This window comes from Streptomyces nymphaeiformis (genome assembly GCF_014203895.1).
In the GTDB taxonomy this organism is placed as follows: Bacteria; Actinomycetota; Actinomycetes; order Streptomycetales; family Streptomycetaceae; genus Streptomyces; species Streptomyces nymphaeiformis.
Genome location: NZ_JACHJY010000006.1, coordinates 226,700 through 339,059, shown reverse-complemented (window position 1 = coordinate 339,059; position 112,360 = coordinate 226,700). Strand labels below are relative to the sequence as shown.

The following is a 112,360-nucleotide window of genomic DNA, read 5'->3' as shown; positions in this document are numbered from 1 at the left end:
CGACCCCGCTGCCCAGCTCGTAGTCCGGCTGCACGGCGGCGACCGAGGCGGGCCGCCAGGTCTCGCGGACCCACTCGGTGCTGATCCGGTCGGGCAGCGCCGTGGCCAGTGCCAGGAGGCCGGCCGTGACCACGGTCAGGAAGACCGTGCCGAACCCGGTCCGTCCGAGGAAGCTGCTGACGACGAGGCCCAGGCCGAAGACCGCGAGCGCGGCCGCGAGACCGGCCTGCAGGCTGGTGCCCAGCGGGTGGGTGTCCCACGTCAGGCCCGTCCCGAGACCGCCCGCTATCAGCGCGAGCAGGAAGACGAGGCCCCCGATGGAGAGCGGGCTCCGGCGGACGGAGGGTGCCGGCCGCCCGGGCTCCGACGGGCCGGGGCCCCACTGGCTGCCCGGCTTCGGCACCTCGCCGTTCACCCGGCCGTCCTCGTCCAGGATTCCGTGCGGACCCCACATGTAGCCGACGGCGATCTTGCCCGTCGAGCCGTCCTTGACGATCGGGTCCTTCCACCAGGAGGGGGACTCGAAGATCGGCGGGGCCTTGGTCTCGGGCGGCGCCTCGGCGACCGTGAGGCCGGCCGCGGTGTCCGACCGGCCCTCGGTCTCGCCGCCGACCCGCCGCCGCTGCGACCAGACCGCCGACCCGTACACGGCGAGCGACAGAATGAGCGCGAAGCCCAGGACCGTGCCGCTGTGCAGCGTCGACAGGAAGATCCCGCAGCCGATCAGCGCCATCAGCAGGGCTGCCAGGGAGGCCCCGGACACGCGGCCCATCAGCAGTCTGCGGCCCTCGCTCTCGTCCTCTCCCGCGAGCGGGATCAGCAGCCACGCGAAGCCGTAGAAGACAAGGCCCAGGCCGCCCGCCACCGACAGCACGCCGATCACCACCCGGAATATCACCGGGTCGAGGTCGAAGCGCCGTCCGAGACCTCCGCAGACGCCGCCCACGACGTTGCTGCCGCGCGAGCGCCGGAGCGGCGGGGCGGGATCGGCCTCCGCCGGCGGCGGGGCCTCGTGCTGCGAAGGCATCGAACTCGTCATGCCTCCATGGTGACGGCCGGTGACGTTCCGCGGCACCGGGGCCGACCCTGGCCCGACCCTGATATTCACGGGCCCTCCGCCCCCGAGTCGTTACCAGGGATGATCTCAGGGCCGACCCTGATGTCCGGGGCGGGCCGGACGTGTGACGATCGGTGCATGTCCGCAACCGCTCGTGTCACCGAGACCGACGAACCACCCGTGCGCAGGCTCTACCGGAGCGCCGACGGGCGGTGGCTCGGCGGTGTCGCGCGGGGCCTCGCGGGCCACCTCGGCCTGCCGGTCGTCTGGGTGCGCGCGCTCTTCGTGGTGCTGTCGTTCTCGAACGGCCTGGGCATCGTGCTCTACGCGGTCTTCTGGATCGTCGTCCCGCTCGGCGTCGGCGGAAGGTCCGCCCCGCGCTCCCTCTTCGAGACCACGTCGGACGGCCGCCGCAGACTCCGCAAGCCCGACCGGGGCCAGGTCGTCGCCCTGATCGCGCTCGGCATCGGCCTCGCGGCCCTCGCCGGGAACATCAGCGTCGACAACGAGACCGGACGCTACATATGGCCCCTGATCCTCATCGCCGCCGGCGTCGTCCTCGTCTGGAGACAGGCGGACAACGCCCGCCGGGCCAGCTGGACCGACCCCGGGCGCCACAAGCGCGCGCTCCAGCTCGTCCGCGGCCTCGTGGGCGTCGGCCTCGTCGGCACCGGCCTCGCGGTCTTCGTGGTGGTCCGCGGCTCCGTCGCCCAGCTCGGCACGGCCGTGACCGCCGCCGTCGCGGTCCTCACCGGCATAGCGCTCCTCGCCGGCCCCTGGCTGGTCCGCATGTCGCAGGACCTCAACGAAGAGCGGACCATGCGCATCCGCGCCCAGGAGCGCGCCGAGGTCGCGGCCCACGTCCATGACTCCGTGCTGCACACCCTGACCCTGATCCAGCGCAACGCCGACGACGCCGGCGAGGTGCGCCGCCTCGCCCGCGCCCAGGAGCGCGAGCTGCGGAACTGGCTCTACAAGCCCGAGGGCACCGGCAGGGACGAGGAGCCCGAGACCCTCGCGGAGGCGGTGAAGAGAGCGGCGGCCGAGGTCGAGGACAAGCACGGGGTCCCGCTGGAGGTGGTCGTCGTCGGCGACTGCCCCCTCGACGAGAAGCTGACCGCGCAGATGCAGGCCGCACGCGAGGCGATGGTCAACGCCGCGAAGTACGGTGGCGAGGGCGGGGCCGTGCAGGTGTACGCCGAGGTGGAGGGCCGTACGGTCTTCGTCTCGGTGCGGGACCGGGGACCGGGCTTCGACCTGGATTCCGTGCCCGAGGACCGGATGGGCGTACGAGAATCGATCATCGGCCGTATGCAGCGCAACGGCGGTACGGCCCGGCTGCGGTCACCGCAGGGCGGGGGCACCGAAGTGGAGCTCGAGATGGAGAGGGCGGACGGATGAGCGACGAGACCGGAGCGGCGACCGGAACCGATGCGGGGGCACAGGGCACGGAGCGCCGGGTGCGGGTGGTGCTCGTCGACGACCACCGGATGTTCCGCACCGGGGTCCAGGCCGAGATCGGCCGGACCGACGTCACCGGCGTCGAGGTGGTCGGCGAGGCCGCCGACGTCGACCAGGCGGTCACGGTCATCACCGCGACCCGCCCCGAGGTCGTCCTCCTGGACGTCCATCTGCCGGGCGGCGGCGGCGTGGAGGTGCTGCGGCGCTGCGCGAGCCTGATGGGCGCGACCGAGGACCCGGTCCGCTTCCTGGCCCTGTCGGTCTCGGACGCGGCCGAGGACGTCATCGGGGTGATCCGGGGCGGCGCCCGCGGCTATGTCACCAAGACGATCACCGGCACCGACCTGGTCGACTCGATCTTCCGGGTCCAGGAGGGCGACGCCGTCTTCTCGCCGCGCCTCGCCGGCTTCGTCCTGGACGCCTTCGCCTCGACGGACGCGCCCCCGGTGGACGAGGACCTGGACCGGCTCACCCAGCGGGAGCGGGAGGTGCTGCGGCTGATCGCCCGGGGATACGCGTACAAGGAGATCGCCAAGCAGCTCTACATCTCGGTGAAGACGGTCGAGTCGCACGTCTCGGCGGTGCTGCGGAAGCTCCAGCTCTCCAACCGGCACGAGCTGACCCGCTGGGCCACCGCCCGCCGCCTGGTCTGACCCGCCTGATACGAGTCGCCGGGTCTGTGCCGCCCGCCCGAGGCGCCTGGCCCGCCCGAGGCGCCTGGCCCGGGCGGGGCTCAGCCGATTCGGGTCGCGCCGGCGAAGGGCATCTCGTCGATGGGGGCGATCCGGACCGGTGCGCCCGGGCGGGGGGCGTGGATCATCTGGCCGCCGCCGATGTAGAGCCCGACGTGGCTGATCCCGGAGTAGAAGAAGACGAGGTCGCCGGGGGCGAGCTGGGAGCGGGAGACGCGTCGGCCGGCGTTGATCTGGGTGTACGTCGTGCGGGGCAGGGAGACGCCGGCCGCGCGCCAGGCCGCCTGGGTGAGGCCGGAGCAGTCGTACGCGGAGGGTCCCGTCGCCCCCCACACGTACGGTTTGCCGAGCTGGGCGCGGGCGAAGGAGATGGCGGCGGCGGCCCGTCCGTCGGGGGCGCTCACCGGTTCGCGCTCGCCGCCCGAGGAGCGGTCGGCCCGTACGGTCGAGGAGCCGCCGGCCGTGCCCGTACCGCTCGGGCCGTCGGTCCGCGTCGAGGCGTCGGCGCCCGCGCCGGAGCCGTCCCGGGCCGCGGCGGCCGCCTCGTACCGTGCGCGTTCCTCCGCGGTCAGCCGGGCGAGGAGGTTCCTGGCCTCCGCCAGCTTGCCGACCACGGTGGCCTTCTGGCGGCGCAGCTCCGCCTCCTGCCCGCGCAGCGCGGTCAGCTTGTCCGCCGACTCGCCGCGCAGCTGCCGGATCGCGGCGAGCTCGTGCCGTACGGCCGTGATGGCGGCCGCCTGCCGGTCCCCGGCCTTCTCGGCGAGCGCGGCCCGCTCCAGGTACTGGTCGGGATCGGAGGTGAGGACGAGCTGGACGGCGGGGTCGAGCCCGCCGGAGCGGTACTGGGCGGCGGCCATGGCCCCGAGTGCGTCCCGGGCGGTGTTGAGGCGTTCGGTCCTGCGGGCGGCCTCGTCGCGCAGCCGGTCGAAGGCGGCGCGCGCCTCGTCGGCCTTCTCCTTCGCCCCGTTGTACCGCTCGGTCGCGACCTCGGCCTCCTCGTAGAGCCGGTCGACCTTCGCCTTGACCTGGGCGGTGGTGGGCCGGGGGTCCGCGTGTCCGGACCCTTCGAAGAGCGTCGCCGTCGCCGCCGAGGCGAGGGCGAGGGTGGCGGCGGTGCGGACCGCCGAGGCGCCGAGAGGAGACTGTTTGGACTTCCGGTGCGCTGCCACGAGGGCGGGTCACATCCTCTTCCCTGAGGGGGACGGTGCCCGCCGGGCCGACGGCGGACCGCACAGGGGAGACGGGCCGCCGCCGGGTTTTCTCGGCGGGGGTGACCGACGGCCGCCGGATCGCCGACGGTGGTGGGGAGCCGGTCACCTGGTGGAGGACGCTAAACGCGGGGTCACGGCCGGACGGGGAGTTGACCGCTATTGGCGTCAGTTGACGTGTCGGGGACCGTTCTCTTTCGCCTGGAGTTCGCGCGGGGTGAGGGGCCGGGGACATTCCGGCGGTCGTCCGACCGGAGCGGCGTGGGGAGTGGACCCGGCCGGAGAGCGGTGCTAGGGCCCCGGTTAGGCTCCGCCCCATGGACGTACTCATCAATGTCTTCGTCGCCCTGCACATCATCGGTATCGCCTCCCTCCTCGGGGGCTTCCTCACCCAGATGAAGGCGATGGGCGCCGGTACGGCCCGCTTCGTTCCCGCGATGCTGCACGGCGCGCTGACGATGCTGATCACGGGCGTCGCGCTCGTCGGCCTCAACCAGGCCGACGACCACACGCTGAACAACCTCAAGATCGGCATCAAGATGGCGATCCTCGTCGTGATCCTCGGCCTCGTCTACGTCAAGCGGGACGAGGAGAAGGTCGACAAGGCCCTCTTCGGCGCCGTCGGCGGCCTGACCATGGCGAACATCTTCATCGCGACCCTCTGGGTGTGAGCCGTTCCGCAGCCGGAACGCGGACGAGGGTCCCGAAGGCGGGCCCGGATGTCGGCGGGGCGTCCTAGACTCGTGAGGCGATGAGCAGCCTCTTTGACGACAGTTTCCTGGCCGGCCTCCAGAACCACTCCTCGGAGGAGCCCCCGCCCCACCCCGAGGACGAGGAGCACGGCTCCCCGGCCATGGAGGAGGTCCCGCACGACCTCTTCGGGGAGCACTTCGACGCGCCCCCGCCCGCCCGTGAGACGCACTACCGCGACGGCCACCCCCGGCCCGTCGTGGACGCCGCCGCGCTCCTGGAGGGACTGAACGAGCAGCAGCGCGCCGCCGTCGTCCACACGGACACCCCGCTGCTCATCGTCGCGGGCGCCGGCTCCGGCAAGACCCGGGTCCTCACCCACCGCATCGCCCACCTCCTGGCCACCCGGCACGTGCACCCCGGCCAGATACTGGCGATCACCTTCACGAACAAGGCCGCCGGCGAGATGAAGGAGCGCGTCGAGCAGCTCGTCGGACCGCGGGCCAACGCGATGTGGGTCATGACCTTCCACAGCGCCTGCGTCCGCATCCTGCGCCGCGAGTCGAAGAGGCTGGGCTTCACCTCCTCCTTCTCGATCTACGACGCCGCCGACTCCAAGCGGTTGATGTCGCTGGTCTGCCGGGACCTGGACCTCGACCCGAAGAAGTTCCCGCCGAAGTCCTTCAGCGCCAAGATCTCGAACCTCAAGAACGAGCTGATCGACGAGGAGACCTTCGCCGACCGGGCCGCCGACGGCTTCGAGAAGACGCTCGCCGAGGCGTACCGGATGTACCAGGCGCGGCTGCGCGAGGCCAACGCCCTGGACTTCGACGACATCATCATGACGACGGTCCACCTGCTCCAGGCGTTCCCCGACGTCGCCGAGCACTACCGCCGCCGCTTCCGCCACGTCCTCGTCGACGAGTACCAGGACACCAACCACGCCCAGTACACCCTCGTGCGCGAGCTCGTCGGCACCGGCTACGAGGACCTCGGCCCGGCCGAGCTGTGCGTCGTCGGCGACGCCGACCAGTCGATCTACGCCTTCCGCGGCGCGACCATCCGCAACATCCTCCAGTTCGAGGAGGACTACCCGGACGCGACGACGATCCTCCTGGAGCAGAACTACCGCTCCACCCAGACGATCCTCTCCGCCGCCAACGCCGTCATCGAGCGCAACGAGTCCCGCCGCCCCAAGAACCTGTGGACGAACGCGGGCGCCGGCGCGCAGATCACCGGCTACGTCGCCGACACCGAGCACGACGAGGCCCAGTTCGTCGCCGACGAGATCGACCGGCTCACCGACGCGGGCGAGGCCAAGGCCGGGGACGTCGCCGTCTTCTACCGGACCAACGCCCAGTCCCGTGTCTTCGAAGAGATCTTCATCCGCGTCGGACTGCCCTACAAGGTCGTCGGCGGCGTGCGCTTCTACGAGCGCAAGGAGGTCCGGGACGTCCTCGCGTACCTCCGCGTCCTCGCCAACCCCGAGGACAACGTCCCGCTGCGCCGCATCCTCAACGTCCCCAAGCGGGGCATCGGCGAGCGCGCCGAGGCGATGATCGACGCCCTGTCGCTGCGCGAGAAGATCACCTTCCCGCAGGCCCTCAAGCGGGTCGACGAGGCGTACGGCATGGCCGCGCGCTCGGCGAACGCCGTGAAGCGGTTCAACGCGCTCATGGACGAGCTGCGCACGGTCGTCGAGTCCGGCGCGGGCCCCGCCGTCGTCCTGGAGGCCGTCCTGGAGCGGACGGGGTACCTGGCCGAACTCCAGGCCTCGACCGACCCGCAGGACGAGACCCGCATCGAGAACCTCCAGGAACTCGCCGCCGTCGCCCTCGAGTTCGAGCAGGAGCGCGGCGAGGAGCCCGCGACCCTCGCCGAGTTCCTGGAGAAGGTCGCCCTCGTCGCCGACTCCGACCAGATCCCCGACGAGGACGAGGAGGGCCGGGGCGTCATCACGCTGATGACGCTGCACACCGCCAAGGGCCTCGAGTTCCCGGTGGTGTTCCTGACCGGCATGGAGGACGGCGTCTTCCCGCACATGCGCGCCCTCGGGCAGACGAAGGAGCTGGAGGAGGAGCGGCGCCTCGCGTACGTCGGCATCACGCGCGCGCGTGAGCGGCTCTACCTCACGCGCTCGTCGATGCGCAGCGCCTGGGGCCAGCCCTCGTACAACCCGGCCTCGCGGTTCCTGGAGGAGATCCCGCCCGCGTACCTGGAGTGGAAGCGGACCGGTCCGATCGCCAAGCCCGCCGGGCCGACCTCGGGGATCACCTCCTCGCTCTCCTCCTCCCGCGCGCGCTCCGGCCCCTCCGGCTTCGCCACCCGGCGCGCCGGCGAGAAGCCGGTCATCTCCCTCCAGGTCGGCGACCGCGTCACCCACGACCAGTTCGGCCTCGGCACGGTCATGACGGTGACGGGTGCGGGTTCGGACGCCCAGGCGACGATCGACTTCGGCGACGACAAGCCGAAGCGGCTGCTGCTGCGGTACGCGCCGGTCGAGAAGCTGTAGCGGAGAAGGAAGGGCCCCGGCGCGATGCCGGGGCCCTTTTCCTGCGTAGGGGGAAGTTCAGCTCGTCGGGTCGAGGCCGTGGCTGCGCAGCCAGGGCAGCGGGTCGATCGCGGCGGTGCCGTTCGGCCGGACCTCGAAGTGGAGGTGCGGGCCGGTGGAGTTGCCGGAGTCGCCGGAGTACGCGATGACGTCACCGGCCTTCACGTAACCCGAGCGGATCTTGGCGCTGCTGAGGTGGCAGTACCAGGTCTCGGTGCCGTCCGGGGCGGTCACGATGACCATGTTGCCGTAGGCGCTGTTCAGCTGGGTGCGGACGGTGCCGTCCGTCGCGGCCATCACGGGTGTGCCGGTGAACACGGGGAAATCGATCCCGGTGTGCACGGACATCCAGTTGACGCCCGACTGGCCGAAGCGCGCGCTGAGCCGGTGCAGCGCCACGGGCAGCGCGAACTTGGGACGCATGGCCTCCTTGCGGGCCGCTTCCTCCTCGCGCTTCTTCTTGTCGGCCGCCTGGCGGGCCCGGAGGTCGATGCGCTCCTGGGTGCGGCTGGCGCGGTCACCGAAGTCGCGGGCGTCGGCGCTGAGTGCGGCGAGCTGGGTGTCGAGCGCGCTGTTGGCGGCGACCTGCTTCACCGAGGCCGGGTCGGCGGCGGCGAGCGCGGTCGTGTTGCTCTTCTGCGAGTCGCTCGTGGTGGGGCCGGTGAGGCCGCCGACGGAGGCGGCGGCGATGCCGGCGACCCCCATGACGCAGGCGGAGGGGACGGCGACGGTCAGCAGCGCGGACCGCTTGGCGGGGGTACGGCGACGGCCGCGGTTGCCGCCGGAGGAGCGGCGCACGGGGCGTCCGGCGACGGGCGCGTCCGTACGGATCTCGACGGCGGGCCCGGCGTCCGGCTCCTCGTCGTACGGGTCGTGGTCGTACCCGTCGTCGTACGCGTCGTGGTCGTACCCGTCGTGGTACGTGTCGTCCTCGCCGTCGGCGAGGGCCTCCGGGGCGTAGGTCTCGTCGTCCTCGGCGGAGGCGTGGCCCTCGTGGTCCTCGTGCGCCTCGGGGGCGTACTCGAAGGCGAACTCGGCGGTGTGCTCCGCCTGCGGGGTGTACTGCTGGGGGACGACCGGCTCGGGCTCCGGGGTCGCGTGGTTCCACGCGGTCGCGTCGAAGGCGCCGGTCTCGGTCGCGAAGGCGGGGGCGGCCCACTGGCCGGTGGCGTCGTAGGCCTCGTGGCCGTACGTGCCCTGGGCGGCGTAGGCACCGGCGTGGACGTTCTCGTACTGGCCGGTGTGCTGGGCCTCGGTCCAGGCGGAGGCGTCCCACTGCCCGGTGGTGTCGTACTGCGTCGCGGTGGTCGCGTACGCGCCGGTGGCGTCGTAGGAGGCGGCGGCGTTCCACTGGCCCGTGGTGTCCCACTGGCCGGTCGTGTCGTACTGCCCGGTGGTGTCGTACTGCCCCGTCGTCGCGTAGGTGCCGGTGGCGGCGTACTGACCGAGGTCCCACTGACCGCTGTGGTCGGCCTGACCGCCGGGGTAGGCACCGAACAGCGGGTCGATGGCGAAGCTGCCGGTGGTGTGGGCGCCGTCTCCGACGTACCCGGCGTGGGGGTGCTGGTCGTTCACCAACGTCTCTCTCGCCTCGGCAGCAGGACCAGTCCGGGGCGGGCCCGTGAGGGGTGTCCCGGGGGTAAGCAGTGGCGCGACTGTACCCGGCGGTACGCGCGGCGGACAATCTTCCGCAGGGTTTGGGCCCACAGGAAACGGGCAATCGGCCGCGTTTTGCCAGGTCGGGTGGAGAGCTTTGGCCTTGTGTTCGATGAACGTTCGAAGAACGGTGTCGCGCGGTCAGGCGACGGAGGTGGCGCCCGGCCCTTCCTCCCGCGCCCCGGAGACGGCCGGACCGCCCGCGTCGAGCGCCTCGCGGACCCCCGCGGCCACCGTCGGATGCACGGGCAGCGCGAGATGGCCGATCCCGCTCACCCGCACGTTGTGCACGAGCAGGTCGGGATGGTCGAGGCTGGCGGTCTCCACCGGCACCATCACCTGGTCCAGATCGCTCCAGAAGCTCACGAACCGCGTCCGGCAGCCCGGCGCGGGCCCGGCGAGCTCCCGCAGGACCTCCGAACCGGGCCGCATCTGCCGCACCAGCGGATGCGCGTCGGCGAGCGGGGCCACCCTCGTGCCCGCGTGCGGGGTGCCGAGCATGACCAGGGTGCGCACCCTGGTGTCGCCGCCCAGTCGCTGTACGTAATAGCGGGCGATGAGCCCGCCCAGGCTGTGCCCGACGATGTCGACCTCTTCGTGTCCGGTACGGGCGCGGATCTCGTCCACCCGGCGGCCGAGCAGCTCGGCGGCGGCCCGCAGGTCGCACGTGAGCGGGGAGTAGTTGAGCGACTCGACGCAGTCACGGCCGTTCCGGAGGAGGGAGCGGCGCAGCAGGACGAAGACCGAACGGTTGTCGACGAAGCCGTGCAGGAGGACGACCGGGCGGGGGCCCTGGGCGAGGGGCGTGGGCGGCGCGGGGGGCTCGGTGGCCGCCGGGGTGGGCGTCGGGGTGGGCGTCTCGGCCGGGGGCTTGGCCGGGGTCTTGGCGGGGGAGAGCCGCTCGGCGACGATCCCGGACGGGTAGAGGACGAGATGGCCGGTGAGGATCGCGATCTCCAGCGCGGTGGCCTTCATCAGGGCGGTGACTTTGCCGAGCTCCATGGCCGGCCTCCCGTACGGCACGCGGGGCCGAACGGTACGCCGGTCCGCCGCGCCCCGTGCCGTACGGACGACGGCACGGGGCGCGGCGACCTCGTCGCGGCTCCCTTCGCGACCGGCCCCGCTTGCGGCTGGTGGGCCCAGGAGGAGGGCCCGAAAGCGGGGACGACGCAGAGCGAACATGTCCCACGTGTGATTTCCCCCTCGGTGGCCACCGCGAAACGGCCGGGTGCGGGATGCTGGGGATAACGTTCGTTCACCTCCCCGGCAAAGAGGCGCGGGGGTCGCATGTGGAGGCAGTGATGGGTGTGAGCGGTCCGATCCGCGTGGTCGTCGCCAAGCCGGGTCTCGACGGCCACGATCGCGGGGCCAAGGTCATCGCGAGGGCGCTCCGCGACGCGGGCATGGAGGTCATCTACACCGGGCTCCACCAGACGCCCGAGCAGATCGTCGACACCGCGATCCAGGAGGACGCCGACGCGATCGGCCTCTCGATCCTCTCCGGGGCGCACAACACGCTGTTCGTGAAGGTCCTGGAGCTCCTCAAGGACCGCGACGCGGAGGACATCAAGGTCTTCGGCGGCGGCATCATCCCCGACGCGGACATCCCGCCGCTGAAGGAGAAGGGCGTGGCGGAGATCTTCACGCCGGGCGCGACGACCGCGTCCATCGTCGACTGGGTGAACGCGAACATCCGCGTCGCCGCGTAACCGCTGCGCGGTGCTTGTGCCGCTGAGCGGCGCTTGTCCGCTGCCCGGTGCTCGTCCTCCGACAGGGCCCTCCCGTACGGGGCCCTGTCGGCGTTTCGGGACCCGGTCCGGCACCCGGCGCGCGTGACGGCGTGAGCCTTTCGGGTGAACCGCGCGTCACGGCGTGAGCCTTCCGGACGGCCCGCACCTCACGGTGTGAGTTCCGCGTGCATCGTCGCGCGGAGGCGGAGGGTGGAGACCAGGCGCTGGAAGGCCTCCGCCCAGTAGTCGCCCGCGCCGGGGGAGCTGTCCTCCGCCTCGTCCGGGCGGGCCGTCAGGGACTCCAGCTGTCGCGCCGCCTCCGGAGCCAGGCAGCGCTCCGCCAGGCCCATCACCCCGCTGAAGCTCCACGGGTAACTGCCCGCCTCCCGTGCGATGTCGAGGGCGTCGATCACGGCCGCGCCCAGCGGCTCCGCCCAGGGGACGGCGCAGACCCCGAGCAGCTGGAACGCCTCCGACAGGCCGTGCGCCGCGACGAACGAGGCGACCCAGCGCGCCCGTTCCTCCACGGGCAGCGTCGACAGGAGCTGGGCGCGCTCCGCCAGGGACGAGGTGCCGGGGCCCGTCGCGGGCGGGACCGCGGGGGAGCCGAGCAGCGCCCGCGACCACGCGGGGTCCCGCTGCCGCACGGCGGCCCGGCACCAGGCCGCGTGCAGCTCGCCCTGCCAGTCGTCGGCGACCGGCAGCGCCACGATCTCCTCCGGACCGCGCCCCCCGAACCTGGCCGGCCAGGACGGCAGCGGCGCCGCCTCGACGAGCTGGCCCAGCCACCAGGAACGCTCGCCCCGCCCCGCCGGGGGCGTCGCCACCAGGCCGTCCCGCTGCATCGCCGCGTCGCACTCGTGCGGGGCCTCGACGGCGATGGTCGGTACCGGGGCCGTCCGGTCCAGGCCGACGCAGGTCGCGGCCCGGCCCGCCATCCGGCCCGCGAGGGCGGAGGCCGGCAGGGCGGAGAGCAGCTCGGCGGCGGTGGCCCGGACGTTGCGGCTGCGGTCGCCGAGGGCCTCCTCCAGGAACTCCTCGTCGGCGTCGGACAGTCCGGTACGCAGCGAGTCCAGGAACATCAGCCGGTCCTCCGCCCGCTCGGCCGACCAGGTCGACGCGAGGAGCGCGCGCCCCGCGGCCGGATCCTCGGTCCGCACGGCGGTCAGCAGGGCGACCCGCTCGGCGAACAGGCCCTCGTCCCACAGCGCGCGCACCCCCTCCGGGTCCTGCGCGGACGGGAGCCGGCCGCCCGCGCCCGTGCCCCGGAGGGCGAACCGCCATTCGGGGTTGAGCCGGGCCAGCCACAGTCCCCGCGGACCGGCCAGGCGCAGCGCCTGGGGCCGCAGATCGGTGCGGGCCCTGGCCGCGTCGAGCAGCGCCGGCAGGGCGGCGGGCGGAGCCTTGTAGCCGTGCCGGTTGGCGAGGGCCAGCCACTGGGGGAGCAGCTCGGCCAGGTCGGGGGCGGCCCCGCGCCGCCCGGCGGGCGAGGGTGCGGCCCGCCCGGCGAGCAGCTGGTCGAGGCGCAGCCGGGCGGCCTCGGGCAGCGGTGCGCGGGGGTCTTCCGGAGCGGGCTCCGGCAGGGGCGCGGCGGGCCCGGGCCGCAGCCCCGCCCTGCGCCGTACGGTGTGCAGCGCGGCGGCGCCGAGCAGCGCACCCGGCATGTCCCTGGCCGCCGTTGTGGCCGCGAGCCCGGCGGGCGGCCGCCGGTCCGTCCCCAGCATCGCCGAGCTGACGAGCTCCTCCCAGGGTGCCCCGGCGCGGGCGGAGCCGGACGCGGTGGTGGCGGCGGTCGTGACCGTGGCCGTGGCTTCCGGCCGGGTCGGGGTCGACGGCGCGGCCCGCTCGGCGGGTGCGGCCGTGGTCGTACGGCTTGCGTCGTGGTCGGTCGTGGTCGTGCGGCCCACGCCGCCGTCGGTCGTGGTCGTACGGCTCGTGTCGTCGTCGGTCGTGTCTCCCGCCGTCTCGGCGGGCGCGGTGGTCGTGTCCATCGGGCTCCTCCGGTGGGTCGGTGCGCGGTGGCCGGGTGTCATATGAGGGGGACCGTCTCGCCGGGGGTCTCCGGCGACCAGGCGGCGAGCGGGGTGAACCCCCGGTGTCCGACCTCCCCGAAGACGGTCACCGGGGCGCCGCCGGACAGGGCGACCAGGCGCCAGAGGCCAGGGCGCGACTGGGCGGCGGGTGTCAGCGGCAGCGCCTCGCGGCCGTCGGCGTCGGCGAGTTGCCAGCCGTACTCCGCGGGCGCCGGTACGACCCCGGTCAGCGTCACCGGCCACGAGTCCAGCCACGGGTCCTCGGCCAGCGCGCGGCCGTACGCGTCGAGGGCCGCGCCGACCGGGCCGCCCGCCGGCGGCGCGACGGGGCCCGCGACCGGGACGAACCGCTCGCCCGGTTCCGCCCGCACCTGGCCCGAGCCGGTGTGCGGGGTCAGCTCGCCGTCGAGCAGTGTGCCGACGGGGAGCGCGAGTTGGGGTGCTCTGCCCGCCGCGCCGAAGGAGAGCAGGAGCGCGGTGCGCCCGGTCGTCGTGCCGTGCAGCCAGATCCGGCGGGTCGTCAGCCGTGCGTCGGCCGCGTCGTACTGGGCGAGGACCAGCCAGTGGTCCCGCACCGGGACGCCGTCGGCCGGGGCGGTGAGGCCCACCCGGGTCCGTACCGTCGCCGCGAACGGGGCGGGCAGCCGGTCCGCCGCCAGCCACGCCCGGTCGAGGAGATGGGTCAGCGCGCACTCCTCCAGGAGCCGCACCGGCCAGCCCGGCCCCGAGCCCGGTATCGCCCCCAGCTCCCTGACCCGCCCGGCCAGCCCCGGCGCCTGGGCGTCGACCATGCGGGCCGCCGTCTCCTCCCACAGCCCGTACCCCGCCTGCCCGGCCGCCGCCAGCCCGCCGCGCAGCAGATCGGCGAGCCGCTCCTCCAACTCCTGGGCGCCCGCGGTGATCCGGGCCGCCCTGCGCTCGGCCCGGCGGCGCGCCGCCTCGGGGTCCGCCGTCGCCCCCGGGGCCGCGTCCCCGCCCCGCCCGCCTGCGCTCCCGGCCCGCCCGCGCCGCGCGGTGAGCCACCTCGCGGCCCAGTCCGGCGCGGGGGAGTCCCCGGCGGCGATCCCGTCGGCCGCGCGGAGCAGCAGCAGGCCGAGCGCGTGCTTGCAGGGGGACTTCCGGCTGGGGCAGTCGCAGGAGTACGCGGGCCCCGTGGTGTCGACGACCGTCCGGTACGGCACGCTCCCGCTGCCCTTGCACAGCCCCCAGACGGCGCCGTCGCCGCACCCCGTCTCCGACCAGGGCCCGGCCGCGCCGAGCTCGGCCCCCGCTCCTCGTGACGCTTCGTCAGGAGCGAGTGCCAGCACCTGTTCCACCGTCCAGTGCTCCCCCATGGCATTCATGTCCTCGACGGTAGAGGGCGCCACTGACAACGCCCCTGACCTGGTGGTTCGAGGAGGGGTGGCGGTGGGGAGCGACGACTTGACTTTACTATCCCTTTACGGTTGTCTGCGGCGACCGACGAACCGCACCACGCCGCCCAGGGGACCCCATGAAGCGCACCGCCCGCACCGCCGTTTCGGCCTTCGCCGTCGCCGGCCTCGCCCTCGGACTCGGGGCCTGCTCCGAGGTCGCCGAGAAGGCCGCCGACCAGGTCGACAAGTCCGTCAACGAGACCTACGAGGTCACGTACGAGGTCAGCGGCAAGGGCATCGAGTCGATCGACTACCACGCCGGCGGCGGCACCGCGATGGAGCCGAAGATCGAGACCGAGAAGAAGCCGGCCACGCCGTGGAAGAAGACGGTGACCCTGAAGGGCATCATGCCGCCGGCCGTCATGCCGATCTCGCTCGACCCCGCCGGCCTCAGCTGCAAGGTCATCCACGCCGGCAAGGTCATCAAGGAGGCCAAGGGCGAGCAGGCGATGGCGGGCGGCTGCGTCGCCGTCTCCCCGATCGTCGGCTGACCCTCCCTCAGCTCCCCAACCGGCCCTGACCAGCGGCGACATCCGGTCGACGGTCGATTGTCAGTGGGATGGTGCACGGTGGATCGCACAGCAGGTCGAACGATCTGGAGGGGGATCCATGCCCGTGCCCGAAACCATCGCCACGCCCGGTTCCGGTGTCGAGACGGACACCGGACCGGGACGGCCGCAGACCACGGCCGAGGCCCTGCGGCCGCACGCCGAGCACGCCTTCGCCCGTGAACTCGCGGCCCTCGCCGCCGCCGACGACCGGCCCCGGCCCGCCCGCTGGCGCCTCTCGCCCTGGGCCGTCGCCACCTACCTCCTCGGCGGCACGCTCCCCGACGGGACCGTCATCACGCCCAAGTACGTCGGACCGCGCCGCATCGTGGAAGTCGCCGTCACCACGCTCGCCACCGACCGGGCGCTGCTCCTGCTCGGCGTCCCCGGCACCGCCAAGACCTGGGTCTCCGAGCACCTCGCCGCCGCCGTCAGCGGCGACTCCACCCTCCTCGTGCAGGGCACCGCCGGCACGCCCGAGGAGGCCATCCGGTACGGCTGGAACTACGCGCAGCTCCTCGCCCACGGGCCCAGCCGGGACGCCCTCGTCCCCAGCCCCGTCATGCGCGCGATGACCCAGGGCATGACCGCCCGCGTCGAGGAACTCACCCGCATCCCCGCCGACGTGCAGGACACGCTCATCACGATCCTGTCCGAGAAGACCCTGCCGGTCCCCGAGCTGGGGCAGGAGGTGCAGGCCGTCCCCGGCTTCAACCTGATCGCCACCGCCAACGACCGGGACCGGGGCGTCAACGAGCTCTCCAGCGCCCTGCGTCGCCGCTTCAACACCGTCGTGCTCCCGCTGCCCGCGACCCCCGAGGCCGAGGTCGACATCGTCTCCCGCCGGGTCGAGCAGCTCGGACGCTCCCTCGAACTGCCCGCCCTGCCCGACGGCGCCGACGAGATCCGCCGGGTCGTCACCGTCTTCCGCGAGCTGCGGGACGGGGTCACGACCGACGGCCGGACGAGGGTCAAGTCCCCCTCGGGGACGCTCTCCACGGCCGAGGCGATCTCCGTCGTCACCGGCGGACTCGCCCTCGCCGCCCACTTCGGCGACGGCGTCCTGCGCCCCGCCGACGTCGCCGCCGGCATCCTCGGCGCGGTCGTCCGCGACCCGGCGGCCGACGGGGTCGTCTGGCAGGAGTACCTGGAGACGGTCGTGCGGGAGAGAGACGGCTGGAAGGACTTCTACCGCGCCTGCCGCGAGGTGAGCGCATGACGGCCACGGCGACGACCCCGGACGCGGATCGGGTGCCGGACCCGTCGCGGGCGCCGGACGCGCACGAGGCGTCGCACTCCGGCTCCGGCTCCGGCTCCGGCTCCGGCTCCGACTCCGGCTCGGCCGGGCCCGCCGATGCCGCCCCGACCGCGGACCCCGGCCTCGGCTCGGGCGGTCTCGCCGCCCGGCCGGACGGGCCCCTGCTGCTCGGGGTGCGGCATCACGGGCCGGGGTCCGCGCGGGGGGTGCGGGCCGCGCTCGATGCGGTGCGGCCCGACGCGGTCCTCGTCGAGGGGCCCGCCGAGGCCGACGCCCTCGTCGCGCTCGCCGCCGACCCGGACATGCGGCCGCCCGTCGCCCTGCTCGCCCACGCCGTGGACGACCCCGGGCGGGCCGCGTTCTGGCCGATGGCCGCGTTCTCGCCCGAGTGGGTCGCGATCCGCTGGGCCCTCGACCACGGCGCCGCCGTCCGCTTCGTCGACCTGCCCGCCGCCCACACCCTCGCCGCCGCCGACCCCACCTGGACCGACGAGGAGGACGAAGTCAGCGGCAGCGGCCTGCGGATCGACCCCGTCGCCGAACTCGCCCGGGCCGCCGGGTACGAGGACGCCGAGCGCTGGTGGGAGGACGTCGTCGAGCTGCGCGCCGACGGCGACCCCACCGCCCCCTTCACCGCCCTCGCCGAGGCCATGGGCGCCCTCCGCGAGACGTACGGCCACGGCGGCCACCCCCGCGACCTCGTCCGCGAGGCGCACATGCGGCTCAAGCTGCGCGCCGCCCGCAAGGAGTTCGGGGACTCCGTCGCCGTCGTCTGCGGCGCCTGGCACCTGCCCGCGCTCACCCGCAGGACCACCGTCGCGGCCGACAAGGCCCTCCTGAAGGGCCTGCCCCGGGCGAAGGCCGAGCTGACCTGGGTCCCCTGGACCCACCGCAGGCTCGCCCGCCGCTCCGGCTACGGCGCCGGGATCGACGCGCCCGGCTGGTACGCGCACCTCTTCGCCGCCCCCGACCGGCCCGTCGAGCGCTGGATGACCAAGGTCGCCGGCCTCCTCAGGGCCGAGGACCACCCCGTCTCCTCCGCCCACGTCATCGAGGCCGTCCGGCTCGCCGAGACCCTCGCCGCCCTGCGCGGCCGTCCGCGCCCCGGCCTCGACGAGACGACCGACGCCGTCCGCGCCGTCCTCTGCGAGGGCTCCGACGTGCCGCTCGACCTCGTCCGCGACCGCCTCGTCGTCGGCGACGTCCTCGGCGAGGTCCCGGCCGCCGCCCCCGCCGTACCCCTCCAGCGCGATCTGGCCCGCCGCCAGCGCACCCTGCGCCTCAAGCCCGAGGCGCAGGAGCGCGAGCTCGGACTCGACCTCCGCAAGGACACCGACGGCGAGCGCAGCCGCCTGCTGCACCGGCTGCGCCTCCTCGGCGTCCCCTGGGGCGAGCCGGCCGCCGGACGGTCCGGCACCGGCACCTTCCGGGAGACCTGGCGGCTGCGCTGGGAGCCCGAACTGCACGTCCGGGTCGCCGAGGCCGGCGTCTGGGGCACCACCGTCGAGGCCGCCGCCACCGCCCGGGCCGAGTCCCGCGCCCTCGCCGCGACCGCCCTCGGCGACATCACGGCCCTCGCCGAGCAGTGCCTCCTCGCCGGGCTCACGGACGCGCTGCCCGTCGTCATGCGGGCGCTCGCCGACCGGGCCGCGCTCGACACCGACGTCGCCCACCTCGCCCAGGCCCTCCCGGCGCTGGCCCGCGCCCTGCGCTACGGCGACGTCCGCGGCACCGGCACGACCGCCCTCGGCGAGGTCGCCGCCGGGCTCGCCGAGCGGATCTGCGTCGGCCTGCCACCCGCCTGCGCCGCCCTCGACACGGACGCCGCCGCGCAGATGCGGGACCGGCTCGACGCCGTCCACACATCGATCGGCCTCCTCGCGGACCGCCCCGAGAGCGCGAACGGCCTCGACGACCCGGACCGCCCCGACCGCCCCGGCGACCCCGACCGCCCTGGCGACCCCGACCGCCCTGGCGACCCGGGCCGCCCCGGCGACCCCGGCCGCCCCCGGGGCGCGGACGGTCTCCTCCACCGCTGGGTCGGTGTGCTCCGGGTGCTTGCCGGGCGGGAGCGGGTACCCGGTGTTCTGCGGGGGCGGGCCGCTCGGTTGCTGGTCGACGGGGGGTGGGTCGGGGGCGGCGAGGCCGGGCGGCTCATGAGCCGCGCCCTGTCTCCCGGCGTCCCGCCCGGTGACGCCGCCGGCTGGATCGACGGGTTCGTCGGCGGGGCCTCCGGCGGCGGGCTGCTCCTCGTGCACGACGAGCGGCTCCTCGGGCTGGTCGACGCCTGGCTGACGTCCGTCCCGGCCGGGGCGTTCGCCGATGTCCTGCCGCTGCTGCGGCGCACCTTCTCCGGGTACGAGCAGGGGGTGCGCCGCACCCTCGGGGAGCTCGTCGCGCGCGGTCCGGCCCATGGTCGCGCCGCCGCGTACGACACCTTCCCGCCCGGCTTCGCCCCCACCCCCGACCCCGCGCGCGCCGACGCCGTACTGCCGCTGCTCCACCTCATCCTCGGAACCCCCGGAACCCTCGGAACGGAGGCCCCCGCATGACCACAACCCTCACCGACGACGAGCGGCTGCGGCGCTGGCGCCTCGTCCTGGGCGGCGGCGACGCCGACGGCACAGGCCGGGCGCTCACCGGCACCGACGCCGCCATGGACCGGGCCCTCACCGCGCTCTACGACCGCACGGCCGACAGCGGTCACCGCTCGGCCGGGCTCGGCGCCTCCGCGCCCTCCGTCGCCCGCTGGCTCGGCGACATCCGCACGTACTTCCCGAGCTCCGTCGTCCAGGTCATGCAGCGCGACGCGATCGACCGGCTCGGGCTCGCCACCCTCCTCCTGGAGCCGGAGATGCTGGAGGCCGTCGAGGCCGACGTGCACCTCGTCGGCACCCTCCTCTCCCTCGGCAAGGCGATGCCCGAGACGACCCGGGAGACCGCCCGGGCCGTCGTCCGCAAGGTCGTCGACGACCTGGAGAGGCGCCTCGCCACCCGCACCCGCGCCACCGTCGGCGGTGCGCTCGACCGCTCCGCCCGGATCAGCCGCCCCCGCCACCGCGACATCGACTGGGACCGCACGATCCGCGCCAACCTCAAGCACTACCTGCCCGAGCACCGCACGGTCGTCCCCGAGCGGCTCGTCGGCCACGGGCGCGCCTCCCGGGCGGTCCGGAAGGAGATCGTGCTCTGCGTCGACCAGTCGGGCTCCATGGCCGCCTCCGTCGTGCACGCCGCCGTCTTCGGCGCGGTGCTCGCCTCGATGCGGTCGCTCGCCACCCGCCTCGTCGTCTTCGACACCTCCGTCGTCGACCTGACCGAGCAGCTCGACGACCCGGTCGACGTCCTCTTCGGCACCCGGCTCGGCGGCGGCACCGACATCAACCGCGCCCTCGCCTACTGCCAGTCGCGGATCACGCGTCCCGCCGACACTGTCGTCGTCCTCGTCAGCGATCTGTACGAGGGAGGCATCCGTGACGAGATGCTGAAGCGGGTCGCGGCGATGAAGGCCTCCGGCGTCCAGTTCGTCGCGCTGCTCGCGCTCTCCGACGAGGGCGCCCCCGCCTACGACCGGGACCACGCGGCGGCGCTCGCCGCGCTCGGCGTCCCGGCCTTCGCCTGCACCCCCGACCTGTTCCCGGAGATCATGGCGGCCGCCCTGGAGAAGCGGCCCCTGCCGATACCCGAGCCGTGAGCGGTGCGGAATCCGTCGCCGAGGGACCACCCACTCGGGCGCCCGCGACCCGATTGAGGTCCATATCACACACGTGGCGGAACGGCCCTCACCCTCGCGCCCGGCGCGTCGTGAGGGGCGCGGAGACCAGTCCCCGCCTGCCGCGCGGGGCTTCCGGGCCCCTCCCCCCACCCCTACGGACAGCCCCCCGACCCGTACGGTCTGTGACCCGTATCACCGCTCTGTTGTGATCTGCGATTTAGGGACCCACGGCCCTCGGGGATAACCTGCGAGACGGACATGCCGCGTCCACGGACTCCGTGCACGCCTCCCTTGTGACAGCGCAGTCACGTTGCCCTTCGCGGCACGCCCACGCAGACAACGAACCGCGATCATCAGAAAAGGGACGGACGCGCGTGGACCTGTTCGAGTACCAGGCGAGGGACCTCTTCGCCAAGCACGGTGTACCGGTGCTGGCCGGTGAAGTCATCGACACGCCTGAGGCGGCGCGCGAGGCCACCGAGCGTCTTGGCGGCAAGTCGGTCGTCAAGGCGCAGGTGAAGGTCGGTGGCCGCGGCAAGGCCGGCGGCGTCAAGCTGGCCGCCACCCCGGACGAGGCCGTCGCCCGCGCGACGGACATCCTCGGGATGGACATCAAGGGCCACACGGTCCACAAGGTGATGATCGCGGAGACCGCTCCGGAGATCGTCGAGGAGTACTACGTCTCGTACCTCCTCGACCGCACCAACCGCACCTTCCTCGCGATCGCCTCCGTCGCCGGTGGCATGGACATCGAGGAGGTCGCCGCGTCGACCCCCGAGAAGGTCGCGAAGGTGCCGGTCGACGCCAACAAGGGCGTCGACATCGAGAAGGCCCGCGAGATCGTCGCCGAGGCCCAGTTCCCGGCCGAGGTCGCCGAGAAGGTCGCCGAGGTCCTCGTGACCCTGTGGAAGACCTTCGTCGCCGAGGACGCGCTCCTCGTCGAGGTCAACCCGCTGGCCAAGGTCGCCTCCGGCGACATCCTGGCCCTCGACGGCAAGGTGTCCCTCGACGAGAACGCCGACTTCCGTCAGCCCGAGCACGAGGCGCTCGAGGACAAGGCCGCAGCCAACCCGCTCGAGGCTGCCGCCAAGGCCAAGGGCCTCAACTACGTCAAGCTGGAGGGCGAGGTCGGCATCATCGGCAACGGCGCCGGCCTGGTCATGTCGACCCTGGACGTCGTCGCGTACGCCGGTGAGAACCACGGCGGCGTGAAGCCGGCCAACTTCCTCGACATCGGCGGCGGCGCCTCCGCCGAGGTCATGGCGAACGGCCTGGAGATCATCCTGGGCGACGCGGACGTCAAGTCCGTGTTCGTCAACGTCTTCGGTGGCATCACCGCCTGTGACGAGGTCGCCAACGGCATCGTCCAGGCCCTGGAGCTCCTCGCCTCCAAGGGCGAAGAGGTCACCAAGCCGCTGGTCGTGCGCCTCGACGGCAACAACGCGGAGCTGGGTCGCAAGATCCTGTCGGACGCCAACCACCCGCTCGTGCAGCGCGTGGACACCATGGACGGCGCGGCCGACAAGGCCGCCGAGCTCGCGGCTGCGAAGTAAGGGACAGGGGAAACCACAGCCATGGCTATCTTCCTCAACAAGGACAGCAAGGTCATCGTCCAGGGCATGACCGGTGCCACGGGCATGAAGCACACCAAGCTCATGCTGGGTGACGGCACCAACATCGTCGGCGGCGTGAACCCGCGCAAGGCCGGCACCAAGGTCGACTTCGACGGCACCGAGGTCCCGGTCTTCGGCACCGTCGCCGAGGCCATGAAGGAGACCGGCGCCAACGTCTCGGTCCTCTTCGTGCCGCCGGCCTTCGCGAAGGCCGCCGTCGTCGAGGCGATCGACGCCGAGATCCCCCTCGCCGTCGTCATCACCGAGGGCATCGCCGTCCACGACTCGGCCGCGTTCTACGCGTACGCCGTCGAGAAGGGCAACAAGACCCGCCTCATCGGCCCGAACTGCCCCGGTCTCATCACCCCGGGCCAGTCCAACGCCGGCATCATCCCGGGCGACATCACGAAGCCGGGCCGCATCGGCCTGGTCTCGAAGTCCGGCACGCTGACGTACCAGATGATGTACGAGCTCCGTGACCTCGGCTTCTCCTCCGCCGTCGGCATCGGTGGCGACCCGGTCATCGGCACCACGCACATCGACGCCCTCGCGGCGTTCGAGGCGGACCCCGACACCGACCTGATCGTCATGATCGGCGAGATCGGCGGCGACGCCGAGGAGCGTGCGGCCGACTTCATCAAGGCCAACGTCACCAAGCCGGTCGTCGGCTACGTCGCGGGCTTCACCGCGCCCGAGGGCAAGACCATGGGCCACGCCGGCGCCATCGTCTCCGGCTCCTCCGGCACCGCCGCGGCGAAGAAGGAGGCCCTCGAGGCCGCCGGCGTCAAGGTCGGCAAGACGCCGACCGAGACGGCCAAGCTGGCGCGCGCGATCCTCGCGGGCTGAATCGGCTAAACGGCCGAAACGGCTGAATCCGCTGATCGGGCTGATTCGCACGGCAGCCTGACGGCGGGCAGTACGTGAGCGGGCCCCGCCCCCTCCTGGGAAACCGGGTGGGGGCGGGGCCCGCTTCGTTTCGGAAAGGGTCACTCGACCGCCGGGACCAGCCGCTCCGGGCCCGGGTTGGGCTCGGAGCGCAGCTTCTCGCGGAGCTCCAGGTCCTCCGGGCGGAGCTTCTGCGGGCCGCCGCGCACCGGCACGCCGTTGACGGTCTCGCCGGGGGCGTTGACCGGGATGTAGCGGGTGGGCGCGGTCGCCGCCGTGAAGCCGGTGACGCCGATCAGGACCGCCGTCACGCCGAGCACCACCCGCGTCCACTTGCGGCGCTGGCGCTCGCTGCCCGACCGGACCGTACGGGCGGCCGGCAGGGTCGCCGTCGGGGCCTCCGCGACCAGCGCGCTCAGGCGCCGGTGCAGGGCCTCCGGCTCGGCGAGCTCGGGCAGCCGCTTCCCGATGACCGTACGGGCGTGCAGCAGCCGGTTCGCGGCGGCGGGCGTGCTCGCCTCCGTCTCGGCGGCCGTCTCCGGCAGGTCCAGGCCGAGCCCGTCGTAGAGCAGGACGGTACGGCGGTACGGCGGCGGCAGTTCGAGCAGCGCGCCGAGCAGCGCCCGGCGGTTCGCCTCGGTCGGCGGGGCGTCGGGGTGCTTGTGGGCGCGGCGGAACCGGTGCCAGGGGGAGAGGGCGTACTCGTACGCCGTCGCCCGCACCCAGCCCACCGGGTCCGCGTCCACGGCGACCTCGGGCCAGTGGTCCCACGCGTGGTGGAACGCGCGCTCGACGGCCTCGCGGGAGAGCCTGCGGCGCCCGGTCAGCAGATACGTCTGGTGGACCAGGCCCGGCGCGGCGTACGCGTACAGCGCGTCGAACGCCTCCTCGGGAGTGAGGCCCGGTTCGGCCGGGGCATCCACCGGTTTCAGCCGCTCGGGCTCCTTGGAGGCCCCGTTCCGCCCGGGCCCGGCGGCGATCCCCGGAACCGGGACCGGCCCCCGAGGCGGTTTGGCGGCCCGCTTGCCCGCAGCCCGCGGCCGCACGTTCCCCGAAGCGGGGGGCTGTGCCTGTGCCTGCGGCCGAGCCACATGGGCCTGCGCCTCGGCCGCGGCCTGCGGCCGACCCGGTTCGCCCTCGGCCTGGGCCTGCACGCCCTCTGCCCGGGCCTGCACGCCCTCTGCCCGGGCCTGCACGCCCTCTGCCCGGGCCTGCACTGCCTCCGCCTGGGCCCGCACCGCTTGCGCCTCGGCCCGGCCCGGCTGGGCCTCGGCCTCGGCCTGTGCTTGTGCCTGCGCCGCGTGTGCCCCGGCCTCTCCCTCGCCCAGCAGGCGGGCGTACGCCTCGCGTTTGCGGCCTCGGGGAGCTGAGCGGCCCGTTTCCCAGGATCTGATCGTGGCCTTCGTGACGCCCATGGCCTCGGCGACCTGCTCCTCGGTGAGGGCGAGGGCCTCACGCAACCTGCGCCGCTCCTTCGGGGTCGGCAGGGCGGCGGAGGATGCGGAATCCGCGGTGCTCCGGCTCATCGGCGTCGACCTCCCGCAGAGCTGCTCTGGGCGGAAAAGTACATAAACGTATATTGAGCGACACAACGGAGGTTTGCCTGTTACGCGGCGAAAGCGCGTGTCGTTGGCAGCATGGCCCCGTGACCCATGTGACCGAGCCGCACCCCCTGGTCCAGGGCGGCCGTTCCGCCGCGCTCGCCACCGCCTGCGTCCGGGGCGCGGTCGCCGCCGGGCTCGGTCTCGGCGCCCTCGCCGTCCTGGTGATCGCGGCCTGGATCAGCTCCCCGTACCCCGACAGCGGTCCCGCCGGCGCCCTGCACGTCGCCGCCGGGATCTGGCTGCTCGCCCACGGCGTCGACCTGGTCCGTACGGACACCCTGTCCGGCCTCCCCGCCCCCCTCGGCGTCGTCCCGCTGCTGCTCGTCGCCCTGCCCGTCTGGCTCGTCCACCGGGCCGCCCGCGACACCCTCGACCCGGGCGACGACGTGGTCCGGCCGCGCCCCTCGCCGGGCGGCGCCTTCGGCGCCGTCGCAGGGGGGTACCTGCTCGTGGCGGCCGGCGTCGTCGTCTACAGCGAGAGCGGTCCCCTGCCCGCCGACCTCGTCACCGCCGGACTCTGGCTCCCCGCCGTCGTCACCGGCGCCGCGGGCACGGGCGTCTGGACGGCCCTCGGCCGCCCCCTGCCCGGGCAGCGGCAGGCGGCCGCCGCCCTGCGCGCCGCCGGGCTCGGGACCCTGACGCTGCTCGCCGGCGGCGCGGTCGCCGCGGCCGTCTCGCTCGCCTGGCACGCGGCCCGCGCACAGGCCTCGCTCGAAGGTCTCGCGGGGGAGTGGTCCGGTCGGGTGACGGTCCTGCTGCTCGTCCTGGCGCTGCTGCCGAACGCGGCCGTCTGGGGAGCCGCGTACGGCCTCGGGCCGGGCTTCACCCTCGGGACGGGGGCCCTCGCGACGCCCCTCGGGTTCGTCGGCGACCCGGCCGTGCCGCCCTTCCCACTGTTCGCCGCGCTGCCCGCCGAGGGCCGCGGTACCTGGGTCCACTGGGCGACCGCGGCGGTCCCGCTGGTCGCCGCCGTGCTCCAGGGCCGCCTGGTGGGCCGCGCGGCACGGACCTGGGCGGCTCGGGAGGCGGCCCTGGCGGCGCTCGGCGCGGCCTGGGGGTGCGGGGCGGCCGTCGCCGTCCTGGCGGGCGCGGCGGGCGGCCCGCTCGGCATCGGCCGGCTCTCGGCGTTCGGCCCCGTGTGGTGGCAGGCGGGCGCGGCGGCGGTGCTGTGGGGCGTGGGTGCGGGGGTGCCGGTGGCGTTGGGGGTGCGGGCCTGGGGCCGCCGGGTGCCGCGCTCCGAGAGGCCCAGGCCCGAGCGCGCTCCCGCGCCCGCGCCCGTCCCCGCCGCAAGCGCCCCCGCGCCCGTGCTGCCCGCCCCTGCTCCGGTACCCGCCCCCGTCACCGTCGGCGTGCCCGTCGCCGCCTCGCCCGGACCCGTGGACGCCGTGGCACCCGAGGCCGCGGGGGGCGAGGAGACCCGCACCGGCCCGGACCCGGACGGCGGCGATGCCCCTCACCCAACCCCTCACCCAGCTCCCCACCCGGCCCCGCGCCCCGCCCCGTACGCCGACCCCTTCGGCGACGATCCCGCCTTCGAGCCGTACGACTACCTCCCGGCGGCCTGGGAAGCACCCCCGCCGCCACCCCCCACCGACTGACTACTCCCGCACCCCGAAGCCCGCGCGCAGCGGCTTCGGCAGGAGGTCGTTGCAGGCCAGCTGGCCCGCGTGGGTCAGGGCGTCGTCGCGGCACTCGTAGAAGTCCCGGTAGACGAGCTGCATCGTGAAGCCCACCGCGACGATCATCAGCGCCAGGCTCGACGCGACGAGGCCGCTGATCGCCGCCGTCCGCATCGAGCGCAGCGGAGCGGTCGCGGCGGTCGCGCCCTGACCCGAGGTCTGGGCCGCCGCGGGCGGGGCCGGCGTCTGTGACGTCGGTGACACTTCCGCGGCCGGGGCCTTCGGCTTGGCGCGCAGCGAGCTGATCGCCCAGTAGAGGCCGAGGGCGCCGAGCAGCAGCGCCAGCTCCGGGATCTCGAAGATCGCGAAGAAGAAGCCCCACATGCCGGAGAGGATCGCGTACCGCGCGCGTCGCTGCGCCGGGTCCGTCGGGTCCCAGCGGAGTCCGGGGCCCTGCCCGGGTCCGCCCTCGGGGCCGCCCTGGCCGCCCCCCTGCCGGCGCTCGGGACCCCGCCCGAAGCCGTCCTGGGAGGGGCCCGGCTGGCGCGGGCTCCAGCGGCCGTCGGACGGCCCCGACGAGTCCGGGGTGCCGGACGTGTCGTCGTCCGAGCCCTCCGGTCGCCGCGGCTGCCACGGCTGATCCGGCCGGCCCTCGGGCGGCGGCGCGAACGGGTTGTTGTCGTCCGTGGACTGGCGTTCCGGCATCTGCTGAACGTCTTCCCTCTGTCGTCGTGACCGCGGCCGCGTCCACGGCCCCTGCTGGCGTCGGACCCTGACGCTACCGCTCTGCTCCGCCCCCGTCCCGTGGGGGCCGTCCTGTGTGCCGGTATCGTTGCTGCCGTCGGGCCATTCGTAGGGTTCCCCGTATCGAGGGGCACGATTCGTTCGTACGACCGTACAAACACCACGGAAAGAGTGACCCAGTGGCTGCCGCCCGCCTCGTCGTCCTGGTCTCCGGGTCCGGTACCAATCTGCAGGCCCTCCTCGACGCCATCGCCGCCGACCCCGAGGGATACGGCGCCGAGATCGTCGCGGTCGGCGCCGACCGCGAGGACATCGTCGGCCTGGAGCGCGCCGAGCGCGCCGGACTGCCGACCTTCGTGTGCAAGGTCAAGGACCACGCGACCCGCGAGGAGTGGGACCGCGCGCTGACCGAGGCCACCGACGCGTACGAGCCGGACCTCGTCGTCTCGGCCGGTTTCATGAAGATCGTCGGCAAGGAGTTCCTCGCCCGCTTCGGCGGCCGGGTCGTCAACACCCACCCGGCGCTGCTGCCCAGTTTTCCCGGTGCCCACGGGGTGCGCGACGCCCTCGCCTACGGCGCGAAGGTCACCGGATGCACCGTCCACTTCGTCGACGACGGTGTCGACACCGGCCCGATCATCGCCCAGGGCGTGGTCGAGGTGCGGGACGAGGACGATGAAGCCGCTCTGCACGAGCGCATCAAGGAAGTCGAGCGCTCGCTGCTCGTCGACGTCGTGGGGCGTCTCGCCCGGCACGGCTACCGCATTGAGGGACGAAAGGTTCATGTCGGTGAACACGGACACCGTTAAGCCCATCCGCCGCGCGCTGGTCAGCGTCTACGACAAGACGGGGCTCGAGGAGCTGGCCCGCGGTCTGCACGAGGCCGGTGTCGAGCTCGTCTCCACCGGCTCCACCGCCGGGAAGATCGCCGCCGCCGGGGTTCCGGTCACCAAGGTCGAGGAGCTCACCGGCTTCCCCGAGTGCCTCGACGGCCGCGTCAAGACCCTCCACCCGCGCGTGCACGCCGGCATCCTCGCCGACCTGCGCCTGGAGTCGCACCGCGAGCAGCTCGCCGAGCTCGGCGTGGAGCCCTTCGACCTCGTCGTCGTGAACCTCTACCCGTTCCGCGAGACGGTCGCCTCCGGCGCCACCCCGGACGAGTGCGTCGAGCAGATCGACATCGGCGGCCCGTCGATGGTCCGCGCCGCCGCCAAGAACCACCCGTCGGTCGCGATCGTCACCAGCCCCGAGCGGTACGCGGACGTGCTCGCCGCCGTCCAGGCCGGCGGCTTCGACCTGACCGCCCGCAAGCGGCTCGCCGCCGAGGCCTTCCAGCACACCGCCGCGTACGACGTGGCCGTGGCCTCCTGGTTCGCCGACGACTACGCGGCCGCCGACGACTCCGGCTTCCCGGACTTCCTCGGCGCCACGTACGCCCGGAAGAACGTCCTGCGGTACGGCGAGAACCCGCACCAGGGCGCCGCCCTCTACGTCGACGGCACGGGCGGCCTCGCCGAGGCCGAGCAGCTGCACGGCAAGGAGATGTCCTACAACAACTACACGGACACCGACGCCGCGCGCCGGGCCGCGTACGACCACGCCGAGCCGTGCGTCGCGATCATCAAGCACGCCAACCCGTGCGGCATCGCGGTCGGCGCCGACGTCGCCGAGGCCCACCGCAAGGCGCACGCCTGCGACCCGCTGTCCGCGTTCGGCGGCGTCATCGCCGTCAACCGCCCGGTCTCCGTCGCGATGGCCGAGCAGGTCGCGGAGATCTTCACCGAGGTCATCGTCGCCCCCGGCTACGAGGACGGCGCGGTCGAGATCCTCGCCAAGAAGAAGAACATCCGCGTCCTGAAGGCCGAGGGCGCCCCGGCCAACCCGGTCGAGGTCAAGCCCGTCGACGGCGGTGCCCTCCTCCAGGTCACCGACCGCCTCCAGGCCGAGGGCGACGACCCGGCGAACTGGACCCTCGCGACCGGCGAGGCGCTCTCCGCCGAGGAGCTCGCCGAGCTCGCCTTCGCCTGGAAGGCCTGCCGCGCGGTCAAGTCCAACGCGATCCTGCTCGCCAAGGACGGCGCCTCGGTCGGCGTCGGCATGGGCCAGGTCAACCGCGTCGACTCCGCGAAGCTGGCCGTCGAGCGGGCGGGCGAGGAGCGGGCGCGCGGCTCGTACGCCGCCTCCGACGCCTTCTTCCCCTTCCCCGACGGCCTGGAGATCCTCACCGCGGCCGGCGTGAAGGCGGTCGTGCAGCCGGGCGGCTCGATGCGCGACGAGCTCGTCGTCGAGGCGGCGCAGAAGGCCGGCGTGACGATGTACTTCACGGGCACGCGTCACTTCTTCCACTGACGGTGACCCCACGCTGAACACAGGGCTCCCGCGCTCGCGGGGGCCCTGTGCGCGTGCCCGGCGACTCCGCCGATCGGGTGGACTCTGTTCTAATGGGTTGGCTCTTTTGTCGGCCGCCGGTAGTGGGGGACGTGGTGTTGGACGTACTGAACAGGCCCGCTGCGGAGTCCACCGACGCCGAGCCGTCCGAGGGCCTCTCTCCGGCCCCCCTCCGCCCGTACCTGATCCTCGCGGGCGTCCTCTGCGGCCTGTACTTCCTCTATTCCTGGGTGCAGTACGCGCACTTCCGCACGCCCTCCTGGGACCTCGGGATCTTCGGGCAGTCGGTCAGGGCGTACGCCGAGTTCCGCGCGCCCGTCGTCGACATCAAGGGCCCCGGCTTCCAGATACTCGGCGACCACTTCAGCCCCGTCACCGCGCTGCTCGCGCCGCTCTACTGGATCTGGCCCTCCCCGGCCTCGCTGCTCCTCGGGCAGGCCGCGCTCTTCGCCGCCTCCGCCGTGGTCGTCGGCCGCACCACCCAGCAGATCCTCGGCAGCCGGGCCGCCGGCATCGGCCTGACGATCGCGTACGGGCTGTCCTGGGGCCTCCAGGAGGCCGTCAAGTCCGACTTCCACGAGATCGCCTTCGCCGTCCCGCTGCTCGCCCTGGCCTGCCGGGCCCTGCTCCTCGGGCGCTGGACCGCGGCCGCCGCCTGGTCGGCCCCGCTCGTCCTGGTCAAGGAGGACATGGGCCTCACCGTCGCCATGGTCGGCGCGGTCCTCTTCCTGAAGGGCCAGAAGAAGCTGGGCGCGGCCCTGGCGGGCTTCGGCACGGCGGCCTTCGCGCTGACGGTCCTCGTCCTGATCCCGGCGGCGAGCAAGCTCGGCCAGTACGACTACTGGTCCAAGATCGAGAAGACCGGCCAGGGCGCCGACACCTCCTTCGGGCAGGTCATCGGCGACGCCCTCGCCTCGGGCGAGCGGTGGGAGATGGTGTTCTACCTGCTCGCGATCACCGGCTTCCTCGCCCTGCGCTCCCCGCTGATCCTGCTCGTCCTGCCGACCCTCGGCTGGCGCTTCCTCTCCCAGGACCCCAACCACTGGGGCATGCACTGGCACTACAGCGCGATCCTCATGCCCGTCGTCTTCCTGGCCCTCGTGGACGGCGTCCGCGCGGTCCGCACCTCGCCGCGTGCCTGGCTCGTCTCGTACGGGAAGGTCGTGATCCCGGTGGCGACGGCGGTGGGGCTCGTCCTCGCCGCGAACCTGCCGCTGCGGGAGCTCACGAAGCCGGAGACGTACAGGACGGACAGCCGGACCCTGGAGGCGCGGGCGGCGGTCGACGCCGTCCCGGAGGGGGTGAGCGTCGAGGCGGACGTCTCGCTCCTCGCGCACCTCACGGCCGGCCACCGGGTCTACTGGGTGGGCACGTCCAAGGGCGCCACCCCGGACTACCTCGCCTTCGACCTGCGCGGCTGGGGTCAGCAGGTGTCGGATCCGGCGCAGCTGGCCGCGCAGCTGCACCCCGAGGCGCGGTACGAGATCGCCTACCGCTCGGACGGCTTCGCGGTCCTGAAGCGGTCCTGAAACGGACCTGAGCCCGCGGACAACGGCCGAGGGCCGCCCGGCGCTGTGCCGGACGGCCCTCGGAGCAGCGGGGTACCCGCTGCGGGATTACTTCTTGATGACGACCGTGCCGGCGGCACGGTCGTGCCAGCCCTGCGTCTTGCCGGTGCTGTCGAAGAACGGCGACAGGTAGACGAGGAGCAGGCCGATGCCGCAGACGATCGAGCCGAGCGTCGGGATGATCCAGCGGATGAAGCCGCCGCCGAGACCCGGCTTGCCGCCCGTGTTCTCCTTGACGACGCGGAGGCCGAGCGCCATCTTGCCGAGCGTGGCGCCGACCAAGGCGATCATCAGCCACTCGTAGAGCATGGTGGCGATGCTCAGCAGGAGGAGCACGCCGAAGAAGGCGGCGAAGATGCCGCCGACGGCCTCGGCCTGGTCGTTGAGGCAGGTCTGGTACGCCGAGGACGCCGGGTCCATGGCGGTGCAGTCTTCGACGCTCTTGGCCGCGCCCACCGCGCCGGCCACGCCGATGGCCGACAGGATCCAGTACAAGATGCCGATGGCGACACCGTCGATCAGGCGAGCGGCGAAGCGCAGGCCCATCGAGGCGACCTGCACGGTGCCGAGGCCGTGCACGTTGATGTAGCCGTTGTTCGCCTGGATGGTGCCCGGGGCCTGGGGGTACGCGCCCGGCGCGCCCGGCTGCTGCGGGTAGCCGTAGCCCTGCTGGGGAACGCCCTGCGGGGCCTGCTGCGGGTAGCCGTAGCCGGGCTGCTGCTGGTTCGGGTCCTGCGGCTGGCCGTAGGGGTTGTTCGGGTCGCCGAAGCTCATCGAGGGGTTCCTCCGTGAATTTCCTTGTGCGGGGACGACGCGGCCCGCGCGGAGGACTTTCACGGCATGTGAGCGGATACCCCCCGGCACTTTCCGCGATACTGCGCGGTCATCGTGGTGGCAACGGCGAGATTTTGTCCAGTCGATACGTACCGAAGTTGTGCAAGTGCAACCTGTCGCTCCGTATCGGCGGCCGTTCCGTCCGGGCGAATTGGAACAACGCGGGGGTCATCCGGGAGGATGTCTCCATGAGCGCCCAGATTCTCGATGGCAAGGCCACCGCAGCCGCGATCAAGTCCGATCTCACCGTCCGTGTGGCGGCCCTCAAGGAGAAGGGCATCACGCCCGGTCTCGGCACGATCCTGGTCGGCGACGACCCGGCCAGCCAGAAGTACGTGGCCGGAAAGCACCGCGACTGCGCGCAGGTCGGCCTCGCCTCGATCCAGCGCACCCTGCCGGGCACCGCCACCCAGGAGGAGATCGAGGCGGTCGTACGGGAGCTCAACGAGGACCCGGCCTGCACCGGCTACATCGTCCAGCTGCCGCTGCCCAAGGGCATCGACGAGAACCGCATCCTGGAGCTCATGGACCCGGCCAAGGACGCCGACGGTCTGCACCCGACCAACCTCGGCCGCCTCGTCCTCAACGAGCCCGCGCCGCTGCCCTGCACGCCGAACGGCATCGTCACCCTGCTCCGCGCCCACGGCGTGGAGATCAACGGCGCCGAGGTCGTCGTCGTCGGCCGCGGCGTCACCATCGGACGCCCGATGCCGCTCATCCTGACCCGCCGCTCCGAGAACGCGACCGTGACCCAGTGCCACACCGGCACCCGGGACCTCTCGGCGCACCTGCGCAACGCCGACATCATCGTCGCGGCCGCCGGCGTGCCGCACCTGATCAAGCCCGAGGACGTGAAGCCGGGCGCGGCCGTCCTCGACGTCGGCGTCTCCCGCAACGGCGAGGGCAAGATCCTCGGCGACGTGGACCCGGGCGTCGCCGAGGTGGCCGCCTGGATCTCCCCGAACCCCGGCGGCGTGGGCCCGATGACCCGTGCGCAGCTCCTCGTCAACGTCGTCGAGGCCGCCGAGCGCGCGGCCGCGGCGCTCTGAGGTGACCTCCGGGACCCCGGGGACACCCGGTAACCCGGACGGCCCGGAAGCCGTGAACGGCGCGGGCGGCGCGGAGGTCGCGGGCGTCGCCGCGGAGGGCGGCGCGAAGGGGCCGCGGCAGCGGCTCACCACCGACACCGCGCGCCCCGAGGGCGGCGGCCGCGCGGCCCCCGGCGACGCCCCGGCGCCCGCGCGCCAGTGGCCGCTGCTCACCGTCCTCGTGCTCGCCGGGCTCGGCCTGCTCGTGGTGGGGACGGACCCGTTCCCGCAGGCCTTCCGGGTCGGCGCGATCCTCGTCGGGACGGCGCTCCTCGCGGGCGCGGCGATGCGGCGGGTGCTGCCGTCCGTCGGCATGCTGGCCGTCCGCTCCCGCTTCACGGACATGATCACGTACGGGGTGATGGGCGGTCTGATCGTGCTGCTCGCGCTCATGGTGCAGCCGCACCCGTGGCTGCGGATCCCGTTCCTGGAGGACGTCCTCCACCTCACGGTCACCTAGCCGCACGGGTCGTGCGGCACGGCGCCCGCCCTCTCCCCCGTGGGAGGGCGGGCGCCGTCGTGTTCAAGGGTCATGTGCACGCCGAGCCGGGTACAAGCTCCGTCGGCGCGCTGTGGCACGGAAGTGACCATTCCGCTATCTCGGCCCCGCATCCGCCGCCGGTGACCGTCCCCGGACGGGTGGCAGTGAGCCGGACCACAAGGGGATGGGGATTCGCGGGGGTCCGGGTCGGATAGCCTGACCGCTGGATATCTCTTCACGTCGAGACACCGATCGATCACGTGATCGATCGTCGATCAGGGGAGCCGTCCAGCATCAGGGGCAGGGACCCCCACCGCCAGCTGTCTTACGGAGATCGCCATGACCCGCACTCCCGTGAATGTCACCGTGACCGGCGCGGCCGGCCAGATCGGCTACGCGCTGCTCTTCCGCATCGCCTCCGGCCACCTGCTCGGCGCGGACGTGCCGGTCAAGCTTCGCCTCCTCGAGATCCCGCAGGGCGTCAAGGCCGCCGAGGGCACCGCCATGGAGCTCGACGACTGCGCCTTCCCGCTGCTCAAGGGCATCGACATCTTCGACAACCCGAACCAGGGCTTCGAGGGCGCCAACATCGGTCTGCTCGTCGGCGCCCGCCCGCGCGGCCCGGGCATGGAGCGCGGCGACCTGCTCGCCGCCAACGGCGGCATCTTCAAGCCGCAGGGCGAGGCCATCGCCGCGCACGCCGCGGACGACATCAAGATCCTGGTCGTCGGCAACCCGGCCAACACCAACGCCCTGATCGCCCAGTCGGCCGCCAAGGGCGTCCCGGCCGAGCGCTTCACCGCCATGACCCGCCTGGACCACAACCGCGCCCTGACGCAGCTGGCCCAGAAGACCGGCTCCTCGGTCACGGACATCAAGCGCCTCACCATCTGGGGCAACCACTCCGCGACCCAGTACCCGGACATCTTCAACGCGGAGATCGCCGGCAAGAACGCGGCCGAGGTCGTGGACGACCAGGCGTGGCTGGCCGACACCTTCATCCCGACCGTCGCCAAGCGCGGCGCCGCGATCATCGACGCCCGTGGCGCGTCCTCCGCGGCCTCCGCCGCCAACGCCGCCATCGACCACGTCCACACCTGGGTCAACGGCACCGCCGAGGGCGACTGGACCTCCATGGGCGTCCCGTCCGACGGCTCCTACGGCGTCCCGGAGGGCCTGATCTCCTCCTTCCCGGTCACCTGCAAGGACGGCAAGTACGAGATCGTCCAGGGCCTGGACATCAACGAGTTCTCCCGCACCCGCATCGACGCCTCCGTCCAGGAGCTCGTCGAGGAGCGCGACGCGGTCCGCGAGCTCGGCCTCATCTGAAGCTGACTGCTGTAGCTTCACGCTCTCGGCGCCCCCGGGCCGTACGACCGACCGTACGGCCCGGGGGCGCCGTTTTTCCGGGCCGACGCGGAGTGCCCGCCTCCCCTATGCTGTCCCACCGGTTCCTGGCCAACTCGGCGGGAAACATGGACAGTTCCACTCAATCGGGGGAGTTTTGGCGCAGTCGTTCGTACCTCACCAGCCCAGTGGACCGCCGTCCGCCGCCGTAGACCCGCGCCGTTTACCCGCCGCCAGCGAGGCGACCCGGCTGCTCTGCGCCGGCACCTACCTCGACGACCGCTTCCGTGACGCGGTCATCGACGAGCTCTACGTCCACGAGGAGCGCTTCGCCGCCCCCTCCCTCGGCCACGACGCGAGCCGCGTCCTCGCCCACGCGCTGCGCGCCCGCCGCGTCGAACTCGCCTGGGCCGCCGGCATCCTCGCCCTCTGGATCGTCGCGATCCCCCTCACCAAGGGCCTGGTCGCCCTCGTCCTCACCCCCTACCTGTTCCTTTCCCTCGCCCGCTGGGTGCGCGGCCCCGCCGTCGCCCCCGTGTACCGGGTCGTCGCCGCGTTCCTGCTGCGCTGGTACGGACGGCTGATGTTCGCCCAGTCCGCGCTGTTCCTCCTCGCCCTCGCGTTCGCCGACGACGAGTCCGGCTGGGAGCCCGCCGGCGCGCTCTCCGACACGGGCGAATTCCTCGCCCTCGCGGTCAGCTTCGTCGCCGAGGAGCTGTGGCAGGTCGGCCCGCTCGAGGTGTGGATCACCATCGCCGTGCCGCTCCTCGTGGCCTGGGCGGTCGCCGTCCAGCGCGGCCAGTTCGCCCGCGCGCTCACCCAGGAGCTGTCCCGCGAGCGCTTCGCCGACCAGCGCTCCGACCCGGCCGAACAGGCCGAGGGCGCCCGCTTCCGCCGGCTCCGCGACCGGATCCGGGTCGAGCAGCACGCCCGGCTGATCATGTACGGCTCCCACGACCCGTTCTGCGGCGCCGGCTCCCCGTACGAGCCCTGGTCGCTCTCCGTCGAGCTGCGCCCCCGCAAGAACCTCGACGGCAAGACGCCCGAACCGCTCGACAACAGCGCCGTCCTGCGGCACGTCGTCCCCCTCCTGGAGGCGCTCCGCGTGCCCTCCACGCACGGTTCGCCGCAGCTCCAGGCCGCCGTACGGGACCGGCTGCGCGAGCTGGAGATCGACGAGGTGGTCTTCCTGCCCGTCGACGGACTGCCGGCCCGCACGGACGCGCCGTACACCCCCGAGGGCTTCGAGGCGCACCGCTCGCGCTCCATCGAGGAGGGCGGCGAGACCCGCCGGCACTTCCTCCGCATCCGGGTCGGCGGCTGGGGCGAGGAGATCGTCACCACGGTCTTCGTCCGCGTCCACACCCAGGGCGGCATGCTCATGCTGGAGGTCGCCCCGCACGTCCTGCGGCCGGTGAAGCCGCTCTACCGGTACGCCGACCGGATCGCCCACCGCTACCGGCACAACCACTACTTCGGCAAGGCCGTCTGGGCGCTCGGACGGACCCCGCGCTCGGTCGGCGACGCCCTCGTCACGATCGGCCGCTCCGTCGTCCAGCTGTGGCGCGTGCTCACCGGCGGCCACGCGGGCGCGCTGCCCGAGGGGCCGTGGGCCTCGGTCCGCGAGCTCGGATCCGACGACGAGGCCTCCCTCTTCCAGGAGATGGACGTCAGCCGTTACCTGAAGAGCGTGCAGGACCGGGTCGCGAACGGCGTGACGCTCGCGCTGCGCGAAGCCGGGTACGAGACGGCCGAGTTCGAGCAGAAGATCGTGCACGTGGCGGAGGGCGGCACGTTCATCGAGAACACCAAGGGGAACGTGACCGTCGGGCACCACAACACCGTGACCAGCAAGACCTTCACCACTTCCACGACCGGAGGCGACCGTGGCTGACAACACCGCGAACGGCGTTCACGTCACCAACACCAGTGGCAACGTCGTCATCGGCGACAACAACACCGTCACCAGCACGGTGAACGGCGCCGAGCCCGCCCGCGACGCCCGGCAGGAGGAGCTCCTCCAGGCCATCCGCCGGCTCCGCGCGGACCTGGGGGGCGTCGTCCCCTCGGAGCAGACGGCCGCGCTCGACGCCGAACTCTCCGACGCGGAGGACGAGATCGAGGGCACGGGCAGCGCGGGCACCGGCCGCCTCGCCGCCCTGCGCCGCGCCCTCACGGACGCGGGCGCGGTGACGGGCATCCTCGCCTCGGGCGTGGCCGTCGGCCAGGCCGTCGGCGCCCTGCTCGGAGGATGAGATGACCGGCAAGGCCCGCTGGAACGACGAGACGCAGAGCTGGGAGACGGGGGAGCCGGGGACAGCGGGAACGGCCCCCGCGTGGGACACCGGAGCCCCGGCGCCGACGACCCCGGTGCCTGTGGTGCCGGAGGGCGGTGCGGCCGCCGGGCCTGTGGTGCCGGAGAGCAGCTCGGCTGCCGGACCTGTGGTCCCGGAGAGCGGCGCGACTGCCGGACCCGTGGTCCCGCAGGGCGGCTCGGCTTCTGAGCCCGTGGTCCCGTGGCCCGGGCGGACTGCTGGGCCTGTGGTGCCGGAGGGTGGTGCAACCGCCGGGCCTTTGGTGCCGGGGGCCGGCGCGGCTGCCGGGCCCGTGGTCCCGCAGGGCGGCTCGGCTGCCGGGCCTGTGGTCCCCGAGGGCGGCGCGGCCGCCGGGACCGCGTTCGCTTGGCCCGGGGCGGCTCCGCCGCCTCCGCCGGGCTACGCCCCGGAGTTCGTCCACGACGTCAGCGGCTGGCAGTACCCCGCTCCGCCCGTCCCGGCGGCCCGGCCCCGGCCGTGGGGCGTTCTCGTGGCCGGGGTGGCGGGGGCCGTCGTCGTGGGCGGCGCCGTGGCGGCCTGGATGGTGTGGGGCGCCGGCGGGAAGAGCCCGGCGGCCGGGCCTCCGGCCTCCGTCTCGGCCACCGCCACGGCCACGGGCACGGCCACCGAGCCTCCGGACCAGGCCCCTTCGGAGACCCCCTCCCCCTCCGACACGCCCCTCGACGACGTCCCCCCGCCCGGCTACCGCGCCCAGCAGGACCTCAAGGGCTTCACCATCGCCGTTCCCGAGGGCTGGAACCGGACCGAGAACGAGCAGGGCGTGTTCTACAACGCGCCCGACGGGCGGAGCCTGATCCAGGTCTTCGTCATCGAAGGCGCGGGCATGACGCCGTACGACGCGCTGCGCGGGGCCTCCGAGGACGGGCGGACCAACAAGCCCGGGTATTCCGAGATCAGCCTCGGGCGGGTCTCCGGCGAGGCCGGCGCGCCGGCCGACTCCGCCGAGCTCGTGTACGCGTACGACCGCGAGGGCGGCCGCCGCAAGGTCGTCGACCGCGCCTTCACGGCCCCGGACGGCAACCAGTACGCGATCCTGGCCGCCGGCCCGGAGGCCGACTGGCCCGAGCAGCGCGAACGGCTCCGCGTGGCCCTGGAGTTCTTCCGTCCCGGGGCCTACTGAGCCCGCACCTCGGCCGCCAGGTCCGCGAGCCCGCTCAGGGACCGGAACAGCAGGCCGGGGCCGAAGGTGACGCGGGTCGCCCCCAGGCGGCCGAGCTCGGCGAAGGACGGGCCGTCCGGGAGGGACAGGGCGTTCACCGGCAGGTCGCCGAGGGCCGCCCGCAGGCCCGGCAGGTCGGCGGCCGGGGCCATGATCGGGTACACACAGTCCGCGCCCGCCTCCGCGTACAGGCGGGCGCGGGCGACCGCGTCCCCGGCCGGGTCGGCGACGCCCTCGCGGAGGTACGTGTCGACGCGCGCGTTCACGAAGAGCCCGGGCCCGGCCGCCGCCCGTACCTCCGCCAGCCACTCCGCGTGCGCCCCGGGGTCCTTGAGCCCGCCCGCGCCCTCGCCGTCCTCCAGGTTCACGCCGACCGCGCCGGTCTCCCGCACCCGCTCGACGAGTTCGGCGGCGGACAGCCCGTAGCCGCCCTCCAGGTCCGCCGTGACGGGGACGGACACCGCCCGGACGATGCGCGCCACCGCGGCGAACATCTCCTCGGCGGGCGTCGCCCCGTCCTCGTACCCGAGGGAGGCGGCGATCCCCGCGCTCGGGGTGGCGAGGGCCGGGAAGCCGGCCTCCTCGAAGGTGCGGGCGCTCGCCGCGTCCCACGGTCCCGGCAGCACGAGCGGCCGGTCCGCGGGCCGGCCCCGGTGCAGGGCCCGCAGCACCTCGGCCCGCGGCTCCCCGGTGCTCACGACGCGGCCTTCGGGGTGTAGTGGCCGGGCGTCATGCGGGTGGTGACGCCGATCCGGTTCCAGGCGTTGATCGTGACGATCGCGGCGATGACCCGCGCGAGTTCGGTCTCGTCGAAGTGCTCGGCTGCCCGCGCGTACACCTCGTCGGGCACGAAGCCGTCGGTGAGGACGGTGACGGCCTCGGTCAGCGCGAACGCGGCGAGCTCGCGCTCGGTGTAGAAGTGCCGGGACTCCTCCCAGGCGGCCAGCTGCACGATCCGCTCGATGCTCTCGCCCTCGGCCAGTGCGTCCTTGCTGTGCATGTCGATGCAGAACGCGCAGCGGTTGACCTGCGAGGCCCGGAGCTTGATCAGGTGGTACAGCGTCGGGTCGATGTCCTTCGCGGCTGCCGTCTCAAGGCGCAGCATCGCCCGGTAGAACTCGGGGACGTGCTCGGCGAGGGGGAGGCGGGGGGCGTGCTCGTGGGCGTACACGGCGGTGCTCGTGGTGGTCGTCATGCCGTCCACCGTACGAGCCGGGTGGCACAGGAGTATGGTCCATTTCCATGGCGAACGAGTGGTCCACTTTCGGGGCCGACCTCCATCTGGAACTCCGCGGCACCCGGCTCCGCGCCGGCCTGATGGACGCCCTGCGGGAAGCGGTCCGCAGCGGGCGCCTGGAGGCCGGCACCCGGCTGCCGTCCTCCCGCTCGCTCGCCGCCGACCTCGGCATGGCCCGCAACACCGTCGCCGACGCCTACGCCGAACTGGTCGCCGAGGGCTGGCTCACCGCCCGGCAGGGCTCCGGGACCCGCGTCGCCCGCCGTGCCGCACCCCGGACGCCGGCGCTGTCCACCCCATCGCCCCCATCGCCCCCGTCGCCCCCGCCGGCCGGCACCGGCCGGGCCCGGCCCGGCGCGCCCGTGCACAACCTCCAGTCCGGCACCCCCGACCTCGCCTCCTTCCCGCGCGCCGAGTGGCTCAAGGCGTACCGCCGGGCCCTCACCGACGCCCCGCACGAGGCCTTCGGGTACGGCGATCCGCGCGGCCGCCCCGAACTGCGCACCGCCCTCGCCGAGTACCTCGCCCGCGCCCGGGGCGTGCACGCCCGGCCCGAGCGGATCGTGATCTGCGCGGGCTTCGTGCACGGCCTGACGCTGATCGGCGAGGTGCTGCGGGCCCGGGGCGTCCGGGACGTGGCCGTCGAGTCGTACGGACTCTGGCTGCACGACGGCCTCCTGCGCCGGGCCGGACTCGGCACCCCCGCCCTGTCCTTCGACGAGCGCGGCACGCGGACCGACGAGCTGTCCGGACTCGACGGGTGCGGGGCCGTCCTCATGACGGCCGCCCACCAGTACCCGCTCGGCGGCGCCCTGCCCCCGGACCGGCGGGCGGCCGTCGTCGACTGGGCGCGGGCCTCCGGCGGATTCGTCCTGGAGGACGACTACGACGGGGAGTTCCGCTACGACCGGCAGCCGGTCGGCGCGCTCCAGGGCCTCGACCCCGAGCGCGTCGTCTACTTCGGAACCGCGAGCAAGTCCCTGGCGCCCGGGCTCCGCCTCGCCTGGATGGTCCTGCCGCAGGGCCTGGCCGAGGAGGTCGCGGCGGCGAAGGGGGCCGCGGACTGGTCGTCGAGCGCGCCGGACCAGCTGGCGTTCGCCGAGTTCCTGCGCTCGGGGGCGTACGACCGGCACGTCCGGGCGATGCGGCTGCGCTACCGGCGCCGCCGCGACCAGCTGGTGGCGGCCGTCGCCGAGCACTCGCCGGAGACCCGGGTCAGCGGGATCGCGGCCGGCCTCCACGCCGTCCTGGCCCTGCCGCCCGGCACCGAGCAGGCGACCCTGCGGGCCGCCGCCTGGCGCGGCCTGGCCGTCCAGGGCGTCAACCGGTTCCGCCGCCCCGCGGTGCCGCCCACCCTCGACGGCCTCGTCGTCGGCTACGCCACACCCCCGGACAGCGGCTGGCAGGGCGCGCTCCAGGCCCTGTGCGGGGTGCTGCCGCAAGGGGACCTCACGACGGGGTGACCGGCTCCCGGGCCGGCTCGGGCGCCGGTGCCTCGCCGAAGCGGGCCAGGGTCAGGGAGCCCGCCACCGCCACGGCGAAGCCGAGGATCGCCAGCCAGTTGAGCCCCTCCCGCGTACGGTCCCCGAGCCACGCCACCCCGACGATCGCGGGTCCGATCGTCTCGCCGAGCACCGCGCCCGCCGTCGCTGTCGTCACCGAGCCGCGCTGGAGCGCCGAGGTCAGCAGCATGAACGCGGCCCCGCCGCCGACGAGGAGCGCGTACCAGACGGGGTCGGTGAAGTCGATGCCGTCGATCAGCCGGACGGCGATCTCCACCACCCCGAAGCCGAACCCCGCCCCGAGGCCGAGGACGAGGGCACGGGACCGCTCCGGCAGCCGCCCCGCCACGACGCCGAGCAGCAGCACCCCGAAGGAGATCCCGAGCAGCGCCCAGCGCAGCGCCTCCGAACCGTCCCGGTGGCCCTCCTTGCCGGAGGCGAGCGCCAGCATCGCGAGCCCCGCGCAGACCACGGCCACGGCCCACCACTCCACCCGGCGCAGCCGCACGTTCAGGACACGGGAGGCGATGACCGCCGTGACCGCCAGGCTCGCGGCGAGGGCCGCGCCCACCACGTAGATGGGCAGCGTCCGCAGCGCCACGATCTGCAGCACGAAGCCCAGACCGTCCGCCCCGAGGCCGGCGAGATAGCGCCACTGCCGCAGGGCCCGCCACATCAGCGCGACGTCGACGCCACCGCCCGTCCCCGGCTCGGCGGCGCGGGCCGCCATCGCCTGGAGCACCGAGGCCGCGCCGAAGCAGACGGACGAGGCGAGCGCGCAAATCATCCCGAGTAGCACGAAAGGACTCTAGATCCTGAGGCCGGAAATCACCGGCCTACACTGTGCGGTCGCGAAGGGCGTGACGCGGCGAAGACGTGACGCGGCGGAAGCGTGACGCGGTGAAGACGTGACGCGGTGAAGGGGAGGCGGCGGACATGCGCAGGCTGAGGTCGAGCACGGTGGTGCTCGGCGGGATGGGTGTGCTCGCGGCGACGATCACCGCGTGCGGTTCGGAGCCGGACCGGCGGTGCGTGGACCCGCTGACCCGCGAGGAGCTGCCCAGCTACCGCTGCGAGAGCGGCGGAGGCGGCAGCGACGACGACAACGGCAGCACCACCCGCGGCGCGTACTACTACGGCGGTTCCGTCCGCGACCAGCGCGTGAGCGGCGGCAGCTTCGACAAGACCGCCGTCGACACCGGCGGCTTCGGCTGCTCGGGCACCGGCGGCGGCTGAGGCGGGCGGGCGCGCACCATGGAACGGCACACCATCGAGCCCCGGCCCGGCTGGCAGCAGACCGTCGAGGAGCAGGGTCTCGTCTATCCGCTGACCCGCCACCCGGACGGTTCGCTGCGCCCGTACTGGGACGAGAGCGCGTACTACTCCTTCTCGCTGCCCGAGGTCGAGGCCCTGGAGGAGGTCGTCGAGGAGCTGCACGCGCTGTGCCTGGCGGCGGCCGCGCACATCGTCGAGCACGACCGCTTCGCCGAGCTCGGGATCACCGACCCGAAACTGGCGGGCCTCGTCGCCGAGTCCTGGCGGCGGAGGGCCGAACTCCCCTCCCTGTACGGCCGCTTCGACCTGCGCTACGACGGCACGGGCCCGGCGAAGATGCTGGAGTACAACGCCGACACCCCGACCTCCCTCGTGGAGGCCGCGAGCCCGCAGTGGTTCTGGATGGAGGAACGGTTCCCCGGCGCCGACCAGTGGAACTCCCTCCACGAGCGGCTCGTCGACGCCTGGAGGCGCCAGGCCCCGCTGCTGCCGCCCGGACCCGTCCACTTCGCCCACTCGGACGGCGACGAGCTCGGCGAGGACCTGATGACGGTCGCGTACCTGCGCGAGACCGCCCAGCAGGCCGGGCTCGACACCGAGATGCTCTCCGTCGAGCGGATCGGCTGGGACCGGCTCTCGCGCCGCTTCGTGGACGACCGGCTCCGCTTCCTCCGCAGCTGCTTCAAGCTCTACCCGTGGGAGTGGCTGACCACCGACCGCTTCGGCCGGCACGTCCTGGACACCCTCGACAACGGCGGCGGCACCGGCACGACCTGCTGGATCGAACCCGCCTGGAAGATGCTGCTGTCCAACAAGGCGCTCCTCGCGATCCTGTGGGAGCTGAACCCGGGCCACCCCAACCTGCTGCCCGCCTACCTCGACGGGCCGCGCGAACTCGCCTCCACCACGGGCTGGGTCGCCAAGCCGCTGCTCGGCCGCGAGGGCGCGGGCGTCACCCTGCACGAGGCCGGCACGGAGCCGTTCGTACGGGACGGGGAGGCCTGCTGCTACCAGGGGCTGGCCCCGCTGCCCGACTTCGACGGCAACCGGGTGGTGCTCGGCGCGTGGGTCGTCGAGGACGAGGCGGCGGGGCTCGGGATCCGGGAGTCGGCGGGGCTCGTCACCGACGAGTACGCCCGCTTCCTCCCGCACGTCATCCTGTGACGGGCTACTCCGGTACGTAGTCCCGCAGCGGCGCCGGCGTCAGGCCCGCCGCCCCGGCCGCGTCCAGGGCCCGTCGGAGGTCCTGCGTCACCGTCTCGTTGAAGTGCAGCAGGATGATGTCGCCGGCCTTCAGCGACGGGGTCGGCGGGGTCCACTGGCCCCAGGTCGTGAGGTCGTACGTCCACGTCACGAGGGCCTTCGCCCCGCAGGCGCGGGCGGTGGTCCGGGTGGTCGCGTCGTACGTGCCGTACGGCGGGCGCAGCAGCCGCGGCCCGTCGCCGAACTCCGCGAGGTGCCGGTCGCGGGCCCCGCAGACCTCCGCCTTCTGCCCGGCGGCGTCGAGGGTGGTCAGGTCCGGGTGGCCGACGGTGTGGTTCTCGACGCGGGAGCGGCCCTGGTCGAGCAGGGTGTGGAAGTAGCCGGAGTCGTACGAGTACGCCCCCGGGAGCAGGAACAGCGAGGCGGGCACCCGGCGGTCGAGCAGCAGCTGCGCGGCCGCCGGGTCGTGGTACCAGCCGTCGTCGATGGTGATGAAGACGACCGGGTCGGTGGTCTCGACGTGCGAGACCACCGGGACGGGCTCGGGCCAGGCCGCCTCCGGGGCGGCGTGCGCGGGTCCGGCGACCGCGCCGAGGAGCGCGAGCGGGACGAGGGCGGCGAGCGCGGCACGCACGGCGTGACGCAGACGGAGTCTCGGCATGGCGGCATCATTGGCCTAGACCAAGTGCCGTGTCAATGCGCCGAGTTGACCTCGCGCCGCCCTCTGGAAACGGACCCGGGCGGTCCGAACCGGACCACTTCCCGCCCTCCGGAAACGGACCCGGGCGGTCCGGACCGGACCGCCCGCAGCCCTCTCCCCAGCGGACCCCGTCAGTCCGAGAGCACCCCCCTCAGCTGCTCCAGGCCCCAGTCCAGGTCCTCCTTCGAGATGACCAGCGGCGGAGCGATCCGGATCGTCGAACCGTGCGTGTCCTTCACCAGGACCCCACGCGCCATCAGCTTCTCCGAGATCTCCCGGCCCGTGCCCTTCGACGGCACGATGTCCACCCCGGCCCACAGACCGCGCCCGCGCACCGCCTCCACCGCGCCGCCGCCCACGAGCAGCCCCAGCTCCGCGTGCAGGTGCTCGCCCAGCTCCGCCGCGCGCTCCTGGAACTCGCCCGTCCGCAGCATCGCGATCACCTCCAGGGCCACCGCGCACGCCAGCGGGTTCCCGCCGAACGTCGACCCGTGCTCACCCGGCCGGAACACCCCGAGGACGTCACGGTCGGCCACCACCGCCGACACCGGCACCACACCGCCGCCCAGCGCCTTCCCCAGGATGTACACGTCCGGCACGACCCCCTCGTGCTCGCACGCGAACGTCCGCCCCGTCCGGCCCAGACCCGACTGGATCTCGTCCGCCATGAACAGCACGTTCCGCCGGCGGGTCAGCTCCCGCACCCCCGCCAGATAGCCGGCCGGCGGGACCAGGACCCCCGCCTCGCCCTGGATCGGTTCGAGCAGCACCGCCACCGTGTTCTCGGTGACCGCCGCCTCCATCGCCGTCAGGTCCCCGTACGGCACGATCTCGAACCCCGGCGTGTACGGCCCGAAGTGGTCCCGCGCCTCGTGGTCCGTCGAGAAGCTCACGATCGTCGTCGTCCGGCCGTGGAAGTTGTTCGCCGCGACCACGATCTTCGCGTGCCCGTCCGGCACGCCCTTCACCTCGTACCCCCACTTCCGGGCGGTCTTCACGGCCGTCTCGACCGCCTCCGCCCCCGTGTTCATCGGCAGCACCGCCTCCTTGCCGCACAGCTCCGCCAGCTGCGCGCAGAAGTCGGCGAAGCGGTCGTGGTGGAAGGCGCGCGAGGTCAGCGTCACCCGCTCCAGCTGCGCCTTCGCCGCGTCGATCAGACGCCGGTTGCCGTGCCCGAAGTTGAGCGCCGAGTACCCGGCGAGCATGTCGAGGTAGCGACGGCCCTCGACATCGGTCATCCAGGCGCCGTCCGCCGAGGCGACGACGACCGGGAGGGGGTGGTAGTTGTGAGCGCTGTGCGCGTCCGCGGAAGCGATCGCGTCTTCTGTCCTCGACACGGGATCTCCGTTCGTCCTGCGGATCGGGGGTGACCCAGGGGCTGTGGCCCCTTTCTTATCGTCGCTCGGATGCCGGACGGGGAAACCTCGACGACGGCGCGCCCGCTACTGTGGAAACACGCACGGCGACTGGCGTACGGGGAAGCGACCCCGGGGGAGCCGAGCGCGCTCCACCACACGAGGTGCCGCTCGCCTGGGCATCACGGGATCCCGGTCCCGTGCGCACCTCGCCACGGGACCGTTCCGCCGAACGCCCGGAGGACCGCATCATGACCGTCCAGCAGCAGCACCCCGCGCTCGCCGCAGCCGACCCCGAGCTCGCCGCCCTCGTCGGCGCCGAGGAACGGCTCCAGGCCGAGACCCTGCGCCTCATCCCCAGCGAGAACTACGTCTCCGCCGCCGTGCTCGAAGCCTCCGGCACCGTCCTCCAGAACAAGTACAGCGAGGGCTACCCCGGCCGCCGCTACTACGAGGGCCAGCAGAACATCGACCAGGTCGAGACCCTCGCGATCGAGCGCGCCAAGGCCCTCTTCGGCGTCGACCACGCCAACGTCCAGCCGTACTCGGGCTCCCCGGCCAACCTCGCCGTCTACCTCGCCTTCGCGAAGCCCGGCGACACCGTCATGGGCATGGCCCTCCCCATGGGCGGCCACCTCACCCACGGCTGGGGCGTCTCCGCCACCGGCAGCTGGTTCCGGGGCGTGCAGTACGGCGTACGCCAGGACGACGGCCTCATCGACTTCGACCAGGTCCGCGACCTCGCCCTCAAGGAGCGCCCGAAGGTCATCTTCTGCGGCGGCACCGCGCTGCCCCGCACCATCGACTTCGCCGCCTTCGGCGAGATCGCCCGCGAGTCCGGCGCCGTCCTCGTCGCCGACGTCGCCCACATCGCCGGTCTGATCGCGGGCGGCGCCCACCCCTCCCCGGTCGGGCACGTGGACGTCATCTCCACCACCACCCACAAGACCCTCCGCGGCCCGCGCGGCGCCATGCTCATGTCCCGCGAGGAGCACGCCAAGGCCCTCGACAAGGCCATCTTCCCCGGCCTCCAGGGCGGCCCGCACAACCAGACCACCGCCGCCATCGCCGTCGCCCTCCGCGAGGCCTCCCAGCCCTCCTTCCGCGACTACGCCCACGCCGTCGTCGCCAACGCCAAGGCCCTCGCCGAGGCGCTCCTCGCCCGCGGCTTCGACCTCGTCTCCGGCGGCACCGACAACCACCTGATCCTGATCGACCTCACCTCCCGGCAGGTCCCGGGCAAGATCGCCGCGAAGGCCCTCGACCGGGCCGGGATCGTCGTCAACTACAACACCGTCCCGTACGACCCGCGGAAGCCCTTCGACCCCTCCGGCATCCGCATCGGCACCCCCTCCCTCACCTCCCGCGGCCTCACACCGGACCACATGCCCGAGGTCGCCGAGTGGATCGACCGCGCCGTCACCGCCGCCGGCACCGGCGACGAGGACACCCTCGCCGCCGTCCGCGCCGAGGTCGCCGCCCTCATGGCCGCGTACCCGGCCCCCGGGGGCGCGGGGGCACGCTGTGTTCCTGGTCTCACCCACCGCCGGGCGGGGATCGGTTCCCACACCTGAGAGAATGATGTGCATGGCCTCTGACAGTCCCCGTGTGCTCTCCGGAATCCAGCCCACCGCAGGCTCGTTCCACCTCGGCAACTACCTCGGCGCCGTCCGCCAGTGGGTCGCCCTGCAGGAGACCCACGACGCGTTCTACATGGTCGTCGACCTGCACGCGATCACGGTTCCGCAGGATCCCGCCGAGCTGCGCGCCAACACCCGGCTCGCCGCCGCCCAGCTGCTCGCCGCCGGTCTCGACCCGGAGCGCTGCACCCTCTTCGTCCAGAGCCACGTCCCCGAGCACGCCCAGCTCGCCTGGGTCATGAACTGCCTCACCGGCTTCGGCGAGGCCTCCCGCATGACCCAGTTCAAGGACAAGTCCGCGAAGCAGGGCGTCGGCAACGCGAGCGTCGGCCTCTTCACGTACCCGATCCTCCAGGTCGCGGACATCCTGCTCTACCAGGCCCACGAGGTCCCGGTCGGCGAGGACCAGCGCCAGCACATCGAGCTGACCCGCGACCTCGCGGAGCGCTTCAACGGCCGCTTCGGCGAGACGTTCACGATCCCGAAGCCGTACATCCTCAAGGAGACGGGGAAGATCTTCGACCTCCAGGACCCGACGATCAAGATGAGCAAGTCGGCGTCCTCGCCGAAGGGCCTCATCAACCTCCTGGACGACCCGAAGGTCACCGCGAAGAAGGTCAAGAGCGCCGTCACCGACACCGACACGGTGATCCGCTTCGACCCGGAGAACAAGGCCGGCGTCTCCAACCTGCTCAGCATCATGTCCACGCTCACCGGCACCTCCGTCGAGGACCTGGAGAAGAGCTACGAGGGCAAGATGTACGGCGCGCTGAAGACGGATCTCGCCGAGGTCATGGTGGACTTCGTCACGCCGTTCCGGGACCGCACCCAGGAATACCTGGACGACCCGGAGACGCTGGACTCGGTCCTGGCCAAGGGAGCGGAGAAGGCCCGCGCGGTCGCCGCGGAGACGCTGGCGCAGACGTACGAGCGCATCGGCTTCCTGCCCGCCAAGCACTGAGACCGAGGACCCTGGCCGAAAGGGTGGTGCAGGCCGCACACTGGCGCTGCACCACCCGTACACATCTCGACGGACGACGGAGGAGAACGACGTGGGGACCGTAACGCTCGGCGTTTCGATCGCGGTCCCGGAGCCCTACGGCAGCCTGCTCCAGGAGCGGCGCGCCGGCTTCGGGGACCCGGCCGCGTACGGCATCCCCACGCACGTCACCCTGGTCCCGCCGACCGAGGTCCCCGAGGAGCGCCTGCCGGAGATCGAGGCGCACCTCGCGGGCGTCGCCGCCGACCACCAGCCGTTCCCCGTGCGCCTGGAAGGCACCGGCACCTTCCGTCCGCTCTCCCCGGTCGTCTTCGTGACGCTGGCGGAGGGCGTGTCCTGCTGCAACCGGCTCCAGGAGCGGATCCGGGACGAGGCAGGCCCCCTCGCGCGCGAGCTCCAGTTCCCGTACCACCCGCACGTCACCGTGGCGCACGGCATCTCCGAGGAGGGGATGGACCGGGCGTTCGAGGAGCTCGCCGGCTACGGGGCGGCCTGGACCTGCCGCTCCTTCGCGCTGTACGAGCAGGGCCCGGACGGCGTGTGGCGGAAGCTGTACGACTACGAGTTCGGCAGCGGCCGCCCGATCTCGGCGGTCCCGGCACAGGGCGGCAGCCCGGTGGACACGCCCGCGCCGACGGCCTAGCGGGAGCCGTACGTCACACCGGCGCCGACCGCGTAGGGGCGCAGGACCCTGCGTCACACCGGCAGGCGCCGGAACAGCGGCCTCGGCACGTGCCGTACCGCGCTCATCACCAGCCGCAGTGCCCCCGGCACCCACACCGTCTCCGAGCGCCGCCGCAGCCCCAGCTCGATCGCGCCCGCGACCGCCTCCGGGGTCGTCGCGAGCGGCGCCTCCGCGAGCCCGGCCGTCATCTTCGACCGCACGAACCCGGGCCGTACGACCATGACGTGCACGCCCGTGCCGTGCAGCGCGTCCCCGAGGCCCTGCGCGAAGGCGTCGAGGCCCGCCTTCGACGAGCCGTAGATGAAGTTGGCGCGGCGGGCCCGCTCGCCCGCCACCGACGACAGCACCACCAGCGAACCGTGCCCCTGCTCCTGGAGCGCGCCCGCGCACACCAGACCGGCCGAGACGGCGCCCGTGTAGTTGGTCTGCGCGACCCGGACGGCGGCGACCGGGTCGGACTCGTCGCGCGCCTGGTCGCCGAGGACCCCGAAGGCGAGCAGCACCATGTCGATGTCGCCCTCCGTGAAGATCTTCCCGAGCCGCTCCTCGTGCGACTCGGTGTCGAGCGCGTCGAAGGGCACGGTGCGCACGTCCGCCCCGAGCGCGCGCAGCGAGTCCGCGGCGGCCGTCAGCGCGGGGGAGGGACGGCCGGCCAGCCGGACCACGCGCGTGCGGCGCGCGATCAGCCGGCGGGCGGTGGCGAGCCCGATCTCGGAGGTGCCGCCGAGGACGAGCAGGGACTGCGGGGCACCGAAGGCGTCCTTCACGGGGGAACTCCTCAGAGGTCGAGACGGCGGGCGAGGTCCGAGGTGAGGACGGACCGGGGGTCGAGTTCCGCGCGCAGCGCCCGGAACTCGTCGAGCCTGGGGTACATCGCGGCCAGGGTCTCCGGCCGGACCCGGGAGTCCTTGGCGAGGTAGACCCGGCCGCCGGCGCCCACGACCTCCTCGTCGAGCGCGTCGAGGAAGCGGCCGAGGCCGGGGAGGCCGGTGGGGAGGTCGAGGGCGAGGGTCCAGCCGGGCAGGGGGAAGGACAGCCAGCCGGGATCGCCCGCGCCGAAGCGCTTCAGGACGGCGAGGAAGGACGGGCAGCCCCGGTCCGCGATCCGCCGCACGATCCGCCGGAGGGCCTCCTCCTGCCCGTACGGGACGACGAACTGGTACTGGACGAAGCCGGCGGGCCCGTAGATCCGGTTCCAGTGCGGGACGCCGTCGAGCGGGTGGAAGAAGGCCGGCAGCGACTGGAGGCGGCCGGTGGCGGACCGGGGCGCCGCGCGGTACCAGAGCTCGTTGAAGAGCCCGACGGAGGTGCGGCCGAGCAGCCCGCCGGGGACGTGCCGCGGCGGCGCGGGCAGCCGCCCCGGCCGGAAGGCGAGCGGCGCGCGGCGGGCCCGGTGGTTGCGGGGCAGCGCGTCGTACGGGGCGTGGTCGCCGCGCGTCAGGACGGCGCGGCCGGTGGCGGCGCCCCGGGCGAGCAGGTCGATCCAGGCGACGGAGTAGCGGTACCGGTGGTCGCCGTCGGTGAGCCGGGCCATCAGCTCGTCGAGGTCGGGGACGCGGTCGGTGTCCACGCGCATCAGGGAGGTCTCGACGGGCAGCAGCCGCAGGGTGGCGGAGAGGATCACGCCGGTCAGGCCCATGCCGCCGGTGGTCGCGTCGAAGAGAGGGGTCCCGGGCAGCACCGTCCGGATCTCGCCGTCGGCGGTGAGGAGTTCGAGCGCGGTCACGTGGCGGCCGAAGGAACCCGAGACGTGGTGGTTCTTGCCGTGGATGTCGGCGCCGATCGCGCCGCCGACGGTCACGTACCGGGTGCCGGGGGTGACCGGGACGAACCAGCCGAGCGGCAGCAGCGCCTCCATCAGCCGGTGCAGGCTGACGCCCGCCTCGCAGACGACGAGCCCGGCGGTCGTGTCGACGGCCAGGATCCGGTCGAGGCCCGTCATGTCGAGGACGGTGCCGCCGGCGTTCTGCGCGGCGTCCCCGTACGCGCGGCCGAGGCCGCGGGCGACGGCGCCGCGGGGGCCGCAGGTCCGGAGGGCCTCGGCGACCTCGGCGTGCCCGCGGGGCCGCTGCACGCGCGCGAGGGTGGGGGCGGTGCGGCCCCAGCCGGTGATCGCTTCGCAGTCGTCGTCCAGGACGCGGGTCTCGACAGCCATGGAGGTGACCGTATAGCCGGGTATGCGGCTTATGTCGGTATTGCAGGGTGGTTCGTCGAAATGGGTGATTAAAGGAGTGTCATACAAGAGTCCTGGCCCCCTCGGGGCCGGCCCGCGCCAGAGTCGCGTGTGACCGACCCGAACGGCGAGCCCCGAAGGGGGACGAACACGGATGCGCGAGCCGATCCTGCCCGCACCCGAACGACCCGACCACCCGGCACGGGGCACGACGGAGCTCCCGGGCGGCACGGGCCCGTCCACGGCCGAGGCGACCACCCCGGCCGGTCCCCCCGGTGCCGACCGCCGCCCACCGCCTGCCCCGACCGGCACCCCCGACGGTCGTCCGCCGAGCGCCCCGGCCGGTCCCCCCGGTGCCGACCGCCGTCTCCTCGCCGTCCTCCGCTCCTGCGGGCACCGCCCCGGCGTGGCCCTCGCCGCCCGCGGGCTCTCCCGCAGCGGCGAGCACGGGGCCCTCTGGCTGGGGGCCGGGCTCCTCGCCGCCGCCGTCGACCGGCCGCGGCGCGACCGGTGGCTGCGGGGCACCGCACTGATCGCCGGCGCACACCTCGCCAGCATGGGCGTCAAGCGGCTCGTACGACGCCCCCGGCCGGCCCCGGAGACGTACGAGCCCCTCGTGCGCACCGCCGGCCGGCACTCCTTCCCCAGCTCCCACGCCACCTCGGCCGCCGCCGCGGTCGTCGTCTTCGGCGCGCTCCACCCGACCGCCGGCCGGCTCGCCGCCCCGGCGGCCCTCGCGATGTGCCTCTCCCGGCTCGTCGTCGGCGTCCACTACCCGAGCGACGTCGCCGCCGGCGCCCTCCTCGGCGCCGCCACGGCGGCGGCGGGCCGCTCCCTCCTCGCGCGCGCGGAGGCCGGCCGGTGACCGGGCGGGGCGGGACCGCCCTGCTCGCCGCGCCCGCCGCCGTACCGGACACGCCCCCGCGGGCGCACGGAGGCCGGGCGCTCGGGCTGCTCAGGACCGCCCGGCCCCGCCAGTGGGTCAAGAACGTCCTCGTCCTCGCCGCCCCCGCCGCCGCCGGCCGGCTCGGCTCCTGGCAGACCGGGGCCCGACTCGCCCTGGTCTTCGCCCTGTTCACGGCCGCCGCCTCCGCCGTCTACCTCCTCAACGACGCCCGCGACGCCGAGGCCGACCGCGCCCACCCCGCCAAGTGCCGCCGCCCCGTGGCCTCGGGACAGGTCTCCACCGCCCTCGCCACCGGCACCGGGATCCTCCTCGGCCTCGGCTCCGCCACCGCCGCCGCGCTCCTGTGCGGCCCGCTGACGGCCGCGCTGCTCGTCGCGTACCTCGGCATGCAGGTCGCGTACTGCGTCCGCCTCAAACACGTCCTCGTCGTCGACCTCGCCGTCGTCGCCACCGGCTTCCTGATGCGGGCGATGATCGGCGGGGTCGCGCTCGGCATCCCGCTCTCCCGCTGGTTCCTCATCACGACCGGCTTCGGCGCGCTCTTCATGGTCGCCGCCAAACGGTACTCCGAGGCCGTCCAGATGGAGGGCGCCGAGGGCGCGACGCGCGCGCTGCTCACCCAGTACACGACGGGCTACCTGCGGTTCGTCTGGCAGCTCGCGGCCGGCACCGCCGTCCTCGGCTACTGCCTGTGGGCCCTGGAGGCCGGCCCGGTGGCGACCTCCCTGCCGTGGCGTCAGCTCTCCGTCGTCGCCTTCGTCCTCGGCGTGCTGCGGTACGCGGTCTTCGCCGACCGGGGCACGGCCGGCGCGCCAGAGGACGTCGTCCTGCGAGACCGGCCGCTCGCCGTCATCGGCCTGGCATGGGTCACGCTGTACGGGATGTCGGTCGCGGGTCTCTGAGCCCCCACGGGGGATTCTCGTACCGGGGCGATCCGAGGCCCGGGTGATCCGACGCCCGGGTGATCCGACGGCACGAGGAGTGGACGTACGACATGGACTGGCTGACCAGGCTCCCCGTCATCGGCCCGTGGGTGGTCCGCCTCATGCGGACCCACGGCTGGCACGCGTACGAGACCCTCGACGAGACGCACTGGACGCGGCTCGCCGCCGCGATCACCTTCATCTCCTTCATCGCCCTGTTCCCGCTGATCACGGTCGCCGCCGCGATCGGCGCCGCGCTCCTCAGCAAGGACCAGCTCGACAAGATCGAGAACAAGATCGCCGACCAGGTGCCCGGCATCTCCGACCAGCTCGACATCGGCGGGCTCGTCGCCAACGCCGGGACCATCGGACTCGTCGCCGGCGCCGTCCTGCTGTTCACCGGCATCAGCTGGATCGGCTCCATGCGGGAATGCCTGCGCGCGGTCTGGGGCCTGGACGCCGTCGAGGGCAACCCGATCCTGCTCAAGGGCAAGGACGCGCTGATCCTCGTCGGCCTCGGCGGCGTCGCGCTCGCCTCGCTCGCCGCGTCCTGGCTCGGCTCCACTGCCGTGGGCTGGAGCGCCGACCGCCTCGGCATCTCCGGCGAGGGGGCGGGCGGCTACCTGCTCCAGGGAGCGGCCGTCCTCGTCGCCGTCGCCGCCGACTTCCTGATCCTGCTGTACGTGCTGACGCTGCTGCCGGGCGTCGAACCGCGCCGCAGGGACCTCGTGGTGGCGGCCCTGATGGGCGCGGTCGGCTTCGAGCTGCTGAAGCTGCTGCTCGGCGGCTACATGAAGGGGGTCGCGGCGAAGTCGATGTACGGGGCGTTCGGTGTCCCGGTCGCCCTGCTCCTCTGGATCAACTTCACCGCGAAGCTGCTGCTGTTCTGCGCGGCCTGGACGGCTACGGAGTCACGTCGGCGGAGTCTTTCGGCTCAGGAGTTCCCGGGGACTCCTGGGACTCCTGGGACTCAGGAGACTCCGGAGACGGGGAACGGCGACGACGCCCCGCCGACGCGGCCAGCGGCCAGCGGCGGTTGACGAGGAAGACGCCCGCGGCGAGCAGGACGAGGACGCCGCCGGCGATGGCCAGCGCGATCCCGACCCCGCCGGACCTCTCGGCGGCATGGGCGGCCGCGTGGGCCGGCTCCTGCGGGTGGTTCTTGCCGGGCGCGGGAACGGTGCCGGTGGTGGGCGCGGTGCGGGCCGAGCGGGGCGGCACCAGTTCGCCCACGGGCGTCACCTTCCCGGAGGCGGCGAAGCCCCAGTCGAGCAGCCGGGCGGCCTCGCGGTAGACGGCGTGCTGCTCGTTCGAGGAGGGGTTCATGACGGTGACGAGCAGGACCCGGCCGTTGCGCTCGGCGACGCCGGTGAAGGTGGCACCCGCGTGCGTGGTGTTGCCGTTCTTGACGCCGGCGATGCCCGGGTACGGGGCGACGCCGATGTCACCGGTGAGGAGCCGGTTGGTGTTCTGGATCTCGAAGGTCTCGCGCTTCTTGCCGGGCTTGGCCTCGCCGGGGAAGGCGGCGCGGGACGTGGCGGCGTACGTCCGGAAGTCCGCGTTCTGCATGCCGTGGCGGGCGATGAGCGTCAGGTCGTACGCGGAGGAGACCTGGAGCGGGGCGTCGTAGCCGTCCGGCGAGACGACGTGGGTGTCGAGGGCCTGGAGCTCGGCCGCCTGGTCGTTCATGTCGGCCACGGTCTGCTGGAGACCGCCGTTCATGCTGGTCAGCACGTGCACGGCGTCGTTGCCGGAGCGGAGGAAGACGCCGAGCCACAGGTCGCGGACGCTGTAGCTCTGCTTCTCCTTGATGCCGACGAGGCTGGAGCCGGAGCCGATGCCGGCCAGGTCCTCGGTGGTGACCAGGTGGTTCTGCGTCTTGTTGGAGAACTTCGGCAGCAGGGTGTCCGCGAAGAGCATCTTGAGCGTGGAGGCCGGGGCGAGCCGCCAGTGCGCGTTGTGCGCGGCGAGGATCTGCCCGCTCTCCGCGTCCGCGACGATCCAGGAACGGCCGGACAGCTCCTTCGGCAGCACCGGCGCCCCGGCCCCGAGCTGCACCTGCGTCCCCGGCCTGCTGAGCAGGGGTCCGCCGACCTTGGACATCACGGCGGGAGGCTTGGGCTGCTTGTCCTTCCCGTCCTTCCCGTCCGCGTGCGCGGCGGGCGCGGCGGTCACGAACGGCAGGAGCACGGCAGCAGCGACCGCCCAAGCGGTCTTCTTCGAAGCAGACACGGTCGAGAACGTACAGGTACGCACATCCGATCCGAACCCCGGCAGGCGGTTCGCCCGCGCCCGTCCACCCGGACGCGGGGGCCGGGAGGCCGACGGTGATACTGGGGGCATGAAGCTCAGCCGCCGCGTCTCCTGGTTCCTGCTCGCGTTCGGGGTGTGGAGTTGGGTCATCTGGGTCACTTTCGCGAAGAATCTATGGAAGGACGGGAGCGGCCTCGCCTTCGACGACGCCGGCGACCCGACGGCCTACTTCTGGGTTCATCTGCTGCTCGCCGTCACGTCCTTTGTCCTGGGGACGGTGATCGGAGCCATCGGGTTGCGTGGGGTGCGCGCCGCGCGCCGCGCGGACGCCTAGAAGAGGGGTTCCGGGGGCGTGGTCGTCTTTCTGCTGGTCCTGGTCGTGGTGCTCGCGCTGCTCGGTGGCGTGCACTGGTACGTGTGGCGGCGGCTCGTGCGGGACGTCACGGTTCCCCGGAGCCTCGCGCGTCGGGTCGGTACGGCCGTCGTCGTCGTCCTGCCGCTGCTCTCGATCGCGGCCCTGGTCTCCTCGCGGGCGGGCGCGCCCTTCGTGCTCCAGCAGGTGGTCGCCTGGCCGGGGTTCCTCTGGCTCGCCGTGCTCCTGTACCTGGTCATGGCCCTGGTGGTGGGGGAGGCCGTCCGGCCGCTGCTCCGCGCCTGGACGGGCCGTCGCGCCGCTGCCGCCGTGCCTGTCGTCGAGTCGGCTGAGCCCGTACCGGCGGAAGAGCCCGCGCCCGTGGCCGAGCCGCAGGGGGAATCCGAGCTCTCCCGTCGGCTCTTCGTCTCCCGGGTCGTCGCGGGGTCCGCGGCCGCCGTCGCCGTCGGGACCGTCGGGTACGGGACGTACGGGGTGCTGCGCGGGCCCCGGGTCAAGCGGGTCACCGTGCCGCTGGCCAAGATCCCGCGGGCCGCGCACGGGTACCGGATCGCCGTCGTGTCCGACATCCACCTCGGGCCGATCCTGGGCCGCGCCCACACCCAGCGGATCGTGGACGCCATCAACGCCACGCAGCCCGACCTGATCGCCGTCGTCGGCGACCTCGTCGACGGGACCGTCGAGAACCTCGGTCCGGCCGCCGAGCCGCTCGCCCGGCTGCGGGCCCGGCACGGCTCCTTCTTCGTGACCGGGAACCACGAGTACTTCTCGGGTGCCGACGCCTGGGTCGACCACGTCCGCGAGCTGGGGCTGCACCCGCTGCGCAACGCGCGCGTGGAGGTCCCGGCCGGTTTCGACCTCGCCGGTGTCGACGACGTCGCGGGGGAGGGCATCGGCGAGGGCCCGGACTTCGCGCGGGCCCTCGGCGACCGCGACCGGTCCCGTGCCGCGGTGCTGCTCGCGCACCAGCCGATCGTCGTCCACGACGCCGTACGCCACGGTGTGGACCTCCAGTTGTCCGGGCACACCCACGGCGGCCAGCTCTGGCCCGGGAACCACCTCGCCGAACTGGCCAACCCGACCGTGGCCGGTCTCGAGCGGTACGGGGACACGCAGCTGTACGTCTCGCGGGGCGCCGGCGCCTGGGGACCCCCGGTCCGGGTCGGGGCGCCCTCCGACATCACGATCGTCGAACTCGCCTCGAAACAGGCCTGATCGGTCATTGTCACTCCTCGCGTCCCTACCGATACGTGCTGCTCATCGGCTTAAATTCTCATATCCCGGACATATACATGTCGTGTGAAAGTTTCCTCTTCCCCATGTGAAAGCCGTGTGATGGGATGCAGCCATCGCGGCGTTTTCCGGGGGCCGTCGCATCTGGGGTGGCACCAAAAAAAGGAAGCACGGCAATGCGGTCGACGGTCCGTCTGCGGATCCTCATCACTTGTGGAGTACTGGTGGCCGCCGGAGTGGGGGGCTGGCAACTCCTGCCCTCCGACGGCGAGCGGACCGAACCGATCACCGTCGGCACGACCGACGAGGTGACTTCACTGGACCCGGCTGGCGCCTACGACGCCGGTTCCTGGGCCATGTACAGCAACGTCTTCCAGTCGTTGCTGACCTTCAAGCCGGGTCTCACGCAGCCGGTCCCCGACGCCGCCGAGAGCTGCAAGTTCGTGGGCACCAAGCTGACCACGTACCAGTGCGCGCTCCGCGACGACCTCACCTTCGCCAACGGGCGCAAGATCACCGCCGAGGACGTCAAGTACTCCTTCGAGCGGATGCTCCGCATCAAGTCGGACGTCGGTCCGCAGCCGCTCTTCCCGACCCTGAAGAACGTCTCCGCCGAGGGCCGGACCGTCACCTTCCACCTGAGCGGCCGTGACGCCACGTTCCCGCTGAAGGTGGCCACGGGCGCGGGCTCGATCGTGGACAAGGACCACTACCCGGCCGACAAGCTGCGGGAGGGCACCGCGGTCGACGGCTCGGGGCCGTACGTCCTCAAGGAGTACAAGAACGGCGAGTCCGCGCGCCTGGAGCCCAACCCGAACTACCGGGGCGCCGTCAGCAAGGCCGGTCACACGGTCCTCGTGAAGTACTACGGCCAGTCCGAGGACCTCGCCAAGGCCTTCAAGGCGAAGGACGTCCAGGTCGCGCACCGGCAGCTCCCGCCGAACTTCCTCGCGTCCCTGGACACCAAGGACGGGACCCGCGTCACCGAGGCGGAGAGCGCCGAGATCCGCAACCTCAACTTCAACGTCCGGCCCGGCTCGCCCATGGCCGACAAGGCCGTACGGCAGGCCGTCGCCGCGGTCCTCGACCGCCCGGCGATCACCGAGGGCGCCTACAAGGGCACGGTCGAGCCGCTCTACTCCCTCATCCCGCAGGGCTTCGTCGGCCACAGCACCGCCTTCTACGACGTCTACCCGGAGCCGAGCGAGAAGAAGGCCAAGTCGCTCCTGAGGAACGCCGGGATCAAGACGCCGGTGGAGTTCACCTACGGCTTCCGCAAGGACGCCACCTACGCCGCCGAGGCCGCCGAGATCAAGAAGCAGCTGGAGGAGACCGGCCTCTTCAAGGTGAAGGTCGTCGAGGCCGACTGGCAGAGCTTCCAGAAGGGGTACGCGAAGGGCAGCTACGACGCCTACCCCGTCGGCTGGCTCCCCGACTTCCCCGACTCCGACAGCTTCACCGCGCCGCTCGTCGGCACCCAGAACACCCTGCACAACGGCTTCTCCAGCAAGAAGATCGACGAACTGATCTCCTCGACGCAGCAGTACAGCGACCGCGGCCGCGCGACGGGCGACTTCAAGGAGATCCAGAACGAGGTCGCCGCCGACGTGCCGCTCCTCCCGCTGTGGCAGAAGACGGACTACGTCCTCTCCACGGACCAGGTCGCCGGCTCCCAGTACCTGACGGACGGCACGGGCATCTGGCGCCTGTGGGAGCTCAGCTGGATCTAAGCAGTTTCCTGCGGCTTCGGGCTCGCCTTCTTCTTGGGCTTGCCCGAAGCCGCCATTCCGGCCGCCGTCGGCATGAAGTCGGCGAGCAGCTCGTGCGTCTCCTTGACCAGCGGGCGCAGGATCCGGAAGCGGGAGAGCGAGATCGCGCGGGCGGTGACCGGCGCGAGGCGCTCCACCAGGCGCCGGCTGTTCGCCGCGCCCTCCGAGCGGTCGTACACCCAGAACAGCACCAGGCCCATCTGCTGGAGCCACAGCAACTGCGGGAGGGCTTCCCTCAGTTCCGGGTCGACCTTGACCGAGGCGCCGGAGATGACCCGCCGGTGCACCTCGATCGCGGCCTCGCGCGGGCCCTCCGACTCGGGGGAGAAGGGGCTGAGCGGACTGTCCGGGTCGGCGGCGTTCTTGAAGAACTGGGCCGCGAACTCGTGGTACGGCTCCGCGATGTCGAGCCAGCCGAGGTAGACCCCGCGGATACGGGCCGTCAGGTCCTTCTCGGGGCCGGTCAGGATGGGCTCCACGGCCGCCTGGTGCTCCTCGGCGATCCGGTCGTAGAAGCCCTGGACGAGGTGCTCCTTGGAGGAGAAGTAGTAGTACGCGTTGCCGACGGAGACCCCGGCCTCCTGGGCGATGGCCCGCATCGTCGTCTTGTCGTAACCGCGCTCCTTGAACAGCCGGAGCGCGGTCTCGAGGATGAGCGTGCGGGTCTGCTCGCTCTTGGGGGCCTTCTTCTCTTCGGCCTTCTTCTCTTCCGTCACAGGGGCGAGCCTAACCGGGCGGACCGGGCACCTCGCAGTGCCCGTCCTCGCAGGACCGGTCGTCCGCTCCCGGTCCCTTGAGGGCCTCGCGCCACTTCGCGGCCGCCAGGACGGTCACGCGGGCGAAGGGCTGTCCCGCGGGGGTGGCCAGCCAGTGGGCCTTGGGCCGGTGCTCGGCCAGGGCCCAGAGGCAGACGATCCAGGCGGAGGCCTCGCGGTAGACCTGGCCCCGGTCCCCGACCACGGTGATCTCCCGCAGGGTGGCGGCGTGGTCGAGGGCCGGGAAGAGGAGGCGTGCCTGCTGCGAGCCGGCCGGTACGAGGTCGAGCGGGACGAGTTGCCGCTGCCGGAGCAGCCAGTGCCTCAGGTGCACGCAGAGCGGGCAGTCGGCGTCGTACAGCACGGTCAGGCGTCCCACGGGGGTCGTGGGGTGCGTCGGGGTCGACACGGTGGTCAGGCCTGCGGCGCGGGCGGGGCCCAGGGGCCGGCCTTGGGGGCCGTGGTCCAGCCCTGCGGGCCGACCGGCGGGACCTGTTCGCGCTCCATGATCCCGCGGCGGCGGATCTTGTTGAGCACGTACACGTTCGCGAGGTGCATCGCGCCGAGGACGAGCAGGACCACTCCGAGCTTGACGGAGAGGGCCTCGAAGAGCGCCCGGGCGTCGACGACGGCGGCGTCCTGGCTGAGGTAGAGGGCGACGAAGCCGAAGTTCACGAGGTAGAAGCCGACCACGAGGAGGTGGTTGACGGCGTCCGCGAGCTTCTCGTTCCCGTGCAGGACGTCGGAGAGGAAGATCCTTCCGTTGCGGCTGAGCGTGCGGGCGACCCAGATGGTGAGGGCCACGCTGATCAGCAGGTAGACGATGTACGCGACGACAGTGAGGTCCATGCCCCACCCTCCCTTGAACGCGTTCAAAAGCTGGCGGTCATGACTGTAGACCTCCTCTTGAACGTGTTCAAGTCGCTGGTGCGGTGAGGTGGCCGGACCGTGTCCCGCCGCTTAGGGTCGATCGGGTGACGCTCTCTCATGACCTGGCCGGCACCGGCCCCTCGACCGTCCTCCTGCTGCACTCCGGGGTCTGCGACCGCCGGATGTGGGACGGGCAGTTCCACGCGCTGGCCGGAGCGGGACACCGGGTCGTCCGCTGCGACCTCCGCGGCTTCGGCGACAGCCCGATCGACGCCCCGCACACCCACGCCGAGGACGTGCGCGAGCTCCTCGACCACCTCGGCGCCGAACGCGCCGCCGTCGTCGGCTCCTCCTTCGGCGGCCAGGTCGCCCTCGAACTCGCCGCCCTCCACCCCGGACGCGTCCGGGCCCTCGCCCTGCTCGCCCCCGCCGTCCCCGGCATGGAGCCCGGCGACGAACTGCGCGCCTGGGGAGCCCGCGAGGACGCGCTCGTCGAAGCGGGCGACCTGGACGCCGCCGTCGAGCTGAACGTCGACACCTGGCTCGGCCCCGAAGCGTCGGAACCCGCCCGCGCCCTCGTGCGCGAGGGGCAGCGCCGCGCCTTCGACCTCCAGCTCGCCGCGCCCGAGGAGCACCACCCCGTCACGCCCGAGGTGACCCGTGACGACCTCGCCCGGATCCAGGCCCCGGCCCTCGTGGCCGTCGGCGCCCACGACCTCCCCGACTTCCGCGCGATCGCCGACGACCTCGCCCGCCTGCTGCCCGCCGCCCGCCACGTCGACCTCGCCTGGGCGGGTCACCTCCCGGCCCTGGAGCGCCCGGAGGAGACCGCCCGGCTGCTCGTCGACTTCCTGGCGGAGGAGGCGCTTCGGATGCCCGGACTCAGCCCCGGTGCGCCGTCGCGGTGAACCGCCGCACCCCCGGCACCAGCGCCGTCCCCGCGCAGCACCCGCCCACCACCACCGCGGCCACGAGCAGCGGCACCCGGGGGCCCCAGGTCGAGGCGGCGAGGGGGGCGAGGGCGTAGCCCAGGGGCATCGCGGCCAGGGAGAGCAGCCAGTCGTACGAGGAGACGCGGGCGAGGGCGTGGGCGGGCACCGCGCGTTGGACGGCGGTCTCCCAGACGGGGGAGAGGAAGCCGAGCCCCGCCTGCGCGAGTCCGTACGCCGCGATCGTCACCGGTGCGGGCGCGGCGAGGGCGAGCAGGGCGAGCGGCAGCGCGTACGTGGCGAGGCCGAGGTTCGCGACGAGGACCGGGTGCCGGGGGCGGACCCGGTCGGCGAGCAGTGCGCCGAGGAGGAAGCCGACGGCGCCGACCTGGAGGAGGACGACCCAGGTGGTGCCGCCGCCGAGCCGGTTCACGGCGATGGCGGGTCCGAGGGTCATCAGGACGGCGGCGGCGCCGTTCCAGGCGCTGTGGCCGATGAGGCTGGTCCAGTACCAGTCCCGGGAGCGGACCTCCTGCCAGCCCTCGGCGAGGTCGGCGCGGAGCGAGCGGCGCGGGATCGCGACGCGCTTCACCCGTACGGCGGTCAGGAGCAGGGCGCTGACGGCGAAGGTGGCCGAGTCCAGGACGAACGCCCAGCCGGGGCCCACGGTCAGGACCAGGGTGCCGGCGAGCGCGGGTCCCGCGAGGCGGGTGGCGCTCTGCGCGACGCCCATCGCCGCGTTGGCCCGGTGCAGGGACTCCTCGGTCACCGTGCCCTTGATCAGCGGCGAGCCGGTCGGCATCGCGAAGGCCCCGGCGGCGCCGCCGAGGGCCTCGGCGACCGCGAGGACGGCGAGGCTGGGGGTGCCGCCGAGCAGCTGGACGCCGACGAGGAGCTGGGTGGCGCAGCGTACGACGTCCGTGGTGAGCGCGACCGTACGGGCGTCGAAGCGGTCGCCGACGACGCCTCCCACCGGGAGCAGGAGCAGCTTGGGGACCATCGCGCAGGCGAGGACGAGGGCGAGCGCCGAGGTGGAGCCGGTGGCCTCCAGGACGGCGAGGGCGAGGGCCGCGGGGATGGCGGCGTCACCGAGGAGGGAGAGGGCCCGGCCGGTGAAGAGCAGGCGGAAGGAGCGGGTGCGCAGGGGGTGGGGGGCGGAGGGCGGCGCGACGGGGCGCGTGGGGGCTGCGGCCATGGGCGGAAGAGTATTTCGGTACCGAATGTTTCGTCAACGAAATACTTCCGGAGGGCAAGCCGCGGCCGCCGACGTACGATCACCCCATGGCGTCCCCCGAGGAACCGAGCGAACCGCGCACCCCGCGCGACTGGACCGACGACCACGTCGACCGCTGGCAGCCCGTCCTGCCCGGCCTCGACCCCGTCGTCGAAGGCGCGGTCACCCGGATGAAGAAGCTCTCGGTCCATCTGCGCCGGGTCAGGGAGCAGTCCCTCGTCGACTTCGACCTGGAACGCCACGAGTTCGACACCCTCCACAAGCTCGCGGGGCGCGGCGGCAGCGCCGCACCCTCCGAACTCGCCCAGGACCTCGACCTGGCCCCGGCCTCCGTCTCCGGCCGCCTGGACGCCCTGGAGAAGCGCGGCTTCGTCCGCCGCACCCAGTCCACGACCGACCGCCGCCGCGTGATCGTCGAACTCACCGACTCCGGTCACGAGACCTGGCTCGGCGCGATGGACGTCCTCGGCCACGAGGAGGAACGGCTCCTCGGCGTCCTCGCCCCCGAGGAGCGCGACCTGCTCAACGGCATGCTGCGCCGGATCATGGTCGAGGCGGAGGCGGGCGGCCCCGCCCAGTCCTGGCACGCCTGAGCCCCGGGCCCCGGGGCCGTCGCGGGCGTCAGATGCTCAGCGTCCGCGCGTAGTTCAGCTGTCCCATCACCCAGTGGAAGGTGTCCGGGGTCGTCGCCGGGATCATCGTCACGTGGTGGCGGCCGCCGCTGGTCACCATGACCTGGACGAAGCCGGTGGTCTGCTTCTCCTTCATCAGCAGGAACAGCAGGCCGAGGAAGCAGAACAGGAAGAAGACGACGGCGAGGACGATCGCGGCCGTCGGCATCTTCTCCTCGACCCGCGACATGTCCATCGCGTTCCACACGGCGCCCTTGAGGGGCATGTTCCCGGCCGGCGTGACGATCTGGTCGCCGACCACGACGATGTCACCGAGGCTGAGCAGCGGCATCCCCGCGCCCGCCGGCCCGTACTGCGGCGGCACCGGCACGCCGCCCGGCAGGGTCGGCTGGTACGGCGGGGGAGCCTGCGGGTACCCGTACGCGGGCGTCGCGCCCTGCTGACCGGGCCCCCACTTGTACTCACCGTTCGCGTAAGGGTTCGGCTCGCTCATCAGTCCCCGATTCTCTGTGCAGTGGAGAGACCTACGGAAAGGGGGAAAGCCCGCTCCCGCACGCCGCAGCGTACAGAAGCGGGCTCCCCGGCCGGACAGGCTGTCAGAAACGACGCGTGATCAGCGCGCGCTTGACTTCCTGGATGGCCTTCGTGACCTCGATGCCACGCGGGCACGCGTCGGTGCAGTTGAACGTCGTGCGGCAGCGCCACACGCCGTCCTTGTCGTTCAGGATCTCCAGGCGCTGCTCGCCCGCCTCGTCACGCGAGTCGAAGATGAAGCGGTGCGCGTTGACGATCGCGGCCGGACCGAAGTACTGGCCGTCGTTCCAGAAGACCGGGCAGGACGACGTGCACGCGGCGCACAGGATGCACTTGGTGGTGTCGTCGAAGCGCTCGCGGTCCTCGGCGGACTGCAGGCGCTCGCGCGTCGGCTCGTTCCCCTTGGTGACCAGGAACGGCATGACGTCCCGGTACGCCTGGAAGAACGGCTCCATGTCGACCACGAGGTCCTTGAGCACCGTCAGGCCCTTGATGGCCTCGACCGTGATCGGCTTCTCGGGGTTGATGTCCTTGATCAGCGTCTTGCAGGCGAGCCTGTTCTTGCCGTTGATCCGCATCGCGTCCGAGCCGCAGATGCCGTGCGCGCAGGAGCGACGGAACGTCAGCGTGCCGTCGACGTCCCACTTGATCTTGTGAAGGGCGTCGAGCACGCGCTCCTTCGGGTCGATCTCGATCTGGAAGTCCTCCCAGACCGCGGCGTCCGACACCTCGGGGTTGAAGCGGCGGATCCGCATCGTGACCGTGATGTACGGGGAGGCGGCGGACTCCGCCTCGACCTTGTCCAGTACGGGGGTAGCCATCAGTACTTACGCTCCATCGGCTGGTAGCGGGTCTGGACGACCGGCTTGTAGTCGAGACGGACGGTCTCGGAGCCGTCCTCGCCGACCTCGCGGTACGCCATGGTGTGGCGCATGAAGTTGACGTCGTCGCGGTTCGGGTAGTCCTCGCGGTAGTGACCGCCGCGGGACTCCTTGCGCGCCAGGGCCGAGACGGCCATGACCTCGGCCAGTTCGAGCAGGTTGCCCAGCTCGATGGCCTCCAGGAGGTCGGTGTTGAAGCGCTTGCCCTTGTCCTGGATGGACACGTTCTCGTAGCGCTCGCGCAGCTCGGCGATCTTCTCGACGGCCGTCTTGATGGTCTGCTCCGTACGGAACACCATCACGTTGGCGTCCATCGTCTCCTGGAGCTCGCGACGCAGGTCGGCGACCCGCTCGCTGCCCGTGGAGTTGCGCAGCTTCTCGATCTGCGCGACGACCATGGACTCCGGGTTCTCCGGCAGCTCGACGAAGTCGTGCTTGGCGGAGTACTCGGCGGCGGCGATGCCGGAGCGCTTGCCGAAGACGTTGATGTCGAGCAGCGAGTTGGTGCCGAGGCGGTTGGCGCCGTGCACGGAGACACAGGCGACCTCGCCGGCCGCGTACAGGCCCGGGACGACGGTGGTGTTGTCCGAGAGGACCTCACCCTCGACGTTCGTCGGGATGCCGCCCATGGCGTAGTGCGCGGTGGGCTGGATCGGAATCGGGTCCGTGTACGGCTCGATGCCGAGGTACGTACGGGCGAACTCGGTGATGTCCGGGAGCTTGGCGTCGAGCTGCTCCGGCGGGAGGTGCGTCAGGTCCAGGTAGACGTGGTCGCCCTCGGGACCGCAGCCGCGGCCCTCGCGGATCTCCGTGTAGATGGAGCGGGAGACGACGTCACGGGACGCGAGGTCCTTCATGACCGGCGCGTACTTCTCCATGAAGCGCTCGCCGTCCTTGTTGCGGAGGATGCCGCCCTCACCACGGGCGCCCTCCGTCAGCAGGATGCCCATGCGCCAGATGCCCGTCGGGTGGAACTGGAAGAACTCCATGTCCTCCAGGGGCAGACCGCGGCGGTAGCAGGCGGCCTGGCCGTCACCGGTCAGGGTGTGGGCGTTCGACGTCACCTTGAAGAACTTGCCGGTGCCGCCGGAGGCGTAGATCACGGCCTTCGCCTGGAAGATGTGGATCTCGCCGGTGGCCAGCTCGTAGGCGACGACGCCTGCGGAGTGCTTGACCCCGTCGACCTCGGTGATCAGCTGGTCCAGGACGTAGAACTCGTTGAAGAACTCCACGCCCTCCTTGACGCAGTTCTGGTACAGCGTCTGGAGGATCATGTGGCCGGTGCGGTCCGCGGCGTAGCAGGACCGGCGGACCGGGGCCTCGCCGTGGTTGCGGGAGTGACCGCCGAAGCGGCGCTGGTCGATCGTCCCGTTGGGCGTCCGGTTGAACGGCAGGCCCATCTTCTCCAGGTCGAGGACGGCGTCGATGGCCTCCTTCGCCAGGATCTCGGCGGCGTCCTGGTCGACCAGGTAGTCACCGCCCTTGACCGTGTCGAAGGTGTGCCACTCCCAGTTGTCCTCCTCCACGTTCGCCAGCGCGGCGGCCATGCCGCCCTGCGCGGCGCCCGTGTGGGAGCGGGTGGGGTACAGCTTCGTCAGCACGGCGGTGCGGCTGCGCTTCGTCGACTCGATGGCCGCGCGCATGCCGGCGCCGCCGGCGCCGACGATGACGGTGTCGTACTTGTGGATCTTCATGACGTGGATTACCTCAGCCCCGTGCCTAGCGGATGTTCGGGTCGAAGGTGAAGATCACCAGCGTGCCCAGAAGGATGGTGAACACCGTGGCGGTGTACAGCAGGCCCTTGAGCCACAGGCGCGTGTTGGCCCGCTCCGCGTAGTCGTTGATGACCGTACGGAGGCCGTTGGCGCCGTGCAGCATGGCGAGCCAGAGCATCAGCAGGTCCCAGACCTGCCAGAACGGGGACGCCCAGCGGCCGGCCACGAAGGCGAAGCCGACCTTGGTGACGCCGCCGTCCAGGAAGAGCTGGATCAGCAGGTGGCCGAGGACCAGGACGACGAGGACCACGCCGGAGAGGCGCATGAAGAGCCACGCGGCCATCTCGAAGTTGCCGCGGGTCGCGCGCGGAGTCTTGCCCGTGCGCTTGCGGGGGGCCTCGATGTACGGCGCGGGGTTGTCCACGTCGTAGTGCGCGCCGCCCTCGACGGGGCCGATCGCGGTGGAGGTGTCAGCAGACATGAGTGGCGTCAGCTCCCGAACAGTTCACGTGCGGCGTGGCCGAGGACGGGGTACAGCGAGCCCGCCATCAGCACGACCCAGATGCCCACGACGGTCCAGAGCATCTGCTTCTGGTAGCGCGGGCCCTTGGACCAGAAGTCCACGGCGATGACCCGGAGGCCGTTGAGCGCGTGGAAGAGGATGGCGGCGACCAGGCCGTACTCCAGAAGAGCGACGATCGGCGTCTTGTAGGTCGCGACGACCTCGTCGTACGCCTCGGGGGAGACGCGGACGAGAGCGGTGTCCAGCACGTGTACGAACAGGAAGAAGAAGATGAGGACGCCGGTGACTCGATGAGCCACCCAGGACCACATTCCTTCCCGGCCGCGGTACAGCGTTCCAGCCGGCACGGAAAAACCCTCCGGGAGCGGGGATCGGGGTCGGCCGGCTTCTCTGTCGGTCTGACCCGGCCGGGTACGGTCCACCGGCCCCGGTCATCGTAGCGACGACTCGCCGGTTCGCTCGCGCGGGGTCCATCGGTGTGATCAAACAGGCACGGACGGACTATCGCACAGACCGAAATCGCCGCATTCCGGACGGAATCACGGCCCGGAGTGTCGCGGGGTGAGCCCCTCGGCCAGCCGGAAGGCCAGCCGGGCGCGGGCGAGGCGGCGGAGTTCGTCGGCGGCGACCACCCGCTCCTCCTCCGCTTCGTTGCCGAGACGTGACCGGATACCGGCCAGTACCCGGTCGAGACGCTCCCCGGGACGCACTCCGTCGAGGCTGATCACGAACGCGTGTCCGAAACTGCTCTCGTACGCGGCGTGGGCGGCCCGCAGCGCGGTCCGGGCGGCCGACGGGGCGTCCGGATGCGGCAGCGCCGAGGACTCGGCGGCCAGCGCCTCGTCGAGATCGGCGCGGGAGAGGTCGTACCCGGCCTCGTCGGCGGCGGCGAGGAGGGCGTCCACGGTCGGGTACGGGCGGTGCGCCGCGACCCGGTCGGCCCAGCGCGCGCTGTGGCAACAGGTGAGCAGCAGCGCCACCGCCTCGGCGGGCGGGGCCGCGTTGAAGGCGATCAGACCGCCGGTGTGCCGGGAGTGGGTCTGCTGGGCGGGTATGGCAGGCGTGTCCGTGGAGCCCGGCTTCCGGCAGGGGGCATGGGTGTCGCTGGTCAGCGTGGGCTCCGGTGCTCCGGGACGGATGGAATGGGGTGGGTGTGACGCAACGTTATCGACGGGATGAGGGAAGTGTCCGACGGATGCGCGATTTTCACCCGGAAGGGAGAGTTTCGGAACACATGATGGACGATCGTCTTCCGCTCCGCCGACTGGTCGGACCGTCATCCGTACGGGAGGATTCCGAATGATGCGGTACTCCCTCCGGGGGCCTCACCGGGCCTCCGCACTCCTGGCGACCGCGGTGGCGCTGGCCACCGTGGCGGCCTGCTCGAACGATTCTCCGTCAGGTCCGGCCGGTCCGACGACCACGGCCGCGCCCCCGAGCACCCCGCCGCCGAGCCCGACACCCACCCCCACCCCCACGCCCTCGAAGAGCTACCCCCTCTCCAGCGCGCCGCGCACGGTCCCGGCCGTCCGCGCCCACGAGGCCGCCCGCGGCCCCGGCTGGAAGCCCGCGCCCACGGGCGGGGTCGTCATAGCCGCCGGCAGCGGGGCCCTCGCCGACGAGGGGCAGCTGCTCGCCGGGGAGCTCGGCGTCCCGTACCGCGGGGCCGTCGCGGCCGGACCCGGAGACGTCGAACTGGCCCTCGGCGGGACGGGCGCCCCCGAGTCGTACACCCTGACGGTCACCGGCGGCCGCGTCCGGATCGCCGGACCCGACGAGGCCGGGGTCTTCTACGGCACCCGCACCCTCAAGCAGTCGGTGAAGGCCACCGGCGCGATGCCCGAGGGCACGGTCACCGACCGGCCGGCGAAACCGCAGCGCGGCCTGATGGTCGACATCGCCCGCAAGCACTTCACCGCCGCCTGGCTGGAGGACCGCATCCGGGAGATGAGCGACCTGAAGCTCAACCAGCTCGGGCTGCACTTCTCCGACGACCAGGGCTTCCGGATCGAGTCCGACAGCCACCCCGAGGTCGTCTCCGCCCAGCACCTCACCAAGGCCGAGGTCCGCCGGATCCTCGCCCTCGCGGCCGGCCGCCACGTCACGGTGATCCCCGAGATCGACTCCCCGGGACACCTCGGCGCCGTCATCGCCGCCCACCCCGGGCTCCAGCTCGTCAGCGCGAGCGGCCGTACCCCGCGCGGGACCGTCGACATCTCGAACCCGGAGTCGGCGAAGATCGTCGACGAGCTGCTGGGCGAGTACACCCGGCTCTTCCCCGGGGCGTACTGGCACCTCGGCGCCGACGAGTACGTCGCCCTGATGTCGAAGAACCCCGAGGCGAGCTACCCGAAGCTGGCGCGGGCCGCCGTCGCGAAGTACGGGCCCTCGGGCCGCGTCCAGGACCTCGCCACCGGCTGGCTCAACGACCGCGCGGCCGTCGTCCGGCCCACCGGCAAGACCCTCAAGGCGTGGAACGACGGCTTCTTCACCGGCGGGGTGGTGGCCCCGGCCAAGGACATCGAGGTCGAGTACTGGACGGGCCGCGAGATCGGCGCGCGGCTGCCCGTCTCGTACCTGAGCGAGGGCCGGAAGGTGGTCAACCTCAACGACGACTACCTCTACTACATCCTGGGCGAGCCGAACCGCTTCCCGTACCCCACGGGCCGCCGCATCTACGAGCAGTGGACCCCTCGCGTGCTGCGCGGCTCCACGCCCGTGCCGGCGCGGTACGACCCCCAGATCCTCGGCGGCCGGCTCGCGGTCTGGTGCGACCTGTCCCGGGCCCAGACCCAGGACCAGGTGGCAGCCGGCATCCGCCTGCCCCTCGCGGCCCTCGCCCAGAAGGTCTGGGACCCGGCGCCACCGACGCTGACCTGGGCCGATTTCCGGGTGCTCGCGGCGAAGGTGCGCTGAAAGTCTTGTCGTGGACGCGATCGGTTCGGATCGCGTAGGTTCCCCCGGCGGCGGCCACCGGGTCGCCGCGTGTTCCTGGGGGGGAACCACGTGCTCACACTCAAGAATCCGAACGGCCTCGCGAAGGCCGTCGTCGTCCTGCTCGCCGGCGACATCGTCTTCGACGTGCTGCTCGGCCTGATCGACGTGCGCGGTCTGGCGGCCGAGAACGGGACCTACTTCGACCCGGCCGTCATCGGCGGTGTCGACCTGTACGTGGCCTACAGCATGGCGTTCACGCTGTGGTTCGCGACCGCGGTCGTCTTCATCATCTGGTTCCACCGGCTCCGGAAGAACGCCGAGGTCTGGGCCCGCGACCTGCAGGGCCGGACGCCCGGCTGGGCCATCGGTGGCTGGTTCATCCCGGTCGCCAACCTCTGGATCCCGCAGGGGATCGCCGCCGACATCTGGCGGGCCAGCCGGTGGGAGCCGTCCGCCGCGGACGCCAAGGGGGAGATGACGCTCCTCAACAGCTGGTGGGCGGTCTGGGTCGCCGACACGATCGTGGACCGGATCGCCTCGCAGCTGTACAAGTGGGCCGAGACCCCCGAGGCCTACGACACGGCGACCCTCTGGTCCCTCGCGAGCTACGGCCTCGACATCGTCGCCGCCGTCCTCGCGATCCGCGTCGTGCGGCGTCTGACCTCTATGCAGACCGCCAAGGCCACTGGCATGATTCCGGCCGCGCAGTGACGAAAAAGCGCCCCCCGGCGCAGTAGTGGAAGTACTGCGTCCGCATCGGGTGGCGAGGAGGCGTCCATGACGTCGGTGAACGGCCGGAGCCTGCTGGAACTGATCGACGGGGCCGACGAGCGAGGGCTGGCCGCGGCCGGGCTCGCCTGTCTCGACCGCTGCCTGCCGCTGCTCGCCCCCGACGGGGCCGACGCCCTGCGCCCCGTCTGGGCCGCCGTCGCCCGCGGCGACGGGGACGCCTGGGGCGAGGCCGTCGCCAAGGCCCGTGTCGAGCTCGACCCCGACGGCGCCGACGGTACGGAGGGCGCCGAGGCCGTACGCGCCATGCTCGCGCAGGCCCCGGCGGCCTGGACCGCCGAGGCCCTGCGCGCCTGGGCCGGAGACTGCTCCGTCGCGGCGCTCGCCCTGCACGGGCGGTACGACGCGGCGGAGGTGCCCGACGGGCTCGTCGAGCGCTGCCGGGCCGGGGACGCGGACGGCGCGGGCCCGCTGCTCGCCGGAGAGCTCCGCCGTCAGCAGGCCGTCCTCGAAACGGCCGCCCACGGCCCGACCGGACTGCGCCGGGCACGTGAACTCTCCGTCGAGGGCGGACGGGTGCTCCGCGCGGTCGTCTCCCGCCGCGCCCGCACCACCTGACCGACCGCCCCCGCCCAGGCCGCCCGCTCACCCGGGCCGACCGCTGACCCGGGCCGCCCGCTCGCCCGGGCTGATCGCCGTCCTCGTCCGGCCGTCGGCCCAAGTCGACCGCCGACCCACGCCGACCGTCGTCCTCGTGCGACCGTCGGCCCAAGCTGACCGCCGTCCTCGTCCGGCCGCCGGCCCGGGCCGACCGCTCGCCCGGCGTCCCGGGGGCTAGGCCCCCGGCTCCTCGATCGCGACCGAGGCGATCGCCTCGGCGATCTCCCGTTCCGCCGTGGCCTTGCTCAGGCCGAGCCCGCTCAGCACGCCCCGGCCGTCCTCGTGCTCCAGGAGGGCCAGCAGGATGTGCTCGGTGCCGACGTAGTTGTGGCCGAGGCGCAGGGCCTCGCGGAACGTCAGCTCCAGGACCTTCTTCGTGTCCGCGTCGAACGGGATCAGCGCCGGGATCTTCTCGGCCTGCGGCGGCAGCGTCGGGGTCACCGCGCTGCGCACCGCCTCCTCCGTCACGCCGTGCCCGGTCAGCCACCGCATGGCGAGCGACTCGGGCTCGACGAGCAGGCCGAGGACGAGGTGACCGGTCGTGACCTGGTCGTTGGCGGCCGTCCGGGCCTCCTCCTGCGAGGCCACGACCACCTTGCGGGCGCGCGGGGTGAAGCGGCTGAACCCGGCGTTCGGGTCCATCGTGGCGGCGTCCGGCTCCTTGGGCACGAAGCGCTTCTGGGCCGCCTGGCGGGTGACGCCCATGCTGCGGCCGATGTCGGTCCAGGAGGCGCCGGAGCGCCGGGCCTGGTCCACGAAGTGGCCGATGAGGTGGTCGGCGACGTCGCCGAGGTGGTCCGCCGCGATGACGGCGCTGGAGAGCTGTTCCAGAGAGTCCGGGTGGACCTTCTTGATGGCTTCGATGAGTTCGTCGAGACGGACAGGGACATTCATGCCGACTGGATTCGTCATGAGGCAACCTTAGGTTGACACCCCTCCGCTGTCAACCGCTCGTTGACACTCGAAGGGCGTACGAGTCCCCGGGACGCGAAAGGTCGCTGGAAAGGGTGAGAAGAGGCGCGCGGAAAGGGCGGAAATGGGAGACGACCGGGGCCGCCACCCCCCACAGGAGAGGCCCCGGTCGTCATCCACGGAGCCGCAGCACGGCTCCGTACTCCTATCTGCGCCAGGGCTGCGGTTTCTGTCACACCCTTAGGTGAACCCGTCGGGCACCCCGCCTGTCCCACCCGGAGGTTGCAAGTTGTACAAAGACCCCGGACCGCGTGGACGTGATGCCGCGACACGACGTAGCGTGCAGGGTGCGCGAGCCGGCGTGGCGGTGGTGACCAGCCGCGATGACGCAGGGGCGCGGCCACGTCACCGACGAACAGGGTTTGGGGAGTGCTGGGGGACGACGCGGAGCTGACGGCCGCGGTGCTCGCTGCGCAGAACGGGGACGAGGACGCCTTCCGTACTGTGTACCGCGCCGTGCAACCCCGGCTGCTCGGCTACATACGCACACTGGTCGGCGACACCGACGCCGAGGACGTCGCCTCCGAGGCCTGGCTCCAGATAGCCCGCGACCTCGACCGCTTCGACGGCGACGCGGACCGGTTCCGCGGCTGGGCGGCCCGCATCGCCCGCAACCGCGCCCTCGACCACGTCCGGATGCGCGGCCGCCGCCCCGCCGTCGGCGCCGACGAGACCGAACTCGCCGACAAGCCCGCCGACTCCGACACGGCCGGCGAGGCCCTGGAGGCCCTCGCCACCGGCGACACCATGCAGCTGATCGCCCAGCTCCCGCAGGACCAGGCCGAGGCCGTCGTCCTGCGCGTCGTCGTCGGCCTCGACGCCAAGAGCGCCGCCGACACCCTGGGCAAACGCCCCGGCGCCGTGCGCACCGCCGCACACCGGGGGCTCAAGAAGCTCGCCGAACTCCTCGGAGCCGACGGACAGGACGACGGAGCGGGAACCGTCGTCCCCCTGGACGGCGTCCCTCCGCAACGCGGCCGCGCACCGGGGTCCGTGACCCCGAGCGGTGTGACGCAATCACGTCCGCGTACGCAGAAGGACATGTGATGGCCGACGAGCGGTACCAGTGGCTCGATCAGGAGGCCGCGGAGCGGCTGCTCCGCGGTGAGCCGGTCGAGGCCGTCGACGACCGTGCCCGCGCCGAGGCCCAGCGCCTCGCCGAGGCCCTCGGCACGGCCCGTGCCCCGGCCCTCCCGCCGGCCGCGCGCACCGAACTCCCGGGCGAGGCCGCGGCACTCGCCGCCTTCCGCAAGGCCACCGCCGAGCGCGCCGCGGCCGCGTCCGCCGCCCCCGCGCCGGTCTCCGCCACCGCGCCCGCCGGCCGTACCGCCGGCGCCGAACTGGGACGGATACGACTCGCGCCCGTCACCGCCCCGGCGCGCCGCTGGGGACGTTCCGTGCGGTACGGGCTCGCCGCCGCGGTCGCCGCCGTCACGGTCGGCGGCGTCGCCGTCGCCGCCGGTACGGGCGTGCTGCCCCTGGTCGGCCCCGCACCCGCCAGCTCCGTCACGGCGGGGGAGACGACGGACCCGCTCGTCTCGACGGAGCCCGGCATACGCCAGGACCCCGAGACGCCCCCGACGCGGCCGGGCGACGGCGACCCCACGCCCGGCTCGTCCCCCTCGGCCGACTCCGGGTCCACCGCCCCGACCCCCCGCGTCCCGGACGGCCGCGGCACGGCCACCGCCGGTCCGGGCACCCCGAAGCCGGGCCGGTCGGACGGAAGCGGCACCAGCGGCGGCACCGGCTCGACGAGCACCCGTGAGAAGGCCCTCCAGGCCTGCCGGGAGTACCGGACGGGCAAGCTCGACGCCGCCGGCCGGCAGCAGCTCCAGAAGACCCTGCGCGGCGGCGATACCCTGCGCGGCTACTGCGACCGGATCCTCTCCGGCGACTCCGCGAACAGCGGCGGCAACGGCGACGGCGACGGCACCTCCGAGGGCACGGGCCAGAACGGCGCCAAGGGCGGCGACGGCCAGGGCGACTCCAAGGACGACCCCGAGGACAACGCCGACGGCAGCCGCAAGGGCGGATCGAACAGCGGGGCCGGCGGCGGCTCCGAGGGCGGCGACCAGAGCGGCTCCGGGAACCAGTCTTCCGGGAATCAGGCCTCCGGGAATCAGGCCTCCGGGAACCAGGCCTCCAGCAACAAGGCCTCCGGCACCCTTTCCGGCGCCCGCCTCCAGGCCTCGCTCACGGCCGCGCTGCCCCTGGGAATCACCGCCGGGACACGTCTTCCGCTCGCGGTGTAACACTTCTGGACCTGCCGACGCAGTAAGAAATGCCGACTGGTCATCGGCCGCGCAGAGAGCCGGGGTTCCCCCCGTACCTACGGCTCCGCGCACCTGGCGCGGGTGGGACACGTTCCCCCGGTCCCACCCGCGCCCCTTCCCCTCCTGGTCCTCACCAGTAGACGACGACCTTGTCGCCGACCTTCACCTGGTCGAAGAGCGCCGAGAGCTTGGTCCGGTCCCGGACGTTCACGCAGCCGTGCGAGGCCCCCGCATAGCCGCGGGCCGCGAAGTCCGCCGAGTAGTGCACGGCCTGGCCGCGGCTGAAGAACATCGCGTACGGCATGGGCGTGTGGTAGATCGTCGACGTCCAGTCCTTCGCCTTCCACTCGACCTTGAAGAGGCCCTCGCGGGTCGGCGTGTTCTCCGAGCCGAAGCGGACGTCCATCGACGAGACGACCCGGCCGTCGATCATCCAGGCGAGCGTCCGGCTCTCCTTGCTGATGCACATCACCCGGCCGGTCATGCAGCGCGGGTCCGGGGTGTCGAGCTTGTTCGTCGTCGACGGCTTCAGCTCGTCGGCGGTCGGCTTCCGGGTGACGGAGAGCAGCGTCTGCCAGGTCTTCTTGTCGACCGAGCCCGTCTTCGGCAGACCCCGGTGCGCCTGGAACTTCCTGACCGAGGCGGCCGTCATCGTCCCGTAGAAGCCGGTGGGGGCCCGGTCGAAGAAGTCGAGCTGCCGCAGCCGCGCCTGGAGCTCGCGCACCTGCTCGGTCTCGGTGCCCTCGCCCATGAGGGGCTTCGACGCGGGCGTCCCGGTGGTGGGCGGGGCGGACGGGGACGGCGGCTTGTCGTCCGTGGAGGACGCGGAAGGCGTGGAGCTCGGCGTGGAGTCAGGGGTGGCAGCGGTGCCGGGCGCGGTCGAGCTCGGCGCGGGAGCTGTGCCCGTGCCCGTGCCCGTACCCGTACCGGCGCCGGACGCGTCCGGCGTGCAGCCCGCGGCGAGTGCCACCGCCACTGCCGCCAGAACGACTCTGCTTATGACGGAAGAAGACCGCTTCATTCATTGCCCCCCGAGATGCGTCGTGTGTACGTAGGGATGCTTCCCGCGCGCGTGCGGTTGCGCACCTGGGCGGTGTCTTGTGAGGAAGCTCCCAGCGCGCTGCCCTCCATCGCCCGCACCCCCGCCACTACAGTCCGTCGCGAGGGTCGCTACCGCTGAGTCACAGGTCTACCGGGAGGCACAACGCATGGCGCGCGAGTCGGAGTCGGGGCTGCCCATCGAGCCGGTCTACGGACCGGAGGCCCTGGACGGATGGGATCCCGCCGAGAAGCTGGGCGAGCCGGGCTCGTACCCCTTCACCCGCGGTGTGTACCCCTCGATGTACACCGGGCGGCCCTGGACCATGCGGCAGTACGCCGGCTTCGGCACCGCCGTCGAGTCCAACGCCCGCTACAAGCAGCTCATCGCCAACGGCACCATGGGCCTCTCGGTCGCCTTCGACCTGCCGACCCAGATGGGCCACGACTCGGACGCCCCGATCGCGCACGGCGAGGTCGGCAAGGTCGGCGTGGCCATCGACTCGATCGACGACATGCGCGTCCTGTTCGACGGGATCCCCCTCGACAAGGTCTCCACGTCGATGACGATCAACGCGCCCGGCGCGCTCCTCCTCCTGCTCTACCAGCTCGTCGGCGAGGAGCAGGGCGTCCCGGCGGACAAGCTGACCGGCACGATCCAGAACGACGTGCTCAAGGAGTACATCGCCCGCGGCACGTACATCTTCCCGCCGAAGCCCTCGCTGCGGCTGATCGCGGACATCTTCAAATACTGCAGGACCGAGATCCCGAAGTGGAACACGATCTCGATCTCCGGCTACCACATGGCCGAGGCCGGCGCCTCGCCCGCGCAGGAGATCGCGTTCACCCTCGCCGACGGCATCGAGTACGTCCGCACGGCCGTCGCCGCCGGCATGGACGTCGACGACTTCGCGCCCCGGCTGTCCTTCTTCTTCGTGGCCCGCACGACGATCCTGGAGGAGGTCGCCAAGTTCCGCGCGGCCCGCCGGATCTGGGCGCGGGTGATGAAGGAGGAGTTCGGTGCGAAGAACCCCAAGTCGCTGATGCTCCGCTTCCACACCCAGACCGCAGGCGTGCAGCTCACCGCCCAGCAGCCCGAGGTCAACCTGGTGCGCGTCGCCGTCCAGGGCCTCGCGGCCGTCCTCGGCGGCACGCAGTCGCTGCACACCAACTCCTTCGACGAGGCCATCGCCCTGCCGACGGACAAGTCCGCCCGCCTCGCCCTGCGCACCCAGCAGGTCCTGGCGTACGAGACGGACGTCACCGCCACCGTCGACCCGTTCGCCGGCAGTTACGTCGTCGAGAAGATGACGGACGACGTCGAGGCCGCCGCCGTGGAGCTGATGGGCCGGGTCGAGGAGATGGGCGGCGCGGTCAGCGCGATCGAGCGCGGCTTCCAGAAGAACGAGATCGAGCGCTCGGCGTACCGGATCGCGCAGGAGACCGACAGCGGCGAGCGGGTCGTCGTCGGCGTCAACCGCTACACGATCGACGTCGAGGAGCCCTACGAGCCGCTCCGCGTCGACCCGGCGATCGAGGCCCAGCAGGCCGAGCGCCTCGCCCGGCTGCGGTCCGAGCGCGACCAGGCGGCCGTGGACGCGGCGCTCGCCGAGCTGAAGAAGGCCGCCGAGGGCACGGACAACGTCCTCTACCCGATGAAGACCGCCCTCAAGGCCCGGGCCACGGTCGGCGAGGTCTGCGACGCGCTGCGCGGGGTCTGGGGCACGTACGTCCCGACCGACGCGTTCTGACCGATTCCAGCTGTTGAAACCTAAAGCGGAGTGTCGTACCGGTGTGCGACACTCCGCTTCATGCTGGGTGTCATCGATCTGCCGACCTATCTCGCGGGGCTCGTCCTCATCATCCTCCTGCCGGGGCCGAACTCGCTGTACGTGCTGTCCGTCGCCGCCCGCAAGGGCACCCGGACCGGATACAAGGCCGCCGCCGGGGTGTTCACCGGCGACGCGGTCCTGATGACGCTCGCCGCCCTCGGCGCCGCCTCGCTGCTCCAGACCACCCCGCTCCTCTTCATGATCGTGAAGTACGCGGGCGCCGGCTATCTGACCTGGATGGCGATCGGCATGCTGCGGGCCGCCCTCGCCATGTGGCACACCCGGCACGAGACCGCCGCCGCCCCGGACGCCGAGCCGGAGGCCGGGCCGTCCGAGCACCCGTACCGCCGCGCGCTGATCATCAGCCTCTTCAACCCGAAGGCGATCCTCTTCCTGATCTCCTTCTTCGTGCAGTTCGTGGACCCGTCCTACGCCTACCCGGCACTCTCCTTCCTGGTCCTCGGCACCCTGCTCCAGCTCGGCAGCTTCCTCTACCTGACGACCCTGATATTCGGCGGCACCCGGCTCGCCGAGGCCTTCCGCCGCCGCAAGCGCCTCTCGGCCGGAGCCACCTCCGCCGCCGGCGCCCTCTTCCTCGGCTTCGCCGCGAAGCTCTCGCTCAGCAGCGCCGCCTGACCCGGAAGGGCTTGACCCTCACACCGTGTGAGGCCGTTCCGTAGGGGGCGTCATGTTCACCATCGGAGACTTCGCCCGGCACGGGCGGGTGTCGGTCCGGATGCTGCGCCACTACGACGCCATCGGACTGCTGCGCCCGGCCCACGTCGACCCGCACAGCGGCTACCGCTTCTACACGGCGGACCAGCTCGCCCTGCTCAACCGCGTCATCGCGCTCAAGGACCTCGGCTTCACCCTCGAACAGGTGGGGGCGATCCTCCGGGAGGAGCTCGGCGCGGAGGAGCTGCGCGGGATGCTGCGTCTGCGCCGGGCCGAGCTCGAAGCGGCCCTGGAGGCGGCGCGGGCCCGGCTCGCCCAGGTCGGTGCGAGGCTCCGCGCCATCGAGAGTGAGGGACGCATGTCCACACAGGACGTCGTCGTCAAGAAGGTCCCCGCCGTCCGGGTCGCCGAGCTGAGCGCGGTCGCCGCGAGCTACGGACCGGAGGACATCACCCCGGTCATCGGTCCGCTGTACGAGGAGCTGTGCCGCCGTCTGGAGGACGCGGGCGTCACCGGCTTCGGCCCCGGCATCGCGTACTACGAGGACGCGGGCAAGGGGGACGGCTCGGTCCTCGTGCACGCCGCCATGACCGTCCCCGAGGGCACCGCCGTGGAGGGCGTCGAGGTGCTCGTCCTGCCCGGCATCGAGGAGGCGGCGACCGTCGTCCACCGCGGCTCGATGGACGAGATCCTGCCGACCGCGCAGACCCTCGCCACCTGGATCGACACCAACGGCCACGCCTCCGCCGGGTACGCCCGCGAGCTGTACCTGGAGTGCCCGGAGGACCGGGCGGGATGGGTGACCGAGCTCCAGGAGCCGATCGTCCGCGCCTGATCGCACGCGCTGCGGGCCCGGGACCCCCGCACGGGTTCCCGGGCCCGCCGTCCTCGGTGGTGGTTCCCTACTTCTTCAGCGCCTTGCGCAGCCGCAGCGCCCGGCGGGCGAGGCGGCGGACCTTCGGGTGGCGGGGGATCGGCAGGCCGCCCGGCAGGTTCAGGACGGTGAGGCGGCGCCGGGTGAAGTGGTGCCGGGTGCGCTCGGCGAGCGGGCCCGAGAGGTGCCGTACCGCCGGCTCCCGCAGCTCCGGACGTATCTTCGGCTGCATCGCGAAGCCGACCGCCGCGACCAGGTCGTTCAGCTCCTCCGTACCGATCGCGGAGTCCTCGCCCTCCTTCTCGAGCGGCGGGACGACCGCGTCGACGACCGTGAGCGGGATCCGGTTGCTGTTCTGGAACGGGGTGAGCCGCTCCAGGAGGACGCGCGTGCCGACCCGGGCGGCCGGCAGACCGTAGAACGTCGCCGCCGTGAGCAGCGCCGTCGAGAAGCAGCCGACGACGAGCGCGGGCCGCAGCTCGCGGTAGAGCACCTCGGCGAGCAGCGGCCGGTCCTCGACGGTCAGTTCGGCGCCGAGCTCCTCCGCCGCCTCCACCAGCTTCCGCGACCAGGCGTCCGGGGCCGTCGGGTGCGGCTTGAAGACGAGCCGCCGGTGGCCGCGGGCGATCGCGCCCCGGACCATCCGCAGGTGCAGCTCCTCCTCCTCGGCGGCGGTCAGCAGGTTCAGCGCGGCCAGGTACTGGCCGAGGAGCAGGGCGGGGCCCTCCTGGGCGGCGGGCGTTCCCGCCAGCTCCTCGACGACCTTCGTGAAGGCCTCCGTCGGCACCGCCTCCGGCACCGCCCCGAACTCGGCGAGCAGCAGCGGCGCGAGCCCGGGGACGAGGTCCAGGTGGAGCAGCCGGGCCACGCGCCCGCCGATCAGCGGGTCGATCTTGTTGCGGGTCGGCCCGTAGCTCATCAGCCCGTCCGCGTACACCGTGATCGGCGCGTCGGGGAGCAGCTGGGCGATCGCGAGCGCGGGCGTGACCTGGATCGACTCCAGGGCGAGCTCGACGCGGTCGTCGCCGAGGCCCCACAGCGTGCGGAGGTGCCGCTGGAGGAGCGGGAGGTCGCTCGCGCGCGGGGTCCAGCCGGCCGGGTGGAGCGGGGAGATCGTCTCGTTCCAGGACAGGACGTCGTCGAAGCGGCCGCGCAGCCGCTCGAAGCCCTCGGCCTCGTCCAGGGCGGGGGTCGTCTCCGGTACGGCCGCGTTGTTGCAGACGAGGAGGATCCGGCGGTCGGCGGGGCCGAAGCAGCCGCTGTCGAGCGCGGCGGCGATCGTCACGGCGCCGTAGAGGGTGGAGGCGCAGAAGATCTGGGTGGTCCGACGGGTGCTCACGCGGCCACCTCCGCGGAGCCGGCGGAGCGGGTGGCGGCCGGGGAGCCGGAGGCCGTGCCGGAGTCGGAGGCGGCCGGGGCGCCGGAAGCCGTACCCGGGCCGGATCCCGTGTCGCCGGTGCGGACCGGTGCCGGCGGCGGCGGCGCGGGCCGGCGCCTGCGCAGTCGGCGCAGGAGCGTCGCGCGGTCCCCGCCCATCGCGGTGAGGGCCTCGTCGAGGACGTCCTGCGGCATCCGCCGCAGCGCGCCCGCGCTCATCGCCTTCAGCTGACGCGCCACCTCGGGCTCGAACCGTTCGATCGAGCTGTTGTGATGGAAAATCACCGCGCAATACGTGCGGACGGCCTTGGGAAGAAGAAGGTCCGCGTCCGCGTCCTTCGCCGTTTCCTCGATCACCTGGTCGAATGCGCGGATGAAATCCAATTGCCGGACGTCGCCGATCTGGGTGAGCGAGGTCGCGACCCCGCGCCGGTAGAACACCCCGAGTTCACCGACCGCGGCGAACGATTCCGCCTCGCGGTGGAGTTTCCAGATCCACGGCCGGTCCTCGGCCGTCCGCAGCCCGTGCGGGAAATGCAGCAGCCCCCGGTCGAGGAGCCGGCGGTGGTAGATCCCGGCCCAGGCGTACGGGTAGTCGACCGAGGTCGTGCGGTGCGAGGGCAGGATCGCGTCCCGGGGGTTCAGCGCCTCGCCGCGGCGGGGGACCGGTGCCCGGCGCACCGCGCGGTTGCGGCCGGTGACCGTCACGTGGTCGGTGCGCAGGAAGTCGACGCGCAGCGATTCGGCGGCGTCGACCAGGCGCGCGTAGTAGCCGGGGGCGAGCCAGTCGTCCCCGTCGAGGAAGGCGACGTACTCGCCGCGGGCGGCGTCCAGGCCGGTGTTCCGGGCCGTGGCGAGGCCCTCGTTGTGCTCGTGCCTGATCAGGACGGCACCCGGGATCTCGCGTGCGGCCCGCTCCAGGATCTCCGGGGTCCCGTCCGACGAGCAGTCGTCGACAAGCAGGAACTCGAAGTCCTCGCGGGCGTTGGCCCGCAGGCTCGTGAGGGTGTCGGGGGCGTATGTCTGCACGTTGAAGAACGGCACGACGACGGAGAGCTTGACCACGCGGCCGACGCTAGGTGCCGCCACGGCATTCCCACCGACCGCCGGGCAGCCTTTCGGTGAACACCAAGCGGCGGGCCGATTAACCGCCTTTCCCCGCAACGCGAATCAGCCGCACCGCGTCCGGATGGCGACCCACTTCTCCCGGCGGAGAGGCTCTGTTCACCGTTTGTTGTGGCTCAGTTGGGCCGAAAAGCGGAATGCCCTTCTAGCGTCCTCGACGTGCCAGCAAGTACCAGAGAAGCGGTACGGGTCGCCGTACTCGCCGACTCCGACACCCGGTGGAAATGGGGCGCCCTCACCGCGCGCCGCATCACCACGGCGACCGCCGAACCCACCGGATTCGTCCTGCGCGGACGGGCCACGCCCACCGCCCGCCAGCTCGCCGAGACCGGGGTGTCCCAGGACGCCCCGCGCGAGGTGACGGGCGCGGAGTTCCTGCGTGCGGTACGGGACGCGGAGGCGCGCGGCGAGGGATTCGACGTCCTCGTGCTCTCCCTGGTCGGCGGCACCGTCCGCGCCGTCCTCCAGGGCCTGGCCGACCTCTCCCTGGAGCGCCGCCCGGTGATCGTCACCGGCTATGTCGGCGTCGTCTACGAGAAGCTGACCGACGGCCTGCTGCTGCGCCACGGCGCCGACGTCGTCCTCGCCAACTCCCGCCACGACGCCGAGCGTTTCCGCGCCGTGTACGAGGGCGTGGGCGCCGGCGCCGACTCGGTCGTCGAGGCCGCGCTGCCCTTCCTGGGCGGCGCCCCGCACGCCCCCGAGGCCGGCCGCGACGCCCTGGTCTTCGCCGCGCAGCCCTCCGTGCCCGTCACGAAGGCCGAACGGACCTACGTACTGCGCCGGTTGATCGCCCACGCCCGTCTCCACCCGGGCCGCGAGGTGCTCCTCAAGCTCCGCTCCAAGCCGGGCGAACACACCACGCACCTGGAGGAGTTCCCCTTCCAGAAGCTGGTGCGCGAGCTCGACCCTCCGGACAACTTCCGCCTCGTGTACGGGCACATGGGCGAGGTCCTCGACCGCACCGACCTCCTGGTCACCGTCTCCTCCACGGCCGCCCTCGAAGCGCTCCACCGCCGGATCCCCACCGCGATCCTCACCGACCTCGGGGTCCGCGAGGCGCTCGGCAACCACCACTTCGTCGGCTCCGGCCTGCTGACCTCCTTCGACCGGCTCGACAAGGGGGACGTGCCGATACCCGACGAGACCTGGCTCGCCCGGCAGGGCGTCGCCTCCGACGGCTCGTACGGGAAGGCCTTCGACGCCGCCCGCGACCGCGTCGCCGAGCTCCTGGCGCTTCCCGCGCTGCCCCCGATCACCCCCTACTACACCGCGGAGACGGCCCCCGGCTACCTGCCCGGGATCCTCGCCCGCCACCGCCTGGACGTCACCGCGCCCGAGCCCCGCGAGAGCGGTCTGCGCCGGGTCGTCCGGGAGGCCGCGCGGGGCGCGTACCGCCACGGCGTGCAGCGCGTCGCCCCCGTCATCCGCCGCCTGGGAGAACTCTGATGAGCGCCACCGCCACGCCCGCCGAGCCCGTCGCGAACCCGACCGTCCTCGCCGTCATCCCCGCCCGGGGCGGCTCCAAGGGCGTGCCCGCCAAGAACCTCGCGCCGGTGGCCGGGGTCCCCCTGGTGGCCCGCGCCGTCCACGCCTGCCTCGGCGCCCGCACCGTCACGCACGTCGTGGTCTCCACCGACGACGCCGCCATCGCGGCCGCGGCCCGCACCGCCGGGGCCGAGGCCGTCCAGCGGCCCGCCGCGATCGCCGGCGACACGGCCACCAGCGAGGCCGCGGTCCTGCACGCGATGGACGCCTTCGAGGCCACCCACGGCCGCCCGGCCGACGTGGTCCTCCTCGTCCAGTGCACGAGCCCCTTCCTCACCTCCGCCGAGGTCGCCGAGACCGCCGGGCGGATCACCTCGGGCGCCGCCGACACCGCCTTCACGGCCGCCCCCTCCCACGGCTTCCTCTGGCGCGAGACTCCCGACGGGGCCACCGGCGTCAACCACGACAAGGCGCACCGCCCGCGCCGCCAGGACCGGGAGCCCGAGTACCTGGAGACCGGCGCCGTCTACGCGATGGACGCGGCCGGCTTCCGTGCCCACGGACACCGCTTCTTCGGCCGCACCGCGCTCGTCGTCACCGACCCCGCCCGGGTCCTGGAGATCGACGACCCGCACGACCTCGCCCGCGCCAAGGCCCTCGCGCCGCTCCTCGACGAGCCCGTCACGCCCGGCTTCGCCGACGTCGACGCCGTCGTCCTCGACTTCGACGGCACCCAGACCGACGACCGGGTCCACCTCGACGCCGAGGGCCGCGAGTTCGTCTCCGCGCACCGCGGCGACGGCCTCGGCATCGCGGCCCTGCGCCGCGCCGGACTGCCCGTCCTCATCCTCTCCACCGAGCAGAACGCCGTGGTCGCCGCCCGCGCCCGCAAGCTCAAGATCCCCGTCCTGCACGGCATCGACCGCAAGGACCGCGCCCTCAAGGAGTGGTGCGAGGCCGAGGGCATCGACCCCCAGCGCGTCCTCTACGCCGGCAACGACGTCAACGACCTGCCCTGCTTCCACCTCGTCGGCTGGCCCGTCGCGGTGAGCAGCGCCCACGACTCCGTACGGGCCGCCGCCCGCGCGGTCACCGTCACCCCGGGCGGCGCCGGAGCGATCCGCGAGATCGCCGCCTGGCTCCTCGGACCCGAGCTCGACACCCCCAACTCGCCCAACCCGTAAGGAACGATCATGAACTCCCGTCTGCGCACCCTCGGCAACAAGACCGCCGGCCCGGGCCAGTCCGTCTACGTCTGCGGCGAGATCGGCATCAACCACAACGGCGACCTCGAGAACGCCTTCAAGCTGATCGACGTGGCCGCCGAGGCCGGCTGTGACGCCGTCAAGTTCCAGAAGCGCACCCCGGAGATCTGCACCCCGCGCGACCAGTGGGACATCGAGCGCGACACCCCCTGGGGCCGGATGACGTACATCGACTACCGCCACCGCGTCGAGTTCGGCGAGGACGAGTACCGCGCCATCGACGAGCACTGCAAGGAGCGCGGCATCGACTGGTTCGCCTCCCCGTGGGACACCGAGGCCGTCGCCTTCCTGGAGAAGTTCGACGTCCCCGCCCACAAGGTGGCCTCCGCCTCCCTCACCGACGACGAGCTCCTCCGCGAGCTGCGCGCCACCGGCCGCACGGTGATCCTCTCCACGGGCATGTCGACGCCGAAGCAGATCCGCCACGCGGTGGAGGTCCTCGGCTCGGACAACATCCTGCTCTGCCACGCCACCTCGACGTACCCGGCCAAGGCCGAGGAGCTCAACCTCCGCGTCATCCAGACGCTCCAGGAGGAGTACCCGAACGTCCCGATCGGCTACTCCGGCCACGAGACCGGCCTCCAGACCACGCTGGCCGCGGTCGCCCTCGGCGCCACCTTCGTCGAGCGCCACATCACCCTCGACCGCGCCATGTGGGGCTCCGACCAGGCCGCCTCCGTCGAGCCGCAGGGCCTCCAGCGCCTCGTCCGCGACATCCGCACGATCGAGACCGCGCTCGGCGACGGCGTCAAGAAGGTCTACGAGTCGGAGCTCGGCCCGATGAAGAAGCTCCGCCGGGTCCAGGGCACCGTCGCCGCATGACCACCCAGCTGGCGTTCGTCGAGAGCCCGGTCCAGCTCCTGAACGTCCTGGAGTGGGCGCACACGCAGACCGCCCCCCGTTCCGCCGCGGAACCGGTGGGCACCACGGACGGCGCCCCTGCCGGGCCCGGGCTCCCGGCTCCGAGGACGCCCGCGAACGCGGCGCCCTCCACCGGCGACCCGGCGGACGCCCTGACCGTCGTCGTCCTCTCGCCGACCGACCCCATGTCGCGGGGCCAGCTGCGCCGGATGGCCCAGCTGGCCCGCGACCAGGGGCTCACCGTGCACTGGCAGGAGGCCCGCGGCGGCCGGGGCGCGCTCGTCCGGACGCTGCGGAGGCTCGCCCAGCCGCTGCGCTCGGCCGAGCGGGTGATCATCGGGGACCCGTTCTCCCGGTACGTCCAGCTGCTCCTGACCCTTTTCGCCCCCCGGCACCTGACGGTGGTCGACGACGGCACCGCGACCATGGAGTTCGCCGCCCAGCTCGGCCGCGGCGAGCGCCTGGTGCGCTGGCACCGCAAGGGCAGCCTGGGCCCCCGTGAGCTGGTCCTCGCCCCGGTGACGACCCTCGCGAGGCGCCGGCTCGCCCCCGCCCGGGGCCGTACGGTCGAGATCTTCACCTCGCTGCCCGTGGAGGCCCCGGAGGGCGTCACGGTCACGGAGAACGCGTACGCCTGGACCCGGGACACCTTCGGCCCGCCGCTGCTCACCGGCGGCGCGGACCTCGTCGGCACCTCGCTCGTCGAGACCGGGGTCGTCGACGCCGACCACTACGCGCGCGTGGTGAGCGAGCTGGCCCGTGCCCACGGGGCCACCCGCTACTTCGCGCACCGCAGGGAGAGCGCCGAGAAGCTGCACCGGATCGCGGTCGAGACGGGCCTCCAGGTGGTCCGGCCCGAGCTGCCCCTGGAGCTGATCGCCCGGCGCGGCCCCATCGGCCGTACGGTCGTCAGCTTCCCGTCCACGGTCGTGCACACCCTGCCGCTGGCCCTGGCCGGCACGGGCGTGAAGGTGGCCGTCATCGACATAGCGCCCGAGTGGCTGCGGGCGACCGCCTCGCCGCGCGCCCAGGGCTTCCTGTCCGGGATCACGGGCACCGCGGCCCACGAGGTCGACCGGCTCACCGCCCGGGCGGCACATCCGGCCGACCGGCTCGAATTCGGCTGAGCGTACCCACCAGGAGTGAGGTTCATGCCTGCGAAACCGAGATTCTTTCCCCTAAGGGGCTGAAATTCTCGTGATCAACGGGCAGTTGACCTCTCCACGGGCCTACCCTTCAAAGGGTGAACCAGTTGAAGTCCCGTGAGCCCGGCTCCGCCACCCTGCCCGGAACGCTGTCCGAACCCCTGCGCGCCGAACTCGTCGCCTTCCGCAGGGACTTGCACATGCACCCCGAGCTCGGCAACCAGGAGTTCCGTACGACCGCCGCGCTCAAGGCCCGCCTGGAGGCGGCCGGCCTCGCGCCGAAGGTCCTGCCGGGCGGCACCGGGCTCATCTGTGACATCGGCACCCGGGCCGCCGGCCGGTCCATGCTCGCGATCCGCGCCGACCTGGACGCGCTGCCCATCCCCGACGTCAAGACCGTCGCCTACCGCTCCACCGTGGCCAACCGCGCCCACGCCTGCGGACACGACGTCCACACCACCACCGTCCTCGGCGCCGGACTCGTCCTCGCCGAGCTCGACCGCGAGGGCCTCCTGCCGAACGCCGTGCGGCTGATCTTCCAGCCCGCCGAGGAGGTCCTGCCCGGCGGCGCCACCGACACCGTCGAGGCCGGCGTCCTGGACGGCGTCGGCCGGATCGTCGCCGTCCACTGCGACCCCCGGGTCGACGCCGGGAAGATCGGGCTCCGCGCGGGCGCCATCACCTCCGCCTGCGACCGTCTGGAGGTCACCCTCGACGGCCCCGGCGGCCACACCGCCCGCCCGCACCTCACCACCGACCTGGTCACCGCCGCCGCCCGGGTCGCCACCGACGTCCCCGCCGTCCTCGCCCGCCGCGTCGACGCCCGCTCGGGCCTCTCGGTCACCTGGGGCCGCATCGAGGCCGGCCACGCCCCCAACGTCATCCCGCAGCGCGCCGAACTCTCCGGCACCGTCCGCTGCCTCGACCTGCCCGCCTGGCGCGAGGCCCCCGACCTGGTCCACGCGGCGATCGACGAGGTCGCGACCCTCCACCGGGCCAAGGTGACCGTGGACTACGTCAGGGGCGTCCCCCCGGTCGTCAACGACCCGCTGATCGCCGAACTGCTCCGCGACGCCATGACGGCCCGCCGCGGGCCGTACGCGGTCGAGGACACCGAGCAGAGCCTCGGCGGCGAGGACTTCTCCTGGTACCTGGAGCACGTCCCCGGCGCCATGGCCCGCCTCGGCGTCCGCACCCCCGGCGACACCCGGGTCCGGGACCTGCACGCCGGTGACTTCGACGTGGACGAGCGGTGCATCGAGGCGGGCGTGGAGCTCTTCACGGCCGCGGCCCTGCTCGACGGCGCGGCCAAGCCCCGGACGACCGCAACGCCCGTCCTCTGACGGACGCAACGCCCCGGGCCCTGACGGACGCGGGCCCGGGCCCCGGCGGCAGCACCCCCGAGCCCCCTTCTTCGGTGATCATCGCCACGTCCCGGCGGTGACCAACGCCACGCCGAAACGGTTGAAATCCGGCCGGACGGCACACTCGGCCGTCCGGCCCAAGAACGGCGTGTCGCCGTTCCGGGGTCTCCCCAACGCGCGTACCGGCCTGTATAACCGGCGGTACCGGGCCGAACGCCCCCGGTCGCCTCGGCTGGCCGGTTCGCGACGATCCGATAACGACTCATGAACGGGTCTTTAACTGACATCTACGCGCGTTACGATCGCCGCGAAACCAGCGCCGGAAGAGGCGCTTTCGGTCAGTCTTGAAGGGACCCTCCTCTTGCGCCGGATCACCAGGATCACGACCGTGGGCCTCACCGCCGCGGCGCTCGCCCTGTCCGCCACCGCGTGTGGCAAGTCGTCCACGGGCTCCAGCTCCAGCTCCAGCGCGGCCTCGGGCTCGGCCGTCAAGGCCGCCATCGCGTACGACATCGGCGGCCGTGGCGACCAGTCGTTCAACGACGCCGCCTTCGCCGGCCTGCAGAAGGCCGAGAAGGAGCTCGGCGTCAAGGGCGCCGAGGCCGAGCCGTCGCAGGGCGAGAGCGACGCCGACAAGGTCGCGCGCCTCACCTCGCTGGCCCGCGCCGGCAACAACCCGGTCATCGGCGTCGGCTTCTCCTACGCCCCGGCCATCGCGAAGGTCGCCAAGCAGTTCCCGAAGACCACCTTCGGTCTCATCGACGACACCTCGGTGACCGCCCCGAACATCGCCAACCTGGTCTTCAACGAGGAGCAGGGCTCCTACCTGGCCGGCGTCGTCGCCGCCAAGGCCTCCAAGACCGGCACGGTCGGCTTCATCGGCGGTGTCGAGGTTCCGCTGATCAAGAAGTTCGAGGCGGGCTACACGCAGGGCGTCAAGGACACCAACCCCAAGGCGAAGGTGCTCACCCAGTACCTGACCCAGCCGCCGAACTTCGACGGCTTCTCGAAGCCCGACCTCGGCAAGGCCGCCGCGGAGGGCCAGCTCGACAAGGGCGCCGACGTGATCTACGCCGCCGCCGGTCTGGCCGGCTCGGGCGCCATCGAGGCCGCCTCGGCCGCGGGCAAGTGGGCCATCGGCGTCGACTCCGACCAGTACAAGCAGGCGGGTCTGGCCTCGTACAAGAACCAGATCCTGACCTCGGTCACCAAGGACGTCTCGGGCTCCGTCTTCAACCTGATCAAGTCGGTCAAGGACGGCAAGCCGCAGACCGGTGAGATCCGCTACGGCCTCGCCACCAACGGCGTCGGCCTGGCCGACTCCAACCCGGCGTTCGTCAAGATGACCGACGTCACCGCCGCGGTGGAGAAGGCGAAGAAGGACATCGTCGACGGCAAGATCACGGTCAAGACCGCTCCGTAAGGACGTCCAGGTCACGACCTGAACCCGGGCCCGGATCCGGTGGCACCCCCCACCGGACCCGGGCCCCGGGCCCATTCCCGTACGGGTTTTCACTTTTCGGCAGCGCTACGCGTGTAGATGTCTCCCTGGCACGATAACTTCACCCCGCCCTGCCCTCCCGCTCCCACTCCTTCCGGCCAAGGAGAGTGCGTCATCAACGCGTCCAGCCCCCCTGCCGTAGAACTGCACGGCATCACCAAGCGATTCCCCGGCGTCGTCGCCAACAAGGACATCGCCATCACCGTCCGCAAGGGCACCGTGCACGCCCTCATCGGCGAGAACGGTGCCGGCAAGTCGACCCTCATGAAGATCCTCTACGGCATGCAGAAGCCGGACGAGGGCACCATCGCGGTCGACGGCGAGCAGGTCACCTTCTCCAGCCCCGGTGACGCCATCGCCCGCGGCATCGGCATGGTGCACCAGCACTTCATGCTCGCCGACAACCTCACCGTCCTGGAGAACGTCGTCCTCGGCGGCGAGAAGCTCTACGGCATCGGCGCCAAGGCGCGGAAGAAGATCAAGGAGATCTCCGACGCGTACGGCCTCGGGGTCCGCCCCGACGCCCTCGTCGAGGACCTCGGCGTGGCCGACCGCCAGCGCGTCGAGATCCTCAAGGTCCTCTACCGCGGCGCGAAGATCCTCATCCTCGACGAGCCGACCGCCGTCCTCGTCCCGCAGGAGGTCGACGCGCTCTTCGACAACCTGCGCGAGCTCAAGTCCGAGGGCCTCACGGTCATCTTCATCTCGCACAAGCTGGGCGAGGTCCTGAAGGTCGCCGACGACATCACCGTCATCCGCCGGGGCACCACGGTCGGCACCGCCGACCCGAAGACCGCCACCACCAAGCAGCTCGCCGAGCTGATGGTCGGCAGCGAGCTGCCCTCGCCGGAGACCCGCGAGTCGACGGTCACGGACGTCCCGATGATCCAGGTCCAGGGCCTGACCCTGACCGAGGCCGGCGCCGCTGCCGCCGCCCCGCTCACCACCGCCGCCCCGGCCGACCCGGCCGCCGCGGTCACGGTGCACGAGGAGCCCATCGCCGGGCGCCGCCTCCTCGACGACATCTCGCTCACCATCCACAAGGGCGAGATCCTCGGCATCGCCGGTGTCGAGGGCAACGGCCAGACCGAGCTCATCGAGGCCCTCATGGGCATGAACTCGCCCGACGCGGGCGTCATCAGCCTCGACGGCGAGGACATCTCCACGGTCTCCGTGCGCAAGCGCCGCGAGGGCGGCATCGGCTACATCCCCGAGGACCGCCACCGCCACGGCCTGCTCCTGGAGGCCCCCCTCTGGGAGAACCGCATCCTCGGCCACGTCACCGAGGCCCCCAACTCCAAGCGCGGCATCCTCGACCCCAAGGCCGCCCGCAAGGACACCGAGCGGATCGTGCGCGAGTACGACGTCCGCACGCCCGGCATCGACGTCACCGCGGCCTCCCTCTCCGGCGGCAACCAGCAGAAGCTGATCGTCGGCCGCGAGATGAGCCACAACCCCAAGTTCCTGATCGCCGCCCACCCCACCCGCGGTGTGGACGTCGGCGCGCAGGCGCAGATCTGGGACGCGATCCGGGACGCCCGCCGCGCGGGCCTCGCGGTGCTGCTGATCTCCGCCGACCTCGACGAGCTGATCGGCCTGTCCGACACCCTCCGGGTCATGTACCGCGGCAAGCTCGTCGCCGAGGCCGACCCCGCCACCATCACGCCCGAGCAGCTGGGATCCGCCATGACCGGCGCGGCCACCGGCCAGCTCGAAGGCACCGAGCAGTCCGAAGACGGTGACGCCCGATGATGAAAATCGACAAGGACAAGCTGATCATCGGGGCCGCCGGCCCCGTGCTCGCGCTGGTCTCGTCCTTCGTGCTCACCGTCCTGGTGCTGCTCGCGACGGGCCTGGACCCGATCGAGCCGATCCGGCTGATGATCGACAACGCCGGTTACTCCGACGTCCAGGTCCTGATCGTCAACTACACCGGAATCCTCTATCTGGCGGCCCTGGGCGTGGCCATCGGCTTCCGGATGAACCTCTTCAACATCGGCGTCGAGGGCCAGTACCGCCTCGCCGCGATGGTCTCGGCGCTGGTCGGCGCGGCCGTCGACCTGCCCGGTCCGCTGCACATCCTGGTCATCGTGCTCGTCGCCATCGCGACCGGTGCCCTCTGGGCCGGCATCGCGGGCATCCTGAAGACCACCCGCGGCGTCTCCGAGGTCGTCTCCACGATCATGCTCAACGCCATCACCACCTCCCTGGTGGCCTGGCTGATCCTGCCGAAGAACTTCGGCGTCCAGCCCGCGGGCTCCAACGACCTCACCACCGGTCAGATCCCCGAGTCCGGCTGGTTCCCCGGCATCGACATGGGCGAGGGCGGCCAGATCTACGGCTTCACCTTCGTCGCGCTCGCGCTCGGCGTCGTCTACTGGTTCGTCATCAACCGCACGCGCTTCGGCTTCGACCTGCGCGCCACGGGCGAGAGCGAGTCCGCGGCCCAGGCCAGCGGCGTCGACGCCAAGAAGATGATCATCACCGCGATGCTGATCTCGGGCGGTCTCGCCGGTCTGGCCGGCATGCCGATCCTGCTCGGCGAGTCGCACACGTACAGCCTCGCCTTCCCGGTCGGCGTCGGCTTCACCGCCATCACCGTCGCGCTGCTCGGCCGCAATCACCCGGTCGGCATCCTCTTCGCCGCCCTCCTCTTCGCGTTCCTCGAAAAGGCGTCCTCCAGCCTGGACATCGCGGGGTACCCGAAGGAGATCACGCAGATCATGCAGGGCATCATCGTGATCGCCGTGGTCGTCTCCTACGAGCTCGTCCGCCGTTACGGCACCCGCCGCCAGCAGCAGAAGGTCGGCGAGGAGCTCGCCGCCGGCGGCGCCATCAAGACCGACAAGGAGGTCTCGGCATGAGCACCGGCACCGTCGCCAAGCCGAGCGCCGCGCCGAAGAAGGCCGGACGCCGCAAGCTGACCTGGCCCTGGATCCTGCTGATCGTCGCGGCCGGCCTCGTCCTCTTCTCCCTCGTCCGCGTCGTCTCCGGCGCCGACGACCTCACCTCCGTCGGCCAGATCTCCGGCGCGCTCCAGCTCGCCGTGCCGATCGCCATGGCCGGTCTCGGCGGTCTGTGGTCCGAGCGCGCGGGCGTCGTGAACATCGGCCTCGAAGGCATGATGATCCTCGGCACCTGGTTCGGCGCCTGGGCCGGCTACCAGTGGGGCCCGTGGACGGGCGTCGTCGTCGGCATCCTCGGCGGCGCGGTCGGCGGCCTGCTGCACGCGATCATCACCGTCACGTTCAACGTGAACCACATCGTCTCCGGTGTGGCGATCAACATCCTCGCGGTCGGCTTCACCCAGTACCTGTCGAACTTCACCTTCGCCGAGGCCGAGGGCGGCTCCTCCAAGCAGTCCCCGCGGATCGACCCGATCACCGACGTCACCATCCCGGGACTCTCGGACGGGCTGATCGACCTCCAGCAGAAGCACTGGTTCCTGATCTCGGACATCGCCGGCATCCTCGGCGGCCTGGTCACCCACCTGTCGCTGCTGACGATCGTGGCCGCCCTGCTCATCCCGGCCACCTGGTGGCTGCTCTGGCGCACGTCCTTCGGCCTGCGGCTGCGCTCCTGCGGTGAGAACCCGGTCGCGGCCGAGTCCCTGGGCGTCAACGTCTACAAGTACAAGTACATCGCCGTCGTCGTCTCCGGCGGCCTCGCCGGCCTCGGCGGCGCCTTCCTGGCGATCGTCTCCACCGGCATCTACCAGGAGGGCCAGACCGGCGGCCGCGGCTACATCGGTCTCGCCGCGATGATCTTCGGCAACTGGATGCCCGGCGGCATGGCGCTCGGCGCGAGCCTCTTCGGCTTCACCGACAGCCTCAAGATCCGCGGCGGCGCCGAGAACGTCCACGCGCTGCTGCTGCTCGTCGCGCTGCTCCTGGTGATCGCCGCGCTGTGGCAGCTGTACAGGAAGAAGTACGCGGTCGCGGCCATCTCCGCCGCCTTCTCCGCCGCGTTCTTCCTCTGGTACTTCCTGACCGACGAGGTCCCGAGCCAGTTCGTCGACGCCGCCCCGTACATCACCACCCTGCTCGTGCTCGCCCTCTCGGCGCAGCGCCTGCGGATGCCGAAGGCGGACGGCCTGCCGTACCGCAAGGGCGAGGGCAAGTGACGACGGCGCCCGACTGGGAGGCCCTGCGGGCCGCGGCGCGCGAGGCCATGTCGCACGCGTACGCCCCGTACTCCGACTTCCCGGTCGGCGCGGCGGCCCTCGTGGACGACGGGCGGACGGTCTCCGGCTGCAACGTGGAGAACGCCTCCTTCGGCCTCGGCCTGTGCGCCGAGTGCGGGCTCGTCTCGCAGCTCCAGGCGACCGGCGGCGGCCGGCTCACGCACTTCGTGTGCGTGGACGGCCGGGGCGAGTCCCTGGTCCCGTGCGGGCGCTGCCGGCAGCTGCTCTACGAGTTCGGGGGCCCCGACCTCGTCCTGGAGACGCCCGCCGGGTTCCTGACCCTGGCGGAGATGCTCCCGCAGGCCTTCGGTCCCGACCACCTCGCCAAGTAGTACGAGGTCGCGGCCACGACCTGAGCGACCCTTCCGGCACGATGGGAGGGTCGCTCCCCTTTCCTCCCCCCTCTATGCGCGTAGAAAGAGGCACACCATGGACGTCATCTCCGTCATCCGCACCAAGCGGGACAAGGGCGAGCTGAGCCCCGAGCAGATCGACTGGGTCATCGACGCGTACACCCGCGGTGAGGTCGCCGACGAGCAGATGTCCGCCCTGGCCATGGCCATCCTGCTGAACGGCATGAACCGCGAGGAGATCGCCCGCTGGACGGCCGCGATGATCGCGAGCGGCGAGCGCATGGACTTCTCCTCCCTCTCCCGCCCGACCGCCGACAAGCACTCCACCGGCGGCGTCGGCGACAAGATCACCCTCCCGCTCGCCCCGCTCGTCGCCGCCTGCGGCGCGGCCGTGCCGCAGCTCTCCGGCCGCGGCCTCGGTCACACGGGCGGCACGCTCGACAAGCTGGAGTCCATCCCCGGCTGGCGCGCGCTCCTGTCGAACGAGGAGATGCTGCACGTCCTCGACACCACGGGCGCGGTCATCTGCGCGGCGGGCGACGGCCTGGCGCCGGCGGACAAGAAGCTGTACGCGCTCCGCGACGTGACGGGCACGGTCGAGGCCATCCCGCTGATCGCCTCGTCGATCATGTCGAAGAAGATCGCCGAAGGCACCGGCTCGCTCGTCCTGGACGTCAAGGTCGGCACCGGCGCCTTCATGAAGAACATCGAGGACGCGCGCGAGCTGGCGCGGACGATGGTGGGCCTCGGCACGGACAGCGGCGTCAAGACGGTCGCGCTCCTCACCGACATGTCGACCCCGCTCGGCCTCACCGCCGGCAACGCGCTCGAGGTCCGCGAGTCGGTCGAGGTCCTCGCGGGCGGCGGCCCGGCCGACGTCGTCGAGCTGACCATCGCCCTGGCGAAGGAGATGCTGGAAGCGGCCGGCATCAAGGACGCGGACCCCGCCAAGGCCCTCAAGGACGGCTCGGCGATGGACCACTGGCGCCGCATGATCGCCGCCCAGGGCGGCGACCCGGACGCCACCCTCCCGGTCGCCCGCGAGCAGCACGTGGTGACGGCTCCGTCGACCGGCGTCCTCACCCGCCTCGACGCCTACGACATCGGCATCGCCGCCTGGCGCCTCGGCGCGGGCCGCGCCCGCAAGGAGGACCCGGTGCAGGCGGGCGCGGGCGTCGAGCTCCACGCGAAGCCGGGCGACACGGTGACGGCGGGCCAGCCCCTGCTGACCCTCCACACGGACACCCCGGAGAAGTTCGACTACGCCCTGAAGTCCCTGTCGGGCGCGTGGGACATCGCGGAGCCGGGCACGGAGTTCGCGGCGAACCCGATCGTCCTGGACCGCATCGCGTAAGTGTGGGCATATGCCTGCGACACCTTCGGGTGAACGGGACCGGTGGACCCCCACCGGTCCCGTTCGGCATGCTGGGATCGGTGACGACCGATTGAGGAGCACACCATGAGCGCACTCGCTGCCGAGCCCCAGTACGGTCAGGGCAACGGCTGGGACGACCTGGTCCGTCGATGGGAGTCGATGGACTGGCCCGAGGGCTGCAAGGTGGAGATCATCGAGGGGATCATCACCGTGGCACCCACGCCGTCCGCCCGACACAACAACATCGCCTACAGGGTTCTGAGGCGGCTCGCGGCTGCGATCCCCGAGGAGTGGGGCGTCTACCAAACACAGTCGGTCGCGATTCCGACTCGCTTGAGCGCCTTTGTTCCGGACCTGTTCGTCGCCCCTCTGGCCGACGTGGATGGACCCGGTCACCTCGTCCCCGCCGCAGTGGGAGAACTCGTCGTCGAGGTCACTTCGCCATCGAACGCGAGCACTGACCGGATCACGAAGGCAGCCGGATGTGCCGAGGCCGGCGTGCCGCTCTACCTCCTCATCGATCGGCACGCACCCGGCGGACCCACCGTGACTCTCTACGGTGAGCCGAAGGGAGACGTCTACCGCGTGCTCCGCGCCGTCCCGTTCGGCGAGGAGATCCACCTCCCCGCCCCCTTCGACCTCACCCTCGACACCGCCGAGTTTCCCGCCGGCTGAGCGCCCGCCCAGCCCTCGCGATGAGTTCCGGGCGTGTCGGCGGTCAGAGGGGGTGTGGACACCAGTCAGCCCCTTGTCGTGACCCTGCCCGCCCACCCCACCCGGGAGGAGCTGGCCCGGCTCTGCGCCGAGCTCGCCGCCGCCCCGCCGGGCGAGGTCGTGTGCGAGGTCGGCGCCCTCGCGCGCGCCGATCTCGCCGCCGTCGACGCCCTCGCCCGGCTGAAGCTCGCCGCAGGGCGGCAGGGGCACCGGATCCGGTTCGAGGGAGCGGGGCCCGAGCTGCGGACCCTGCTCCTCCTCACCGGCCTCGCCGAAACGCTAGGCCTCTAGCCGCGCCGGGAGGTCGAAGAGCGGGAACCAGCGCTCCGTGTCCAGGAAGAAGTCCATCCCGCCGACCTTGCCGTCCCGCAGCTCCAGGACGATCAGCGCCCACGGGCTGAAGCCGCCCTCCGGGTCCGGGTGGTACTGGGCGAAGGCGGGGGAGCCGTTCGCCACGGTCGGCACCAGCTTCGAGCCGGCGCAGACCTCGCCGACGCCCAGCATCCAGCCGACGATGTCGTCGTGGCCCTGGAGCCACAGGTCGTACGGCGGCATGGACATCGTCGCGTCCTCGTGGAGGAGCGCCGTCAGCGCCTTCATGTCGTAGCCCTCGAAGGCGGCGACGTAGCGCTCCAGGAGCGCCTTCTGCTCCTCGTCCAGCGGGTCCGCCGCGTCGGAGGCGGCGGGGGACTGCTCGGCGAGGGTCGCGCGGGCCCGCTGGAGGGCGCTGTTCACCGAGGCGACCGTGGTGTCGAGCAGCTCGGCGACCTCGCTCGCCTTCCACGCGAGGACCTCGCGCAGGATCAGCACGGCCCGCTGCTTCGGCGGCAGGTGCTGGAGCGCGGCCACGAACGCGAGCCGGACCGACTCCCGGGAGAGCGCCGTCTCCGCCGGGTCGCCCGCCGAGGGCATCACCCGCCCGTCCGGGATCGGCTCCAGCCAGGTGATCTCCGGCTGCTTCACGAGCTGCGCCTGCGCCACCGGCGTCGGCCCGGTCAGGTCCATCGGCCGGGCCCGCCTGTTGCCCGCGTTCAGCGCGTCCAGGCAGACGTTGGTGGCGATCCGGTACAGCCAGGACCGCAGCGAGGCGCGGCCCTCGAAGGAGTCGATGGCCTTCCAGGCGCGGACCATCGTGTCCTGCACCGCGTCCTCCGCCTCGAAGGAGGATCCGAGCATCCGGTAGCAGTAACCGGTCAGCTCCCTGCGGTACTTGTCGAGATCATCGGTCGTCGCGGTCACGGCGTCGCTCATCGGGTCCACACCCCACTCACCCCTCACCGGCACCCGTTCGGTGCCGGTGGGAGCGAAGCTACCGCAGGCGACTGACAGCCGGGGTCACGTTCCCGGCTTGCGCCCGTAGACGAAGACGTCGTCGCCGTTCCGGAGCAGGTTCCAGTACGCCTTCGCGTCCGCCGGCCGCATGTTGACGCAGCCGCCGGAACCCGGCGGGTTCCACATGGACTTGGTGGTCGAGTGGAAGGCCTGGCCGCCGTCGAAGAACTGCGCGTACGGCATGGAGACGTGGTAGAGCGTCGACCAGTGGTTGATGTTCCGCCAGTAGATCTTCTTGGAGCCGGTACGGGTCTCGGTGCCGTCCTTGCCCGTGCGGACCGGCACCGGCCCGTACTTGAGGCGCGCGCCGTCCTGGATCCAGCTCAGCTGGCGGGTCAGGTCGACGCAGGCGATCCGGCCCCGGTTGGTCGGGCAGGCGCCCGAGCGGTTGGGGTTGGTGCCCGCGGCCCGCTGCTGGAGCATCGTGTTCATGGTCCGCCAGGTGACCGGCCCGGCGTACCCCATGGTCGGGGTGATGCCGTGCTTGGCCTGGAAGGCCTGGATGGCCTGACAGTCGCCGAGCGACTGGCGCCCGTCGACCGTCCGCCCGAGGAACTTCTCCACCTGCTTCTGGTACGGCCCCGTCGTCACGTTGCAGGACGCCGCCTGCGCCGGGGCCGTACCGAGCGCGATCGTCATCGGCACCACGAGCGACGTGATCCCGGCGGCGATGCCCGCCCTTCTGCCTATGTGCCGTGCGATTCTTTTCATGATCGTCAACTCCCCCTCGAGTCCCTGTATTTGAGGACGTAAGGGGGAGTCTGGCGGTTGCGGGCCGGGAGCGGGAGACCTCCTACGCCGCCGCCGGGTGCAGCCGCCGCGCCTCGACGCGCGCGCTGTGCGAGCCGTACAGCGTGACCGAGACGACCCCGAGGACCGCGACCAGGCCGATCAGGACCGTGCCCGCCCAGCCGCCCGCGTGGAAGGCGACCGCGCCGAGCGTGCCGCCCGCGCTGCTGCCCAGGTAGTACGCCGACTGGTACAGCGCCGAGGCCTGCGCGCGGCCCGTCTTCGCCGTGCGGCTCACCGAGGAGGAGGCGACCGCGTGGCCCGCGAAGAAACCGGCCGTGATCAGGACCAGGCCCACGAGGACCAGGGCGAGGGAGTCCGACAGCGAGAACAGCAGGCCCGCCGCCGTCGTCGAGACCGCGAGGTACAGCGCGCCCCGCCGGCCCATCCGGCCGACCAGCTTGCCGGCCGCCGCCGAGGAGACCGTGCCGACCAGGTAGATCAGGAAGATCGAGCCGATCACGCCCTGCGGCAGCGAGAACGGCGCCTCCACCAGGCGGTAGCCGATCACCGTGTACACGGCGCCGAAGACCGTCATGAACAGCGCGCCGATCACGTACAGCCGCATCAGGAGCGGGTCGGCGAGGTGGCCCCGGACCGTCCGGGCCAGCGCCTTCGGGTTCAGCGTGCCGGGGGTGAAGTGCCGGGCCTTCGGGAGCAGCGCCCGGAACGCCAGCGCGCACACCAGGGAGGTCAGGCCGACGGCGGCCAGACCCGCGCGCCAGCCCCACAGCTGCGAGACCCAGCCGGTCACCAGCCGCCCGCTCATGCCGCCGATCGAGTTGCCCGCCACGAACAGGCCGATCGCGGCGACCAGGGCCCGGGGCCGCACCTCCTCGGCGAGGTACGCCATCGCGGAGGCCGGGAGGCCGGCGAGCGCCGCGCCCTGGACCGCGCGGAGCGCGATCAGGGACTCCAGGTTCGGGGCGAGCGGTACCAGGAGTGCCACCGCGACCGCGACCGAGAGGGAGGCCGTCATCATCGCGCGCCGCCCGAAGCGCTCCGAGAGGGCGCTGAGCGGCAGGACGCAGAGGGCGAGGGCGCCGGTCGCGGCGGAGACCGTCCACGAGGCGGCGGAGGCGTCGGCGCCGAACTCGGCCGAGATGGCCGGGAGGAGGGCCTGCGTGGAGTAGAGGAGGGCGAAGGTGGCCAGTCCGGCGGCGAAGAGCGCGAGGCTCATCCGGCGGTATCCGGGGGCACCGGGGGAGAGGCGGGTGTCGGCGGACGCGGTGGTGGCGGCCGCCTTGGTACTGGCGGAAGGCATGTCACGAACGTAGGACGGTCCGCTTCATGCGTCCAATGCACGGAACTGCTGTAATCGTTCCCATGATGCATGAGTACAGGTCACAGCCTCGCCTGTCACCGAACAGTAACGAAGAAGACATGGGACTGCTGCTCGCGCCGCGGCTCGCGTACTTCGCCGCCGTCGCCCGGCACGAGCACGTGACCCGCGCCGCGGCCGAGATGGGCGTGCCGCAGTCGACGCTCTCGCGGGCCATGGTCCGGCTCGAACAGGACCTGGGCGTCACCCTCTTCGCCCGGCGCGGCCGCACGGTCTCCCTCACCCCGGCGGGCCGCCGCTTCCTGACCGCCGCCGACCGGGCCCTCGCCGAGGTGGAGCGCGCCGCCGACACCGTACGGGCCGACGCCGACCCGACGGCGGGCCGGGTCGCCTTCGGCTTCCTCCACACGATGGGCTCCGAGACCGTCCCGGGTCTCATCCGCGCCTTCCGCGTCGACCACCCGCGGATCCGCTTCACCCTCGTCCAGAACTACGGCGAGGCCATGATCGAACGGCTGCGGGCCGGCGACCTCGACCTCTGCCTGACCTCTCCGGTGCCGGACGCCCCCGACCTGGTGGCCCGGCGCCTCGACGAGCAGCGGCTGCGGCTCGTCGTCCCCGACGACCACCGGCTCGCCGGCCGCAAGCGGGTCCGGCTCGCCGAGGCCGCGGACGAGACCTTCGTGACCCTGGAGCCGGGGTACGGGCTCCGCCGCATCACCGACGACCTGTGCGCGGAGGCCGGCTTCAAGCCCCGGGTCGCCTTCGAGGGCGAGGAGGCCGAGACCCTGCGCGGTCTCGTCGCCGCCGGCCTCGGGGTCGCCCTGCTGCCGCCGCCCGCCGTCCCCCGTCCCGGCGTCGTCGAACTCACGGTCACCGCGCCGCGCGCGGTCCGCGAGATCGGCGTCGCCTGGCTGGACGGCCATCCGGACACGGCCCCGGTGGCCGCCTTCAAGAAGTTCCTGCTGAGCAGGCGCGGCCACCTGCTGCCGAAGGAGCCGCTGGAGCCGTCACCTCCGGCGTGAGCCCCCGCGTGAACTTCCGAAGCCCGCCGCCAGCGGCATGCGCAGGCCCAGCGGCGGCGGGGCCGCCATCGCGTCGGCCACCGGGCGGGCGACCGGCCGGGAGAAGAGGGCGCCGAGCACGAAGTCCGCGGCGAGGGCCCGGACCTCGGCCGCGTACTGGCGCAGCGCGTGGCCGTCCGAGTGGACCTCGAAGCGGCAGGTGTCCCGGTTCGCCTTCTTCGCCCGCTCGGCGAACCGGAACGACAGCTCCGGGTCCGTCCGCGCGTCGTTCGTGCCGTGCGCGAGCAGCACCCTGCGCCCCACCAGCTGCCGCACCGGCTCCGGCTCGGCCGCCACGTCCTCCTCGGGCATCCACGGGGCGAGCGCGAGCACCGCGCAGACCGCCGGATGCCCGGCCGCCCGCAGCGCCGCCCGCGCCCCCATCCCGTGGCCGACGAGGCAGACCGGGACGTCGCCGTAGAGCCGTACCGCCTCCGCGACCGCCCAGGAGGCGTCCGCCGCGAGGTCGGCGTCCGCGCCGTTCCAGCCGCGCGCCCGGTAGCGGACCACGTGCGCGACGAGTCCCTCGGACCGGCCCGCCCGGACCAGAGCGCGCCCCAGCGGAACCATCGCGGAGTGCGCCCGCGCGGAGGCCCGCCGGGTCGACACCGGCTCACCGTCCGGCAGGAGCAGCACCACGCCGCCCACCGCCGCCGACGTGCGGGAACCTCCAACAGGCCGCCCGAGCCGGGGTCTCCGTGCCGCGGGCGGCGCCACGAGTGCGAAGTGCGCCATGGCAGAACAGTCTCAGAAGCCGAGGTGTACGCCAGCCGTACGCGCGGTCACTGTTACATATCGCAGGCCCCGCGGCTCGAACGGCCGTGCTCAGAGCAGTCGTTCGAAGCGGGCCACCGAGCCGACGACCTCGAAGCCCTTCCGGGCGTACCAGGTGTGCGGCCAGTCGCCCGAGAAGGCGGTGAGGAAACGGGTCCCGCAGCCCGCGTCGGCCGCCTCGCGCAGCGCCGTGTCCAGGACCTTCCCGGCGTACCCCTGCTTCAGGTGGGCCTCCGCGGTGACCAGGTCCTCGATCTGCGCGATCCCGGTCTCCGGGTTCATGTAGAGGTCGACCCACGCGGCCACCTCGCCCTCCGGAGTGTGCGCGGCGAGGAACCGCACGTCGTCGGCCCCGCGCCGCCGCGCCACGCGACGCTCCACCAGGTCGTGTACGTGCTCCGGCCGCGCCTGCGGGGCGATCCGGTGCCACGACGCGGTCACCGGGCCGCGCAGCTCGTCGAAGTCCACCTCCCGCGCCCCACCGTGCTCCGGCACCTCGCCGGTGTGCGCCATGAGCAGCGTGGTGGCGTGCCGGAAGCCGGCCCGCTCCATCGGCGCCAGACAGGCGGCGGCGACCGTCTCGTCGAGGACGTAGGAGTAGCGGTACGGGAGATGGCCGAGCGCCTCGTCCGCGTACCCGGCCAGCGCCTCCGGGTCCACGGCCCCGTAGGCGAGCACGTGGTTGTTCCCCCGGGAGTGCCGGTAGGCGTCGTCGAGCACCGCGACGGCGCCGGGGAACTCGACGGTGCGGGCCGCCTGGCGGCGGTGGAAGTCGGTCAGGAAGCCGTGGATCCGCGGCAGTTCGGACGCGGGCGTGGTGGAGGTCATGCGCGCAGGCTAGGCGGACCGGTGCCGGACCGCCACGAGAAATCCGGCGCCACGACAGGTGTTCTACGCGCGTAGGGGCTAGAGTGCGGAAATGACGAGCCAGACCCCCAACGTCCCCACCGCGGACCAGATCCGCCGTGCCCCGAAGGTGCTGCTCCACGACCACCTCGACGGCGGACTGCGCCCCGGCACGATCATCGAACTCGCCCGGGAGCAGGGCTACGGGCAACTCCCCGAGACGGAGCCCGACAAACTCGGCATCTGGTTCCGCGAAGCCGCCGACTCCGGCTCCCTGGAGCGGTACCTGGAGACCTTCGCGCACACCTGCGCCGTCATGCAGAGCCGGGACGCGCTCTTCCGCGTCGCCGCCGAGTGCGCGGTCGACCTGGCCGAGGACGGCGTCGTGTACGCCGAGGTGCGGTACGCCCCCGAGCAGCACCTGGAGGGCGGGCTCACCCTCGAAGAGGTCGTGGAGGCCGTCAACGAGGGCTTCCGCGAGGGCGAGCGGCGGGCCAGGGCCAACGGCCACCGCATCCGCGTCGGCGCCCTGCTCACCGCGATGCGGCACGCCGCCCGCGCCCTGGAGATCGCCGAACTCGCCAACCGCTACCGCGACTCCGGCGTCGTCGGCTTCGACATCGCGGGCGCCGAGGCCGGCTACCCGCCCACCCGCCACCTCGACGCCTTCGAGTACCTCAAGCGGGAGAACAACCACTTCACCATCCACGCCGGCGAGGCCTTCGGACTGCCCTCCATCTGGCAGGCGCTCCAGTGGTGCGGCGCCGACCGGCTCGGCCACGGCGTCCGGATCATCGACGACATCGAGGTCGCCGACGACGGCTCCGTCCGCCTCGGCCGCCTCGCCGCCTACGTCCGCGACAAGCGCATCCCGCTGGAGATGTGCCCCTCCTCCAACCTCCAGACCGGCGCCGCCGCCTCCTTCGCCGAGCACCCCATCGGTCTGCTCCGCACGCTCCACTTCCGGGCCACGGTCAACACCGACAACCGGCTGATGAGCGGGACGAGCATGAGCCGGGAATTCGAGCTGCTGATCGAGGCATTCGACTACACGCTCGACGACATGCAGTGGTTCACGGTCAATGCGATGAAATCAGCGTTCATTCCTTTCGATGAACGACTCGCCATGATCAATGAGGTGATCAAGCCCGGATACGCCGAGCTCAAGTCCGAATGGCTGTTCAAGCAGACGGCCGCGACCAGCGAGTCTTCCCGTATGGAGGGCTGAGGAGCCCCTCACGGAGAGAACGGAGGCGGCCGGGGTGGCGCGACACCCGGCCGCTTTCCGGTGTTTGCGGAGGCGACGTTCGCTGGTTAGGTTGCAGAGCCGCTCTCGATTCCCAGGATTTCCCCTCCCGGCTTTTCTCCGAAGCCCCCGGATTCCCCAAGGAAGATTTTCAGATGAAGCAGTCTGCCGCCAAGAAGCTCGGTGTCGCCGCTCTCGGTGCCGCTTTCGCCGCTGCCGCCGCCGGCACGGCCTCCGCAGCGCCGTCCCTGCCGCTCGACGCCGACGCGCTGGGCACGGTGACCAAGGCCGTCCCGCTCGGTGACGGCCTCACCACGCTCCCCGACGGCGCCGCGGAGTCCCTCGGAGCCGGCCAGGGCGCCCTCGGCCAGGGCGTCGACCAGGGCGTGAAGACCCTCCCGGCCGCCGCCGGCCAGGCCACCCAGAACCTCCCGCTCGACGCCGCCGCCGGCGGCCTCGGCGCCACCCCGCTCGGCGGCCTCCTCGGCGGGCTCCCGCTGGGCGCCGGCGGCCTGCCGATCGGCTGACACCGCCGTACACGCCGAAGGGGCGCGCACCCGGAACCCCGGGTCCGCGCCCCTTCGGCGTGCGTGTCCGCCGGCTACCAGGCCGCGGTCGCGGTCTTCTCCGCCGGCAGCAACACCCACAGGCCCAGGTAGATCAGGAACTGCGGGCCCGGCAGCAGGCACGAGGCCAGGAAGATCAGACGCATCGTCGTCGCGGAGGTGCCGAAGCGCCGGGCCAGCGCCGCGCACACTCCGCCGAGCACGCGTCCGTCACGGGGGCGGGTCAGTGCGGCCATGGTGGGCTCCTTCGGAGTCGTTTCCGAGAGCCGCTCCTCCGGGCTCCCGATGACTCCATCCTGCCGCCGCGAAGGGGGACGAAGCGTCCGTCTACGGGGCGATCGGGACCCTGGAAATCGTCGGGGTCGCACCCTGAGGGGCGCCGGTGCGGCGCAGCCGGGACCGGGCGGCCGGCACCACCAGGAGATGCGCGAGCGCGACCCCCACCGTGTTCAGGAGCACCGAGTCCACGTCCACGACCTGACCCGGCACCGCGGTCTGCAGCAGCTCGATCGCCAGCGACACGAGCGCGCCCGCGGCGGTCGTACGGGCCAGGGAGGCCCAGCCGGAGACGTGGAGCCGGCCGTCGGCCATCGGGAGCAGCACCCCGAGCGGGGCCAGGAGCAGCAGCCCCTCGCCGATCAGCCGGGCCGCCTCGGCCCCGCCGAGCGCGAGCACGGTCCGCAGGCCGTGCAGCGGGATCGTGTTCGGCGCGGTCACCCAGGCGACGTCCCGTGGGCGCAGGCTGACCCAGGCGACGAGCAGCAGATGCGCGAGGAGGAGGACGAACCCCGCCACGCGGACGACCACGGCGGCACTGCCGCCCGAACCTTGACGCTGCACGCCCCCCAAGACGCGACGAGCAGCGGAATCGGTTCCGCGCCGCCCGCCGCGGGCGTGTGCCCCGCCGGGATCAGCCCGCCGACGGGCTCGGGGTCGGGACCGGGGCCGTCGGCGGGGCCGAGGAGGGGCGCTCGCGGAGTTCCGGCGTGCAGCGGTAGCGCTTCGGGGCGTAGGCGCCCGGACCGCCGAGCAGGGCCGTGTGACCGCCCGCCCCCGCCGAGCTCTCCGCGAACGTGCAGACCAGCTGCGACAGGGCCGTCGGGGTCAGGTCCTCGGGCTGGCGGCTCAGCCGCAGCGTGCCCGAGGGGTCGCCCGGGCGGCCGCCGCCGACCGACAGCGGCCCGCGGACCTCGGTCGTGAAGCCGGCCTGCCGTTCCCCCTCCGACGGCGCGGCGAGCAGCTGCGCGAGCAGCCTCCCCGCCGTCCGCACCGGATCGCCGCCCGCCTTCTCCTCCGGCTGCGGCGACCGCCGGTCCACCGCCTCCAGCTGGGAGCCGCAGACCAGGAACACCCGGACCGGCACGCCCTGCGCCGCGGTCGACGCCGTACCGTCCTCGGTCACGTTGCACGGGACCCGGGACGGGGCCGCGCCCGCGTCCACCGGGACCGATGTCGTCCGGATCCCGCAGCCGGCGACCAGCGCGGTCAGCGCGGCCACCAGAATCAGAGAGCGGCGCCTCACGCTTCCTCCACCTCGCCCTGGCTGCTGCGGGTCTGCACCTCGCGGGTGATGCCCGTCGCGTCGAGCGGCAGTCGCAGGACGAACACCGCGCCGTCGACCTTTCCGTCCTCGCCGACCGAGTTCGACGCGGTGATCGAGCCGCCGTGGATCAGCGCGTTCTCCATGGCGATCGACAGACCGAGCCCGCTGCCGTCGGACCGCGGCCGGGACGCGCTCGCCTTGTAGAAGCGGTCGAAGACGTGCGGCAGTACTTCCTCGGGGATGCCGGGCCCGTGGTCGCGGACCGCGATGACCAGCTCGTCGTCGTCCGTGCGCACCGAGACCCGGACCGGCGAGCCGCCGTGCTTGAGCGCGTTCCCGATCAGGTTCGCGAGGATCACGTCCAGGCGCCGCGGGTCGAGCGGCGCCACGATCCCGCGCTCCGCGTCGAGATCCACCGCGTCCAGCCAGGCCCGCGCGTCGATGCACGCGGTGATCTGGTCCGCGATGTCCACGTCGTCGAGGACGAGCCGCGCGGTGCCCGCGTCGAAGCGGGTCACCTCCATCAGGTTCTCCACCAGGTCGTTGAGGCGCCGGGTCTCGCTCACCACGAGGGCCACCGCGGGGGCGATCATCGGGTCCAGGGAGTCCTGCTCGTCCTCCAGGACCTCCGTGACGGCGGTCAGCGCGGTCAGCGGGGTCCGCAGCTCGTGCGACATGTCGGCGACGAAGCGCCGCGAGGACTCCTCCCGCGCGCTCATGTCCGCGACCTTCTTCTGCAACGACTCGGCCGCGCTGTTGAACGTACGGGACAGATCGGCGAGTTCGTCGGCGCCGGAGACCTGCAGCCGGGTGTCGAGCTTGCCCTCGCCGAGCTGCCGGGCCGCCTCGCCGAGCCGGTGCACCGGGCGGAGGACGGTCGTCGCGGCGACCTGCGCGAGCAGCACCGAGCCGGCCACGGCGAGCGCGGTGGCGATCCCCAACGACCAGGCGAGCGAGTTCAGGTCGGCCTTCTCCGCGGCCAGCGACTTGAACATGTACCCGGCGGGCCCGCCGCCGTCGATCCGCGTCCCGCCGACCAGGTACGGCGTCCCGTTCCGCTCCGTACGCTGCCAGAACAGGTGGTACGGATACGGATCGGCCTCCGTCACCGGCCGCTTCGTGTCCACGGCCTCCTGCAGCGAGCGCGGCACGTCGGCGAGCGTGAAGTCGTCCGGGTCCGAGGCGCCCACGATCGGCTTGCCCGCGTCCCGCTCGCCGAGCAGCAGCACCTGGTAGTTCGCGGCGCTGTTCGTCGCCATCTGCTCGGCGGTCCGCCGCAGGTCGTCCTGGGTGGGCCGGAGCGGCAGCGTCGCCGTGCGGTTCTGCATCTCCTGCCGGAAGTCGTTCAGCGCGCTGTCCTGGGTACGGGTCAGCACCGCCTCGCGGTTGAGCCAGTACGCGATGCCGGAGGCGGCGACGGCCGCGGTGAGCGCGACGAGGGCGAAGACGACGACGAGCCGCAGCCGCAGGCTGGAGAACCGCAGCCGTGTGTAGATCCCCTTGCTCACGCAGGAACGTCCAGCCGGTAACCGACGCCACGCACCGTACGGATCAGGGTCGGCGAGGACGGCACGTCCTCCACCTTGGCGCGCAGCCGCTGCACACAGGCGTCGACGAGCCGCGAGTCGCCCAGGTAGTCGTGCTCCCACACGAGCCGCAGCAACTGCTGCCGGGACAGCGCCTGTCCGGGCCGCCGGCTCAGCTCCAGGAGCAGCCGCAGCTCGGTCGGGGTGAGCTGGAGGTCCTCGCCGTTCTTGGTGACCGTCATCGCCGAACGGTCGATCACCAGCGAGCCGTACGTCGCCGAGTCCGTCGCCTCGCGCTCCCCGCGCCGCAGCACGGCCCGGATGCGGGCGTCGAGCACCCGCCCCTGCACCGGCTTCACGACGTAGTCGTCGGCGCCGGACTCGAGGCCGACGACCACGTCGATGTCGTCGCTGCGCGCGGTCAGCAGGATGATCGGCAACTGGTCGGTCCGGCGGATGCGCCGGCAGACCTCGAAACCGTCGATGCCGGGCAGCATGACGTCGAGCACGACCAGGTCCGGCCGCTGCTCACGCAGCAGCTGGAGGCCGTCCTCACCCGTCGCGGCGGTGGCCACCCGGTGACCCTGCCGGGACAGGGAGAGTTCGAGGGCCGTGCGGATGGCGTCGTCGTCCTCGATCAGCAGCAGAAAAGGCACGTCGTCATTCTGGCCCATGGGGCCGTCCGAGATCGACCGCTCATCGACTCGCTTCTGTTCCGTCCCCTGTGACACGGCTGTGACAGTCGGCGGACAACGCCATGAAGTCCGGCGGGCAAGCTTCTTGGCACACGGACCGAAACACACTCCAACCGACGGGGGGCGCGAGATGAACGCACTGCACAGCACCACCTCAAGCGCAGTTGTCACGCGTCTCCACGACGTCGTGCGGAGCAACGAGAAGTCCGGCGGTGTCACGAACGGACGGGGGTGCGTTCGTACCGTCGGGCGTCAGCGCAAGGCGCCTCACATGGTGGCCGTTGCTGACGGGGGAGCGGCGTACGGGGAGGTCACGGGGGAGCGCACGGGCTGTTCGGAAGCCGAGTTCACGGCTTACGTCCAGGAGCGTCGTGCCTCCCTGTACGCCACCGCCTACCACCTGACCGGTGACCGTTTCGAGGCCGAGGACCTGCTCCAGAGCGCGCTGTTCTCCACGTACCGCGCCTGGGACCGGATCAGCGACAAGGCCGCCGTCGGCGGTTACCTGCGTCGCACCATGACGAACCTGCACATCAGCGCCTGGCGCCGGCGCAAGCTCAACGAGTACCCGACCGAGGAGCTGCCGGAGACGGTCGGCGAGACGGACGCGATGCGGGGTACGGAGCTGCGCGCGGTCCTGTGGCAGGCCCTGGCCCGCCTGCCCGAGCTCCAGCGGACGATGCTGGTGCTGCGCTACTACGAGGGCCGGACCGATCCGGAGATCGCGGAGATCCTGGACATCAGTGTCGGCACGGTGAAGTCGAGCATCTGGCGTTCGCTGCGGCGCATGCGCGAGGACGAGGTGCTGAGCTTCGGCCGTGACGAGGAGGAGTCCTTCGGCGAGCTGGTGGCCTGAAGGTCGGGGGGGAACGGCCCCGCGGGCGCCACGGGGGAAACGGGGCGCTCGGGGGAACGGGGGAACACGGGGGAACCGTACGGGGGTACGGGGAACACGAAGCGGGTCGTACGAGTCCGGGGGGTCTCGTACGACCCGCTTCGTGCGTGTGCGGTACGGGTGGATCCGGCCTAGACCGGCGTGCGGTGCCGGCCGGCCGCCGCGGCGGCCAGGCGGCCCAGGGCCTCCGGTCCGGCGCAGGGGTGGGCGCCCAGGGCCGTCTGGCGGGCGACGATCGCGCGTTCCGCGCGCATCAGGCGCCAGCCGCGGCGCAGCAGGAACGGGACGGACTTGCGGCCCTCGCGCAGGTCGCGGACGAGCCGGCGGCGGAACGTCGTCGACGGCCGGCCGCGCAGGCACAGCGCGTCGGCGAGGACGTCGAGGTCACGGCAGCGGGTCACGATCTCGGCCGCGAAGATGCCCTCCGCCACGAAGAGCGGGGTCCGCGCGATGTCGAGCGGCTCGCGGTCCACCCGCGAGCTGGTGGCGATGTCGTACACGGGGACGTCGGTCCGTCCCGTACGGCACAGTTCGACGATCGCGGCGACGGCGGCGTCCGCGTCCCAGGACCCTGGGGAGTCCCAGTCGATGTCCGTGCTGCCGTCGACGAGCGGGAGCGACGGGTCGTCGCCCTCCTTGTAGAAATCGTCGAGGCGCAGGACAGGGAGGCCGGTGACGGCGGCGAGGGACGACTTGCCGGAGCCGGAGGGGCCCGCGAGCAGGACGACCCGGGTCGGGATCGGTTGGGAACTCACGGAACACCAGTGTGAGGCATTCCCCCGTCCAGGGGACCACCGAGGAAGGCCGTTGGTATCGAGCATCACACCTCGACTACTGTCGGTGCCCGCCCGCTCACCCCTTGGAAGGATCTCCATGGCGCGTCACGCACAACCCCGGACCTCCCGCCGCAGCGCCCTGCTGAGGGCCGGTCTCGGCGTCACGGCGGCGGGCGCCGCGGTGCTCGGCGCCGGTGCCGCGGCCCAGGCCGCCGCCCCCGTGCCGCTGCCCGTCGACTCGCTGACCAGGACGGACGCCGGCGCGGCCGGGGCGGGGGCGCTCGACGGTGTCGCCCACGGCGTGGGCCCGCTGACCCGGCTTCAGCTCGACCCGCTGGCCAACACGGGCGTCGACCCCCTGGACAACGGCCTCGGCACCCAGGTCGCCGACTTCAAGCCGGTCGGCACGAACCTGGTGACCGACCACGTCACGAAGGGCGGCGCCGCGGCCGATCTGCCGGTGGTCGGCGGTCTGACGCGGGGGCTTCTTCCGTAGGCCGCCGCAGCGGGATCTCCCGTACGTACCAGGCGGCGGCGAAGGCGAGCGCGGCGAGCACGGCCGTGCCGAGCAGGACCCCGTGGACGCCGCTCGTCACCGCCGCCCGGAAGGCCTCCCGTACCGGCGCGGGAAGGACGGCCGCCTGCGCCGGCGTCAGGCCGGGGTCCGTCCCCGTCAGCCGCGACGTGAACACCGCGCCGAGCGCGGCCACGCCGAGCGAACCGCCGATGGTGCGCACGAGCACGACCGTGCCGCTCGCCGCGCCCATGTCGCGCGGCTCCGCGCTGTACATCGTGATCAGCATCGTCGACTGCATCAGGAAGCCCATGCCGGCGCCGAGGACCACGGTGAGCGCCGAGGCGAGGGCCGTGGGGGTGTCCACGTCGAGCAGCAGCAGGAGGAGCGCGCCCGCGGTCATCAGCGCACCGCCGAGGATCGGGTAGTGCCGGTAGCGGCCGGTGCGGGCGATGAGCCGGCCGGTGGCCAGCTGGACGGCGACCATGCCGAGCATCAGCGGAAGCAGCAGCAGGCCGCTGGCCGTGGACGACCGGCCGCGGACGAACTGCAGGTACTGCGGCAGGTAGTTCATGGCGGTGAGCATGCCCGCGCCGACCAGGAAGCTGAGGAGCTGGGCGAGGGCGAAGTTGCGGCTGCGGAAGAGCCGGGGCGGGATGACGGGCTCCTCCGCGCGCCGCTCGACCAGGACGAAGGCGGCGAGGGAGGCCGCGCCGACCGCGCCGAGGGCGAGGACGGCCGGTGACGTCCAGGAGTGCGTCCGTCCGCCCCAGGTGGCGAGCAGGGTGAGGGCGAGGATCCCGGTGGTGAGCAGGAGGGCGCCCGCCCAGTCGATCCGGGCGCGGACGCGGGGGGTGCGCACCGTCATGCCGAGGGAGACGAGCAGCAGGGCGGCGAGGCCGACGGGCACGTTGACGTAGAAGGCCCAGCGCCAGTCGGCGTGGTCGGTGAGGAGGCCGCCGATGAGCGGGCCGCCGGCGAAGGCGACCGGCAGCACGGCCCCGGTGGCCGCCTGGACCTTGGGGCTGTCCTCGGGGGAGACCAGCGTGCCGATGAGGGCGAAGGCGCCGACCATCAGGCCGCCGGCGCCGACGCCCTGGAGGGCGCGGAAGGCGATGAGCTGGTCCATGGTCTGCGCGAGGCCGGAGAGGACCGATCCGGCGAGGAAGACGGCGACGGCGGCGAGGTAGGCGCCCTTGCGGCCGTACAGGTCGCCGCACTTGCCCCAGAGGGGGGTGGCGACGGCCGCGGTGAGGAGATAGGCGGTGACCACCCAGGACAGCCGGTCGAGGCCGCCGAGTTCGCCCACGATGGTGGGGAGCGCGGTGCCGACGACGGTGCCGTCGAGGGTGCCGAGGACGATGCCGAGCATGAGGCCGGCGATGCCCGGGTAGGGCAGGCGCGCCGTGGCGGGCGGCGGGGCGGTGGTTCCGGGCGTGGCGGTGGTCGTCATGGTCCGTGCCCGCTCAGGCCGCGTACGGCGTGGTGGCGCGGGCGGTGCGGAGGGCCTCGCCCCACCAGGCGAGCCGGTCGAGCATGGTCTTGGCGGCGGTGTCGGCCGCGGGGTCGACGGCGTTGCCCTCGGCGTCGAACTGGGCCCAGACGCCGGCGAGTCCGACGGAGTCGCGGAGGGTGACGGCGTGCAGTTCGGCGAAGACGCCGCGCAGGTGCTCGACGGCGCGCAGGCCGCCGGAGAAGCCGCCGTAGGAGACGAAGGCGACGGGCTTGGCGTGCCACTCCTTGTGGTGCCAGTCGATCGCGTTCTTCAGGGAGGCCGGGTAGCTGTGGTTGTACTCGGGGGCGATGACGACGAAGGCGTCGGCGTCGGCGAGACGCGGGGACACCGCGCGCAGGAGGGCCCGGTCGGCCTCGTCGGCGGGGGCCTGGCCGAGGTGCGGGAAGGTCGTGGGCAGCGGGGTCTCGGCGAGGTCGATCAGGTCGGCGGTCATGTCGGGGCGTTCGGTGACGTGGGTGCGCACCCAGTTCGCGACGGTCGGGCCGACGCGGCCCTCCCGGGTGGAGCCCTGGAGCACGGCGACGCGGAGCGGAGCGGACATGGATCCCCCTGGGAAACGGTGGCGTGTGTACGTTGTACGCCGACTGGTGTACAACGTACACGCCGATGTGTACGTCGTCCACAACGCATACGATGTACGCAATCCAAGGGAGGTCGAGAAGTGGCGAAGAAGAACGAGACGGCGGACGGGATCTCGCTGTGGGAGCGGCTCGACCGGCCCGCGGGCACACCCCGCGCGTCCCTCACCCCGCGCCGGATCGCCGCCGTCGCGATCGGGATCGCCGACCGGGAGGGCTTCGGCGCCGTCACCATGCGTCGCATCGCCACCGAGCTCGGCGTCGCGCCCATGGCCGCGTACCGGCACGTCGCCGGCAAGGACGAGCTGTGGGCGCTCATGGTCGACGAGGTCTCGGCGGAACTGGAGCCCCCGGACGCGACGGAAGGCTGGCGGGAGACCTTGCGGACGCACGCCCACCGCACCCGCGACGGGATGCTGCGCCACCCCTGGCTCACCCAGCTGCCGGTCCCGCTCCTCGCCCTCACCCCGGCCCGGATGGCGGCGGTCGAACGCCAGCTCGCCTCGCTCGACGGTCTCGGCCTCGACGCCGACACCATGATGGCCGCGTTCCGCGCGGTGGCCTCGTACGTGCAGGGGGCCGTGCAGTCGGAGGTCGCCCTCGCCCAGTACATGAAGGAGCAGGGCTGGGAGAGCGGCGACGACACCCGGCGGGCCCTCGCCCCCCAGATGACCTACCTGCTCGGGACCGGGCGCTACCCCACGTATCTGCGGTACGTGCAGGGGGCGGCGCGCAAGGACGACGCGGGCTGGCAGTTCGAGACGGGCCTGGAGTGCGTCCTCGACGGGGTCGCCGGGCTGATCGGGCGCGCCGGGGAATGACGGAACGGCCCCCGGGCAGTGCTGCTGCCCGGGGGCCGTTCCGTGCGGCGGCCGTCTAGTACGAGGAGCCGCTCGCGCCCAGCGAACCCGTCGGGTGCCAGACCGTCTTCGTCTCCAGGAACGCGGTCATGCGGTCCGTGCCCGGGGACTCCGCGAAGTCCTCGGTACGGGGGCGCAGGACGCGCTTCAGGTTGTCCGCCGCCGCGATCTCCAGGTCGCGGGCGAGGCCGCCGTCGGTCGCGCCCGTCAGGTCGATCGCGTTGACGTCCTGGTGGGCCGCGAGGTGCGGGCCCATCTCGGAGGCCTTGCCGGAGAGGATGTTGACCACGCCGCCGGGCAGGTCGGAGGTGGCCAGGACCTCGCCGAGCGAGAGTGCCGGGAGCGGGGACTTCTCGCTGGCGATGACGACGGCCGTGTTGCCCGTCGCGATCACCGGGGCGATCACCGAGACCAGGCCCAGGAAGGACGAGTCCTGCGGGGCCACGATCGTCACGACGCCCGTCGGCTCCGGGGTCGACAGGTTGAAGTACGGGCCCGCGACCGGGTTCGCGCCGCCCACGACCTGGGCGATCTTGTCGGTCCAGCCCGCGTACCAGACCCAGCGGTCGATCGCCGCGTCGACGACCGCGGCCGCCTTCGACTTCGACAGGCCCTCGGCCTCGCCGACCTCGCGGACGAACTGGTCCCGGCGGCCCTCCAGCATCTCGGCGACGCGGTAGAGGATCTGGCCGCGGTTGTACGCGGTCGCGCCCGCCCAGCCGCCGAAGGCCTTGCGCGCGGCGACGACCGCGTCACGGGCGTCCTTGCGGGAGGAGAGCGGCGCGTTCGCCAGCCACTTGCCCTTCGAGTCCGTCACCTCGTACACCCGGCCGCTC

General features: G+C 72.8%; 106 protein-coding genes, 1 pseudogene and 1 riboswitch (2 of these 108 cut by a window edge). Of the genes and pseudogenes, 62 read left to right on the top strand and 45 right to left on the bottom strand.

The features are described 5' to 3' along the window. On the bottom strand, positions 1-1,039 hold the 5' portion of the coding sequence (locus GGE06_RS22130; protein ID WP_116159284.1) for a PspC domain-containing protein. 302 nt of this gene lie to the left of the window's left edge; only the first 1,039 of its 1,341 coding nucleotides appear in the window; the start codon lies at positions 1,037-1,039; its stop codon lies off the left edge, out of view. Between the two features lie 156 nt (positions 1,040-1,195). On the opposite strand from GGE06_RS22130, the gene GGE06_RS22125 reads away from it, so the two are divergent. Further along, positions 1,196-2,458, top strand: coding sequence for an ATP-binding protein (locus tag GGE06_RS22125; protein ID WP_116159283.1), 1,263 nt, complete (start codon positions 1,196-1,198; stop codon positions 2,456-2,458). Further along, complete coding sequence (locus GGE06_RS22120) at positions 2,455-3,171, top strand: LuxR C-terminal-related transcriptional regulator (RefSeq protein ID WP_116159282.1); 717 nt, start codon at positions 2,455-2,457, stop codon at positions 3,169-3,171. Before GGE06_RS22125 ends, GGE06_RS22120 begins: the two co-directional genes overlap by 4 nt. A gap of 80 nt (positions 3,172-3,251) precedes the next feature. Here GGE06_RS22120 and GGE06_RS22115 read toward each other — a convergent pair whose 3' ends face one another. Then, positions 3,252-4,379, bottom strand: coding sequence for a C40 family peptidase (locus tag GGE06_RS22115; protein ID WP_116159281.1), 1,128 nt, complete (start codon positions 4,377-4,379; stop codon positions 3,252-3,254). 356 nt (positions 4,380-4,735) lie between these two features. Between GGE06_RS22115 and GGE06_RS22110 the strand changes: the two genes are divergently transcribed. Together GGE06_RS22110 and pcrA are read left to right on the top strand one after the other, a co-directional pair. Beyond that, a complete protein-coding gene (locus GGE06_RS22110; RefSeq protein WP_184931532.1) occupies positions 4,736-5,089 on the top strand; it encodes a hypothetical protein in 354 nt (117 codons plus the stop codon). Between the two features lie 80 nt (positions 5,090-5,169). Beyond that, a complete protein-coding gene (gene pcrA, locus GGE06_RS22105) occupies positions 5,170-7,620 on the top strand; it encodes a DNA helicase PcrA (RefSeq protein ID WP_184931531.1) in 2,451 nt (816 codons plus the stop codon). Positions 7,621-7,677: 57 nt separating this feature from the next. Here the strand turns inward: pcrA and GGE06_RS22100 are convergent, their stop codons facing one another. Further along, positions 7,678-9,234: a M23 family metallopeptidase gene (locus GGE06_RS22100; RefSeq protein ID WP_181924541.1), complete on the bottom strand. Its 1,557-nt coding sequence runs from the start codon at positions 9,232-9,234 to the stop codon at positions 7,678-7,680. Positions 9,235-9,456: 222 nt separating this feature from the next. Beyond that, entirely contained in the window at positions 9,457-10,317 is an 861-nt protein-coding gene (locus GGE06_RS22095) for a lipase family alpha/beta hydrolase (protein WP_184931530.1), read from the bottom strand. Positions 10,318-10,616: 299 nt separating this feature from the next. On the opposite strand from GGE06_RS22095, the gene icmB reads away from it, so the two are divergent. Beyond that, positions 10,617-11,024 carry a coenzyme B12-dependent isobutyryl CoA mutase small subunit gene (gene icmB / locus GGE06_RS22090; RefSeq protein WP_116159276.1) on the top strand — a complete coding sequence of 136 codons (408 nt, stop codon included), beginning with the start codon at positions 10,617-10,619 and terminating at the stop codon, positions 11,022-11,024. Positions 11,025-11,212: 188 nt separating this feature from the next. Here the strand turns inward: icmB and GGE06_RS22085 are convergent, their stop codons facing one another. Then, positions 11,213-13,036 (bottom strand): DUF5691 domain-containing protein, encoded by a 1,824-nt coding sequence (locus GGE06_RS22085; protein ID WP_446696912.1) that lies wholly within the window; start codon positions 13,034-13,036, stop codon positions 11,213-11,215. 38 nt (positions 13,037-13,074) lie between these two features. Next, positions 13,075-14,421, bottom strand: a complete 1,347-nt coding sequence (locus GGE06_RS22080; RefSeq protein WP_184931529.1) for an SWIM zinc finger family protein — start codon at positions 14,419-14,421, stop codon at positions 13,075-13,077. A gap of 149 nt (positions 14,422-14,570) precedes the next feature. Here GGE06_RS22080 and GGE06_RS22075 point away from each other — a divergent pair, with 149 nt between their 5' ends. From GGE06_RS22075 to sucD, 6 genes are all read left to right on the top strand, one after another. After that, the gene (locus tag GGE06_RS22075) at positions 14,571-14,984 is read left to right on the top strand and encodes a hypothetical protein (protein ID WP_116159274.1); all 414 of its coding nucleotides are present in this window, start codon (positions 14,571-14,573) and stop codon (positions 14,982-14,984) included. A gap of 118 nt (positions 14,985-15,102) precedes the next feature. Continuing rightward, on the top strand, positions 15,103-16,260 hold the full coding sequence (locus tag GGE06_RS22070) for an ATP-binding protein (protein WP_116159273.1): 1,158 nt from the start codon (positions 15,103-15,105) through the stop codon (positions 16,258-16,260). Beyond that, the gene (locus GGE06_RS22065) at positions 16,257-18,851 is read left to right on the top strand and encodes a DUF5682 family protein (protein WP_246532683.1); all 2,595 of its coding nucleotides are present in this window, start codon (positions 16,257-16,259) and stop codon (positions 18,849-18,851) included. Before GGE06_RS22070 ends, GGE06_RS22065 begins: the two co-directional genes overlap by 4 nt. Further along, entirely contained in the window at positions 18,848-19,993 is a 1,146-nt protein-coding gene (locus GGE06_RS22060) for a VWA domain-containing protein (protein ID WP_116159272.1), read from the top strand. The genes GGE06_RS22065 and GGE06_RS22060 overlap by 4 nt, the downstream gene beginning before the upstream one ends. Positions 19,994-20,388: 395 nt before the next feature. Further along, positions 20,389-21,567: an ADP-forming succinate--CoA ligase subunit beta gene (gene sucC / locus GGE06_RS22055; RefSeq protein ID WP_116159271.1), complete on the top strand. Its 1,179-nt coding sequence runs from the start codon at positions 20,389-20,391 to the stop codon at positions 21,565-21,567. Positions 21,568-21,588: 21 nt separating this feature from the next. Next, complete coding sequence (sucD, locus tag GGE06_RS22050; RefSeq protein ID WP_116159270.1) at positions 21,589-22,473, top strand: succinate--CoA ligase subunit alpha; 885 nt, start codon at positions 21,589-21,591, stop codon at positions 22,471-22,473. A 140-nt stretch (positions 22,474-22,613) separates the two neighbouring features. Here the strand turns inward: sucD and GGE06_RS22045 are convergent, their stop codons facing one another. Continuing rightward, the gene (locus tag GGE06_RS22045) at positions 22,614-24,038 is read right to left on the bottom strand and encodes a helix-turn-helix domain-containing protein (protein WP_184931528.1); all 1,425 of its coding nucleotides are present in this window, start codon (positions 24,036-24,038) and stop codon (positions 22,614-22,616) included. Positions 24,039-24,157: 119 nt separating this feature from the next. Here GGE06_RS22045 and GGE06_RS22040 point away from each other — a divergent pair, with 119 nt between their 5' ends. After that, positions 24,158-25,714: a cell division protein PerM gene (locus GGE06_RS22040; protein WP_184931527.1), complete on the top strand. Its 1,557-nt coding sequence runs from the start codon at positions 24,158-24,160 to the stop codon at positions 25,712-25,714. Here GGE06_RS22040 and GGE06_RS22035 read toward each other — a convergent pair whose 3' ends face one another. After that, positions 25,715-26,440: a hypothetical protein gene (locus GGE06_RS22035; RefSeq protein WP_116159268.1), complete on the bottom strand. Its 726-nt coding sequence runs from the start codon at positions 26,438-26,440 to the stop codon at positions 25,715-25,717. 218 nt (positions 26,441-26,658) lie between these two features. Between GGE06_RS22035 and purN the strand changes: the two genes are divergently transcribed. The 3 genes from purN (at position 26,659) to GGE06_RS22020 (ending at position 30,396) form a co-directional block, all read left to right on the top strand. Continuing rightward, positions 26,659-27,288 carry a phosphoribosylglycinamide formyltransferase gene (purN, locus tag GGE06_RS22030; protein ID WP_116159267.1) on the top strand — a complete coding sequence of 210 codons (630 nt, stop codon included), beginning with the start codon at positions 26,659-26,661 and terminating at the stop codon, positions 27,286-27,288. Continuing rightward, the gene (gene purH, locus GGE06_RS22025) at positions 27,263-28,828 is read left to right on the top strand and encodes a bifunctional phosphoribosylaminoimidazolecarboxamide formyltransferase/IMP cyclohydrolase (RefSeq protein ID WP_116159266.1); all 1,566 of its coding nucleotides are present in this window, start codon (positions 27,263-27,265) and stop codon (positions 28,826-28,828) included. The genes purN and purH overlap by 26 nt, the downstream gene beginning before the upstream one ends. Before the next feature lie 92 nt (positions 28,829-28,920). Then, positions 28,921-30,396: a DUF2079 domain-containing protein gene (locus GGE06_RS22020; RefSeq protein WP_376773572.1), complete on the top strand. Its 1,476-nt coding sequence runs from the start codon at positions 28,921-28,923 to the stop codon at positions 30,394-30,396. Between the two features lie 87 nt (positions 30,397-30,483). On the opposite strand, the gene GGE06_RS22015 is transcribed toward GGE06_RS22020, so the two are convergent. After that, a complete protein-coding gene (locus tag GGE06_RS22015; RefSeq protein ID WP_116159264.1) occupies positions 30,484-31,209 on the bottom strand; it encodes an RDD family protein in 726 nt (241 codons plus the stop codon). Between the two features lie 248 nt (positions 31,210-31,457). Between GGE06_RS22015 and GGE06_RS22010 the strand changes: the two genes are divergently transcribed. From GGE06_RS22010 to GGE06_RS21985, 6 genes are all read left to right on the top strand, one after another. Continuing rightward, complete coding sequence (locus GGE06_RS22010; RefSeq protein ID WP_116159263.1) at positions 31,458-32,318, top strand: bifunctional methylenetetrahydrofolate dehydrogenase/methenyltetrahydrofolate cyclohydrolase; 861 nt, start codon at positions 31,458-31,460, stop codon at positions 32,316-32,318. Between the two features lies 1 nt (position 32,319). After that, positions 32,320-32,817: a DUF3017 domain-containing protein gene (locus tag GGE06_RS22005; RefSeq protein WP_116159262.1), complete on the top strand. Its 498-nt coding sequence runs from the start codon at positions 32,320-32,322 to the stop codon at positions 32,815-32,817. Positions 32,818-33,177: 360 nt separating this feature from the next. Continuing rightward, positions 33,178-34,167 carry a malate dehydrogenase gene (locus tag GGE06_RS22000; RefSeq protein ID WP_116159261.1) on the top strand — a complete coding sequence of 330 codons (990 nt, stop codon included), beginning with the start codon at positions 33,178-33,180 and terminating at the stop codon, positions 34,165-34,167. A 175-nt stretch (positions 34,168-34,342) separates the two neighbouring features. Continuing rightward, positions 34,343-36,079 carry an AbeC-like domain-containing protein gene (locus GGE06_RS21995; protein ID WP_221518394.1) on the top strand — a complete coding sequence of 579 codons (1,737 nt, stop codon included), beginning with the start codon at positions 34,343-34,345 and terminating at the stop codon, positions 36,077-36,079. Next, complete coding sequence (locus GGE06_RS21990; RefSeq protein WP_184931525.1) at positions 36,072-36,440, top strand: hypothetical protein; 369 nt, start codon at positions 36,072-36,074, stop codon at positions 36,438-36,440. Before GGE06_RS21995 ends, GGE06_RS21990 begins: the two co-directional genes overlap by 8 nt. 352 nt (positions 36,441-36,792) lie before the next feature. Beyond that, positions 36,793-37,641 (top strand): serine/threonine kinase C-terminal domain-containing protein, encoded by an 849-nt coding sequence (locus GGE06_RS21985; RefSeq protein ID WP_181924539.1) that lies wholly within the window; start codon positions 36,793-36,795, stop codon positions 37,639-37,641. Here the strand turns inward: GGE06_RS21985 and GGE06_RS21980 are convergent. After that, positions 37,635-38,378 carry an isocitrate lyase/PEP mutase family protein gene (locus GGE06_RS21980; RefSeq protein ID WP_184931524.1) on the bottom strand — a complete coding sequence of 248 codons (744 nt, stop codon included), beginning with the start codon at positions 38,376-38,378 and terminating at the stop codon, positions 37,635-37,637. The two genes, GGE06_RS21985 and GGE06_RS21980, sit on opposite strands and share 7 nt — an antisense overlap. Continuing rightward, positions 38,375-38,875 (bottom strand): carboxymuconolactone decarboxylase family protein, encoded by a 501-nt coding sequence (locus tag GGE06_RS21975; RefSeq protein WP_184931523.1) that lies wholly within the window; start codon positions 38,873-38,875, stop codon positions 38,375-38,377. The genes GGE06_RS21980 and GGE06_RS21975 overlap by 4 nt, the downstream gene beginning before the upstream one ends. A 47-nt stretch (positions 38,876-38,922) precedes the next feature. On the opposite strand from GGE06_RS21975, the gene pdxR reads away from it, so the two are divergent. Beyond that, positions 38,923-40,380 (top strand): MocR-like pyridoxine biosynthesis transcription factor PdxR, encoded by a 1,458-nt coding sequence (pdxR, locus tag GGE06_RS21970; RefSeq protein ID WP_184931522.1) that lies wholly within the window; start codon positions 38,923-38,925, stop codon positions 40,378-40,380. Here pdxR and GGE06_RS21965 read toward each other — a convergent pair. Beyond that, a complete protein-coding gene (locus GGE06_RS21965; RefSeq protein WP_116159255.1) occupies positions 40,367-41,206 on the bottom strand; it encodes a DMT family transporter in 840 nt (279 codons plus the stop codon). The two genes, pdxR and GGE06_RS21965, sit on opposite strands and share 14 nt — an antisense overlap. Positions 41,207-41,355: 149 nt before the next feature. On the opposite strand from GGE06_RS21965, the gene GGE06_RS21960 reads away from it, so the two are divergent. Together GGE06_RS21960 and GGE06_RS21955 are read left to right on the top strand one after the other, a co-directional pair. Continuing rightward, positions 41,356-41,655, top strand: a complete 300-nt coding sequence (locus GGE06_RS21960; protein WP_116159254.1) for a hypothetical protein — start codon at positions 41,356-41,358, stop codon at positions 41,653-41,655. 18 nt (positions 41,656-41,673) lie between these two features. Then, complete coding sequence (locus GGE06_RS21955) at positions 41,674-42,858, top strand: glutathionylspermidine synthase family protein (RefSeq protein WP_116159253.1); 1,185 nt, start codon at positions 41,674-41,676, stop codon at positions 42,856-42,858. Between the two features lie 4 nt (positions 42,859-42,862). Here the strand turns inward: GGE06_RS21955 and GGE06_RS21950 are convergent, their stop codons facing one another. Next, the gene (locus GGE06_RS21950) at positions 42,863-43,558 is read right to left on the bottom strand and encodes a polysaccharide deacetylase family protein (protein WP_116159252.1); all 696 of its coding nucleotides are present in this window, start codon (positions 43,556-43,558) and stop codon (positions 42,863-42,865) included. Between the two features lie 170 nt (positions 43,559-43,728). Beyond that, positions 43,729-44,934, bottom strand: a complete 1,206-nt coding sequence (gene rocD, locus GGE06_RS21945; protein ID WP_116159251.1) for an ornithine--oxo-acid transaminase — start codon at positions 44,932-44,934, stop codon at positions 43,729-43,731. A gap of 115 nt (positions 44,935-45,049) precedes the next feature. Beyond that, positions 45,050-45,140: riboswitch (ZMP/ZTP riboswitch) on the top strand. A gap of 63 nt (positions 45,141-45,203) precedes the next feature. Here rocD and glyA point away from each other — a divergent pair. The 3 genes from glyA (at position 45,204) to GGE06_RS21930 (ending at position 48,235) form a co-directional block, all read left to right on the top strand. Continuing rightward, a complete protein-coding gene (gene glyA / locus GGE06_RS21940) occupies positions 45,204-46,526 on the top strand; it encodes a serine hydroxymethyltransferase (RefSeq protein ID WP_184931521.1) in 1,323 nt (440 codons plus the stop codon). 13 nt (positions 46,527-46,539) lie between these two features. Further along, positions 46,540-47,553, top strand: coding sequence for a tryptophan--tRNA ligase (gene trpS, locus GGE06_RS21935; RefSeq protein WP_184931520.1), 1,014 nt, complete (start codon positions 46,540-46,542; stop codon positions 47,551-47,553). Between the two features lie 91 nt (positions 47,554-47,644). Then, positions 47,645-48,235: a 2'-5' RNA ligase family protein gene (locus GGE06_RS21930; protein WP_116159249.1), complete on the top strand. Its 591-nt coding sequence runs from the start codon at positions 47,645-47,647 to the stop codon at positions 48,233-48,235. A gap of 53 nt (positions 48,236-48,288) precedes the next feature. On the opposite strand, the gene dprE2 is transcribed toward GGE06_RS21930, so the two are convergent. Both dprE2 and dprE1 read right to left on the bottom strand, forming a co-directional pair. Next, positions 48,289-49,044 carry a decaprenylphospho-beta-D-erythro-pentofuranosid-2-ulose 2-reductase gene (gene dprE2 / locus GGE06_RS21925; protein WP_184931519.1) on the bottom strand — a complete coding sequence of 252 codons (756 nt, stop codon included), beginning with the start codon at positions 49,042-49,044 and terminating at the stop codon, positions 48,289-48,291. Between the two features lie 11 nt (positions 49,045-49,055). Next, a complete protein-coding gene (dprE1, locus tag GGE06_RS21920; RefSeq protein WP_116159247.1) occupies positions 49,056-50,432 on the bottom strand; it encodes a decaprenylphosphoryl-beta-D-ribose oxidase in 1,377 nt (458 codons plus the stop codon). Between the two features lie 424 nt (positions 50,433-50,856). On the opposite strand from dprE1, the gene GGE06_RS43780 reads away from it, so the two are divergent. From GGE06_RS43780 to GGE06_RS21905, 3 genes are all read left to right on the top strand, one after another. Then, positions 50,857-51,315: a phosphatase PAP2 family protein gene (locus tag GGE06_RS43780; RefSeq protein WP_312883244.1), complete on the top strand. Its 459-nt coding sequence runs from the start codon at positions 50,857-50,859 to the stop codon at positions 51,313-51,315. After that, positions 51,312-52,259 carry a decaprenyl-phosphate phosphoribosyltransferase gene (locus GGE06_RS21910; RefSeq protein ID WP_116159245.1) on the top strand — a complete coding sequence of 316 codons (948 nt, stop codon included), beginning with the start codon at positions 51,312-51,314 and terminating at the stop codon, positions 52,257-52,259. The genes GGE06_RS43780 and GGE06_RS21910 overlap by 4 nt, the downstream gene beginning before the upstream one ends. Positions 52,260-52,351: 92 nt before the next feature. Further along, a complete protein-coding gene (locus GGE06_RS21905) occupies positions 52,352-53,320 on the top strand; it encodes a YihY/virulence factor BrkB family protein (RefSeq protein ID WP_312883243.1) in 969 nt (322 codons plus the stop codon). A gap of 337 nt (positions 53,321-53,657) precedes the next feature. On the opposite strand, the pseudogene GGE06_RS44085 reads toward GGE06_RS21905, so the two are convergent. Next, positions 53,658-54,383: pseudogene (locus GGE06_RS44085) on the bottom strand (D-alanyl-D-alanine carboxypeptidase family protein); the annotation flags it as partial. A 238-nt stretch (positions 54,384-54,621) separates the two neighbouring features. Here GGE06_RS44085 and GGE06_RS21895 point away from each other — a divergent pair. The 3 genes from GGE06_RS21895 to GGE06_RS21885 all read left to right on the top strand — a co-directional run bounded on the left by GGE06_RS21895 (position 54,622) and on the right by GGE06_RS21885 (position 57,869). Beyond that, positions 54,622-54,867: an SCO4848 family membrane protein gene (locus GGE06_RS21895; RefSeq protein WP_116165360.1), complete on the top strand. Its 246-nt coding sequence runs from the start codon at positions 54,622-54,624 to the stop codon at positions 54,865-54,867. An 18-nt stretch (positions 54,868-54,885) separates the two neighbouring features. Next, a complete protein-coding gene (locus GGE06_RS21890; RefSeq protein ID WP_184931516.1) occupies positions 54,886-56,121 on the top strand; it encodes a metallophosphoesterase in 1,236 nt (411 codons plus the stop codon). 194 nt (positions 56,122-56,315) lie between these two features. Next, positions 56,316-57,869 (top strand): ABC transporter substrate-binding protein, encoded by a 1,554-nt coding sequence (locus GGE06_RS21885; RefSeq protein ID WP_184931515.1) that lies wholly within the window; start codon positions 56,316-56,318, stop codon positions 57,867-57,869. Here GGE06_RS21885 and GGE06_RS21880 read toward each other — a convergent pair. From GGE06_RS21880 to GGE06_RS21870, 3 genes are read right to left on the bottom strand one after another with little or no spacing between them, the layout of a single operon-like run. Continuing rightward, positions 57,866-58,624, bottom strand: a complete 759-nt coding sequence (locus tag GGE06_RS21880; RefSeq protein WP_184931514.1) for a TetR/AcrR family transcriptional regulator — start codon at positions 58,622-58,624, stop codon at positions 57,866-57,868. The genes GGE06_RS21885 and GGE06_RS21880 overlap by 4 nt on opposite strands. A gap of 10 nt (positions 58,625-58,634) precedes the next feature. After that, on the bottom strand, positions 58,635-59,072 hold the full coding sequence (locus GGE06_RS21875) for a thiol-disulfide oxidoreductase DCC family protein (protein WP_181924538.1): 438 nt from the start codon (positions 59,070-59,072) through the stop codon (positions 58,635-58,637). Positions 59,073-59,077: 5 nt separating this feature from the next. After that, entirely contained in the window at positions 59,078-59,512 is a 435-nt protein-coding gene (locus GGE06_RS21870) for a hypothetical protein (protein ID WP_116159239.1), read from the bottom strand. Between the two features lie 125 nt (positions 59,513-59,637). Here GGE06_RS21870 and GGE06_RS21865 point away from each other — a divergent pair, with 125 nt between their 5' ends. Further along, the gene (locus GGE06_RS21865; protein WP_116159238.1) at positions 59,638-60,441 is read left to right on the top strand and encodes an alpha/beta fold hydrolase; all 804 of its coding nucleotides are present in this window, start codon (positions 59,638-59,640) and stop codon (positions 60,439-60,441) included. Here the strand turns inward: GGE06_RS21865 and GGE06_RS21860 are convergent. Beyond that, positions 60,416-61,657: an MFS transporter gene (locus tag GGE06_RS21860; protein ID WP_116159237.1), complete on the bottom strand. Its 1,242-nt coding sequence runs from the start codon at positions 61,655-61,657 to the stop codon at positions 60,416-60,418. The genes GGE06_RS21865 and GGE06_RS21860 overlap by 26 nt on opposite strands. A gap of 86 nt (positions 61,658-61,743) precedes the next feature. Here GGE06_RS21860 and GGE06_RS21855 point away from each other — a divergent pair, with 86 nt between their 5' ends. After that, positions 61,744-62,289, top strand: a complete 546-nt coding sequence (locus GGE06_RS21855; RefSeq protein ID WP_116159236.1) for a MarR family winged helix-turn-helix transcriptional regulator — start codon at positions 61,744-61,746, stop codon at positions 62,287-62,289. 28 nt (positions 62,290-62,317) lie between these two features. Here the strand turns inward: GGE06_RS21855 and GGE06_RS21850 are convergent, their stop codons facing one another. From GGE06_RS21850 to GGE06_RS21825, 6 genes are all read right to left on the bottom strand, one after another. After that, on the bottom strand, positions 62,318-62,821 hold the full coding sequence (locus GGE06_RS21850) for a hypothetical protein (RefSeq protein ID WP_116159235.1): 504 nt from the start codon (positions 62,819-62,821) through the stop codon (positions 62,318-62,320). Between the two features lie 103 nt (positions 62,822-62,924). Then, entirely contained in the window at positions 62,925-63,683 is a 759-nt protein-coding gene (locus tag GGE06_RS21845) for a succinate dehydrogenase iron-sulfur subunit (RefSeq protein ID WP_041130880.1), read from the bottom strand. Then, positions 63,683-65,437, bottom strand: coding sequence for a succinate dehydrogenase flavoprotein subunit (gene sdhA / locus GGE06_RS21840; protein ID WP_116159234.1), 1,755 nt, complete (start codon positions 65,435-65,437; stop codon positions 63,683-63,685). Before sdhA ends, GGE06_RS21845 begins: the two co-directional genes overlap by 1 nt. A gap of 25 nt (positions 65,438-65,462) precedes the next feature. Then, complete coding sequence (locus GGE06_RS21835; RefSeq protein WP_086830972.1) at positions 65,463-65,939, bottom strand: succinate dehydrogenase hydrophobic membrane anchor subunit; 477 nt, start codon at positions 65,937-65,939, stop codon at positions 65,463-65,465. 8 nt (positions 65,940-65,947) lie between these two features. Beyond that, complete coding sequence (gene sdhC / locus GGE06_RS21830) at positions 65,948-66,328, bottom strand: succinate dehydrogenase, cytochrome b556 subunit (protein ID WP_015035721.1); 381 nt, start codon at positions 66,326-66,328, stop codon at positions 65,948-65,950. A 192-nt stretch (positions 66,329-66,520) separates the two neighbouring features. Beyond that, positions 66,521-67,120 carry a 2-oxo-4-hydroxy-4-carboxy-5-ureidoimidazoline decarboxylase gene (locus tag GGE06_RS21825; RefSeq protein WP_376773579.1) on the bottom strand — a complete coding sequence of 200 codons (600 nt, stop codon included), beginning with the start codon at positions 67,118-67,120 and terminating at the stop codon, positions 66,521-66,523. Between the two features lie 160 nt (positions 67,121-67,280). Between GGE06_RS21825 and GGE06_RS21820 the strand changes: the two genes are divergently transcribed. The 3 genes from GGE06_RS21820 (at position 67,281) to GGE06_RS21810 (ending at position 70,265) form a co-directional block, all read left to right on the top strand. Beyond that, the gene (locus GGE06_RS21820) at positions 67,281-68,897 is read left to right on the top strand and encodes a beta-N-acetylhexosaminidase (RefSeq protein WP_184931513.1); all 1,617 of its coding nucleotides are present in this window, start codon (positions 67,281-67,283) and stop codon (positions 68,895-68,897) included. A gap of 90 nt (positions 68,898-68,987) precedes the next feature. Further along, entirely contained in the window at positions 68,988-69,629 is a 642-nt protein-coding gene (locus GGE06_RS21815; RefSeq protein ID WP_116159232.1) for a DUF4328 domain-containing protein, read from the top strand. A gap of 66 nt (positions 69,630-69,695) precedes the next feature. After that, positions 69,696-70,265, top strand: a complete 570-nt coding sequence (locus GGE06_RS21810) for a hypothetical protein (protein WP_116159231.1) — start codon at positions 69,696-69,698, stop codon at positions 70,263-70,265. 216 nt (positions 70,266-70,481) lie between these two features. On the opposite strand, the gene GGE06_RS21805 is transcribed toward GGE06_RS21810, so the two are convergent. Beyond that, on the bottom strand, positions 70,482-71,219 hold the full coding sequence (locus tag GGE06_RS21805) for a Clp protease N-terminal domain-containing protein (RefSeq protein ID WP_184931512.1): 738 nt from the start codon (positions 71,217-71,219) through the stop codon (positions 70,482-70,484). Positions 71,220-71,648: 429 nt separating this feature from the next. Here GGE06_RS21805 and GGE06_RS21800 point away from each other — a divergent pair, with 429 nt between their 5' ends. After that, entirely contained in the window at positions 71,649-72,326 is a 678-nt protein-coding gene (locus GGE06_RS21800) for an RNA polymerase sigma factor (RefSeq protein ID WP_116159229.1), read from the top strand. Then, positions 72,326-73,531, top strand: coding sequence for a hypothetical protein (locus GGE06_RS21795; RefSeq protein WP_184931511.1), 1,206 nt, complete (start codon positions 72,326-72,328; stop codon positions 73,529-73,531). The genes GGE06_RS21800 and GGE06_RS21795 overlap by 1 nt, the downstream gene beginning before the upstream one ends. Before the next feature lie 151 nt (positions 73,532-73,682). Here GGE06_RS21795 and GGE06_RS21790 read toward each other — a convergent pair whose 3' ends face one another. Then, positions 73,683-74,528 (bottom strand): L,D-transpeptidase family protein, encoded by an 846-nt coding sequence (locus tag GGE06_RS21790; protein WP_376773571.1) that lies wholly within the window; start codon positions 74,526-74,528, stop codon positions 73,683-73,685. A 232-nt stretch (positions 74,529-74,760) separates the two neighbouring features. Between GGE06_RS21790 and GGE06_RS21785 the strand changes: the two genes are divergently transcribed. Genes GGE06_RS21785 through GGE06_RS21775 form a run of 3 tightly spaced genes read left to right on the top strand, consistent with a single transcriptional unit; the run spans position 74,761 to position 77,932 of the window. Continuing rightward, positions 74,761-76,341 (top strand): acyl-CoA mutase large subunit family protein, encoded by a 1,581-nt coding sequence (locus GGE06_RS21785; protein WP_116159226.1) that lies wholly within the window; start codon positions 74,761-74,763, stop codon positions 76,339-76,341. A 60-nt stretch (positions 76,342-76,401) separates the two neighbouring features. Next, positions 76,402-77,058: a leucine efflux protein LeuE gene (leuE, locus tag GGE06_RS21780; protein WP_116159225.1), complete on the top strand. Its 657-nt coding sequence runs from the start codon at positions 76,402-76,404 to the stop codon at positions 77,056-77,058. 52 nt (positions 77,059-77,110) lie between these two features. Beyond that, positions 77,111-77,932 (top strand): MerR family transcriptional regulator, encoded by an 822-nt coding sequence (locus tag GGE06_RS21775; protein WP_116159224.1) that lies wholly within the window; start codon positions 77,111-77,113, stop codon positions 77,930-77,932. Positions 77,933-77,999: 67 nt separating this feature from the next. On the opposite strand, the gene GGE06_RS21770 is transcribed toward GGE06_RS21775, so the two are convergent. Further along, positions 78,000-79,310, bottom strand: coding sequence for a polysialyltransferase family glycosyltransferase (locus GGE06_RS21770; protein ID WP_184931509.1), 1,311 nt, complete (start codon positions 79,308-79,310; stop codon positions 78,000-78,002). Beyond that, positions 79,307-80,413, bottom strand: a complete 1,107-nt coding sequence (locus GGE06_RS21765) for a glycosyltransferase family 2 protein (protein ID WP_184931508.1) — start codon at positions 80,411-80,413, stop codon at positions 79,307-79,309. Before GGE06_RS21765 ends, GGE06_RS21770 begins: the two co-directional genes overlap by 4 nt. Before the next feature lie 219 nt (positions 80,414-80,632). On the opposite strand from GGE06_RS21765, the gene GGE06_RS21760 reads away from it, so the two are divergent. The 13 genes from GGE06_RS21760 (at position 80,633) to GGE06_RS21700 (ending at position 95,013) form a co-directional block, all read left to right on the top strand. Then, positions 80,633-81,922 carry a DUF6716 putative glycosyltransferase gene (locus GGE06_RS21760; protein ID WP_116159222.1) on the top strand — a complete coding sequence of 430 codons (1,290 nt, stop codon included), beginning with the start codon at positions 80,633-80,635 and terminating at the stop codon, positions 81,920-81,922. Beyond that, entirely contained in the window at positions 81,922-83,145 is a 1,224-nt protein-coding gene (locus GGE06_RS21755; RefSeq protein WP_116159221.1) for an acylneuraminate cytidylyltransferase, read from the top strand. The genes GGE06_RS21760 and GGE06_RS21755 overlap by 1 nt, the downstream gene beginning before the upstream one ends. 9 nt (positions 83,146-83,154) lie before the next feature. Continuing rightward, entirely contained in the window at positions 83,155-84,048 is an 894-nt protein-coding gene (locus GGE06_RS21750) for an N-acetylneuraminate synthase family protein (protein WP_116159220.1), read from the top strand. Continuing rightward, entirely contained in the window at positions 84,045-85,214 is a 1,170-nt protein-coding gene (locus tag GGE06_RS21745) for a hypothetical protein (RefSeq protein ID WP_184931507.1), read from the top strand. The genes GGE06_RS21750 and GGE06_RS21745 overlap by 4 nt, the downstream gene beginning before the upstream one ends. Positions 85,215-85,330: 116 nt before the next feature. Further along, positions 85,331-86,575 (top strand): amidohydrolase, encoded by a 1,245-nt coding sequence (locus GGE06_RS21740; protein ID WP_116159218.1) that lies wholly within the window; start codon positions 85,331-85,333, stop codon positions 86,573-86,575. A gap of 382 nt (positions 86,576-86,957) precedes the next feature. Continuing rightward, positions 86,958-88,019, top strand: a complete 1,062-nt coding sequence (locus GGE06_RS21735; protein ID WP_184931506.1) for a BMP family lipoprotein — start codon at positions 86,958-86,960, stop codon at positions 88,017-88,019. Between the two features lie 117 nt (positions 88,020-88,136). Continuing rightward, on the top strand, positions 88,137-89,849 hold the full coding sequence (locus tag GGE06_RS21730; protein ID WP_184931505.1) for an ABC transporter ATP-binding protein: 1,713 nt from the start codon (positions 88,137-88,139) through the stop codon (positions 89,847-89,849). Beyond that, complete coding sequence (locus GGE06_RS21725) at positions 89,846-90,961, top strand: ABC transporter permease (protein WP_116159215.1); 1,116 nt, start codon at positions 89,846-89,848, stop codon at positions 90,959-90,961. Before GGE06_RS21730 ends, GGE06_RS21725 begins: the two co-directional genes overlap by 4 nt. After that, a complete protein-coding gene (locus GGE06_RS21720) occupies positions 90,958-92,220 on the top strand; it encodes an ABC transporter permease (protein WP_116159214.1) in 1,263 nt (420 codons plus the stop codon). The genes GGE06_RS21725 and GGE06_RS21720 overlap by 4 nt, the downstream gene beginning before the upstream one ends. Further along, entirely contained in the window at positions 92,217-92,612 is a 396-nt protein-coding gene (locus GGE06_RS21715) for a cytidine deaminase (RefSeq protein WP_116159213.1), read from the top strand. The genes GGE06_RS21720 and GGE06_RS21715 overlap by 4 nt, the downstream gene beginning before the upstream one ends. 97 nt (positions 92,613-92,709) lie before the next feature. After that, a complete protein-coding gene (locus tag GGE06_RS21710; RefSeq protein WP_184931504.1) occupies positions 92,710-93,987 on the top strand; it encodes a thymidine phosphorylase in 1,278 nt (425 codons plus the stop codon). A 105-nt stretch (positions 93,988-94,092) separates the two neighbouring features. Next, positions 94,093-94,683 (top strand): Uma2 family endonuclease, encoded by a 591-nt coding sequence (locus GGE06_RS21705; RefSeq protein ID WP_184931503.1) that lies wholly within the window; start codon positions 94,093-94,095, stop codon positions 94,681-94,683. A 54-nt stretch (positions 94,684-94,737) separates the two neighbouring features. Further along, positions 94,738-95,013: an STAS domain-containing protein gene (locus GGE06_RS21700; RefSeq protein WP_181924537.1), complete on the top strand. Its 276-nt coding sequence runs from the start codon at positions 94,738-94,740 to the stop codon at positions 95,011-95,013. On the opposite strand, the gene GGE06_RS21695 is transcribed toward GGE06_RS21700, so the two are convergent. From GGE06_RS21695 to GGE06_RS21685, 3 genes are all read right to left on the bottom strand, one after another. Then, positions 95,002-95,973 (bottom strand): sigma-70 family RNA polymerase sigma factor, encoded by a 972-nt coding sequence (locus GGE06_RS21695; RefSeq protein ID WP_184931502.1) that lies wholly within the window; start codon positions 95,971-95,973, stop codon positions 95,002-95,004. The two genes, GGE06_RS21700 and GGE06_RS21695, sit on opposite strands and share 12 nt — an antisense overlap. Before the next feature lie 84 nt (positions 95,974-96,057). Continuing rightward, positions 96,058-96,765: a L,D-transpeptidase gene (locus GGE06_RS21690; RefSeq protein ID WP_184931501.1), complete on the bottom strand. Its 708-nt coding sequence runs from the start codon at positions 96,763-96,765 to the stop codon at positions 96,058-96,060. Positions 96,766-96,847: 82 nt separating this feature from the next. Further along, a complete protein-coding gene (locus tag GGE06_RS21685) occupies positions 96,848-98,107 on the bottom strand; it encodes an MFS transporter (protein ID WP_184931500.1) in 1,260 nt (419 codons plus the stop codon). A 62-nt stretch (positions 98,108-98,169) separates the two neighbouring features. Here GGE06_RS21685 and GGE06_RS21680 point away from each other — a divergent pair, with 62 nt between their 5' ends. Further along, positions 98,170-99,150 (top strand): LysR family transcriptional regulator, encoded by a 981-nt coding sequence (locus GGE06_RS21680; RefSeq protein WP_184931499.1) that lies wholly within the window; start codon positions 98,170-98,172, stop codon positions 99,148-99,150. On the opposite strand, the gene GGE06_RS21675 is transcribed toward GGE06_RS21680, so the two are convergent. Together GGE06_RS21675 and GGE06_RS21670 are read right to left on the bottom strand one after the other, a co-directional pair. Beyond that, positions 99,136-99,924 carry an alpha/beta hydrolase gene (locus GGE06_RS21675; protein ID WP_116159208.1) on the bottom strand — a complete coding sequence of 263 codons (789 nt, stop codon included), beginning with the start codon at positions 99,922-99,924 and terminating at the stop codon, positions 99,136-99,138. The two genes, GGE06_RS21680 and GGE06_RS21675, sit on opposite strands and share 15 nt — an antisense overlap. A gap of 90 nt (positions 99,925-100,014) precedes the next feature. Further along, on the bottom strand, positions 100,015-100,791 hold the full coding sequence (locus GGE06_RS21670; RefSeq protein ID WP_184931498.1) for a GNAT family N-acetyltransferase: 777 nt from the start codon (positions 100,789-100,791) through the stop codon (positions 100,015-100,017). A 91-nt stretch (positions 100,792-100,882) separates the two neighbouring features. Here GGE06_RS21670 and GGE06_RS21665 point away from each other — a divergent pair, with 91 nt between their 5' ends. Both GGE06_RS21665 and GGE06_RS21660 read left to right on the top strand, forming a co-directional pair. Next, entirely contained in the window at positions 100,883-102,037 is a 1,155-nt protein-coding gene (locus GGE06_RS21665) for an adenosine deaminase (protein WP_116159206.1), read from the top strand. A 173-nt stretch (positions 102,038-102,210) separates the two neighbouring features. Next, positions 102,211-102,582: a hypothetical protein gene (locus tag GGE06_RS21660; protein WP_116159205.1), complete on the top strand. Its 372-nt coding sequence runs from the start codon at positions 102,211-102,213 to the stop codon at positions 102,580-102,582. Positions 102,583-102,656: 74 nt separating this feature from the next. Here GGE06_RS21660 and GGE06_RS21655 read toward each other — a convergent pair whose 3' ends face one another. From GGE06_RS21655 to afsQ1, 5 genes are all read right to left on the bottom strand, one after another. After that, complete coding sequence (locus tag GGE06_RS21655) at positions 102,657-102,857, bottom strand: PspC domain-containing protein (protein WP_184931497.1); 201 nt, start codon at positions 102,855-102,857, stop codon at positions 102,657-102,659. 91 nt (positions 102,858-102,948) lie between these two features. Beyond that, on the bottom strand, positions 102,949-103,461 hold the full coding sequence (locus GGE06_RS21650) for a VanZ family protein (protein WP_312883228.1): 513 nt from the start codon (positions 103,459-103,461) through the stop codon (positions 102,949-102,951). A gap of 70 nt (positions 103,462-103,531) precedes the next feature. Further along, positions 103,532-104,143, bottom strand: a complete 612-nt coding sequence (locus GGE06_RS21645) for a hypothetical protein (RefSeq protein WP_184931496.1) — start codon at positions 104,141-104,143, stop codon at positions 103,532-103,534. Further along, positions 104,140-105,672 carry an ATP-binding protein gene (locus tag GGE06_RS21640; RefSeq protein ID WP_184931495.1) on the bottom strand — a complete coding sequence of 511 codons (1,533 nt, stop codon included), beginning with the start codon at positions 105,670-105,672 and terminating at the stop codon, positions 104,140-104,142. The genes GGE06_RS21645 and GGE06_RS21640 overlap by 4 nt, the downstream gene beginning before the upstream one ends. After that, positions 105,669-106,346 carry a two-component system response regulator AfsQ1 gene (gene afsQ1 / locus GGE06_RS21635; RefSeq protein WP_181924536.1) on the bottom strand — a complete coding sequence of 226 codons (678 nt, stop codon included), beginning with the start codon at positions 106,344-106,346 and terminating at the stop codon, positions 105,669-105,671. The genes GGE06_RS21640 and afsQ1 overlap by 4 nt, the downstream gene beginning before the upstream one ends. 169 nt (positions 106,347-106,515) lie before the next feature. Between afsQ1 and GGE06_RS21630 the strand changes: the two genes are divergently transcribed. Next, a complete protein-coding gene (locus GGE06_RS21630; protein WP_116159199.1) occupies positions 106,516-107,241 on the top strand; it encodes a SigE family RNA polymerase sigma factor in 726 nt (241 codons plus the stop codon). Positions 107,242-107,411: 170 nt separating this feature from the next. Here GGE06_RS21630 and GGE06_RS21625 read toward each other — a convergent pair whose 3' ends face one another. Further along, positions 107,412-108,101 (bottom strand): uridine kinase family protein, encoded by a 690-nt coding sequence (locus tag GGE06_RS21625; protein ID WP_116159198.1) that lies wholly within the window; start codon positions 108,099-108,101, stop codon positions 107,412-107,414. Positions 108,102-108,153: 52 nt separating this feature from the next. Here GGE06_RS21625 and GGE06_RS21620 point away from each other — a divergent pair, with 52 nt between their 5' ends. After that, entirely contained in the window at positions 108,154-108,552 is a 399-nt protein-coding gene (locus tag GGE06_RS21620) for a hypothetical protein (RefSeq protein WP_116159197.1), read from the top strand. On the opposite strand, the gene GGE06_RS21615 is transcribed toward GGE06_RS21620, so the two are convergent. Together GGE06_RS21615 and GGE06_RS21610 are read right to left on the bottom strand one after the other, a co-directional pair. Next, the gene (locus tag GGE06_RS21615) at positions 108,485-110,023 is read right to left on the bottom strand and encodes an MDR family MFS transporter (RefSeq protein ID WP_246532681.1); all 1,539 of its coding nucleotides are present in this window, start codon (positions 110,021-110,023) and stop codon (positions 108,485-108,487) included. The genes GGE06_RS21620 and GGE06_RS21615 overlap by 68 nt on opposite strands. 13 nt (positions 110,024-110,036) lie before the next feature. Continuing rightward, positions 110,037-110,627: an NADPH-dependent FMN reductase gene (locus GGE06_RS21610; protein ID WP_184931494.1), complete on the bottom strand. Its 591-nt coding sequence runs from the start codon at positions 110,625-110,627 to the stop codon at positions 110,037-110,039. 120 nt (positions 110,628-110,747) lie between these two features. Here GGE06_RS21610 and GGE06_RS21605 point away from each other — a divergent pair, with 120 nt between their 5' ends. After that, complete coding sequence (locus GGE06_RS21605; RefSeq protein WP_116159194.1) at positions 110,748-111,485, top strand: TetR/AcrR family transcriptional regulator; 738 nt, start codon at positions 110,748-110,750, stop codon at positions 111,483-111,485. A gap of 55 nt (positions 111,486-111,540) precedes the next feature. Here the strand turns inward: GGE06_RS21605 and GGE06_RS21600 are convergent, their stop codons facing one another. Further along, a protein-coding gene (locus tag GGE06_RS21600) for an aldehyde dehydrogenase family protein (RefSeq protein ID WP_184931493.1) crosses the window boundary here: on the bottom strand, positions 111,541-112,360 show its 3' portion. 74 nt of this gene lie beyond the right edge of the window; only the last 820 of its 894 coding nucleotides appear in the window; the start codon falls outside the window, past its right edge — the gene reads right to left on this strand; the stop codon is at positions 111,541-111,543.

Coding starts and splice junctions, on each gene's coding strand:
- GGE06_RS22010 (WP_116159263.1), top strand. CDS start 31,458: ATGAGCGCCCAGATTCTCGATGGCAAGGCCACCGCAGCCGCGATCAAG.
- GGE06_RS21850 (WP_116159235.1), bottom strand. CDS start 62,821: ATGAGCGAGCCGAACCCTTACGCGAACGGTGAGTACAAGTGGGGGCCC.
- GGE06_RS22110 (WP_184931532.1), top strand. CDS start 4,736: ATGGACGTACTCATCAATGTCTTCGTCGCCCTGCACATCATCGGTATC.
- GGE06_RS22080 (WP_184931529.1), bottom strand. CDS start 14,421: ATGAATGCCATGGGGGAGCACTGGACGGTGGAACAGGTGCTGGCACTC.
- GGE06_RS21755 (WP_116159221.1), top strand. CDS start 81,922: ATGAGCGCCACCGCCACGCCCGCCGAGCCCGTCGCGAACCCGACCGTC.
- GGE06_RS21630 (WP_116159199.1), top strand. CDS start 106,516: ATGAACGCACTGCACAGCACCACCTCAAGCGCAGTTGTCACGCGTCTC.
- GGE06_RS22075 (WP_116159274.1), top strand. CDS start 14,571: ATGAAGCGCACCGCCCGCACCGCCGTTTCGGCCTTCGCCGTCGCCGGC.
- GGE06_RS22125 (WP_116159283.1), top strand. CDS start 1,196: ATGTCCGCAACCGCTCGTGTCACCGAGACCGACGAACCACCCGTGCGC.
- GGE06_RS21885 (WP_184931515.1), top strand. CDS start 56,316: ATGCGGTCGACGGTCCGTCTGCGGATCCTCATCACTTGTGGAGTACTG.
- sucD (WP_116159270.1), top strand. CDS start 21,589: ATGGCTATCTTCCTCAACAAGGACAGCAAGGTCATCGTCCAGGGCATG.
- GGE06_RS21720 (WP_116159214.1), top strand. CDS start 90,958: ATGAGCACCGGCACCGTCGCCAAGCCGAGCGCCGCGCCGAAGAAGGCC.
- GGE06_RS21870 (WP_116159239.1), bottom strand. CDS start 59,512: ATGGACCTCACTGTCGTCGCGTACATCGTCTACCTGCTGATCAGCGTG.
- leuE (WP_116159225.1), top strand. CDS start 76,402: ATGCTGGGTGTCATCGATCTGCCGACCTATCTCGCGGGGCTCGTCCTC.
- GGE06_RS21950 (WP_116159252.1), bottom strand. CDS start 43,558: ATGCCGAGACTCCGTCTGCGTCACGCCGTGCGTGCCGCGCTCGCCGCC.
- GGE06_RS21620 (WP_116159197.1), top strand. CDS start 108,154: ATGGCGCGTCACGCACAACCCCGGACCTCCCGCCGCAGCGCCCTGCTG.
- GGE06_RS21835 (WP_086830972.1), bottom strand. CDS start 65,939: ATGTCTGCTGACACCTCCACCGCGATCGGCCCCGTCGAGGGCGGCGCG.
- GGE06_RS21615 (WP_246532681.1), bottom strand. CDS start 110,023: ATGACGACCACCGCCACGCCCGGAACCACCGCCCCGCCGCCCGCCACG.
- GGE06_RS22045 (WP_184931528.1), bottom strand. CDS start 24,038: ATGAGCCGGAGCACCGCGGATTCCGCATCCTCCGCCGCCCTGCCGACC.
- dprE1 (WP_116159247.1), bottom strand. CDS start 50,432: ATGGCTGTCGAGACCCGCGTCCTGGACGACGACTGCGAAGCGATCACC.
- pcrA (WP_184931531.1), top strand. CDS start 5,170: ATGAGCAGCCTCTTTGACGACAGTTTCCTGGCCGGCCTCCAGAACCAC.
- GGE06_RS21905 (WP_312883243.1), top strand. CDS start 52,352: ATGGACTGGCTGACCAGGCTCCCCGTCATCGGCCCGTGGGTGGTCCGC.
- GGE06_RS21895 (WP_116165360.1), top strand. CDS start 54,622: ATGAAGCTCAGCCGCCGCGTCTCCTGGTTCCTGCTCGCGTTCGGGGTG.
- GGE06_RS22020 (WP_376773572.1), top strand. CDS start 28,921: ATGGGTTGGCTCTTTTGTCGGCCGCCGGTAGTGGGGGACGTGGTGTTG.
- GGE06_RS22015 (WP_116159264.1), bottom strand. CDS start 31,209: ATGAGCTTCGGCGACCCGAACAACCCCTACGGCCAGCCGCAGGACCCG.
- GGE06_RS21665 (WP_116159206.1), top strand. CDS start 100,883: ATGACGAGCCAGACCCCCAACGTCCCCACCGCGGACCAGATCCGCCGT.
- GGE06_RS21745 (WP_184931507.1), top strand. CDS start 84,045: ATGACCACCCAGCTGGCGTTCGTCGAGAGCCCGGTCCAGCTCCTGAAC.
- sdhA (WP_116159234.1), bottom strand. CDS start 65,437: ATGAAGATCCACAAGTACGACACCGTCATCGTCGGCGCCGGCGGCGCC.
- GGE06_RS22035 (WP_116159268.1), bottom strand. CDS start 26,440: ATGCCGGAACGCCAGTCCACGGACGACAACAACCCGTTCGCGCCGCCG.
- trpS (WP_184931520.1), top strand. CDS start 46,540: ATGGCCTCTGACAGTCCCCGTGTGCTCTCCGGAATCCAGCCCACCGCA.
- GGE06_RS22070 (WP_116159273.1), top strand. CDS start 15,103: ATGCCCGTGCCCGAAACCATCGCCACGCCCGGTTCCGGTGTCGAGACG.
- GGE06_RS21860 (WP_116159237.1), bottom strand. CDS start 61,657: ATGGCCGCAGCCCCCACGCGCCCCGTCGCGCCGCCCTCCGCCCCCCAC.
- GGE06_RS21695 (WP_184931502.1), bottom strand. CDS start 95,973: ATGAGCGACGCCGTGACCGCGACGACCGATGATCTCGACAAGTACCGC.
- GGE06_RS21685 (WP_184931500.1), bottom strand. CDS start 98,107: ATGCCTTCCGCCAGTACCAAGGCGGCCGCCACCACCGCGTCCGCCGAC.
- GGE06_RS22065 (WP_246532683.1), top strand. CDS start 16,257: ATGACGGCCACGGCGACGACCCCGGACGCGGATCGGGTGCCGGACCCG.
- GGE06_RS21955 (WP_116159253.1), top strand. CDS start 41,674: ATGGAACGGCACACCATCGAGCCCCGGCCCGGCTGGCAGCAGACCGTC.
- GGE06_RS21705 (WP_184931503.1), top strand. CDS start 94,093: ATGAGCGCACTCGCTGCCGAGCCCCAGTACGGTCAGGGCAACGGCTGG.
- GGE06_RS22120 (WP_116159282.1), top strand. CDS start 2,455: ATGAGCGACGAGACCGGAGCGGCGACCGGAACCGATGCGGGGGCACAG.
- GGE06_RS22085 (WP_446696912.1), bottom strand. CDS start 13,036: ATGGACACGACCACCGCGCCCGCCGAGACGGCGGGAGACACGACCGAC.
- purH (WP_116159266.1), top strand. CDS start 27,263: ATGTCGGTGAACACGGACACCGTTAAGCCCATCCGCCGCGCGCTGGTC.
- GGE06_RS21725 (WP_116159215.1), top strand. CDS start 89,846: ATGATGAAAATCGACAAGGACAAGCTGATCATCGGGGCCGCCGGCCCC.
- GGE06_RS22000 (WP_116159261.1), top strand. CDS start 33,178: ATGACCCGCACTCCCGTGAATGTCACCGTGACCGGCGCGGCCGGCCAG.
- GGE06_RS21625 (WP_116159198.1), bottom strand. CDS start 108,101: ATGCTCGATACCAACGGCCTTCCTCGGTGGTCCCCTGGACGGGGGAAT.
- GGE06_RS21750 (WP_116159220.1), top strand. CDS start 83,155: ATGAACTCCCGTCTGCGCACCCTCGGCAACAAGACCGCCGGCCCGGGC.
- GGE06_RS21660 (WP_116159205.1), top strand. CDS start 102,211: ATGAAGCAGTCTGCCGCCAAGAAGCTCGGTGTCGCCGCTCTCGGTGCC.
- GGE06_RS21610 (WP_184931494.1), bottom strand. CDS start 110,627: ATGTCCGCTCCGCTCCGCGTCGCCGTGCTCCAGGGCTCCACCCGGGAG.
- GGE06_RS21975 (WP_184931523.1), bottom strand. CDS start 38,875: ATGACGACCACCACGAGCACCGCCGTGTACGCCCACGAGCACGCCCCC.
- GGE06_RS21675 (WP_116159208.1), bottom strand. CDS start 99,924: ATGGCGCACTTCGCACTCGTGGCGCCGCCCGCGGCACGGAGACCCCGG.
- GGE06_RS21805 (WP_184931512.1), bottom strand. CDS start 71,219: ATGACGAATCCAGTCGGCATGAATGTCCCTGTCCGTCTCGACGAACTC.
- GGE06_RS21690 (WP_184931501.1), bottom strand. CDS start 96,765: ATGAAAAGAATCGCACGGCACATAGGCAGAAGGGCGGGCATCGCCGCC.
- GGE06_RS21855 (WP_116159236.1), top strand. CDS start 61,744: ATGGCGTCCCCCGAGGAACCGAGCGAACCGCGCACCCCGCGCGACTGG.
- glyA (WP_184931521.1), top strand. CDS start 45,204: ATGACCGTCCAGCAGCAGCACCCCGCGCTCGCCGCAGCCGACCCCGAG.
- GGE06_RS21775 (WP_116159224.1), top strand. CDS start 77,111: ATGTTCACCATCGGAGACTTCGCCCGGCACGGGCGGGTGTCGGTCCGG.
- GGE06_RS21810 (WP_116159231.1), top strand. CDS start 69,696: ATGACGTCGGTGAACGGCCGGAGCCTGCTGGAACTGATCGACGGGGCC.
- GGE06_RS21820 (WP_184931513.1), top strand. CDS start 67,281: ATGATGCGGTACTCCCTCCGGGGGCCTCACCGGGCCTCCGCACTCCTG.
- GGE06_RS21845 (WP_041130880.1), bottom strand. CDS start 63,683: ATGGCTACCCCCGTACTGGACAAGGTCGAGGCGGAGTCCGCCGCCTCC.
- pdxR (WP_184931522.1), top strand. CDS start 38,923: ATGGCGAACGAGTGGTCCACTTTCGGGGCCGACCTCCATCTGGAACTC.
- GGE06_RS21795 (WP_184931511.1), top strand. CDS start 72,326: ATGGCCGACGAGCGGTACCAGTGGCTCGATCAGGAGGCCGCGGAGCGG.
- icmB (WP_116159276.1), top strand. CDS start 10,617: ATGGGTGTGAGCGGTCCGATCCGCGTGGTCGTCGCCAAGCCGGGTCTC.
- GGE06_RS21965 (WP_116159255.1), bottom strand. CDS start 41,206: ATGATTTGCGCGCTCGCCTCGTCCGTCTGCTTCGGCGCGGCCTCGGTG.
- GGE06_RS21730 (WP_184931505.1), top strand. CDS start 88,137: ATGTCTCCCTGGCACGATAACTTCACCCCGCCCTGCCCTCCCGCTCCC.
- GGE06_RS21655 (WP_184931497.1), bottom strand. CDS start 102,857: ATGGCCGCACTGACCCGCCCCCGTGACGGACGCGTGCTCGGCGGAGTG.
- GGE06_RS22095 (WP_184931530.1), bottom strand. CDS start 10,317: ATGGAGCTCGGCAAAGTCACCGCCCTGATGAAGGCCACCGCGCTGGAG.
- GGE06_RS21710 (WP_184931504.1), top strand. CDS start 92,710: ATGGACGTCATCTCCGTCATCCGCACCAAGCGGGACAAGGGCGAGCTG.
- GGE06_RS22060 (WP_116159272.1), top strand. CDS start 18,848: ATGACCACAACCCTCACCGACGACGAGCGGCTGCGGCGCTGGCGCCTC.
- GGE06_RS21785 (WP_116159226.1), top strand. CDS start 74,761: ATGGCGCGCGAGTCGGAGTCGGGGCTGCCCATCGAGCCGGTCTACGGA.
- GGE06_RS21960 (WP_116159254.1), top strand. CDS start 41,356: ATGCGCAGGCTGAGGTCGAGCACGGTGGTGCTCGGCGGGATGGGTGTG.
- GGE06_RS21670 (WP_184931498.1), bottom strand. CDS start 100,791: ATGACCTCCACCACGCCCGCGTCCGAACTGCCGCGGATCCACGGCTTC.
- GGE06_RS21680 (WP_184931499.1), top strand. CDS start 98,170: ATGATGCATGAGTACAGGTCACAGCCTCGCCTGTCACCGAACAGTAAC.